We start from the raw sequence: 115,343 nt of genomic DNA, 5'->3' as shown, positions 1-115,343 counted from the left end.
TCGTTGGAGCGGGGAATGGGCGGTGGAGTGCTGGAACCAATGCTTTCAATGGCGGACAGAATGCTGTGGCCTTCCCGCAACTCGATCAGGTTAAAGTATTGAAACGCAACGCCAAGCGCAACAAGTGACGAAACCAGCACACTCCCCACCGTGCTCAGAATGCTGGTCAGGATACTGACAAAAACCGGCAGGTTCGGCATGAGTTTCATGGAGACTACCAGACTAACGACGGCTGCGGGAACGTTGAAAACAAAACTAAGGGCGTAGGCAATGAAACTGATGATGATAATCAGTCCGAACGTCGACCACCATTTATCCCCGATTAGTTCAAAGCAACGGCCTATGCAAGTGCCGGTGGAGGCTCCTTCAAAGACAAGAATGGCCGGAGCCAGCGAAAAAATAACGCCCAGGTAGATGCCCGGAACCAGAAAAAAGAACAGAGCAACCACCACTAGAAGGCCAATCACAAACCAGGTGACGGTGGCCCGCCCCAGAGCCTCCCGCACTTCTGCCCAAACCGCTTCAACCGTGATGGGTTCATTGAGGTGACGATTGTACACTTTCAGATGGCCATACACCGTCAGGTTAACCAGCAACGGGATGATCAGGGCCAAGACCAACGCAATCAGATAGGACGGATTCGTCAACTGCTGTCCCACCCAGTACCCCATGCTGTATCCCATGCTGTAGCTGCTGGATCGTACAGGAACCCGAACTTCCAGCATCGAAGCCGAGGTAATACCGGATGCGATGCCGGCAAGCAGGGCTGGCACCCCGGCAATATACAGCAAGGCCATTCCCAGGCTGCGAATCTGCTTAACGAAATATTGAATGGTGGCGTTGATCTTTTCGCCGAAATCACGCCGTTGATAAAGGTTCATGCTCTTTTAAGGGTTAATAGAGTGCGGTTTTGAGTACGGTTTTTTGTTTACTATAGTGCTGATCAGTGTTTGCTAAACGGATTGTGATGAGCGAGACCGCCAAAACCGTACCTTATTGTGGAAACTTCCGGCTCAGCTGAATCGGGTAAATGATAAAATACCAGATAAGGAACGCAGCAGAGGTCAGGATGATGGCCGAACTAGCCACCGGATGCAGCGGTAACCGCGTGACGAAGCTTTCCAGAAAACCCGCCGTAATGAAAATCGGCACCAGACCAATTACAATTTTCAGCCCTTGCCTGGCTCCGCGTTTGAAAGACTCCTGCCGCGACAGCGTACCCGGAAATAACAAACTGTTGCCGAGCGTCAGGCCCGCACAACCCGCAATGACAATTGCCGAGATTTCCAGCGTGCCGTGAATCCAGATCGTCAGCACCGATGGCAGCAGCAAGCCGCGTTCGTAGAAAAAATACTGAAAAGCACCCAGCATAACGCCGTTCTGAAACATGACGGCTACGGTTCCGAAAGAAGCAAAAAGCCCCAGAATGAACGCAATGAAGGAGACGCGGATGTTATTGACGGTAATGGACAGAAACATATCCGCCTGGCCGCTGCTTTTGTAAACCGCCAGCGGATCGCCCTTGCGGATGTTTTCGAGCGTCATGTTCACATAGTCGTCACCCAGAATCAGCCGGACAAACTGCTCGTCATGCGTGGCCGAAACCCAGCCAATAGCCGCTGCTACCAGAAATACCACGGATGACAGGAGCAATAATGGGTGCGATTTCCGGAAAAGCAACGGCAGCTCAAATCGCCAGAAGTGCACAAAACGACTGCGTTCTTCGCGTTTGTTGTGCATTAGCCGCCGGTGCATACTGGCCGCCAAACCGTTCAAATAACGGGTGACGGGCGAGGTTGGATAAAACGTTCGGGCGTACGACAGATCGTCGGTTAGCTCGATGAACTGATCGGTCAGTACATCGGGATTAGCACGGTCATTGCTGGTAACCGGTTCGCTCTCGATTTCCTTCCACTTATCGGTATTGCGTTTGATAAAAACAGCTTCGCGCATGAATAAACCGGATGACGGGCCGAAACCCATTAGGTCAGATAAATTGCAAATCAAATCCCATTTTTCAAAACAATCCACGGAAACGGGGCAATACCGTCGATTTCAAAAACAAATAGTCGTTGTCAAAGGGTTTCTCCGTAAGTTTGCAGCTTTCGTGCGCATTTGAATCGGATATGAAAATATTGTTTGACCATCAGGCTTTTACCGGAGTACGATACGGAGGTGTATCCCGGTATTTTTACGACCTGATGGTAACGCTTCGGCAGAAAGAGATCCAGACACAACTGTCTATTTTGTTTTCCAACAATGCCTATTTGCTGGAGAGCGATGCCTTTCGGGTGCAGTCATTTTCGTATTTTCTGGGTTTTATGCCCACCAATATGCTCTTTTCACAAGTCAACCGGTTGTGGAGTATTACTCAGTTGCAGCGAAACCAATACGACGTTTTTCACCCGACATTTTTCCACCCTTACTTTCTGAAGCACACGAAAAAACCGTTCGTGCTGACGTATCACGATGCAATCAAGGATAAATTCGGGGCGCAGTTTGGGCATATTGACAATGCATCGAAGGAACTGAAGCAGCAATTGCTCGATCGGTCGGCGCAGGTCATTGCGGTATCGGAAAATACCAAGAACGATCTGATGGAGCTCTTTCGGATCAAACCGGAAAAAATTAGTGTGGTGCATCATGCAACGGCTTTTCAGCAGTTGACCGTTCCCGAAACGTTTCAGATTCAGGTTCCGGGAGCGTATCTGCTGTACGTTGGGGCACGGAATGATTATAAAAATTTTATTCCTTTTCTGAAGGCGGTAGCGGCTGTGCTGAGAAAACACCCCGAGGTGCAGTTGATCTGCGCCGGGGGCGGACCGTTCAGTCCGGAAGAAAACCAGGCCATTCAAAGCCTCGGGCTGGCCAACCGGGTTAGCCAGCGCAGCATTGACGACCAGATCCTGTACCGGCTGTACCAGAACGCGCTGGCATTTGTGTATCCGTCGCTCTACGAAGGCTTCGGAATTCCGGTTCTGGAAGCGTTTGCGGCTGGTTGTCCGGTGGTTTTGAGTCGGGCTTCCTGCTTTCCGGAAGTGGCCCGGGAGGCTGCTTTGTATTTTGACCCACAATCGGAAGCGGATATGCAGCATCAACTGGAGAAAATCATTCTGGATGAGTCGCTACGCCGGTCGCTGATTCGGAAAGGCCAAGAGCGGAGCCGGGATTTTTCGCTGGAAAAAATGGCAAGTCAAACACTTCAGGTTTATCAACAGGTAGTATAAGTGAACAAAGCGAAAAAAATCCTGCTTTTTGATACGATCATCAACGGACATCACGCTGATTATCTGACGCATTTAATCAACTACTGGATACGCCATCAACTGACGGGCGAACTCATCGTGGTGACTCAACAATCCTTTCAGCCGTGCTTTGACGAACTGGTGGACCAGGAGGAAGGGGCCGACAATGTTCACTTTGTGCCCATTCCGTCCGCGGATATTCAGGCCGTTCACGGTGCCTCCATGTTATCGCGCTCGTTCAAGGAGTGGAATCTCCTGCTGCGTTACCTGGATGCGCACCGGCCTACGCACGCGCTGTTGATGTATTTTGATATTTTTCAGTTGGGGGCCTGGCTGGGGCGGTCGGCACCCTGCCGGGTTTCGGGCATTTATTTCCGTCCGGATTTTCATTACAAACGAAATCCCGGCTGGAAAGCTCAATTGAACGGTTTGCGAAAAAAGGTAACACTGAATGGGGTTTTGCGTCAGCGAAGTCTGGCTAATTTGTTTTGCCTGGATCATTCGGCGGTGGAAGGGCTACGGACCCTAAGCCCGCGCGTGAATGTTTGGCCGTTGGCCGACCCGGTTGAGTCGTATGCTATCAAACCCGACGAGATTGAACAGTTACGGAAACAATTGCGGATCGAAGCCGGGCGCCGGATTTTTCTGCTTTTCGGGTACCTGGATGATCGTAAAGGCATTGAACCGCTGCTGGAAGCGCTGAAAGAGTTGCCCGCCGAACAGCAAAAAAAGGTGTGCCTTATTCTGGCTGGCCCCGTTCAGGCTGATTTTCGGGCAAAGATTGAGCAAAAAATAGCCGAAATCGGCGAAGGAGTGCAGATTATACGGTTTTTTGAAGAGATAAAAGGGCGACAGATTCAGGTATTTTTTGAATTGTCGGACTACGTTCTGGCGTTGTACCAAAAACACGTTGGCATGGCGTCGATGGTGGTCCGGGCCGCTGTTTCGCGTAAACCGGTGTTAGCCTCCGATTACGGTTATCTAGGACATCTGGTGCAGACCGAGCAGTTGGGCGTTGTCGCCGATACGACCTCGCCCGCGGCCATTCGGACCTTGCTTCAACGCGTATTGACGGAAAAAATACCGTATTCAGCAACCAATTTGCAAAAGTTAGCCGAACGCAATTCGGACGTTTATTTTGCAGAGACTATCTTTAATCATCTGTAGTTTGTTGCTATGACGGTTTCTATTCAGACTTCCCAAAATGTTACGCTGGAATACGAGCCCGCTAGCCTGGGCGACCGGATTCTGGCGTTGTTGCTCGACTATTTGGTGTTTTTGGGTTGGCTGACGCTCTATTTCGTGCTATTTAGATTGTTTCCGGGCGTTTTTGCCGGTACTTTTTTTACCCTGTTTTTTTTAGCATTGCCGTTCATGCTCTATGACTTACTCTGTGAGTTGTTCCTGAACGGGCAAAGTCTGGGAAAAATAGCCTTAAAGATCCAAGTGGTCATGCTTGATGGCTCGCCACCCGGTCTGGGGGCATACCTGCTCCGTTGGTTGTTGCGACTGGTTGAGTCACCGGTATTTATGGGGGGCATTATTCCGTTGGTGGTGATTGCGGTGAACGGACGGGGGCAACGCATCGGGGACATTGCCGCCGGAACGACGGTGGTCAAATTGACGCGACCGATTACACTCGACCACGTTATGCACCGTACCTTACCTGTGGAGTACCAGGTTCGTTTTCCGGAAGTCATGCAGCTTTCTGACCGCGATCTGGGAATTATTCAGGAAGCCTTGCGGTTGAACAACCCTGAAATCAGCACGCTGGCGGCAAATAAAGTTAAACAAGTAATCGGGGTGCGCTCCGAATTGGATGATACCACGTTTTTGCGAACGCTGGTCAGTGACTATCAGTTCATGACGTCCTGAAATCGATTTCAAACTCAAACCTGGCAGGCCTGGGCGCTTCCGGCTGGAAGATCGGTCAGGTTTATGCATTCAAAAAATACGGACTAAAGTCCGTGGGTACAGCATATGAAAGATCAAATCAAAACCCTGGCCCGGCAGTATGCTGCTGACATCGTTGCCAACCGGCGGCATCTGCACGCCAACCCAGAATTGTCGTTTAACGAATACAATACGGCGAAATTTGTGGCCGAAAAGCTCAAAGCCATCGGACTGACTCCGCAGGAAGGTGTTGCCAACACCGGCTTGGTTGCGCTGATTGAAGGGCGGGCTGGGAATGGTGGTTCGTCGGCAAATCGGGTGGTTGGCTTGCGGGCGGATATGGATGCACTGCCGATCCACGAAGCCAACGATGTGCCGTATAAATCGACTGTGGAGGGCGTAATGCATGCCTGCGGGCACGATGTTCATACGTCGTCGCTGCTCGGAACCGCCCGGATTTTGCAGGAGCTCCGTGATCAGTTCGAAGGAACGGTCAAACTGGTTTTTCAGCCGGCGGAAGAAAAAGCGCCGGGTGGTGCTTCGCTGATGATCAAGGACGGTGTTCTGGAAAATCCGGCGCCGGCCAGCATGATCGGTCAGCACGTTGCTCCGAATGTTCCGGTCGGTAAAATTGGTTTTCGGGAAGGCATGTACATGGCCAGCACGGACGAACTGTACCTGACGGTGATCGGGAAAGGAGGGCACGGTGCGATGCCCGACCAACTGGTTGATCCCGTTCTGATTGCGTCACACATCATTGTGGCATTGCAGCAAATCATTAGCCGAAACCGTAAGCCCGCGAACCCTTCGGTCTTGTCGTTCGGACGGTTTATTGCCGACGGCGTGACGAACGTGATTCCTAACGAAGTAAGCATTGAAGGAACGTTCCGCTGCATGGACGAAGAATGGCGGGAAGATGGCTTGCGTCGGATGAAAAAAATGGCGGAGGGGATGGCCGAAGCGATGGGTGCCCGTTGCGAATTTACGGTGGTGCGCGGGTATCCATTCCTGAAAAATCACCCCGAATTAACCCGGCGCATGCGTTCGGCTGCTACGGAATATATGGGACCGGAAAACGTGGTGAATCTGGATTTGTGGATGGCGGGCGAAGATTTTGCCTTCTATTCGCAGGTGGTTGATTCGTGTTTTTACCGGCTTGGCACCCGCAACGAAGAACGCGGTATTGTTTCCGGGGTTCATACGCCCACGTTCGATATCGACGAATCGGCTCTGGAAATTGGCGCGGGCCTGATGAGCTGGCTGGCGATGGAGGAGTTAAGAGTGAAAAGTTAAGAGGGCACTGATCAGGATTTTAACGATACTAATGGATTCGATAAAAAGGACACAATGAACCAGAAACTGCTGACGGTTTTGCTGCTTTCTTTCGGTTTGACGGCCTGCTCGACCTCAAGGATTTATATCGTTCGCCATGCGGAAAAGGTAAGCGAGGCCGATACCAGCAGCCTGACCGCCGTTGGTTTTGAGCGGGCGCAGGACCTGGCCGAACGGCTGGACGATGAACGCATTAGTTTGATTCTGACCACGCCATACCGCCGAACGCAGCAAACTGCCCTGCCACTGGCGCATCAGCTCAACCTCCCGGTGGAGTCGTATCCGGCAAAGCCGATTTCGGCGGTGGTGGAACGGGTGATGTGGGCGAAAGGCAAAAATATACTGGTTGTGGGTCACAGCAACACCATTCTGGACATTGTCAAAGGCTTGGGAACGAAGCCAAGTAAGTCGCAAATAGAGGCAGACGACTTTGATAATTTATTCATTGTGACCCGGCAGAAAGGGTTGCTGGGAACGTCGGTTCGGTTGCGGGAAGAAACCTATGGGAAACCAACCGGCCCCGAGTAGGTTGATTCAGGAACGGAACGACGGAAGCGGACAATTTTTTTCTGTTTAGGCAGTTAAGAATAGTAGAGATGTTAACCCAAATTCAAATACGTTTAATGAGTTTTTCAATAGTACGCTTGTTCTTTCTTTCTTGCTTGGTTTGGATGGGTCTGGTTGGGGTATCGAACGCGCAGCAGCCAACACCAACGGGGTCTTTGTTTCCGAACCGGTATACGGGCCGGCAAATTGTGGTGGAGTTAGGAAGTGATACGAATCGCCCGGAATACCGTCTGTTAGACAACGGTTTGCTGTTTTACCGGGAGGGTAGCGAAGGCGCGTTTACGCAACTCGGTCAACAAAAGAAAGATACGACACAACGAACTTTCGCCCGGTTGGAGCAGGAATGCAAGATCAAAACAACCAAACTGGAGAAACCGGAAAATCCCGATGTAACGATTACCTGGAAGCGCGCTAAAACCGAGTTTCCCGTGGGATGGGAAAAAGGGAAGGCACCCGATGTGTACGAACAGTTTTACAAGCGGTTTATGCAATTGTTTCCCCGAAGCCGGCAACGCTAACAATCAAAAGCCCCGACCCTTAACGGTGTCGGGGCTTTTCGTTTACTCTTCATCTAACTCATCCAACGCAAATCGAATGGGTAGATTATATTTAACCCGCACCAGCTTTCCGTTCTGCGTAGCCGGTTTCCAGCGCGGCATGGATTTGACTACCCGAACCGCTTCTTCATCGGCGCCAAACCCAATTCCTTTTAGCACCTGCACATCCTGAAAACTGCCGTCGGTGTTGATTACAAAAGATAAGAAGACCTTTCCACTAACCTGCGCTCGTTTGGCGGCTTCCGGATATTGCATGTTGTCCTTAATAAACTTACCGAGTCCGGCCATTCCCCCCGGGAATTCGGGGTTTCTTTCCACCACGGTGAAAATTTCGCCTTTGCCGTCATCAACGGGTTTTCGTCTGAGTAAGTCATCGAAGTTGGCTTGTTTCGGAATTTTGGGCGTGCCGGTCCAGTAAGTGGATGGTCTACCGTCGGTGGGTTGGGCGAGCCGGACGTAAAGAGCCTCCCGGCCGTTGACCGGTATTTCGATGCTCTGGTGACCGACGAACGAAATGACCAGGGTGCCGTTGCCGGGCACGTTGAATTGGTATTCTCCATTGGCGTCGGTGCTGGTGCCCGTCTGCCCCCCTTTCAGAACAATATCGACACCCGGGATCGGTTTGTCGTTGGAACCAAAAATCTGCCCCGAAACCCTAATCCGTTCCTGACTCACTACATCTTTCTTCGATTGGTCTTCGCAGGCTGCGACGAAGACGAACAAACTGGCAATGAGTACAATTGAAAAACCGTATTTAGCCATTGCCCAGCGGCTGGTTTTCGACTTCTGGAGCATCAGAATACGCTGTTTTAAGGTTGAAGATTGAAAAAACGGGGTTACAAAAGCCGATGGTTTTGGTCCAAAGGTGTACGAAATGAGCCGATTGTCGAACCGCCGTTGGCAGAATCGGAAGCGGGTGGAGAGGGGTTTAGGCGATTTCATGAGCGCTTTATTTTTTTGTAGTGATCAGGATAACCCCGTTTTTGCCTTCCTGCCCATATTTGCTGATAGCCTTTTCCCCTTTCAGGACATCAATGGATTGAATGTCATTGGGATTCAAATCCGACAAGGGCTCCTTTTTGGCGGAAGAAACGTCCATTTTCTTGCCATTCAGAATATAAAGCGGTTGCGTGGTAGGTTCTGTTGTTCGGAGCGAAACAGTTCCGCTCGGTTGTTGAACGGTTTCTTTGCTGGCTGGTTCTTCACAGGCCGTTAAACTGGCCAATGAGGCAAAGAACAGGGCGATAAAACCATATAGTCTTATCGTTTGGCGATTGATTTCTGATATCTGTGTCATGATGATTCGTTTTTTACTTTGGGAAATAAAGCACCGGGGCTGGCATTCCCGGCCAAAACAGGTGGTAAGAATGTCCGGCTTTTAAGCTTATTTTTTGGTTGTTGCTTTTATTGTGAAGTTGGGCTTGGCGTGATCGACGGTTACATCCTGAATTGTATTGGGATCAAGTTTTTGAAATTGTTCCCGCGAGATAGGTTTATCATCCAGCATATAAGCTGATGGTTTTCCGTCATAATCCACGCGACCAGCCTGCCGGATTTTCTCGCCCAGGGCTTTCTGCCTAGTTGTTACCAACAGTACCCCGTTTTTGCCTTCCTCGCCGTATTCAGCCGTCGCTGAGGCATCTTTCAGGACATTGATCGATCCGATGTCTTGGGGTTTTATGGTTGAATTAAATTCCTCAGGCTCAACTTTTTTTCCATCCACAACGTACAGCGGCTGGGCTTTTGGATCAAGGCCGGATGGGGAGCTAACGATGACATTGACCGGATTTGGGGTGTCGTTCAGCCGAAGGCCGGTGCGCTTTTCCGGCTTGCCTTCTAGCATGAATTGAATAGGCAATACATACTGAACGGCCACCGGTTTACCATTTTGCGTCCCCGGTTTCCAGGCTGGCATTTTCCCGATAATCCGAACGGCTTCTTCATCGCAGCCATCGCCCACGCCTTTTTTTACCCGGATGCCGTAAATCGATCCGTTGGTTCCGATCGTAAACTGGACGAGAACCGTCCCGTCCGTATTATTGCGCTGGGCATCCGCCGGATACCGCACGTTTTTGCTCAGATATTGACCTAAAGCGGCTTTTCCACCCGGAAATTCCGGCATTTCTTCAACTACTGTAAAAGGCTGGCCATTCACCGGCTTTTGGGTAGGAGCAGGGGCCGTAGCTGGTTTTGCCGGAGCCGATTGATTGGGCAGCGTGGCATACCCAACAACGACCACGCGATCCAGCGAATCAACTTTTGCCCGTAAGGTAAAGTCCAACGTTTTCTTACCGTTCACCGCTTTTTGCAGTGTGGTATAGCCAACAAAACTGGCAACGACATTAGCGTTGGAAGGAACATTTTTTAGTTCATAACGTCCCTGCGCGTTGGTTTGTGCACCAGTGGTTGTGCCACGAACAACGAGGGTAGCGCCCGCAAGCGGTTTTCCGTCTGTATCGGTTACGTTGCCCGAAACCGTTATTTTTTCGTCTGAAACCGTTGAAACCAATTGCGTGATTTCGTCGCGGGCGGTTGTCATGGCCACCAGGCTGACCAGCAGCGGCAGCACCAGCACGTATTTTCCCAAAGCCCAGCGGCTGGTAGTCCGTCGTTGCAGCATCTTGATCCGTTCCTTGAGCAGCGATGGTTTGAAAAAACCGTTGGTTAAGGCCGCTGGCTGTACACCAAAGGCATAATTGACCAGAAACGTAGCGTACTGATGTTTGTCTTCGGCCTGAGCGTCGGCCAGGAATTCGTGTACCTGCTGAATCGACTGCTTGTATAAAATCAGGATTGGATTTATCCAGAAAGCCAGTTGCACAACTTCCAGCAGCAGGATGTCCAAACTGTGGCGTTGCCGGATGTGCACCAGTTCGTGGGCGATAATGGGTGTGTTGGCGGTTTGGGCGTCCCGGCGGCACATGACCAGATACCAGAAGAAGGAAAAGGTCGGTACGCGCTCATCGGCGGGCAGCACCAGGGTATAATCGTCCAGTTTGTGCTGTTCGGAGCGCCGGATCAGCCGCCCGATCCCCGTCATCTGCACCAGCAGCCGACCCAGCAAAACCGTGGCGATCAGTCCATAAGTCCAGTAGCCGATGGTTTCCCAAGCCGGCCCGGTTGGTTCGGTCGGAGCCGTTGCCACCACGGATAGGGTAAATGCGCCAACGGGTATCGGAATGGTTTCGACAGTTTCGGTGGGAAGCTCGATGAAGGGTAGCAGCAGTGAGAGAATAACCGAGGCCAGCAAGTAGGCCCGATTGAGCTGAAAAAAGGTATGTTTTCGGAGCCATAACCAGTAGCAGGCGTAAAACAATACCAGAAACAGGTTCGCTTTCAGGAAGTAATCAAGTACCGCGTTCATGAGTCTTTCTGACGGTTTAAGAGTTCGATAATTTCATCGGTTTCTTTCAGGCTCAGGTTGCGGTCTTTCACAAAAAATGAAACCAGTTTCTTGAGCGAATTGTCGAAATATCCCGACATAAGCTGCTCCATCTCGAAACGCTTGTATTCTTCCTCCGTAATCAGCGGATAATACTCGTGCGTCTTGCCATAGGCGCGATAGCCTACCAGCCCCTTTTTTTCGAGAATGCGGATGATGGTGGAAACGGTGTTGTAGGCGGGTTTGGGTTCGGATAGTTCGGCCAGCACATCTTTGACGAATCCTTTTTCCAGCTTCCACAATACTTTCATAATTTCTTCTTCGGCATTGGTCAATTCACGAACTTGCATATTAATTAGAATAAGTTGATCTTAATTGAGTGTAAGTCAAAAGTATGACTAATGATTTAGTTTTACAACTAATGTATTAGTTTTTTGTTTGAAATTTTTTGAAGCCGAGAAAACTTAAAAGGGCCGAATATTTTGACCTGTTTTAGGTCTATCGCAATTTTGTCTATAAAAAACGACCGAATGTCGCTGCAACCCCTTACTGATACGGAGCTACTGGATCTGCTTCGCGATGGCGACGAGCAGGCTTTTAGGGAATTATATGACCGGTACTGGTATAAAATGTACGTAACGGCCTACCGCAAACTTCGGCGGAAGGAAGTAGCCGAAGAGCTGGCTCAGGAGCTTTTTGTGATGCTCTGGCAGAAACGGGATTCGTTGCGAATTAGTAACGTACCGGCGTTTCTGGGTGTATCGCTCAAAAATCTGATGATCGATTACATTCGTCGGAATATTCGGGAAGAACATTACATGGAGCAACTCCGGCAGTTTTTCCCAGCCGAAACATTTTCGACCACCGAAACCCTACAATTAAACGAACTTTCTGACGCCGTGCAGCACGCCCTGGCTCAACTGCCCGAGAAAACCCGCGAAGTGTTTATTCTTAACCGGTTCGAACACCTGACCATCCGGGAAATTGCCCAACGGCTGAATCTCTCCGAGAAAACCATCGAATACCACCTCGCCCGATCCACTGCTTTTCTGCGTCAAAATCTGCGTGATTTCGTAGCGATTTGGGTATTGTTCTTTATCTCCTGACGGTCTCTTCTTACCGACCTGAAAAAAAATCTTAAAAAAAGCACAAAACGTCTTAGGGAATTTTCGGTCTTGTTCGTCTAGCCTTTTGAACGAACGACAAAAGCCGATGGATCGCGCATACTACCAGGAGTTGCTGGCCAAATACCGGAGAGGGGAATGTACCGACGAGGAACGGGCTTTGCTTGATCAGTGGTACGCTTCGCTGGATACGGACGTGGATTTGCCGACTACCGAAGCCGAAAAGCAACAGCTTCTGGACCGGAACTGGCAAGCGCTGGCTGACCGAACCGTTCGTGATTCACCGGAAATCCCGGTAACCCGGCGGTTGTGGTTTCGGCCCTATTGGGCAGCGGCTGCTGTCGTGCTGCTAACCATTGGTTTAGGCTGGTTTTTCGGGCGGCCATCCGACCAGAAACCGCTGGTGCAATCGGAAACGACGGTCCAAAATCAACCGGCTTTGCTGGAACGAACCAACACTTCAACGAAACCCGAACGGCTGGTGCTGAGCGATCAGAGTGTGGTAACCCTGCAACCGGGCAGTACACTCCGGTATCCGGCTGCGTTTGCCAGCGAAAAACGCGAGGTGACGCTGATCGGGGAGGCTTTCTTCGACGTGCAGAAAAATCCGCAGCAGCCGTTTCTGGTGTATTCACACGACCTGATTACCAAAGTACTTGGCACCAGTTTTCGCATCAAAGCCTACCCAAGTGACCGCAACGTGCAGGTGGCTGTCCGGACGGGGCGGGTATCGGTCTATTCGCCCAAGCTGGTTGGTGAAAACCGTACCAAATCCGATCCCGAAACCATTGGTGTCGTGCTGACTCCCAATCAACAGGTGACATACCTGGATCAGGAGCACCGGCTGGTGAAAACGCTGGTGGAGAAACCCGCCGTTCTGGTTCAGCCGAAGGACGTACCCACGTTTACGTTTCAGAACGCGCCGGTGTCGGCTCTGATGACGGCCATCGAAAAAACCTACGGGGTGGATGTGGTGTACGACGAGGAACTGATGGCAAACTGCCACATCACTACGTCGCTGGATCAGGAAAATCTATACGATAAACTAACCATCGTCTGTAAACTGCTGGGGGCGACGTACAAGATCATCGACGCTCAGATTGTCATCACCAGCCCCGGATGCTCGTAGGGTACGGTTTTCAGTTTATCGAACTCTGAATCTTGATTAATCGATACCCAAATTGAGCAGGAATTCACTAAAACATCCAATAAAGAGTATGAACCTAAAACCGTATACCGAAAACTAAAAAGAAAGGTCGGCGATGGGTCCAAGCATCGCCGACCGGCTAATACCCCAAATATCGACTGCTGAGTTCGACACATCTTTTCAGATGGGATGGGGCTGCTTTGTCTTTGCTTAAACCCTTAAACAAAAACGATCAAAGGTATGAAATTACCTCGACTCAATCACGCATTCGCCCTTACCCTTATGCGTATCACCTTTACCCAATTGCTCTGTGCCTGGCTGTTCGTGGGGATGACCTACGCCGAAACCGCCAAAGCGCAGGTTGTACTGGAGCAACCCGTTACCTTGTCGGTTGCCAATCAGGAGATTAGTACCGTATTGTCCCGCCTAGAAAGGGTTGCGAAAGTAACCTTCTCGTACATTCCGCAGCAAATCCAGGCCGACCGGCGCGTGTCGATCAACGTCGTGAACCAGCCCTTGTCGACAGTTTTGGACCAGTTGTTCAAAAACGCGGCTGTCAGCTATGAAGTGGTGGGCAAGAAGCAGATTTTACTCAGTAAACCATCGGCCTCATCGCCCCCGCTTCCCGGTATTTCGCCCCGCAGCAGCCAGCTCCAGACCGAGCAGCCACTGGACCGGGACATTGCCGGGAAAGTGACCGACGAGAAAGGCGAGGGCCTTCCGGGCGTCAGTGTGGTCGTTAAAGGCACCACGCGGGGCACCTCCACCGACGGGGATGGGCAATTTCGATTGAATGTTCCCGATGGAGCCGCAACGCTGGTTTTTTCGTTTGTCGGTTACCTGAATCAGGAAGTTGCCGTTGGTAACCGGACGAGCCTGGATGTGCGGTTGCAGGTAGATACCAAAAGCCTGGAAGAAGTGGTGGTGGTCGGTTACGGAACCGTCAAGAAATCCGATCTGACGGGTTCGCTGGCGCAGGTGAAATCAAAAGAACTGAACGCTTATCCGGCAACCAACGTGCTCCAGGCGCTGACGGGTCGGGCGGCTGGGGTGCAGGTGCTACAGAATACCGGAGCGCCGGGGGCGGCTGTGAGCGTCCGCATTCGCGGAACGAATTCCATTCAGGGAAGCAACGAGCCGTTGTATGTCGTTGATGGTTTTCCGATTTCAGGTACCAATCCGACCATTCTGAACAACGCGGATATCGAGAGCATGGAAATCCTGAAAGATGCGTCGGCAACAGCCATCTACGGCTCGCGGGGTGCCAACGGCGTCGTGATCATTACAACCAAGCAGGGAAGGGCTGGCAAAACCCGCGTCGATTTCGAGACGAGCTACAGCATACAAACGCTCCGAAAAAAGCTCGAACTGATGAACGCGCGGGAATACGCCACCTTTTACAACGAACAGGCCGCCAACGATAACCTGAAGCCGTATTTTACGCAGGACCAGATTAACAGTTTTGGCGAAGGATTTGACTGGCAGGATCTGGTTTTTCAAAGCGCGCCAATGAAAAATACCTCGCTGAACGTGAGCGGAGGAAACGACAAAACCCAGTTCTCGGTGTCGGGAAGTAGCTTCGATCAGGACGGCATCGTAAAGGGCAGTGACTACAAACGATATTCGCTGCGGACCAACATCAACCACACCATCAGCAGCAAGTTCAGCCTCAATTTTGCCGGAACCCTGTCGCGGCTGAACACTGGCCGGAAAGACAGCGGGGGGGGCAGCCGCGGCAACTCGATGATTGCGGGTGGTCTTTCGGCCCCGCCCACGCTGACGCCGTACAACGATGATGGCAGCTACCGTGTGCTAGCCACAGCTTATCCGTTTGTGGCCACGGACATGGTCAATCCGCTCAACTTCATCAACGAGCAGGATATTCGAACGAAGGCCAACGTCGCTCTGCTCAATGCCGCGTTGTTATTCAAACCCATCGAAGACGTTACGATCAAGATTTCGGGTGGGATCGAAAACCGCGACGATCGGGATGACCGGTATACGACGCGCAAATTTGTCAATTCACAGGGTAGCGCCAGCATTACCACCAATCAGGCGATAAGTCTGCTGAGTGAGAACACGATCAGCTATAACAAGACCTTTAACCAGAAGCACAGCGTGGCCGCCGTCGCGGGTTTTACGTATCAAGATTTTACCCGGACTTTTCTAACCGGAAGCGGGAACGGTTTTCTGAGCGATGCCTTTGAAACCAGTGATCTGTCGGCGGCCATAACGCCGGGTATTCCGGGTTCTGGCTATGCCAAATGGGCTCTGGTGTCGTACCTAGCTCGGGTCAATTATTCCTACGATAACAAGTATCTGGCAACGGTGAGTTTTCGTCGGGACGGTTCCTCGAAATACAGCGAAGGAAACAAGTGGGGCTCTTTTCCGTCGGCAGCACTTGCCTGGCGGGCTTCGAATGAAGAGTTCCTGAAAAACCATCCTTTCATTTCTGATTTGAAGGTCCGGGCCAGTTGGGGCTTGACGGGTAGCCAGGCCATTGCGCCCTACGCGACGCTGAACCAGTTGAGTTCGGGCAAAACGATCTTTGGCGAGACCTTTTACAATACGTTTACGCCGGGAACGGTTTTGCCGGGTAACCTAAAATGGGAAACCACCGAACAAAAAGATTTTGGGGTTGATCTGGGGCTTTTCCGGGATCGGCTGGTGCTAACGGCCGATTATTACGTCAAAAATACCCGCGACCTACTGAATACCGTAGCGTTGCCGTCGTCGCTGGGTTACAACAACACCATTCAGAATGTGGGCGAAGTGCAAAACCGGGGTCTGGAATTGGGCCTTGACGGTCGGATTCTGACGGGCGAATTCAAGTGGAACGCCAACGCCAATATCGCCTTCAACCGCAATAAAGTCGTGAAACTGTACGGTGGCCAGGATATTCTGGGCGGACAAATTGGGGTGGTGGTTATCAACGACGCAACCAGTATTCTGCGCGAAGGGCGGCCCATCGGTCAGTTTTGGGGCTATGCCGAGGACGGCTACGACGAGCGGGGAAAGATCAAATACAAAGATATAGACGGTGATGGTAGCATAACCGTAAGGGACAAAACATACATCGGCGACCCGAATCCGAAATTCATTTACGGTTTTAACTCGACGATGTCGTATAAAAACTTCGAGCTGAATCTGTTTGTGCAGGGTGTTCAGGGGAATGATATTTTCAACGCCAGCGCCATGGGCAGCACCATCGACTACGGTTTTGGGTTGAACATGCCCCGCGAAGTATTCCTGAACCACTGGTCGCCCACGAATCCGAACGCCAAATACCCCATTATTAGCAACAACGTCAACGCCCGGGCGTCGGATCGGTACGTGGAAGACGGCTCATTCCTGCGCCTGAAAAACGTGCTGTTGTCGTATACGCTGCCGTTGCAGGCCTGGAAGATAAGCTGGGTGCGTTCTGTTCAGCTGTACGCCAGCGGGCAGAACCTGCTGACATTCACCAACTATTCGTGGTGGGACCCGGAAGTTAACTCCCGCGGGGGAGAGAATTCCACGGCGCAAGGCCTCGATTTTTACAGCTATCCCGTTGCCAAATCCATCACCTTCGGCCTGCGGGTCGGCTTTTAACAATGAGCGAAAAAGTGGATGAGCGAAAGAGCGAGTCATTCCGCAGAACTTTCGTAAAAACTTTCACTCTTTCCTTCTTTCGCTCTCTCACTCTTCAAGAACGATGAAAAAACTCTTATTCCTTCTCCCGGCTCTGTTTCTGATGGCGTGCGAAGATGCCCTGAAAGAAGAGCCTAAATCCCTGGTGGTTGAAATGTTTTTCAACACCGCAGCCGAAGTTGAAACGGCGGTCAACGGTATTTATTCGCCGTTGCGTAACAATCAGATGAGCGTGTACGAAGCGACGCTCGAAGCGCAGACCGATTATGCCTTTGGACGCGGAAGCTGGGCGCAACTCAGCGATTTTCAGGGATTCAACGACGCTAATATCACGCGGGTAAGTGATTTATGGAGAGCGTTTTACCTGAGCATTCGCAATGCTAATCTGGTGATCCGTAATGCCCCAAAAGGAACGGCCATCAGCCCCACTGACGTAGCCAAGTATGTCGCCGAGGCCAAGTTCATGCGGGCATTCAACTACTTTCAACTGGTTCGCAACTGGGCCGGGGTTCCGATCCGCACCGAAGAAAACATGGACAACATTGACCTAAAGCGAAATACCGCTGAGGAAGTGTACGCCCTGATTCTGGCCGATTTGAAAGAAGCCGAAGCCAACCTACCCGAAAACCCTGCCGTTGCGGGCCGACCAACCAAATGGGCCGCCAAAACGCTGCTGGCCGACGTGTATCTGCAACTAGGCCATTTTGCCGAAGCGCGGGATAAGGCTGAGGAGGTAATGAAAGCCAACAAGTATTCGCTCGTGCCGGTGACGACCAAAGCGGATTTTCAAACAAAGGTCTGGGGGCCGGATCTGGTATCAACGTCCGAGGAGATTTTTTACTTGAAATACGCCCGGCAAGTCAGCCAGGGGAACTACATGCTCTGGATTTCAAATCACCCCAACACCAAACTGTTCAATTTCGGAGGGGCCTACGCGGTGTACGCCGACAACACCAATGCATTTTACAAAGCCTGGGACAACGGCGATCTGCGGAAAGGCCTGTGGGATGTAATCAACTTCGGTCTGGGAACTACTACGCTCGTTAGCTCCAAATTTGCGGATCAACAGGCGGTGGCGCAGAACGGCGCGGGAAACGATGATCCGGTGTACGGTTATTCCGACGTGTTGCTGATTTACGCCGAAGCCGCCAGCCGGGCTGCCAACGGCCCAACGGCTGCCGCCCTGGAAGCTTTGAATCAGGTGCATCGCCGGGCCTACGGAAAAACCGCCACGACACCGTCTACCATCGATTTCAAATTAACCGATTACAACGCTGTTACCTTTTGGGATTTGGTGTTGCGGGAGCGCGCGTACGAGTTTCAACTCGGCGGCAAACGCTGGCTTGACCTGAAACGGACCGGTAAAGCTAAAGAAGTGATTCAGGCGGCCAAAGGAAAAACGATTGTCGATAAGCATTACCTGTGGCCGATTCCGGTCTCCGAAATGAACTACAACAAAGGTCTTGATCCGGCCAAAGATCAGAATCCGGGGTATTAAAATAATGGATGGGTTTACGGTTTTTGGTGGGTACACATGCGTCAGCCCACCGAAAACCGTAAACCGAAAACGGGAAAATTATGGAAAAAGTAAAAAGAAGATCGGCGTTAACCGCCCTCGGCGCTTTGTCCTTTGGCATGGCGGCTCCGGCATTGGCAAAAGGCGAGGTGCTGGCCGAACCGTATAAATTGCAGAAACAAACCCTGAAAACCGACATTCTGGTAATTGGGGGCGGAACGGCGGGCGTGGTTGCGGCCATTCAGGCGGCCCGGGCCGGACGCAAAACCATTCTGGTGGAAAACGGCAGCCAGCTCGGCGGCACCACCACCACCGGCGGGGTGGCCTATCCGGGTATTTTCTTTGCCTGGGGCAAGCAGGTCATCGGCGGTATCGGCTGGGAGATGGTGCAGGAAGCCGTGGCGCTGAACGACGATACGCTGCCGGATTTTTCGATTCCGCACGGTCGGAACCACCCGCGCCATCAGGTGCGCCTGAACGGGCAGTTGTATGCCATGCTGATCGAAGAAAAAGCCATTGAAGCGGGCGTTCAACTCCGGTTTTACGAAACGCCTACCAGTGCGGTTTTCCAGAAGGGAAATTGGGTGGTGCAAACGGTTGGAAAAGGTGCCAGCACCCAAATCATTGCCAATCAGCTGATTGATTGCACGGGGAATGCCTACGCGGCTTCGCTAGCCGGTTATACGCTGCTGCGCGAGTCGGTGACGCAGCCGGGAACGCTGATGTTTCAGATTGGCGGCTACGATTTCAAGTCGCTGGATTTGAATCTGATTCGGGCGCGTTATCAGGAGGAAATCAAGAAAGGAACGCTGGTCAAAACCGATTTTAGGAACAACATTGTCGGGCTGTTGAAAAGCGCCGGAGACAACATTCAGCACGTGCTGGGTGCCGATTCCACGACTTCCGAAACCCATACGCTGGCAAATATCCAGGGCCGGTCGTCGCTGCTGAAGACCCTGCGGTTTTTGCGGACCCTGCCCGGATGTGAAAAAACGAAGATCATCGACGTGCAGAACGAAACCGGTGTGCGCGAAACCTACCGCATCGACGGTCACTACAAAATCACGCACGAGGATTACGTTACCGGCAAGGTCTTCGACGATTCGGTTTCGTATTCGTATTACCCGATTGACGTGCACGACGAAAACGGCGTGGTGCCCGATCATTTGAAAGAAGGGGTGGTGCCGACCGTTCCGCTCCGGGCGCTGGTCCCGAAAAACAGCCGGAATTTTCTGGTTGCAGGCCGCTCGGTGAGCAGCGATCGGCTGGCGAACTCGGCGTTGCGGGTGCAGGCATCCTGCATGGGCATGGGGCAGGCGGCTGGTGCGGCTGCAGCTCTGGCCAGTATGCAGAACAAAACCCCGCTGGAGGTGCCGTTCGGCGATCTCCGCAAACTGATTGAAGAACACGGCGGTATTGTGCCGGGTTCGGCTCAAAAAGGCTGATTTGGCGTATGAAGCGTATTCAGAGATTTGGGTTACTCGCCGTACTTTCCGCAGGAATGCTTTTGCTTCTGGCCCACCGAAGTCAAGATACGATACGCTATTTTCAGTCGCAAACAATTTCGTTGAAGCCGGATACCGTACAGGCTTATATCGTTGATTTTAAGGACGACATAGACAACGACACCTTGTTTCAGGCGCGGTTGAGGGAAGGGTATCCGGTTTGGTATTTCCGAAAAATTAAAACCAGTGTCTGCTTCGACAACAAGTGTCGGTTGCTCGACATTGTGGTGTATTGGAACGTGACGGGACGGTATTTAGGGTATGAACTGCCGAAAGGGGAGTTCCTGAGCAAAACCGAACACGAACCGTTCAAACCAGCCGAATACACGCGTCTGAACGAGTTGCTGGCTGATCCGTTTTCGCCACTGGCCAATTTTTCCTACGAAGAACTGGCTCCTAAACCGGCGACGGAAACCCCCGGCGTTGACGCGGTTTCGTCGGCGACGGCTAAAAACGTGCTGGATTACGTGGTCGAAGGGGCGGTGTACACGACGTATAAATTGTGGCATATCGTGTACGGTCCGGCGCAGCAGGAAGTGACAATGCTGACCGAGAAGCGGCTGTCGCCCGGTTTTTTGCTGAAAATTCTGGAAAGTCCGGATGCCAGCGATAAGCTCTGGGCGCTCAACCACATTCGCGGTCATGTTGAACTGACGCCGGACTTGCAGAAAACCGTCCTGAGTTTTATCGACAACAACCAGTTCAACCGGGCCGAGCGGGCCATCAATGCCTTGAGTCCAGAAGCACTTCAAAAAGATGCGTTGCAACTGGCGTTATTTGAAAAATACGAAAGCGTTAATTACAGCCTTAAGAACCTGATTGTTACAAAACTAAAAGAGGCCCCGCACCTGAACGATCAGATCAAAAACGCCTTGGTTCAAAACCTATCGGCAACGAATGGCGAACTGCTGACTAATGTGTTGGATCTCTTTAAAAAACAAAAAGTTGCCGATCTGGAAACCGTTCGCGCCATTGCCCGGTTACTGAAACATGAGAATAATTTCCTGGCGCAGAAGGCTTACAACTACCTGAAAAATGCGAATATTGCTGACCAAACTGTGGCTGAACAGGTCAATGCCTACAAGGCGCAACACAAGCTATAGCGGCAATGCCGATGGTAGCCTGGGGTGTGGACGGTGCTGCTGTAACTCGATTTTTGCAACTCCTATTCCGTGAAATCGTTCGCATTGCTGATACTGCTCTTGTCGTTGGGAATGACTTTTCCGGGCAAGAAAGACAACCCCCGACGTTCGGTGGATATTCCAATCGTGACGCTGACCGGCGAAGCGCAGGGCACTACGTACCAGATCAAATACCGCGACGCGCAGCAGAGAAATTTCAAGAAACAGGTTGATTCCATCCTCATTGCGTTCGATCAGTGTCTTTCAACTTACCGGAGCGACTCGGAAATTTCGCGCTTCAATCGGCAGGAATTTCACGTTTTTGAGCGGCCTTATTTTTACCCGGTTTTGCAGAAGTCGGCGGAGGTTCACCACATGACGAACGGCGCTTTTGACCCAACCGTCAAACCGTTGGTGGAAGCCTACGAACAGGGTAAGAGATCCCGCGAGCCCTGGTTACCCAATACCGATTCCTTGCTCCAATACGTGAATTTTTCGTACATCACGTTTGATTCGGTGGCGGTTAAAAAAAAGAAAAAGAACGTTCGGCTGGATTTTAACGCGCTGGCGCAGGGCTACACCGTGGATGTAATTGCGGCTTTTCTGGAATCCAACGGTATCGATCAGTATCTGGTAGAGGTCGGTGGAGAACTCCGCTGCCGGGGTGAGCGCAGCGCGGGGAAGTGGTGGAGCGTCGGTATCGAAAGCCCGGTGCGGCCCGGTGGTTTGCAGACCACCGTCCGGATGGCCAACCGGGCTATGGCGACGTCGGGAAACTACCGGAATTATTACCGGCAAAATGGCGAAACGTTCGGGCACATTATCAATCCCAAGACCGGTTTTTCCAGGCCGGACGTGTTGCTGAGCGCCACGGTTTTTGCACCGGATGCGATGACCGCCGATGCCTTTGCAACGGCTTTTCTGGTGATGGGTCTGGACGAAACCCAACGGTTTCTGGCCAAGCATCACGAACTGGATGCTTATTTAATTTACCGCGACCCAACGGGCCAACTGAAAACCGCAGTAACCGACGGCATCAGAAATTTTCTGAATTAACGCCTGTCACAACGTATCTAGGCCGCTTGCTTCTTAAGCTCAAGCTGCTAGATTTCACCCCTTTTTTCTTTGTGGAATTGAACAATTTTGTTGATCAGTACGCTTTTGTGGTGATAGTTCAAATTCTTCATCTTTCTTATTTGTAATGAAACTAAATAAGCTCTTCCTTTGCGGAAACCCTCACCCCGGGTTTTTATCCGCCAGAAAGGGCACATGAGCAACGGTCGGTCAGAAATATTCTTCATTACGGAAAAGTCTTTCAAAAGGCTGTATGACCTTTACGCGAAAAAACTATTTCAGCTCTGTCAGTATTACCTTAATGATCGGGAAGAGGCCCGGGAAATTGTTCACGACATTTTCCGTTCGCTCTGGGAGCGCCGGGAGGAGCTCGAAATCCGGCAGTCGCCCGAACATTACTTAACCCGATCGGCGAAGCTGAAAATCAACCGGTTTTTCCGGGACCGGGCTGTGCAGGCGAAACATTTGCAGCGGGTGGGCAGCGGCCTTGTCGTTTCGGATAATACGACGGAAAACATGGTACTGTTTGAACAATTATCCGAGCAAATCACCACCATACTGGCTACACTTCCATTTACAACGCAACGTATTTTTCGACTCAGCCGCGAAGAGGGCCTGGGCAACCGCGAAATAGCCAGCCTGCTCCAGCTTTCCGAAAAATCCGTTGAATACCACATCACCAAAAGCCTGGCACTTCTGCGCAGCGGCCTGGATCAGTAAAAAAATGATTTCTCGTTTAGGGTTGGCGGTTCGTTGCGGAACTCTGTTTATGAAATCAGAAACGATGCCATGCGGATTACGCCCGATCTATTGGAAAAATACCATCGCGGACTTTGCAATCACGACGAAGCAAAAGCCGTGGAAGACTGGTTAACGGCGGGCCAACTCGAAGAAAATTATCCCCAAAACGACGAGGATGATCAGGTCATAGCCGATCTGTGGCAGGATTTGAAAAGCGAAATTCGTCCGGAACATGCAGTGGCAAAGCAGCGGTATTGGTACGGTTATCTGACCGGCCTAGCGGCTTGCCTGGTGGTATTCCTGGGTATCCGTTACTTCTTTTTCAAGCCAGAACCGGACGTTCTTCCGGCGCAACAGCAGGTAACGAACGTGCGCTACCAGTACCTGCAGACGGCCGCTGGAGAACGCCGGAAGTTTGTGCTAAACGATGGTACTGTCGTTTATCTCAATTCAGAGAGCCAGCTCGCGTACCCGGAACGGTTTTCGGATACCGCTCGTACGGCCTGGTTGACGGGCGAAGCGTATTTTGAAGTGGCCAAGGATTCATCCCGCCCTTTTACAATTCGTACCCGCGACACCCAGACGCGGGTGTTGGGAACAGCCTTTAACCTCAACGCGTACCCAGCCGATCAAGCGGTCACATTAACCGTGAGCGAAGGGAAGGTACGGTTTTCGGGACGGGACGCGAAGGCCGGTTCCGTGCTGGTCATGGCCAATCAGCGGAGTATGTACAAACCGGGTCATCGCTTGGATCACGAGCAGGTATACGCCGGTGCTTATTCGGCCTGGAGACAGAATAAACTCGTTTTTGACAATCAGAAACTAGCAGAAATTGCGACGACACTGGAGCGCTGGTACGGTCGTAAAGTCACCATCAAGTCGCGGGAACTGGCCGACCGGCGGTGTACCGGAACGTTCGTCAATCCGTCGCTGGAAGAGCTTCTGGAAAGCCTGGCGTATTCCGCCAACTTTCGGTATCAACTGAATAACAAGCAAGTGATTATCCATTGATGAATACCCCCCAACGCAAACCTCCCTAAAGAAAATCCACGGCTACGGATATAGCCGTGGATCGACACTCCGGCAGATGTTTGGCGACAGGATGCCGGAGCCGAAACAGTCAATTGTTACCATTAACCGTTTATTCAAAAGTATGAATTCTTCGTTAGAATCCCGGAATTATCTGCATCCGGCAGATGAACGTATGGCCGTTTCTGTTCGAAAAAGCAGGCTTGCGCAATCCGTCAGTTATGTATTGATTGTGGTAGGGATGTTGCTCACGCAGACTGTGTTTGCGCAGGGCAATGTTCTGGATCGTAAAATAACCCTTCAGTTAAACCAGGTATCGGTGGCCGACGCCTTACGCGCCCTGGAAGAGCAGACTGGTAGCACGTTTGTGTACAGCAGCACGCTGTTGAACAGCGACCGAAAAGTAAATGCCAGTTTTCGGAATCAACCGTTGCGCGATGTGCTGAAAGAGTTACTGGGCGACGTGGCGCGGGGCATTCAGGTACAAGGAAACCGCATTCATATCAAGCCCACCAAAGGTGAACGGAAAGGGAATTTGAAAGGGGCCATCCAAACGTCGGATGGGCAACCCGCCAGCTACGTAACCGTATCGGTAAAAGGAACCGGCAAAGGAATGACTACGGACGAGCAGGGCCATTTCCTGCTTCGGAACGTGCCCGCGGGGCCGCAAACGGTGGTGGTGCAACTGATCGGCTACACTTCCGTCGAACAAACCGTGGAGGTACCGGAAGACGAAACCGTTACGTTGCCGGGCATTTCCATTCGGGAAGATTCCAAAACGTTGCAGGAGGTACTGGTTCGGGCCAGCACCAATAAGTTTGCCGACAAGGAAAGCGAGTCAGTGGCCCGGATGCCGCTGAAAAATCTGGAAAATCCGCAGGTATACAACGTCATCAGCAAGGAGCTGCTCAACCAGCAGATGGTAGTCGATTACCACGATGCCCTGAAAACCTCACCGGGGGTGGTGCCGTTCATCAGTGCTGCCGGAACCAATATTGCCTACATCCGTGGTTTTTCGGTGCAGGCCCGGGTCAGAAACGGCCTGGCCAGCCAGACCTGGACGCTGGTTGATCCCGTCAATCTGGAGCGCGTTGAGGTGATCAAAGGCCCTTCCGGAACCCTATTTGGGGCAAGTATGGTTTCCTACGGAGCCGTTACCAATCGGGTGACGAAAAAACCGTTTGAGACGTTCAAAGGAGAAGTGTCCTACTCGGTAGGCGGTTGGGATCTGAGCCGGTTGACGGTGGATGTCAATACCCCGTTGAATCCGGAAAAAACCGTTCTGTTGCGCGTCAATGCGGCTTCGCACAACGAAAAATCATTCCAGAATTTTGGGGCAAACAAAAGCTATGTCGTAGCGCCGAGTTTATCGTATAAAGTGAATGATCGGCTGACGTTCCTGTTTGATGTGGAACTGTATAAAGCCGCCGTGATTCAGCAGCCCTATAATTGGTTTACCGACGGCGTTTCGTTCCGCAACCTGAAAGCGTTGTCCGGGTATTATAAAAATTCTATTGCCGGGGCCGATGCCGAAGGAACCAAGATTTCCAACAATGCCTATGCCGTAGCTACTTATACCTTGTCCGACAAGTGGACCTCCTCGACCAGCGTTTCCTACAGTTTTAATCGGGAAGCGGACCAGTTTCAGCTGACCGCCCAGTGGGTAAACGACACCACCATCGACCGCACTTTCTGGAAAAATCTGCGTCGTGACTTCAGCACGATTAACATTCAGCAAAATTTCAACGGTGAATTTAACCTGGGCAGCATCCGCAACCGGGCGCTGATCGGTGCCGACCTTGCCTACAATACAGACAACCGGTTTGTGGTCGAGGATCCTACGTACGACATCATTAATCCCAGGAAACCGTTTGCGCCTTTTTACAAGGACAAAGCTGACGCCATTGTAGCCAATTCAACCATTCAGTATTCGAGCGGGAGCTGGGCTACGTACGGCGCTTACGTTTCCAACGTGTCGAACCTGACGGACCGGCTGCTTCTGATGCTGAGCCTACGCATGGATTATTTTGTCAGAAATAACAGCCGCTACAACGGTGCGAGTGAAAATAATCACTTCCAGCAAGTCGCTTTTTCGCCCAAACTCGGCGTGGTGTATCAGGTCGTAAAAGATCAGGTGTCGCTATTTGCGAATTACCTCAACGGTTTCAATAACCTGGGGCCGATTACCCAGCCCAACGGATCGGTTCTGAACCTGAGACCCCAGCAGGCGAATCAGTGGGAGGGCGGAATCAAAGCCGAAACGTTTTCTAAAAAGGTAAGCGCCACGCTGAGTTATTACGACATCACGGTCAGCAACTCCACGCGAACTGACGCAAACCTGTTCATCGTTCAGGATGCCACTCAGCACAGTCGGGGTCTGGACGGTGAGGTGATTGCCAACCCCGTTCGGGGCCTGAACATTACGGCGGGCTATGCCTACAACAGGAATACCTATACCAAAGCCAACGAGAGTGTTCAGGGGAAAACTGTTACGTCAGCCCCCCGAAATGTTTTCAATACCTGGGTAAGTTACAAGCACAACGGACGTATTTTTAACAATGTCGGTCTGGGAGCCGGGGCCAATTTCGTCGATGAGTCATTTTATGATTCGGCTAACCTGTTTATAATTCCGTCCTACACGGTTTACAACGCCACGGTTTTTTACGAAACATCCAAATGGCGGTTGGGCCTGAAGATTAATAACCTTACGGATCAGAAATCCTGGAACGCCTGGGGGTATCCGCAACCACTTCGCCAGTTTATCGGCAACATTACCTTTAAATTTTAAACAATCGGATGAGTGTTAAAAAACTCATCGGCTACCTGCACCGCTGGCTCGGATTTGCATCCGGGCTGGTGGTGTTTGTGGTCAGCCTGACGGGCTGCATTTTTGTCTTTGAGGAGGAACTGTACGCTATTTTCCACCGCGATCTGGTTTACGTAACCACGCCCGGAACCAAAACCGTATTGCCGGTTGCCGTTTTAAAAGCCAACGCTCAGAAAGCACTGGGACCGGAAGCTGAAATCAACTCCGTCAACATCTTTTCCGAACCGGACAAGGCTTATGCTTTCGAGGTTTTCCAGAACGACCCGAATCAAGCAGAAGACAGTTTCTGGGACAACACAGGGTTGTTCTGGAAACGGATTTACGTCGATCCGTACACCGGAAAGGTTAATGGGATCATTGACATGCAGTACGAGTTTTTCATCACCGTGCGGGCCATCCACCAGAATCTGTACATCAACCCCAAAATAGGGAGTCCGCTAGTGGGTTCGGCAACCCTTATTTTTATGGTTATGCTGCTTTCGGGACTGGTTTTGTGGTGGCCAAAAAACAAAGCTGCGGCCAAACAGCGGTTTTGGTTTCGCTGGAAAGACAACACGAAATTGAAACGAAAGAACTACGACCTGCACAACATTCTTGGCTTTTATGTACTGACTCTTGGGTTGTTCATCGGACTGACCGGTATTGTCTGGTCATTCAAATGGTGGGAAAATACCGTATTCAGGCTATTGGATGGCCGGGTTACTCAATTTGCGTACCCGCCCCCTCCGGTGGCTTCTTCGGTACAAAATCCGGGAACGTTTGATCGGATACTGGAAAAAATGATGGTTCAACATCCCCAATTTTTACGGATTTACCTGTCCGAAAACAAAGCAGAGAATTTCATGATTGCGGCCGTGAACAACCCCAGCGAAGACTTGTGGACGCATTATAGCTACTCTTATTACGACCTCTCGACCGGCCTGGAGTACGCCCGCTTACGGCATGAAGACAAAACCCGGGGCCAGAAATGGCGGAACAGCAATTACGATTTGCACACGGGTAAAACCTTGGGCTACCCCGGAATGATCCTGGCGTTTCTGGCCAGCCTGATCTCGGCCAGTTTACCCGTTACCGGTTTTTACATCTGGTGGGGTCGGCGTAAAATCACGAAAAAGAAAGGCAGAAGTCAGGCTTCCGTAAATCGGAAAATCGCCGGCTAAACGATCTTATTTCACTTCGCCCGCCGTCGGTCGCCGACCGGTTTTGGCCCATTGCCGCAGCTGATCAAATACCGTTCCGGTTTGCTCCGGCGTGAACTTGCAATGGCCCTGGCCGTCCGTAAATTTCATGACGAACAGTTGATCGTTGCCGGCCTGGCGAACAATGGCGTCGTAGGCGGTTCCGATTTCGGGCGGAATCAGTTCGTCGTAAGTCGTGTGAACCAGGAGCACCGGATCGGTGATTTGGCCACTAAACGCGGTATACGGGCCTAGAAACGACCGGGATTTGGGCTGAGCTGTAACCCGGATAACTTTCCGGTTGACCAGTGCATCATCCGGAAAACCACCGTACAGCCCATTGGTATTGTCGAACGGATTTCCACCCGCTTGCTGGCTGATGTCGCGGTAGATTTCCTGAAAAAACCAGAGTACGCTCGGTAAATCGGGATATTTAACGGCAAAGCGTCGGGCAAACTGCTGGCCGGTTAGCGAGTCGGTGTGCAGCGCCTTCCCGATCACATCCGGTGCCGTGGGTTTGCCGGTGCCGGTCGCCAGTTTCGGTAGGTCCAGCGTGTTGGGATAAAGGGCGTCGAAGGTGACCAGCATGGTAAAGAGGTGATTTTGCAGCGATGGGTACAAGTGCCCCGAAATTGGACAAAACGGCAGTGCGCCCTGGTAATGCTGCGGGTATTTTTCGATGGTTGCCAGCGTAATCATGCCGCCCATCGAATGGCCCGTGATGAAAGTACTGTCGGGCTGACGGTATTTTTTGACAAAATATTGTCGCAATGCTTCCGAATCGTCTACCCCTTCCGAAACCGCCCAGCCCTGCCGCCGGTAGGCCGACTGCGCTACGGCAAACCCTTTTTTCAGGAAAGGACTGAGCCAACTGCCGCTCAAATTGCCCCGTTTATTACCTATTGTTTCATAACCGTGGGCGTAGATGAGCAGGAGCCGGGGCTTGCCGGACGCGCCCCAGCCCGCCGGAAAGTCGATCCGGTAGCGTGCTCCGCCAATGGTGCCGGTATCGACCCGAGCCACGGAAGCCGGTTGGCCTAAGGCCGTCATTGTCAGGCAAAGAAGGAGAAATACAAGAGTCAATTTCATTTTCTTTCGAGGGTAGGAAATGTAATCGAGTTAGCAGAACGGTTTGAGAAAAGCAAGCCCTTTTCGGAAAAGAAATGTTTATAGCCTAACCGGCACCTTTTTTACTTGAATGATTGTTCTACAACAATAGAACTTTGATTGATAATTAAGACAGCGATGAATTTAAGTGTGTTAGATCAATCGCCCATCCGGAAAGGCAGCACCGCGCGCGAAGCCTTGCAGGAAACGGTGGCGTTGGCCAGGCTGGCGGAAGAGCTGGGTTATACCCGTTTTTGGGTTTCCGAACACCATAACGTAACTTCTTTGGCCGGTACAACGCCCGAAATTCTGATTGCCCACCTGGCCGGGCAGACTCAATCGATCCGCGTGGGGTCGGGCGGGGTAATGCTGCCGCATTATAGCGCGCTGAAAGTAGCCGAAAATTTCCGGATGCTGGAAACGCTGTTTCCCGGTCGCATCGACCTGGGGATGGGCCGCGCGCCCGGCGGTGATCGTGTGACGGCCAGTTTGCTGAATCCAACCAATACGTTCAATGAACAGGATTTGGTGCAACAACTGTTTGATTTACAGAATTATCTGAATGACCGGTACGCGCCCGGAAGCGCTCAGGCGAAAGTTCGGGCCATGCCGATACCGCCTTCGGTGCCGGAGCAATGGTTATTGAGCTCGTCGGGGCATAGCGGAGTGCTGGCGGCTCATTTCGGCATGGGTTTTTCGTTTGCTCATTTCATCAATCCGCACGGCGGACCGGAAGCGGTGCAGAACTACCGCACACGGTTTCAGCCGTCCGAGAACCTGGAACAACCGCAGGCCAACGTAGCCTTTTTTGTGTTTTGCTCCAATGATCCTGAAACCGTCCACCGGCAACAGGCCATGATCGACTACCGGTTTTTGCAGTACGAAACCCGTGGTCGGGTCGATCCGTTCGATTACAATGATATCAAAACCGTTGATTATTCGCTGGCCGAAGAAGCGCGGATTCAGCACAACCGGCAGCGCATGGTGATGGGCAATGCGGAAGAAGTGAAAAAACAACTGCTGACTTACGCTGATCGCTATGAAGTCGATGAGATTATGCTCGTCAATGTAGCCTCGGAACTGGAAGAACGGCTGGAATCGTACCGGTTGCTGGCTGAGGTGTTTGAACTGAAAAGCGTAGTGGTTTGACGTTTACGATTCACGGGTTATAGTTCACGGTGGCTGATGCATTAAATGGATGAGTGCATCAGCCACCGTGAACTATAACCCGTAAACTTATTTCTTTTTGTAAGCGATCCGGAAAATGGTTCCGCCCAGATCGTCAGATACATAGAGGGAACCGTCGGTGCCCTGTGCGAGTCCGCAGGGGCGGTGCTGAACCGGACCGGTTGGCTTGGCCAGATCCGTTCCGGCAAAATTGTCGGCAAAAATTTCCCAGGCGCCAGACGGTTTTCCGTTTTTGAACGGCACAAACGCAACCAGGTACCCTTTTTTCAACTCTGCCGATTGACTGTGAAACGCAATGAAGGCGCCGTTCCGGTATTTCTCGGGAAACATCGTTCCGGTATAAAATAACAACCCGTTTGGACCCAAATGCGCGGGGAAAGCCGCCACCGGATTCATGGTTTTTTCACCACCGGTTTTCTTGCCATCGCCCCCGTATTCCGGGGCCAGCATTTTCTTTTTCTGGATGTGGTCGTAGTAGATGTAGGGCCAGCCAGCATCTCCGCCTTTTTTGAGTTCGTACATTGTTTCGGCGGGGAGCTCGTTGCTGTGCTGAGCGGTATAGTACTGCGGGTAAAAGTCGTGGAACTTGCCCCGACCGTGCTGCATCACAAACAACGAGTTTGTTTTCGTATTCCAATCCAGGCCCACCACGTTCTTTAAACCGGTAGCAAACCGGACGCCATCGGTATACGACTGGTTCAGCCGGTTGGTGTGAAACTGCCAGATTCCGGCCGCCGAATCCAGCAGCGGACATGGCATTAGACCTTTGCCGGTGCCGGCTTCGCGGCAGGCATCGTTATCGGAAGCAATGTTTACGTAAATCATCGACTGGTTATCCACTGCAATCGATTTGGATTGATCACGCTCTTTGACGCGCAGTCCGGAAATGATTTTTTCCGGCTGTTCCGGCTGGACTACTTCTCCCTTGTCGTTCAACTCATACCGATACACGTCACTGTTGGAAGACGCGTACAGGTAATTATCCTTGATAAAAATGCCCGTTCCGGGATAATCGCCAAAACCGGTTATTTCATCAATTTTACCGTCTTTGTTCGTGTCGCGAAGCCGGTAAATACCCTTGCCATCTTTCAGTTTTGCCAGTTTGACGTATAGATCGCCGTTTTTGCCAACTGCCATATGCCGGGCTGCGCCTATTTCATCGGCCAGAACGGTGGCCGAAAAGCCGGCCGGAAGCTTGATGATTGCCGGATCAACGGTTTTTGGTTTTTTCTCGGAAATGGGTGTATTGTCGTTTGCCTGGACCGCTGTAAGGCCGCCCAACGTACCAATCAGGCAGATAGCCCGAAGAAAGTATCTTTTCATCGAAAGGTTTAGTGAGTAAAAAGGGAACCGGAACCTAAAGATTGCTAATTTCTCCGTATTTTGGCAAAATCTCCCGGTAAAATCATACTTTTCCTAAAAACATGCGCTTAAATCGCCGAAATTTTCTTCACCAACTGGGGCTCGGTGTAGCCGGGGTCGGTTTGCTCAGTGGGCTACCCGGTATCGTTCCGGCAGCTCCGTTTCGCTCGTTTCAACTGCCAAGAAGTTTGCCCGAAGCCCAGGGCGTGTCGTCGGCAGGACTCTTGAACTTTGTGAATGCGGTTGAAACGGGCAAGCTCAATCTGCACAGCCTGATGGTCGTACGGCACGGCAAGGTGGTGGCCGAGGGCTGGTGGGCACCGTATGCACCCGCGCTGAAACATACGCTCTATTCGCTCAGTAAAAGTTTTACGTCGTCGGCCATCGGCATGGCAGTTGCCGAGAAGAAACTGACGGTGGAAGACAAGGTAGTTTCTTTCTTTCCGAACGAGGTTCCGGCCACCGTTAGTCCCAATCTGGCGGCCATGCGTGTGAAAGATTTGCTGATGATGGCGACCGGCCACGACAAGGATTCAACCGGTTCGCTCCGGTCTGATCCGGACAACAACTGGGTGAAAGCCTTTCTGGCGCAACCGGTGGAACACGAGCCGGGAACGTTTTTCGTTTACAACAGCGGAGCCACCTACATGCTGTCGGCAATCATCCAGAAAGTAACCGGCCAGAAGCTGGTTGATTACCTGAAACCCCGGCTGTTCGATCCATTGGGCATTGAGGGGGCCGACTGGGAAACCGATCCGAAAGGTATTGATACCGGTGGCTGGGGGCTGCGCGTGCGAACGGAAGACATTGCCAAATTCGGCCAGTTATACCTGCAAAAAGGCCTGTGGAACGGCAAACAATTGCTGCCCGCAGCCTGGGTTGAGGAGGCTACGAAATTCCAGATTCAGTCGAAAGGCGGTTCGCGGCCCAAGGAGGAAAACGACTGGCTGCAAGGCTACGGTTATCAGTTCTGGCGCTGCCGCAACGGCGCGTATCGGGGCGATGGAGCTTTCGGGCAGTATTGCATCGTTCTGCCCAGGCAGGACACCGTGATTGCCATCACCAGCGAAACCGGCAACATGCAGGGCATCCTGGATGAGGTCTGGAAGCATATTTTACCCGCCGTTCAGTCGGAAGGCGCTACGGCTCAGGCAACGGGCCCGTTGAAGCAGAAACTGGCGTCGCTGGTGTTGCCGATGCCCACCGGACAAATCATGTCGCCAACCAGCACCCGGGTGTCGGGAAAATCGTACCAGATTGCGGAGAATACGTTGGCGATCAAAAAAGTATCCCTGGTATTTCAGAAAGATGCCTGTGTTTGCACCTTGCAAGACGACAAGGGCGAGCACCGGGTAACGTGCGGTTTGGGCAGCTGGAAAACAGGCGATACCGATTTATCGACCGTACCACTGAAACTGGTTGCCACGTCGGGACCAAAAGAAGCCCGAACAAAAATTGCCGGGAGCGGGGCCTGGACCAACGAAAATACGTTTACGATGACCTGGCGGTTTATCGAAACTGCGCATTATGAAAACGTAATCTGCCGATTTTCGGGTGATGATCTTCAGGTAGAATTCCAGCGGAGTCTGGCGGTTATAGCCAATGCCAAAGACGATCGCCCGGTTCTGGAGGGGAAACTACTGACTACCGTTTCGCAGGGAAAATAAAGAAACAATGTCAAAAGAATCCGCTGAATAACAGTTGGTTATAGGCGGATTCTTTTGGTGGCAGATTGATAAAGCGGAGGGGGACTTGATTCGCCGGAGCTAGATTTCCGTGAAGTAAAAGCCCCAGGCTCGTTTTGACTGATCCACTTTTACCAGAATAGTGTGTTCTCCTTTCTCCATCGGTAAGGTGATCAGGTCCTGATTAGGCTCGGCTTTGCGGGCAACCGGGCGGTCGAGCACCAGCCTGCCGTCAATCCAGACCCGGACACCGTCATTGCTGCCAACGCCGAACTTCATGGTTTTCGCTTCCGGGAGGATTAGGTTGCGTTGGGCGTAGGCCACCACCTCTTCGGTGGGCTTGAAAAGTTTGGTGAAATCCATATAGCCGGACGTTTTATCTTCGTGCTGCTGCCACTTTACCGGGGTGCCGCCCCGGCCTTTGTACACCTGTTTCCGATCCAGCGACTTCTCCGGCGAAAACGGTGTAACCAGCCCTTTGCCGTCCGAATTGTCAAAAGGGCCAATGACCCACCAGTCGGAATAGTAGGTCGACGCATTTTCGACCCTGGCAATAAAGTTGTTCAGATTGCCGTACGTTTGCGGCATGTCGCCAATGGCCTTGATCTGGTGCCGGTTGATGAGCGCCTTGAAATGCGCCATTGTTTTCGGCATGTCGGTCTTGCTCAGATAAGCCGTTCCACCAATGGAATAGAAATACAGTTTGGTGTACAGAATGGGAAGATAAGCCAGCTCCACCCGCTTGGTCAGGCTGGTATCGCCAGTTGTGGCTTTGAAGGCCTGCTGAAACAGGCTGTCGGCTCTCTGGATGGTTGGCAGCCCCAAATAGTTAACCTCCAATGGTTGCGACCAGATGCTGAAATGGACGCTGTCGGTTTTTACCTGATCGTGCATCAGCCTGATATAACGGCTCATAAAAGGGGCTGCTTTACCGTATACATTCTCCACAAATTCATCAATCAGTGCCTGGGAGTCACGGTCTGGGTTCCACAACAGCTGGGCGATGACCCAGGCCCGGAGTTCAGAGAATTCTCCTCCGCCGTTGTCCGGAACGTTGTTGCCCTGGGCAAACATGCCTTCTACTCCGCGGTCGGCGTACCATTTGATGTCGTTTTTAAAGCTTTCAAAGTTGGGGAAGGGCATCAGGTACTGCGAAAAGTCGGTGTAATAATCCCAAATCGAAATTCGTCGCGCAATTTTTTTCCATTCATTGAAACGGTCCCGAAACGGTTTGTGGTTATCGCATCCTTCCATGGAATGCGCCGAGCAATAATTGTAGTGGCACAAACGGATGGTGACATTGTCGGCGGGCCGAATCGTTTTGGGAGGAACTTCAGTGTAGGCGTAGGCAAACGTCTGGATTTTGACATTTGGATGGATCTTTCCGACAGTATCTGCAATCTGGTTAACAAAAGTCAGCAAAGACCCCGCCGGGCTACCTTCCCGGTCGTCGATGGCCTTGCAGGATCGACACGTGCAGTAGCCTTCTCCATCGCTCTGATCAACTGAAAAAACGTTTACCTCGGGGTGCTCCTCAATCCATTTGAATACCTGCGCGGTTGCAATCCGGCGCACGTCGGGGTTGGTCAAACAAAGCTGAATGTGTTTGCCGGGGAGCCGCTTTCCATTCACTTCCGCAAAATACTCGGGGTGGCTCGCAAAGTACTTCTCCGACGGGACCAAATTCATCGCCGTATGGGCAAACGGGTACGTGATGTAGCTTCCGCCCAATGAATCCGGAATGGGCGTAAGGCTGGGGTTAAGGCGGTTGTGCATCGCCCATTCCGGATTATATGCTTCTCGGTACCAGGCTTCGCGGTACACAAAAGCGGGTTTCTGGCGATCGTCTATTTTGGGTAGCAACACGGTTTGCTGTTGGGGCGTTTTAACCACTTCGCGCGTATACCAGCGGCAGTGCAGGTGATCTGACAAATACCCGATGACGCCGTACAACGTACCTCTTGTGCCACCACCGGCAATGAGGAGCCGGTCTCCATCGGAGCGGATCAGGTACTCTTCGCTGGCAAAATCGGTAGGCTGAAGTCCCCGGAGCAATTGTTCAGGTGCACCCGCGAAACCCACATAGATCAATTTGGCTTCCGGCTTGGTTTCGTGCGTGATTTCAAGCGTACAATTACTGACTTTTTGCAGGTATTTCTGTAGTTCCGAAGCCGCCAGTTGCTCCGGTTTCGACGCCCGGTCGGATACAAAAATTTTATACTCACTTTTGCCGTCAGAAATCAATTTGCTGCCGGAGGAACAGCCCAGCGTTAGCAGCGCCAGAAGAAGAGCTAGATACTTCATCAAGAAAGGAGGTTAGGGAATTTTGAAGCAATACGGTTTTGCACCGAATGCCGTACGGTATTGGGCCGGTTTAATTATAAGGAATACGGTTTTCGTTCTACTTTGGGCTATGCTGCCAATGGCAAAATTTCAACGAAAGAGCCGCGTACGCCAGCGCAATGGCGTCGGAATGAAGCCAGGAGAAGGAATATGAGAGCGGTTTTCTCAGCAATAACCGCCGATTGTTGCTGAGAAAACCGTATGCGTTCAGTTAAAAATAAGCCTTAATGGCTTTGGGGTAGTCGGCGAAGGCCAGCTCGGGTTCGGCAATTTCGGGGTGCCACATTTTTTCCCATTCCAGGCTGTAATACCCGGTGTAACCACCTTTTCGTAAAGCACCAATGGCTTCCTGAAGGGGCGCTTCCCCCTTGCCGAGGAAGGTGTATTGCGGTTTTCCGTCGACCCGGCGGCCATCTTTCAGGTGTACGTGCCGGATGTACTTCCGTAAGGTTGAATAAACCTCAGCGGGTGGTTCTTTGGTTACCGACCACATGTTGTAAATATCCCAAATGAGGCCCACATTAGGGTTTTCTGCCTGTTTCATGATGCGCAACAGCACATCCTTCCAGATCACTTCACCGTGCGATTCGAGCAAAACCGTCACGTTACTGCCTTTGGCGTGCCGCGCCAGTTCCAGCAATCCATCGCTGATAAGATTAATCGTTTGCTCACGGTCCTGATCCTTCGGCAAATCGTTGGGAAAAACCCGCACGTAGGGGCACGATAACGCGTGGGCCAGGTCGATGAATTGCCGGGCTTCATCCAGGTTTTTCTGCCGTTTGGTCGTGTCGGCGTGGTGCAGGGCTGTCGAAGCACCCAGGTTACAGATTTTGAGTTTGCTATTGGCAAACTTGGCGCGGGTTTCGGCAATACGGGCCGGGCTGCCAAACTCCGGGCATTTCGGCAGGAACAGTTCGCCCTGAATACCCCGGATTTCGATGGCTTCGTACCCCTCGGTAACGGCGGTTTTGATGATCTGCTCCAACGGCCATTTGGGGCAACCCAGCGTTGAAAAAGCCAGGCGCGGTTTGGCTTCCCGGGCGGAGAATCCCAGCATCGTAGCGCCAGCCAGACCCAGCGTAGTTTGGAGAAAAGTTCTGCGGGTAGTCATAAATGAATTGTTTATCACGTTGGGAGTCGAAGACACGAAGTGTGCAAACCGTTACCTTTTGGTGTAAAAGCAGTAATTTCGCCAAATTACTGCTTTCCTGCTGCGAAAGAATTCGCGATTGAGATCATCACCGGAAAAGCGTCAGTTTTCCACCAGCAATTTGACAGTCTGACTTTGTTCGGTCGTGGAAAACCGTAGTAAATACAAGCCCGGAGCGGTTTTCAGGCTCACGGGTGTGAGAGCCAACGGCGGACCGGAATACGACCGGCTGAATACCGCTCTTCCCAGATTATCCAGAATTTCCAGCCGTCCGGATCGGAAACCCGTGGGCCACTCGATCCAGAAGGTGCCTTTTCCGGGATTGGGATACACCTTAATCGAGCCAATAGCCGGTTCTATTGCCGTAATCAGCATAGGGTCTGAGTCGCTGGAACAGCCCTGTTGCGTAACGCGGACGTAGTAGGTTCCGGCCCCCGGGCTGCGCAGAACCTGACGGGTCGAATCCGGCAGTGGCTGACCGTTTCGGTACCATTGATTTCCGGTCAGGCTGCTCGACCGGAAACCCTCACTGTCGAGCGTAACCGTCGGTTTGGGTGGCTTGGCCCTGAACGTCAGCGTAACGTAGGCCGAAGCTGGTCCTGCCAGATTACCCCGTTTGGGAATCACCGCAACCGAGGCATTTTGTCTGTAAACCCGCGTGTTGCCGGTGGTGGTGACCGATGAACCGTTGGGGGTTAACCAGGTGTAGGAACTGAAATTTTCGGGCGCCTTAACCACCAGGCTATCGCCCTCGCAGGCCGGGTTGGTTCCCGTAACGATCAGCACCGGCTGCTCAATCCGGACCGAAGCCGGGTTCGATACCGCCGAACAGCCGTCCTGGGACACCCGAACGGTGTAATCCCCCAGCAGGAAGGCCGTCACCGTATCCTGGGTTGTTTCCCGCCAGCGTTCGTTGTTGATAAACCAGCTAAAATCGGAGAACTTTCCCGTTGGCGTGACCCGCAGCCGAAACCGGTCGGGCAGGAGGTCCACCGTTAAAACCGGCTTCTCGGGACCCGGTTTTGCCGTAACCGTAACACCCTGACTGGTGCTGGCTTCCTGACCGCATTGTTTGGCTTTGGCCGTGTAAAAACCGCTCTGGGTTATGGCCAGGCTGCTGCCGGTCGCGCCGTTGATTTCCTGCTCGTTACGAAACCAGCGGTAATCGGTTAAATTGGTCGGTAAAGTCAGTGTTGTGGTATCACCGGGACACAACGAGAACGAACCGGTTGTTGAGATTGCCAGCGGTTCGGTATTGGAGCATTGAGGTGGATCGAGCAGCAGGAGCGGGTCGCCCAGCAGGTATTGGGAGCTGTTGCAATCAAAACTGTACCGATAGGCATCACTGACATAGGCTCCTTTGGCCAGCTCATTGAAGGTTTGCTTTTCTTTAAAGGCATCCAGCAAGGGCGAGTCGGTTTCGTACGAAGTAATCCCGATTGGTACTGAATAGGCTTTTACAAACAGTGTATTGCCTTTGTTCAGGTAGGTACCGGCCAGATAATCCTGGGTATCAGCCGCACCGACCGAACAGGAGTTGAAATCGAAGAGTAACGTATTAAGCTTCTCCAGGTCATTGATTTGCGCGGTTCCGATGCCAAAATAATGCTGGTGAGGAGTGCCGTGTCCCATGTAATAGACAATTTCGTAGGAGTTGCTGCTCAACTTTTTCAGGTAATCTGTTCGCCAGGCTTCGTCATCAGCGTGGTATTCGGAGCCGTATTTTTGGGCAACATGAATCGTATCGTTGTTTTTCCAGCGTCCGGTGAGTTCTTCCACTTTTTGCGGGAAACTGCCGTCGTACCGGAACGTATCGGCGAAGAGGACTTTGCGGTCAAATTTGAGTTGCCCCGTTTTATACCGGTGCAGTTTATCGAAATACCGCAAAATGTATTCTTTCGCTTCTTCATCCCGGGTCGGGATCACGGCCCCGTAGGAAACATCGAAGGCCGAGGACTGAGAGTACGTTGAAGCCATGTTGTCGAGTATGGGATCCGTGCCGATCTCCAGGTACTGGCAGCCATAACGCCGGTTCAGGAAGACATTTTCCTGCTTGTCAAACGGGTAATCCTGCGTCAGAATTTTAGCGTAAACACCAAGGCTGGAAAGGTGGGAAACGCCATTCGGAACTTCCTGATTGGTTATTGGATCAAGGAGGTAAGACCGTAGGTAGGTAGGGGCATTACGGCCAATAAAAAATAAATAATGCAACGGTGCTGCTGAATCGAAATACAGCTTTTTGATGTGCTCGTAAAGTTTGCCTTTATCAGCCGGATCAATAGAAAGGTCATAGCGTTCAAAGACGAGGCTCTGATCGGCCCGGATTGCGTCGGCCTGATAAACTGCAAGGGCCTGATTGACCTTCGAATCTGTTGCATACTGTTTATCCACCACCAGTAGTACTTTTTTAGGAGTGATAGCAGCAGGTCCGGTTTTGTACTGCCCAGTTGCCAAAGGATCACCCGTGCAGCCGCTCCAGTGAGTCAGTTGAAAATAAAAATCGGTATTTTCTTTTAACCCGCCGACGGGGATCTGCATGGTTCGGGAGGCTTTATCGACGGCGGTACTGGAAATGAAGATGACTTCGGCAGGCGCTCTGAAAGCATCTGACATTCTGATGTGCAAGGTAAACCAGCTGCGGCTATTCAGCACGATGTCATCGCCAAAAGTAATCAGAACGGTAGCCGTGTTGGAGGGTCGTCTTGGGTCAGCCGAAACGGAAATGACGGTTGTCGATGCTTGCCGGATCGTGGAAAAACGAGATTCTTTATTGCTGTGAATCTGGTAAAAACCGTTCGAATCCAGGCGAGCAGAATATGATTGGCCAAAAACCAATGAGGTGGCGAAGAGCAGTACAAAGCAACAACACAAGCTACGTCGAAAACCGCGGCTTTGTTGGAGAAAGATGGATTGGGGTAAGGATAGCGGTATCATGACGATAAGACGCCGATCGGGTGTAAAGGGTTGGATAACAAGGGTATAAAAGGTTGAGTTTGCCCGTGTCTACCCAACGCCCCGGTGTTATATCCGAAAAGGCACCCTGCGCTCCTTACTGCTGGCTATTTTGGATCAGCGTGACATAGAACCGGATCATGGTTTTGTAATCATTGAGGCTAATGCGTTCGTTGGTGCCGTGGATGCGCTTCGTATCTTCGTCGTTCATGGGGGTGGGCGAAAATCGGAAAATCTGCGGACACACGCGGGCGTAAAACCGGGAGTCGGTGCCGCCCAGTGTCAGATACGGCGTGACAATCGTCTCCGGAAAAACACCTTTGATGGTTCGGTGAATGCGCTCAAACCCAAACGCCGTGGGGTCGGAAATGGGAGAGGGCTGGCTGATGAATTTCCGCAGCACCTTCACCTGAATCCGGTCATCGTCGATCACTTCTTTCACCCGTTGTTCCACGGATTCTACGGTTTCGCCGGGCAAAATCCGGAAGTTGATGGTGGCCGTGGCATCGATGGGTAACACATTGTCTTTAATGCCCGCCTGAAAAATTGTGGGTGCCGTTGTGGTCCGCAGTGCTGCATTGCCGGAATTCGACTGCGCCATAATCCGGCTGATCAACGGCGCGAACAGCCACTGGTTCGCAAAAACGATTCGCTGGCCCAACGGCATTTCAGGACCGATGTACGTAAACATGCGATCCAGGCCGGCATCCAGTCGGGCCGGAAAAGGATTTTCCTCCAGTTTACTCACCGCGGCAGCTACCAGCCCAATGCTGGTTTGTGGGGGTGGCATTGAGGAATGTCCCCCTTTGCTCACGTTAGTCAATTCAATGCTGGCGTACCCTTTTTCGCCAATGCCGATCAGCGCGACGGGTTTGCTGAGGCCGGGAATACCGTCGGTTTTCAGCACACCGCCTTCATCCAACACGTATTCCAGCGTAATTTTGCGCCGTTCGAGTTCGGCCGCAATGGTCTGTGCCCCCCGAAAACCAGTTACTTCTTCGTCCTGCCCATACGCCAGCAGCATGGTTCGTTCGGGCTGAAAACCAGTTCCGAGGAGCCATTCAACGGCTTCGAGCTGAGCCAGTACGCTGCTTTTGTCGTCGAGTGTTCCGCGACCATATAGAAAACCGTTTTCAATCAGGCCCGCAAACGGCGGTTTTTTCCAGAGCTGCTGGGTGCCCTGAATAACCGGAACCACGTCGTAATGGCCCATGAGCAAAACCGGTTTCAGCGCCGGATTGCGCCCTTTCCATTCGTACAGCAAACCGTAGCGGTTGAACGTTTCGCGTTGGAGCTGGCGATGAATGCGGGGAAAAGATTGTTGCAGCAGCGTCAGAAATTTTTCAAACTGCGTGGTATCCGTCAGCGTATAATCGGAATAGGAAACCGTGCGCAGTTGGAGGGTTTTCACTAAGCGCCCAATGGCTGAATCGCCCACCAAAACGGTGGGAGCAGGTGGTACGTCGGTTAGCTGCTTCGACGAAAACCGAAGCATGTTGATCAACAGAATACCGAGCAGGACCAGAAGCCCCAAAGCGAACCAGCGGAGTCTTTTCATAAAGCTAGATCATACCCCGCGCTTTTAATTCGAGGTATTTATTAACGGTGTCGGCAGTCAGGTTCTGCGGAGCGGTTAGAATGGCCTGAATACCGTATTGTTGTAATTCTTTGACAATCTGTCTTTTCTCGTAATAAAATTTCTCGGCAATGGTTTTCTGGTACACTTCCTCCGTGGTGCTGGCCGGCGTGTCCAGCAGTTTTTTTAACTCGGTATTTTCAAAGAAGACCACAATCAGCAAATGTTCTTTGGCCAGCCGACGCAGGTAAGGCAATTGCCGGTGGAGGGCGTTAACGGTCTCAAAATTAGTAAAAAGCAGCAGCAGGCTCCGCTGGCGAATGTGATGACGGATGTTGGCGTAAAGGGCTTCATAATCGGACTCCAGAAAGCGGGTTTTCTGCCGGTATAAGGCCTCCTGAATTTTTTGCATGTGGCCCGGACGGCGTTCGGCAACGACCAGTTGGCCAATCCGGTCAGAAAACGTCAGCAGCCCGGCGCGATCCTGTTTAAGCAGGGCGATGTTGCTCAACACCAGCGACGCATTGATGGCGTAATCCAGCAAACTCAGACCCGCAAACGGCGATTTCATCACGCGGCCCTTGTCGATGAGGCAGTAAATAGCCTGCGATTTTTCGTCCCGGAACGAGTTCACCATCAGGTCGCTGTGCCGGGCAGTGGCTTTCCAGTTGATGGTCCGGACGTCGTCGCCCCGGTTATAAACCCGGACCTGCTCAAATTCCATGCTGTGCCCCAGCCGCCGAACTTTTTTGATGCCCACTTCGGATAAGCGGTTTGAAATGGCCAGTAATTCATACTGCCGCATTTGCAGGAACGACGGAAAAACCGCAACGGTTTTATCCTGCGAAAACCGGTAGCGCCGTTTCAGCAACCCCAGGGTGGTGAGGGCGTACACGTTCACGGCCCCGAAGCTGTATTCTCCCCGCTTGGTCGGCCGAAGTTCGTAGCGTAAGGTCTGGGTTTCATGCGGTTGCAGCGTTGTGGTGAACAACACATCCCGTTTTTGAAACTGAAACGGTATTTCGTCAATGACCTCTACCTGCACCCGAAACGGATAACGATTTTCCAGGTAAATAGCCACGGGGTTCTCGTCGCCATTCGAGAGTCGGTCGGGCAGTTCACGCCGGGCAAAAAAAGCCGGTTGTGCGTTCGATTTTCGGAATAACATTATTCCATCGAACAGGCACAGAACGACAAAAACCGCCAGGGCCAGTTTTGCGAACGGAAAAAGCACTGGAAAAACGTATGCCGTGATGAAGAGCAACACAAAACCGATCAGTACCAGCCAGACCCGAACCGAGACGTAAAGGGCGCGGAAGACACTCATCGGGGCACCTCGATCTTCTGAACCACCTGCGCAATAATCTCATCCGCCGTGCCGCCTTCCATTTCGCGTTCGGGCGTCAGCAGAACCCGGTGGCGCAGGATCGGTACGGCCAGCTCCTGGATGTCTTCCGGCGTTACAAAATCGCGGCCCCGGAGAGTCGCCAGTGCCTTGGAGCTGTTCAGCAGCGCCACCGAAGCCCGGGGTGATGCGCCCAGGTACAGCGATTTGCTGGAGCGGGTGTTCTGCACAATCTGGGCGATGTATTCGAGCAGGTTGTCTTCGATGTGCACCCGGTGAACCTGCGTACGCAATGCCTGCAGTTGGTTGGCCGTCAGCGTCGGTTGAACGGCCTCGACGGCATCGGCCAGGCTGCGCCGTTCGTGGTGGCCTTTCAGAATATTGATTTCTTCCAGAATGGTCGGATAGCCGACTACCACTTTGAACAGAAACCGGTCGAGCTGGGCTTCGGGCAGCCGGTAGGTTCCTTCCTGCTCGACGGGGTTCTGCGTGGCCAGGACCAGAAACGGATCGGACAAAGGGTACGTGACGCCGTCGTTGGTGGCCTGCCGTTCTTCCATCACCTCGAACAACGCTGCCTGAGTTTTGGCCGGGGCACGGTTGATTTCGTCGATTAATACGATGTTGGCAAAAATTGGTCCCTGGCGGTATTCGAACTCGGTGGTTTTCGGGTTGAAAATCGATGTTCCCAGCACGTCGGACGGCATCAGATCGGGCGTAAACTGAATCCGACTAAAATCCACCGAAATGGTTTTGGCCAGCAGTTTGGCCATCAGCGTTTTGGCCACGCCGGGAACGCCCTCGATCAATACGTGACCGTCGGCCAGCAGCGCCGTCAACAGTAAATCAATGGTCTGGTGTTGGCCGACAATGACTTTGCCGATCTCGGTGCGGATGGCTTCGACCGCGTTGTTCAGTTCGGTTAAATCCAGACGGTTTTCGTAGGGAGACATGGTGGGAAATCGGAGTTACGCTTTCGCAGTGGTGTAAAAATTTTCAATTAATTCGTTCAGGCGGAGCAGGTCGTATTCGCTCATAACCTGCTGCTGGGAAAAGGCGATCTGGCGAAACAGCGCCTGAACATCTGACTCCGGAACGCCACTTTTTCGGGCCAGCAGTTGCTTGAATTCCTCGTCCGGATGGGCCGTATTGAGTCCAAATTGTTCTCGAACATACGCCAGAAAATACTGAATCTTTTTCTGGGCGAGGTTGCTGTGGTCGGCCCGCTGGAAATACAGGCGACCGACGGTTTGAACAAATTCCAGCGAGGTATTTTTCAACGGTTCAATCACTGGAATGATGCGTTGGGTTCGCTTGCCCGCAAAAATAAGGTACAGCAGCAGACCCACAACCGTTAGGTAGTACGCCCAGATCAGGGGCGGCTGGGTCAGAATGTACCGCAGGAGCGACTGTTCGTTTTCGTTGAAACGTCCTTGTTTCTGGTACTCGTCCCAGTAGGTTGGCTGGGCGGGCAGGTACGACAGGGCTTTGTACGCATAATCGGCCGTTGCCGAATCCAGAACGTAAAAGTTGGTAAAGGCAATGGGCAGGTTGTGAATGTAAAAATGGCCTTTGCCGTACCGGATTTTCAGGAAAATAGGTTCGTTCCGGGCGTTTCGGCCCAAAACCGTTATGTCGTTGGCTTGAGTTGGGGTGAGGAAATTGCGCCCATCGTCGTGCCGGAACCGGTAGTCCGTACGGTTTTTCAGAGCCGGGTTTGTAAAGTTCATGCCCAGGGTGGTATCACTCAGCGAAGGCGCTTTTAGCTCGGCCCGAAAACCCAGCTGCTTTGTCAGCGAATCCGGAAATTCGTAGGCCGACAGAAAAACCGTATTGCCTCGCTGGACGTATGTTAGAAGCTTTTCCCGGTCAAACCGGGAGAGTTTCAGCGACTGGCAAACGAAGATGTAATTGCTTTGGGCAGGTAGCGTGCTGTCTGAAAGGTGGTTGTAAACGGGTAGGCGCAAGGTCGTTACCGATTGCTGATTCATCAGATCCGGCAGCAGTTCGAATAGCACTTGGGTACCGAACGGAATCTTGTCCTGGTTGATGTAGGTTGGGTTCCAGTCGATGCGTTTTGGGCGGTAATACTCGAACAACCCGTAGGCAACGAGGGTAATGAGCAGAAAAAAGAAGTATTTATTCGGTTTCAAACGGTATCGGTTTATCACCGGCAGGAAATCAGGACGGTATGCCCGTGTTCCGGCGGCTTCTGATGGCTTACGAATAGCGGTTCACCTGCAAGTTATAACAAGTTAGAAACCTGCAACCAAGCATTTTTTTATAACTTTCCCACTTTCTATATAAATGCACTGATTTATGAAAAAAATCTTATGGATCATCGGTCTTCTTGCGGTATTGGTTTTGGTGGGTTACTGGGGCCTTCGTTCGTACACCAAATCAGCGAGCCCGGAGGCTACTGCCGAAATTAACCAGAATGGCGTTCAGGTGAAAGTAGAATATTGTCAGCCGTACAAAAAAGGACGTAAAATTTTTGGCGACCTGGTACCGTACGGTGAGGTCTGGCGGACGGGTGCCAATGAAGCAACGGTTATTACGCTGGATCAAAATGTGACCGTGGCCGGGCAGCCATTGGAGGAAGGGAAATATTCGCTTTGGACCATCCCGTCGGAAGGCAACTGGATGGTTATTTTTAACCGCGAAACGGGTCAGTGGGGTACAGATTATGACCAGACGAAAGACGCGCTGCGGGTGCCGGTTCTCACCCGGAAACGCAATGCTGCCGCCGAACAGTTTTACATCAGTTTTGCCCCGCAACCGGGGGGATCTGATATGCTCCTGGCTTGGGATGAGACCGAAGCCGTAGTGCCGATTCGAGCGCGGAAGAATGAATAGAGTACCAAAGAAAGGGCGTAGAAAGCCCAAGGCAGCGGGATTCGCGGTATGGAATCGTTCCCCGCTGCCTCTGGTTGTTTTGTTCGGTTTGCTGGGGTTCGTCCGGATTGGCTATGCCCAGTCACTGCCGCTTAGCCCGCGGATTGCCAATTATCAAATTGAAGTTCAGCTTGATATCCACGCCAAGCAACTGACGGGGAAAGAGACGCTGGTTTGGAAAAACCCGTCCAATGAAGTGCTATACGAATTGCAGTTTCACCTGTACCTGAACGCGTTCAGGAATGCAGAATCGACCTTCATGCGCGAGTCTGGGGGGCAGTTGCGCGGTGAAGCCATTGACCCGGGGGACCAGGAAGCATATGGTTGGATCGATATCCTGTCGATGAAGGCCCGCGCCCGGGAAGCGGCTCCGGCCGAGAATCTGACAAATCAGTATCAATTCATTCAGCCCGATGATGGTAACCGGGCCGATCAGACGGTTATTCGGGTACCGCTGAACCAGCCGCTTCGGCCAGGGCAAAGCATTACGCTGGATATAAACTTTCGGGCCAAATTGCCCAAACTATTCGCCCGGACGGGGTATAGCCGCGATTTCTTTCTGGTGGCGCAGTGGTTTCCCAAAATCGGGGTTTATGAACCCGCCGGAACCCGCTACCAGGCTCCGGGTACCAAAGGCCGCTGGAATTGCCACCAATTTCACGCACACTCCGAATTTTACGCAGATTACGGTGTTTACGACGTAACCATTACAGCCCCCCAAAACTTGGTAATTGGAGCAACGGGTTCGTTGAAAAGTGAACGAAAACGGACCAACGGAACCAAAACCCTCCGCTGGCGCGCCGAAGATGTCGTCGATTTTGCGTGGACAGCTTCGCCGGATTTTTTGGTTTTCGATGATCGCTGGCAACATGTTGCCATTCGAGCCCTGATGCATCCGGAACACGCCAGCCAGACCCGGCGTCATATCGACGCGGCCAAACTAGCACTCGCTTATTTTGATAAACACCTGGGTCGGTATCCTTTTGCGACCTTGACCATCGTGGACCCGCCCGTCTGGGGCTTGGGGGCCGCGGGGATGGAATATCCTACGTTCATTACCGCCGGAACCAGCTGGGGGATGCCCACGGGGGTACGCCTTCCGGAGCAGGTCGTTATTCATGAGTTTGGACACCAGTATTTTATGCAATTACTGGCCACCAACGAATTTGAAGAAGCCTGGATGGATGAAGGCTTTAATCAGTATTACGAAGGCCGGATCATGGACGAAACCTACGGGGCAAACTCATCGCTGATCGACCTGTTTGGGTATCGGATGGGCAATCTGGAAGCATCGCGGGATTATTACGTTCATCTCGACCATCCGGCGGTAGCACCTTCTTTTGGCAATGTATGGCAACTGCCCGAAGCCTACGTGGGAGAACTGACGTACTTTAAGCCGGCCACCTGGATGCGGACGCTTGACGGGCTGGTGGGGCGGCCCGTGATGGATGAGATTATGCGGACGTATTTTGAACGCTGGAAATTCAAACACCCGAATGCCCGGAATTTTATTGCGATTGTCAATGAAGTTGTGGGCAAACGGCTTGGAAACCGGTACGGAGCCAACATGAACTGGTTTTTTGATCAGGTCCTCTACGGCGATCAGGTTTGCGATTATGCGCTGCATTCGGTGCAAAACCATCCACAGATTGGCGCGTACCGTTCGACCATTACGGTTTACCGGCACGGAGATGCGCAGCTTCCGGTTGAGGTTCAGGTGCATTTTGAAGATGGCCGTGAACAAGTCCTGCGCTGGGATGGAAGGGCCCGGATGCATACGTTCGCCGTTACAAAATCCAGTCCGGTCGAGTGGGCACAGGTCGATCCCCAGCAAAAGATTTATATTGACACCAATCTGAACAACAACAGCTTCACGGTTCAACCATCCACGAGTCCGGCGGCAAAATACGCAACTAAACTGATGTTCTGGGTACAGAACTGGATGCAGTGGCTGGCCTGGCTGGTGTAGCTATCTCCATTAAAATACTAGACGGTTTTTGGTAATATGGTATTGGTCAAGGCGTTTAAGCTGGCGCTGCGGTCCTGGCGCATGGTATTCTGGCTGTATGGCGTTAATTTTTTAATCGGATTACTAATGCTGATACCCGCTTACACCACCTTCCGCCGGGAGGCCGGTTCGTCGCGGGCGTTTCTGAAACTGCTGGAAGGATTCGATTACACGGTTTATGCGGATTTCATGCACAACAGCAAATCGGCTATGATGCCTTTCCTGACCATTGGTTTCTGGTTTGGCGTGCTGTATTTGTTTCTCAGCTTGTTTTTTTCGGGCGGTATTCTTCTGAATCTATTGCCCAATCGTCAACAGCCGTTTCGGGTGAGCTGGTTTCTGGCGGCCAGTGTTCAAAATTTCGGACGGTTTTTTCGCCTGTTGCTGTGCGTGGGCGGTTTTATTTTTTTGGTGGCTTTGGGCGGGCTTTGTATTGGCGGACTGGGCGCCATCATCCTGAGCGAAATGGTCAACGAAGAAACCATGATCTATTTTCTGTTGGCTTGTTTCTCGCTGGTTGCCATGCTGTTTTTGCTCGCGGTTTGCGTGGGCGATTACGCCAAGATACTGCTGTTTCGTCAAGACCGAAAGCGGGCTTTGGCGGCTTTTAGGCAGGCCATACGCTTCGTTTTGAGCAATTTTTGCCAAACAATTGGATTTTATTTGCTTCTGGTGAGTATGGCAGGGGGATGTTTTGCTATCTACTTCCTGGTAGCGTCCTGGCTCGTTACGCACGGCTGGACGGAAATTGTTCTGCTGTTCCTGATTCAACAGGTCTTTATTTTTTTGCGTGTTTTTCTAAAAGTCTGGACGCTGTCAGTAGCCATGACGGTTTTCTCGCACCAGGAGCCGCAACAATTTATCGGGACTAGTAACCAGTAAGTGGCAATAGACACTACCTTTGTAAAATAAGCTGATCTAATTTGGTTAAATCAATACCGAACTATTTATTGTTTTTCCTAAATCCCTTTTTACCAAACGAATGCAATCGACAGTTCCTCCTCCGTCAAAAGTTTCTTATAAATCGTTATTTGGGCTTCCGGTTATTGTGGCCGCGTTAGGCTATTTCGTTGACATTTACGATTTGTTGTTGTTTGGCATCGTGCGCGTCCCGAGCCTGAAAGACCTCGGGTTGAACGACGCCCAGATTTCCAGTGTTGGTGCCAACATTATCAACTGGCAAATGGGTGGCCTGCTCATTGGCGGGATTCTCTGGGGCGTTCTGGGCGACAAACGAGGGCGGCTTTCGGTATTGTTTGGTTCTATTCTGACTTATTCGATTGCCAATATTGCCTGCGGTTTTATTGATCGGGTCACGTTCATGGACCCCACCGACTACTACGCCCTGATGCGGTTCGTTGCGGGCGTTGGTCTGGCCGGTGAGCTAGGGGCCGGAATCACGCTTGTGTCGGAAGTATTGCCCAAACAGCTGCGGGCAATCGGTACCTCGTTGGTAGCTGGTGTTGGGCTGTTTGGAGCTGTATTCGCTTATTTTACCGTTGAGTTATTCAACTGGCAGAATGCCTTCTTCGTCGGTGGAGCGATGGGCATCGGCTTGCTGCTGTTGCGGGTTGGCGTGATTGAATCCGGTATGTTTACCGAAGTGGCGGAGCAGAAAGGGGTCGAGAAAGGAAACTTCTTCGCTTTTTTTACAAATCGGAGCCGTTTTTCCCGCTACATGAAATGCATTGGTATCGGCCTGCCAACCTGGTTTGTGATCGGTATTCTGGCTACGTTCAGCAATGAATTTGGAACCGCATTCGGCATTACCGAGCCCGTTAAACCGGGACTGACCATTATGTGGTGCTACGTTGGCCTGGCCTTTGGTGACCTGGCCAGTGGAGTCATCAGCCAGGGGCTGCGATCACGCAAGCAGGCGGTGGCGCTATTGATGGCCTTTACGCTAGTGGTGAGTCTGGTTTATATTTTCATCATGCCAAAAACCGTCACTGGTTTGTACATGTACTTCCTGGCAATGGGCTTTGGAATCGGTTACTGGGCGATGTTTGTAACCATTGGCGCCGAGCAATTTGGCACCAATCTGCGGGCAACGGCGGCTACAACCGTGCCGAACATGGTTCGGGGTATGGTGATCCTGATGACTAGCCTGTACACGTACCTCAAACCGTCGATCGATGTCATCAATGCCGGCGTTATCGTTGGGATTTTGAGCTTTGCCATCGGTTTTTATTCCATTCTGACCATTCCCGAAACGCACGGTAAGGATTTGAATTATTTAGAAGAATAAAGAGCAGGGCAGGAGAGGAATGCCGCTTCTGCCCTGTTTTTTCGCTTCCTCTTTTCTTCCTCTGACCATGACTGCTTCTTCCGGGTCTTTCCGACTGCTGTTTTCGCTACCGGTTATTGTAGCTGCGTTGGGTTATTTCGTCGATGTGTACGATTTGCTGCTGTTTAATATTGTTCGGGTCCCGAGTCTGAAAGATTTGGGACTGGATGACAAACAGGTGTCTGTCATTGGAGGAACGGTGCTGAACTGGCAACAGGCCGGATTACTGCTGGGGGGAGTTTTGTGGGGCATCCTGGGAGATAAGCGGGGGCGGCTTTCGGTATTGTTTGGCTCCATCATTACGTATTCAGTGGCCAACATTGCCTGCGGTTTTGTGCAGGATGCAGACACGTACGCGCTGCTGCGGTTTGTGGCGGGGCTGGGGCTGGCGGGCGAACTGGGCGCAGGCATTACGCTCGTTTCCGAAATCCTGCCGAAAGAACTCCGGGGTTACGGCACCTCGCTGATTGCCGGTGTTGGCCTGTTTGGGGCCGTCGTTGCGTATTTTACCGTAGTGCTGTTCGACTGGCGGACCACTTATTTTATTGGGGGTGGTTTGGGATTGCTGCTACTTTTGCTGCGGGTTTCGGTTTTTGAGTCGGGTATGTTTTTAAAAATAAAAGATCAAACCGTTCAGCGGGGTAACTTCTGGTCGCTGTTTTCCAACTCAACACGGCTGATCAACTATTTGCGATGCATGGGCCTGGCGGTGCCTACGTATTTTGTGATCGGTATTCTGGCTACGTTCAGCAACGAGTTTGGCAAAGCGCTCGGATTGGCCGATCCAATTGCGCCGGGCCGGGCGGTGATGTTTACGTATATTGGCATGGCGGTCGGTGATTTGGTGAGCGGTCCGTTGAGTCAATGGTTTCGGTCGCGTCGGCGGGCGATCGGAGCGCTGATGAGCATGAACCTGCTTTTTGTCGGTATTTATCTCTTCGGCGGTATTTCATCGGTTCCCGTATTTTATGCCGTTTGCGTTGGGCTGGGTTTTTCAATTGGCTACATTGCCCTTTTCCTAACGGTATCGGCCGAGCATTTTGGCACCAACCTGCGGGCCACGGCCACAACTTCCATCGCTAACAACGTTCGGGCGACTACCCTGCTGACCATTCCGCTTTTTCAATCGCTCAAGCCTTCCGTTGGTGTTGTTTATTCGGCTGCTTTCGTAGCACTGCTTTGCTTTCTTATCAGCTTCTGGTCGCTGGCAACCCTGGAAGAAACGTATGGGAAGGATCTGAATTACGTGGAAAATTAGGTGTCGGTTGACGCGCAATAAAGAAGTCGCTGGCTATAAAAAATAAAGCTGATGGCGGGGTCTTCCGTTAATTTTTTGTAGCCTGTATTTTCAGTTCAGATGCTTCAGAAGCCGTTTATCCTTTTTTTCGGCCACTGCTCCTAACCCTCCGCTCCGGAGGGTGCCGCTTTACATCTTTTTGGTGAATTAGAACAGTGAACAACAAATCTAACGAACACCATGAAAACGATTGTCCGCGCGGCCAATGCTCTTTTGCTGGGCGCCCTTCTATTGGTAGGCACTACTTCTTTTGCACAAACGGTTTCTGAAGTTAAGCCGTTTCAGGTCGCTACGTATCCGTCGGCCAACCCGCTGAAATTATGGATGAATATTCAGAAGAACGACCCCAAAAGCAAAATTACCGTTCGGCTGTTTGATCAGAAAAACCGGGTGGTTTTTGCCGAAACCATGCCTCGGCATCTGGACAAATACCGCCAGCGATTTGATATGAGCCAGATGAGCGACGGCGCTTATACTTTGGAGATCAGCGATGGTACAGAAACCGTTGAGAAGTCATTTCAGGTAAAGACGTCCGGTATTCAGGAGCGTTCTACGCAACGCGTGCTGACCGTTATTCCGGTCAACGAGCGGCTGACGGGCATGTGATCCGTCTTGGTATAGCATATAAATAATCAGCGCAGCGCACTGGGTAATTGGTCGTGAGAAGCAATCCGGCGGGATCAATTATTCATTGCGTGCCCAGTTGGTATACATCGAGGGAGCTACGTGCCGCCGGATCAATTGCGTAGACTCTTCGTCGTATTCGGCCATTCCACCCTGCTGCAAAGCGTATTTTTTCATCTCACCGAGCAGGCCCGAATAATGAACAATGAAATTGGCCAGCCCTTGCTCAACCACCACCCGGACCCGGCTGTTGTTTCGTTTTACGTAAACTTTGGCTTTTTGTGCCTCGGTAACTACGTGGTCGGCGGTATGCACCAACAAGCGAAAACCGATGGGTTGTTGAGCCACATTCACGACAGCTTCGCCTTCCAGCCAGATGTTGCGGTTAGGGCCCGACCAGTCCGAAGAAACCCGAACGCTGGAGTTTTTATTGAGAATGATAAACGAACGGTCGGGTAAGTCTACCCGCATGTGTTGGTCATTGCCAGACTGGTAAATGACGTCGGCGGGTAATTGAGTCTGTCGCAGCAGGCGTATGCTCAATCCCAAAACGATGATACAGCTGACCCAGATAGCGATCCGGATGACCTGATGCCATATCGTACGGTAAAGCGGTATTTCGGGGTCGTTTGGTAAATCTTTGGTTTGCCGGGTAATTCCGGTCCACATGCGCTGCCAGTCTGGTGGTTCGGTACCGACTACCGATGGATTGTGCCATTGTTTCCGCATCAACCCGCGCAGGTGGGATTCATTGTTCGGATTTTGCAGCCAGCCAATCACCCATTGTTCTTCTTCTGGGCTGCATTCATTCCGGACGTATTTATCCAACAGGTCCTCCATCGGTGTTAGGCTGAAATTTAGTAGGTATGTTGCTGGAAATAAGTGCCTAATGTTTCGTAGGCGTGGGCCAGATGATCTTCGATGGTCTGGACTGACAGATTCATGCGATCGGCAATTTGCTGGGACGTGTAGCCCTCGTGCCGACTGAGCAGGTAGACTTCACGACGGCGCGGAGGAAGTTGGGCAACAGCTTGCTGGTAAAGCAGTTCCAGCTCTTGATAGAGTACTTCTTCTTCGGTATCGGTGCCTGATTGGGTGGTCAGTCGTTGCAGAATTTCCTGCGGCTGGCAGTGGCTATGCTGTTCGCGAAAGGAAGCTAGCAGCAGCCCGTAGGTCATCGTGAACAGATAACCATTGAGGGGGGTGTTTTCGTCAAGAGTACTCCGGCGTTCCCAAAGCGACGTAAACACGTCGTGCACAATTTGCTGGGCCGCTGCCGGCGACTTGAGAAAACTTACCGTAAAATAATAAATCCGTTGAACATACCGGTCGTAAACCCGCCGAAAAGCTGTTGGATCAGCGTTCCGTAGTTGTCGAAGGAGAGTCTTTTCAGCTTGCATCCTACATACACGTTTGAATGGTGTCTGAGCAATTTAGTTATCAGACGTGAGGCTTAACTGATTGGTTGACAACCTTGGACCTTTCGTTCCCGGGCTTCTTCACTATGGTTATAGAAAACTCCTGACATACTGAACAAAAAAACATGGAGCGTACTAACTAATGGGCCTGTATAGAGTGCTGGGGTAAATATACGCAGAATTGTCAGAAATGCAGGGGAAGCGGTCGCCGTACAGGCAGACAATCAGGGTGGATGGCCGTTCCATCAGTATAAAAAGGTCAGATTCGTTCAGGAGATAATTAACGGGTTTGAACTTACTAAAAATTTCGGTATTCTGCATACTTTTACCAAAAAACCGGATAGTTTTATCGGTTATTATCCAATTCTGAGCATAAACTGGCCACCCATGAATTTACAAGATTTTACCGACGAGATTCGCCGTCGGGTTGGTACCGAAAGAGACTTAAATGCAACCGTTAAACTGGCTACTGATCAGGGTGTTATCTACATCGACGGGCGGCAAAATCCACCCATTGTGTCCAATGAGGATGCCGAAGCTGATAGTACCATCAAGGTGTCGCTGAGTGATCTGCAAAAACTGGGTTCTGGCGAACTGAACCCCATGACGGCTTTTATGTTTGGAAAGCTCAAGGTACAGGGAGATATGGGGCTGGCGATGAAAATCGGGCAGAAGCTGAGTTAAGCGGCCAGTTGCATAAGTTGTATTCCTAAACCTCTGACTATGAAATCTTCGCTCTTTTCCCGCCGGAAATTCCTGCAAGGAAGTGCAGTGGCGGCCGCTGGATTTACGATTGTGCCGCGGCACGTGTTGGGCGGCCCCGGTTTTGTAGCTCCCAGTGACAAACTGAACATCGCGGCTGTGGGGTGTGGTGGCAAAGCGGATGTGAACATTCGGTTGGCATACAACAACGGTTCGGATCATATGGTAGCGCTTTGCGATGTTGATAATCGCCAGGCGAAGAAGTTTCGCGCACAGTTTCCTAAAGCGCCTTATTTCAAGGATTACCGCCAAATGTTTGACAAAGAATCGAAGAACTTTGATGCGGTCATCATCTCTACGCCCGACCACATGCACGCGCCCATTGCGATGGCGGCCATGCAGTTGGGAAAGCACATCTATTGCGAAAAACCGTTAACGCACGATATTTACGAAGCCCGAATGCTGACCGAAGCGGCCCGGAAATACAAGGTCGTAACGCAAATGGGCAATCAGGGCAGCAGCGGGGACGATACCCGCAAAATTGAAACCTGGGTTCAAAAGGGCGTAATCGGGCACGTTCATACCGTCCATTGCTGGACAAATCGCCCGGTATGGCCGCAGGGGGTTCGTTCTCCGAAAGACAAAGGCGAGTCGCAGCCGGTACCGTCGGAGGTTGACTGGGAATTGTGGCTGGGAACGGCTCCGTTTCGGGATTACCACGAAGCCTACATGCCGACCCGCTGGCGCGGTTACTGGGACTTTGGAACCGGTGCGCTGGGTGATATGGGGTGCCATTTCATGGATGTACCGTTTCGGGCACTGAAACTGAAATACCCGACTTCGGTGGAATGCAGTGTTGGATCGGTCTACTCCGATTTCTTTAAAGAAGCCTTTTATGACGACGTTTGCCCGCCCTCTTCCGTCATTCATCTGACGTTTCCGTCGGACGATCGGAAGGTGAAAGAAATCAAATTTTCGTGGTACGACGGCGGCATTCGTCCGCAGGTACCGGAAGGCATTCCGTACGAAAAAGTATTCACGAACATCGACGGCGGGATTATGTTTATCGGCAGCAAAGGCATTCTGGTGGCGGAACTGTTTGGGAACAATCCGCGGCTGTTTCCGGAAGAAAAGTTTGAGGGTAAGAAACTGCCCGATCCCGAGAAGCCATTGGTCGAAGGAAAAACCGAAGGACACCAGCAGCAGTGGGTGAAAGCCTGCAAGCAAGGCTATGGTGCGTATACTAGCTCGTCGTTTGAGGAGGCTGGCCCCCTGACCGAAACCGTACTGATGGGCAATCTGGCTACGCGTAGCTACATGCACCGGGAGGCTAAAACGGGCGGAGGGTACGTTTTTCCCGGGCGCAAAAAACTGTTCTGGGATGGCGTCAATATGAAAATCACCAACTTCGATTATGCCAACCAGTTTGTGAAACGGCAATACCGCGGTAGTTATTCACTTTGATGGTGCCGGCCTGGAGACCTGCCAGGTTTTGATAAACCTGGCAGGTTGGGGACTATTGGGCTTTACGGACTGCTATCGCTTCGATTTCAATCAAAAAACCGTAGTGCAGTTTGTTGGTTGGTACGACGGCGCGGGCCGGTTTGTGATCACCGAAGAAGTCTGCATAGATCGCGTTGACCTGATCCCAGAGTGTAATGTCGGCGATGTAAACTGTGGTTTTTAGCACGTGGGATAAATCGCTCCCGGCAGCTTTCAGAATGGCTTCGAGATTTTCCAGAACCTGATGGGTTTGGTCTTCGATGGAACCCGTCTTCTTTTCTTTCGTGATGGGATGAATCGGCAACTGGCCGGATACAAAAATCAGATCGCTCCAGACCGTAGCCTGCACGTAGTGCCCGGCGGGAAGCGGGGCGTTTGGCGTTTCAACGGATTGAATCATAGTTTAAACAAGAGAAGTGAGGTATGCGGCTCCCGTTCTTTTCTATTCCAATTGCTTCAAATACAACTGAATGGTATTCTCCAGTCCAAAATACAGCGCATCGCTGATGAGGGCGTGACCAATCGACACTTCCAGCAAACCAGGAACGGTTTGGTTAAAATACCGCAGGTTTTCCAGACTCAGGTCATGGCCGGCGTTGATTCCTAGTCCTAATTCGTTGGCCAACTGGGCCGCCCGAACAAAGGGCGCAACGGCCGTTTCGCGGTTTTCGGCGTAGTGCGCAGCGTACGGTTCGGTGTAGAGTTCAATCCGGTCGGTGCCCACTTCCTTAGCACCCTGAACCATTTTTTCGTCGGCATCGACAAAGATCGAAACCCGGGTGCCGAGCTCTTTGAACCGGCTCACCAGCTCCCTCAGGTAATCGCGGTGGGTAATCGTATCCCAACCCGCGTTGGACGTAATCGCGTCGACAGCATCGGGCACCAGCGTAACTTGCTCGGGCCGGACGTGGGAGACGAGCTCGATAAACCGTTCGTCGGGATTTCCTTCAATGTTGAATTCGGTGGTCACTACCGCTTTCAGATCCAGCACATCCTGGTACCGGATATGCCGTTCGTCGGGGCGGGGATGAACCGTGATTCCTTGGGCACCAAATCGCTCGCAGTCGAGGGCCACGCTGACCACATTCGGATTATTGCCACCGCGTGAATTCCGTAAAGTGGCTATTTTATTGATGTTAACGCTCAGACGAGTCATTTTCTAGTGAAGAGTGAAGAGTTATGAGTTAAGAATTATGAACAAGCCCATCCTGTTTTCGTAACTTTGCCAACCATTCATTGGTTCCGGAGTAGAAATACTCTTAACTCATCACTTTTTATTCTCAATTAAAATAATGGCGCTGAAACAACAAATTGATACCGACATTAAAGAAGCAATGAAAGCGAAGGAGCAGGATCGGCTGCGGGCGTTACGGGCCATCAAATCGCTGATTTTGCTGGAGGAAACCAAAGACGGATCGGCCGGGGGCGATCTGAAACCCGAAGACGAACTAAAGTTGCTGACCAAAGCCGTCAAGCAGCGGAAAGATTCGGCTGACATTTACCGCACCCAGGGGCGTGAAGACCTGTTGCAGGCCGAGCTGGCGGAAATTGCCGTGATCGAAAAATATTTGCCGCAGCAGTTATCAGAAGACGAGCTGAAAAGCCGTTTACAAGACATTATTGCCCGTGTGGGCGCTACCGGACCAGCAGACCTTGGCAAGGTGATGGGCGTCGCAACCAAAGAGCTGGCCGGACAGGCCGAAGGCAAAGCCATTTCAGCAATGGTAAAGAATTTGCTGAGCTAAAGGAAACGGAAAGAGGAAGGAGGAAGAAACCAGCTCCTTGTTCCTTCCTCCTTTCTGATCCTTTTCTCGTTACTATAAATGAAAATCCTCGACATCGTTATTCTCATTACGCTGCTGTATGGCGCTTACAACGGTTACCGCAAAGGGTTGCTGGTGGAAGTGGTCGCCATTGTGGCATTTATCGTTGCGATGATCGTGGGCTTTAAGTTTCTGGGTTTTGGCATTGACTTGCTGGCCCCCTACATCAGCATGGAGCTGGCCCGGCGGCTGTTGCCCTGGATGGGCTTTTCCGTTATCTTTTTCCCAACGGTTTTTCTGATTAATCGGATGGGGTTTTCCCTGCGAAACTCCCTGCGATATACGCTGCTGGGAACATTCGATAGCATGGCAGGAGCCGCTGTTGGAATTTTTACCTGGGTTTTCGGAATTAGTGTAATGCTCTGGTTGTTAACGTGGATGGGAATACGTATGCCCGTTAAACACACGCAGGAAACGTACCTCTATCCGGTTGTAAAACCCATCGCGCCCAAAGTCATGGATGTGACGTCCGGCTGGATTCCGGTGGGGACAAACTGGATTCGTAAACAAAAAGAAGAGTTCTCGCGAAGCTGGTCCGATGACGAAACGGACGGCCTTAAGGCGGAACGTGCAGATAAAGAAGGATGATAACCACGAAGCAGGACATACGAAAACTCAATGAAGAACAACTGAAAACCTGGTTGACCGGTCACGGGGAACAGGGTTTTCGCTCCAAACAGATCCAGGAATGGCTCTGGAAACGATCGGTTCGGACGTTCGACGAGATGACCAACCTTTCGCTCAAGACGCGGCAATTGCTGGCGGAGCATTTTGAAGTTCGGACACTGACCGTTGCCCGGCAGCAACAAAGCGCCGATGGCACCATTAAATCGTCGTTCCGGCTGTTTGACGGAAACCTGGTGGAGGGGGTCTTGATTCCGGCCCTGCGGAAAGACGACCGTAGCGACGGACCGGACAACCGAATGACGGCCTGTATTTCGTCGCAGGTGGGTTGTTCGCTGACCTGTAAATTCTGCGCTACGGGCTACATGGACCGCAAACGGAATCTGGAAGCGAGTGAAATGGTGGATCAAGTGGTGGCCATCGACCAGCAGGCTAAAGAGGCTTACGCAACTGGCCTGACTAATATTGTTTACATGGGCATGGGCGAACCGTTACTGAATTACACCAATATGCTGGAGTCGGTTGAGCGGATTACCTCGCCGAACGGATTGGGCATGTCGGCCCGGCGTATTACGGTTTCGACGGCGGGCATTGCCAAGATGATCAAAAAGCTGGGCGATGATCAGGTGAAGTTCAACCTGGCGCTTTCGCTCCACGCGGCCAACGACGACAAGCGGAACCAGATCATGCCGATCAACGAAAGTAATTCGCTGCCCGCGCTGGCCGAAGCCCTGAATTATTTCTACAAAAAAACCGGTACGCGCGTTACCTTCGAATACATCGTCTTCAACAACTTCAATGATACCCTGCAGGACGCCAAGGAGTTGTGGCAGTTTACGAAGAAGGTTCCGGCCAAGGTCAATATTATCGAGTACAATCCGATTGCCGAAGCGGATTTCCGCAATACCGAAGCCGACAAGCTGGATCAGTTCGCCGGTTTTCTGGAAGAGCGCGGGGTGGTGGTTAACATCCGGCGAAGTCGTGGAAAAGACATTGATGCAGCTTGCGGGCAATTAGCTGGAAAGCAATAAATTGTCTGATCAGCACTGTGGCCTTACCAAGTTGCAAAGACATCTATGTATAGTACCAATTAATACAATTTTGCAAACCTTGACGGTTATTGCTTAACATTTAGTTAACATTGCGCTCGAAAGTTTACCGTACTTTTGAGTCATAATTGCGTGAGTTTTTACCAAAACTCATTACCACAGACTTGTATCTGCATGTTCGGATTAGAAACGGATATTTTCATCCTCCTCGCTCTTTGTCTATTTGCTGCCTGCGCGTTTGAATTTGTCAATGGATTCCACGATACGGCCAATGCCGTTGCTACCGTTATTTATACCAACTCCCTGAAACCCAATGTAGCCGTTGTCTGGTCAGGTATCTGCAATTTTGTAGGGGTATTGCTCGGGGGGATTGGCGTTGCGATGGGTATTGTTAATTTACTGCCCGTCGAATTACTGGTCGATCAGAACGTCTACCACAGTATTGCGATGGTACTGGCGTTGCTGTTTAGTGCCATCATCTGGAATTTAGGGACCTGGTATTTTGGGTTGCCCAGCTCCAGTTCACACACCCTCATTGGGTCGATTCTGGGCGTTGGTCTGGCTTTCTCCACCATGGGCACAACCGGTGAGCGCGGTGGCGTCAACTGGGAAGAAGCCGAAAAAATCGGGAAAGCCTTGCTGCTGTCTCCGCTCATCGGTTTTAGCCTGGCCATTATTTTAATGTTCCTGCTGCGCCGATTGGTGGGTAACAAAGACCTCTTTAAAGAGCCTAAGAAAAATGCGCCACCGCCTACCTGGATTCGCTCCATTCTGATTCTGACCTGTACCGGGGTTAGTTTTTTCCACGGATCCAATGACGGGCAAAAAGGAGTCGGGCTGGTTATGTTGATTCTGATCGGGATTACGCCCGCTTATTTTTCGCTCAATAACAACATTGACCCCACTACAATGCGCGGCAATCTGGTGCAGATTTCTCAGATTGTGAATAAAATCGACAGCGTCGGTTTGTCGGATGCGGATCGCAGACGGTTGTCAGGCACAAAAACCGAGCTTGCAGAGTTGCAGCAGATTACCAGCCAGCCCCTGGAAAACGGCAAGTTCAAGGCGGAAGAACGGTTACAGATTCGCCGGGATTTGCTGCTGATCAACAACAACGTGAAGAAGTTGATCGAAAGCGAGGATGTAGAACTGAGTTCGGCCGATATCAGCACCTTGACCGCCAATTTGAACGAGAAAGGCGGTTTACGACGCTTTACAGATTATGCACCTCTTTGGGTGATCCTGATGATTGCCCTTTCGCTCGGTCTGGGAACGATGGTCGGCTGGAAGCGCATCGTGGTTACCATTGGCGAAAAGATCGGAAAACAGCACCTGACGTACGCGCAAGGCGCTTCGGCGGAGCTGGTTGCGGCTACTACCATTGCCCTGGCCACTTTGTATAAAGCCCCGGTCAGTACCACACATATGCTGTCGTCGGGTATTGCCGGTAGTATGGTCGCCAGCAAAGGGATTAAAAACCTGCAGGGCGGAACGGTTCGGAATATTGCCCTGGCCTGGGTGATGACGCTGCCCGTTTCGGTCACACTCTCTTTTACATTATACCTGCTTTTTCGCTGGATTTTGGACTAAGATAAGCAAGTGGCCTAAAGGCGTTCCCCGCTTTTAGAGCCACGTCAGCTTTTCTTTCGGAAGCTCCTGCTCGATGGCTTCCCGCACTTTGTCGATCAACGATTCGACCGGTTCCTCTACATCATACGCCAGCGGTGGTTTAAACCGTACACTGAGCTTCGTATGCTGCTTTTTCAGCCGCAAACCCTTTTTATCGAATGCGCGCCGAAAACCGTTGATGACCACCGGAATAACAATCGGATTGGTACTCTTCAGAATATGAGCCGTGCCCTTGCGAATAGGGGCATACGGGCTGGTGGTTCCCTGCGGAAAGCTGACCACCCAGCCGTGTTCCAGACCCAGCGCAATGCGCTCGTTGGCGGTATGGTCTACTTCTCGTTTAATATCTTCACCTTTGGCCCGCCAGGACCGTTCAACCTGGATGGCTCCGCCCAGTGCAAAGGCCCGTGGCACCACCCCCCCTTTCATGGTTTCGCTGGCGGCTACGTAATAACTACGGGCGCGGGGTGAGAGCAGGTAAACGGGCGGGATGATTGAATTTCGAAAACCCCATTTAACGCTGCAAAAAATGTGGTAGAAGGCAATAACATCGGCGAAATACGTCTGATGATTGGAGAGGAAAAGCACGTTGTTGACGGGCAATTTTGCCAGGTGCTCAGTTCCTTCGATGTGCAATTTATTGTAAAGCGTGTACCGGAAATACGTGGCTCCACCCACCGCGGCCATCAGCATACGCTTAATCAGCAACGAGTTACCAAACGGGTCTTTCTCAAAAATTCCCAAAAAATCCAGTTGGTCGAGGGGGCGGGGCAGAAAGCTATAACGGGTTGGACGTAAAAAAGTCATGGTTTGTGGGTTGACGGATCAGTTAGTAAAGCCAAAAAGGCAATACAATGTTTTCTAATCCAAGAACGCCTTGATAATCATTGTGCTGTAAATAAATTGCCATAAAAAAACAAGGTGCATTAATCCTTTGTGATCGAGGTGTGTCCAAGGTACAAATTGCTAAACCAGGCAGTAGGGCCTTGCTGGCTGGGTTTGGCGGGACAAACCAACTTATCTTTTTGATCATGAAACGATTGACGCTGGCAGGAATAGTGACGCTGAGCTTTTTATTCATTCAAACCGTATCCGCTCAGGTTCAGGTGGGTTTTCGGGCAGGCGCTAACTGGGGAGCCGTTTCCAAACCCGAATTTTTAGACAACTTTTCGCCCACGTTTCGTTTATCTCCTGGCCCAGCCGGGGCGCTATTCCTCGAAGTGCCGGTTAGTGAGCGCGTAAGCATCCGCCCCGAGATCTCGTATATACAGAAGGGTTTTGTAATTAACGAAGGGTTTAACCTACCCATTGGAAACGTTAATCTTCCTTTTGGAGCGCGTGTGTCGTATCAAACCCGTTACATTGAATTGCCGGTTTTGGCCAAAATCAACCTGAATGAAGGGCCGGTACAAGTGTATTTATTGGCGGGGGGAGCGGCTGGTTACGCAGTGGACGGGCGTATCCGGACCCGGACGAGCGGTATTTTCCGGAGCAAACCGATGGATGTTAGCATGAATATGAATACAATCAGCTACAACCGCTGGGATTTCAGTGCCATTGGGGGCCTGGGTTTAAGCGCCGACGCAGGACCGGGCAAGATTTTTTTCGAAGCGCGGTATGAACACGGTTTTTCCCGCCAGTACGATTTACCGATTATTCAGCTTCCCATCCGCAACCGGGGTCTTAGCGCATCCATCGGCTACTCCTTTGCGATTGGGCAATAACATAGATGAAATAGCTATGGACTGGCAAACTGAGCGGTCTTGTGAATCATCAACACTATTGTTTGTGTGTGTTTAAGGGTTAGAGTTGAACTGGAAAAGCCCGGGGCGTCTGCACCGGGCTTTTTTGTGCCATTTTCTTACAATACTCCTTTTACAAACGACAGGACGCCGTCCAGTTGTCCTTTCACGGCAGGTTCGGCGGCCTTGGCGGCTACCCCTCCTTTGCTGAGTTTCGACAGACCGCCCAGCGCGGAAGTAATGAGCGAATTACCACTGCTGGCACTGCTTCCGCCCAGTGCGGAAAGGCCTGTTTTGACCAGGTTCAGGTTCTGGGTCAAACCGCTCACTTTCGAGATCAGGTTGCTGCCCCCCATGAGCTTGTCAATCTGATTGGCACCGAGGGCCATCTTGGCTAAACTCACGGCTTTTTGCAACACATTGCCTTTGAGCAACCCACTCTGCGCCAGTGGGAGAAGTTTTTTCAGGTTGCCTACCTGGCCCAACAATTTGTCTTTCAAACTGCCGGTGCTGCTTTTTGCTTCCGTTTCGAGGGCCGCGGTTCCGGCTTCCAGGGCCTTTACGGTTCCGGCTTTGTCACCTTTGGCATTGGCGGCAACTGCTTTATCAAGCAGCGCTACAGTGGAATCGGTTTTGGCCTGGAACAACGGGCTGATTGTCGGAAAAGCAGGTAAAGCTGCTGATGCTAACGATGAATAACCAACGGTTGCAAGCGAAACTGCCAGGCTCAGAATGATTTTTTTCATACTCTGTAATGATGTTTTCGGAGCGATTAAGATAGAATTGTCGAAAGTTAATGCTTTTACAAGCAATAAAATGAGGGGCTGTTTAAAAACCGTACACTTTTGTCCGCAATTGAACAGAAAGTGTCCGGCTTCGTACACCGGCAAAAAGTGTAAAAGATTTTAGTGTGCTGATTAGTAATGACTTATAGATTTTGGTGTGCGCTGGCACGGCGTTGGTATATAGATAGACGAATACGTAAACAACGATACTACTCTTAAACAACATACCGCAACAGCGGACATACTAAACAACAAATACGATGATGAATCTTCTGAGTAACCTGATCTGCACTGCTATCCTGAGCACAACATCCGTTGATCCTGCTGTAACGCCCAAGAACCTTTCGTTCGACGCCAGTGCTTATGTAACTGTTAAAAACGAAATCCGGGTGGCCGTTGCCAAAACGTCGGCGGAGCCAGTGACAATACTGCTGCGCGATAAAAAGAACCGGGTCCTTTTCCGGCAAATGGTGGGTAAAAAAGATGAGAAGTACGCCGTCAAACTGAACGTTGCGGACCTTGCCGACGGAACCTACGAGCTGGAAGTGAAATCCAAAGAAGGCAGCATTCGCAAAGAAGTAAATCTGGGACCGGAAGCCGTCGAAGTACCTACACGGTTGGTTGTTATGAATTAAGCAAAGAACAAACTGCTACGTTATAAAAAAGGCCGGAAACTCCGGCCTTTTTTATTGATTATCCGATGTATTTTTTCCGATCCCCAGCCTGTCGTTCAACCATCCAGCCGGGGTATTCCGGAGCCAGTTTGCTGACTTCGTCCAGCTTTTTCAGGTCGTCGCTACTCAAAACAACATCAACGGCTTTCAGGTTGTCGTCCAGCTGATCCGGGTTTTTGGCTCCGATGATAACCGTGGTAACGGCGGGTTGGTGCAACAGCCAGGCCAGGGCAACCTGAGCCACCGAAATGCCTTTTTCGGTGGCAATCGGTTCCATGACGTCAATGATGTCGAAGGCTTTTTCCTTGTTGACGGGTGGAAAGTCAAAATTCAGCCGCCGGGCTTCCTCCGGATTTTTGTTACGCCCGTATTTGCCACTCAGAAAACCGCCCGCCAACGGACTCCAGACCATCAAACCGACCTTCTGATCGAGTAACAACGGAACAATTTCGCGTTCCAGATCACGGCCTGCAATTGTGTAATACGCCTGGAGTGAAACGAAGCGCGCCAAATCTTTGTGCTCGGAATAGGCCAGGGCTTTCATCAGATGCCAGGCCGCGAGATTACTGCAACCAATGTAACGGACTTTCCCGCTACGCACCAGATCGTCGAGCGCACGAAGGGTTTCTTCCAAGGGCGTCAGAAAATCAAAACCGTGGATCTGGTACAGATCGATGTAGTCGGTTTTCAACCGGCGCAGGCTTTCGTCGGCTTGTTGTACAATGTGTTTACGACTCAGACCGATCTGATTCGGCCCTTCGCCCATCTTGCCCCGAACCTTGGTCGCAATCACCAGATCATCCCGGTTAAGGCCGAGGTTATGAATGGCCTGTCCGGTCAACTCTTCCGATACGCCTTCGGAATAAACATTGGCGGTATCAATGAAATTAATACCGGCATCGATGGAGCGTTTCACCAACTCATCGACCGGTTTCTGATCGAGCTGGCCAATGTTTTTCCACATGGCACCTTGCCCGCCAAACGTCATCGTTCCCAGGCAGAGTTCAGAAACCAGCAAACCTGTGTTTCCTAGTAGGTTGTATTTCATAGATTAAACGGTTTTTAGATGGAGCGATTATTCCTCTGAACCTATTGGCTGACGCATTGCGCCGTTGCTTTTAACAAATGCCTGTGTAATTCGTTTCAGTAAATAAATGATCTTTATTATGCGCCCGGTTTTGTGTCTCCTTGCATTTAGTTTTTCCGCCGTCTGGTGTTTTGGCCAGAGCGATACGGCCCGTCAAATAAATCAGCAGAAACCCACCACGATTGCCCCGATTGTAACACCTTCAAACAGTGTTCCGATGACCGCCCCCGCTGCGGAGCCCCTGTCAACGCCGGGTACGGTTATCAGTCCGCGCGAAGGGCGCGGAAAGCGCAAAATCCGCGTGGTTCCGCCGAGCGATCCGAATGCCTTTGGCGTGGGTGCTACACTGGAAAAAAGGGATTCGACCCGCCGAAAAGACAACTAAGGTTTAGGGGGCAACCAAAACAATGGAGCCGCCCGGTTGCATCGTTACGACCACAAAACCGTCTGCTGCGGGAGTAAGGGTTGCCCGTTCCGATGATTTAACAGCGTAAGTTGGAAAGGGCAATTTCAACGATGTTGTTCCTCCTTTTTCCGCCGTAAGCATCACTTCTTTCACCAGACCATTGTTTTTGGTTGCGCTGACCAGAAAAGCACCTTCGGTTCGTAAATTGGTGAAACGGGCATCGCGCCAATCGTCGGGAATGGCGGGAAAAACCTCGATAAAACCGGCGTAGCTCTGAATCAGCATCTCCTGTAAGCCGGAGGCAAAGGCAAAATTGCCTTCCAGCGTAAAGGGTCGGTACGTAAATTTTGATTTGCCGGATTTAGTCTGATCGCCGTTCAAATGAAAAGAATTTACGGAACAGAAGGCGGAGGCAAAGGTGCGTAACGCACTGCTGGCACCCGCGCCGTCTTTGGCCCGGGCTTTGAGGCTGCCCAGCCAGGCGTAGGAATACCCGCACCACCAATCCGGCCCGACGCGATCAAGTAATGCCAGCGAATTGCGGATAATCTGCTGCGACGCTGGCCCATCTTCCCACCGAATCAGGCCCAGTGGATGAATGGCCATGAGGTGCGAAAAATGGCGGTGCGACTCGTTATACGGCAAACTAGCCGCAAACATGAGTTCGTTCTGATCGCTGAGCGCAAAATCACTCCATTGTTGCTGAATTTCCTGCCAGTGCCGGGCGTCAGTGTTGTTACCCAACACCGTGGCCATCTCCGCAGCGGCTTTAAACACAAACTTCATCAGCGCAAGATCGTAATTGGTATTGGTCAGAAACCAGGCTTCGAGTTTGTTGTTGTTTATTTCGGGGCTGGAGCTGATCGGGAGCTTCCGTTTGCCTGTTGCATCCAAAACCGTTAGCTGTTCCAGGTGCTGGGCCACGCCTTTGAGCCAGGGATAGGCTCTCTGCCGCAGAAAAATTTCGTCCTCGCTGTAGCGCCAGTGCCAATAGTAATGATGGGCCAGCCAGGCCGAAACCGTGGGTGAGAGCGAATACTGAATCCACCCGCCCATCTCCTTGCCCGTCAGTGTGGTAACACCGGGGACAGCAATGCCGTCGGTGTTGAAATACCGTTTAGTGTAGGCGCGGTAAACGGGCAAATTCTCGTCCAGGTGATTGAGATAGCCGATGCTTTCTTCCAGGTGGTTTCCACTGTAGCTGGGCCAGTAACTTAGTTGCGTGTTCAGGTCGTGGTGGTAGTCACCTTTCCAGGGCGGAATTCGACCGTTGTCGGCAGTCCAGACGGCTTGCAGCGAAATGGGGGGCGCATCGGCCCGGGCGGTAGCGCCAAACTTGTACGTTTCCAGATGCCACTGTTTTTGAAGTAACGAATCCGGCACCTGGATCGACGCTTTCGACCAAAACCGTTGCCACCAGCTTCGGTGCGACGCCAGGTCTGCGGCATACGTTCGGCTGACGGGGCTGACCGGCACAAGTCTTTTCTTTTTCTCGGGATAATCGGAGGTGATGGTCCAGGTGCCTTCCAGCGTATTGCCCTGCTGGCTCCATTGCACCGTTACGTCGTACGAAAAACCGCCCCAGCCTTCCTGATGGTATGTAATTCGGTTCTTTTGCCGTACCACTTTTCCCTGCGTGTATCCCAACCGTACCAGGTCATCGCCATCGACCACGGCGTTCTCGGCCTTTTTCTGAACGGATTTGCCGTAAGAAGGGGGAAGCAATTCAAGAGATGCTTTTCGGGGAAGCTGCTCAAACCGAAACCAGCCGACCGGTTCGGTTGCATGAACGAAGGTGCGTAAAACCGTTCCATTTTGCCATTTCACTTCCGCAATGGCGTCTTCAATGAGCAAACGGGCCGACTGGACCGCCCCCCACGATTGGGTGTTAAATTCCAGTGCCGCCCCCGGAATCTTGGTCGGGCCCGGTTCCTGATCGTACGGTTTATCGAAATAGTCCTGAACAATTTTGTATTCCTTTTTCAGGACCTGCTCCTGTACCCAGCGGTAACTGAACTCGGGCCGGTCGAGCCCCTTCATGGGCCGTAAATCCCACAAGTCTACCCGATCAAGCGAAAACCGTAACCGGTTCTCTTTCTGCCAGATCAGGCTTCCCAGTACGCCGTTGCCGAGCGGCAGTGCTTCGTCCCAGCGCGTGGGTAATTGGGAAAACTGCAAGTCATAGGGACTGGTCCGGAGAGGCTGGGCAATTGCGGGCCAAAGGCCAATCCATAAACCGCAAACGACGGCGGTAATAAACCGCTGGCATCGCTTTGCGCTGATTTTGTGCATGATCATACGGGTGAGGGTCGGAATGGGTAATAGCCAGCAATTTTTTAGTAGCACTCAAAAAAGCAAATCGTAAGGAAAGAAGAAAGAAGGTGGGCGTCCGGATGCTTCTTTTTTCAAGATTCTTACCCTTTTTTCACCAAATCCGGTATCTTGCTACCCTTTAAAACTATTCCCATGCACCTGTTTACAAACTTCCGCCTTGGCAAACCGCACGGTTTTGCGTTATTTTTCATCGTTTTTAGTTTAGTAATCAATTTGGCGGCACAGGCCCAGAAAGGATCACTGGCCGATGTCAGTTTCATGGAAGGGCGCTGGCGAGGAACGTTCAATGGCGGGCCGATCGATGCTGCCTGGGCTGCCCCCGAAGGTGATAACCTGCCCGGATTCATGCGCATGATGAAGGATAATAAAGTGACGATGTACGAGATGCTGATCTTCGAACAGACGGAAAAAGGTCCGATTGTTCTGGTGAAGCATTTCAAACCAGGGCTGATTGGGTCAGAAGAAAAAGACCAGTCGGATCGGTATTCGTTCATCGAAGCCAAGAAAAACCAGGTGTTGTTTGAAAAGTCGGACGGCCAGGTTCGGATTATCTACGAAAAACGGTCGGACAATCAGCTGGTTATCCAGCGCGGCAAGCAGGAGGGGGGCAAATGGGTGTTTGCCGATCTGTTCGTATTTAACCGCGTTCGGTAATCATTTAGCAGAAATCATACTCGAGCCATCACGAATCCGCCTACTCCAGAGTGGGCGGATTCGTTTTTATAAAGGAGGCCAGGAAGTTTTGTGTCTCGGAACTCCCTGATCAATACCGTTGTTCTCCGCTCCGAAAGAGGTACTGCACCCTCCACCGTATGAAAAAAATCTTCAAAAAAATGGCCCTCGTTATCGTTTCACTTTTGGTCCTGCTGATTCTTGGCGTTGTTGCCTTTGTTAACCTTTCCCCCCAATTTGGGGCCAACGCGACCGGCGAGCGGCTGAAACGGATCCAGGCGTCGCCCAATTACAAGGACGGTACGTTCCAGAATCTGGTGCCAACCACGCTTGATCTATCCTTGAGCAAAATGGTGCCGGCTACTTGGAAGATGCTGACGGGTGTGCCGGGCGCCGAGCCAACCGATACCATTCAAACCGTACCGTTTGATGCTGCAGTTTTTGAGGGGAATGGTGACTCTAATCAGGTTGCCATCAGCTGGTTTGGGCATTCGTCGCTGCTTATTCGTATTCAGGGAAAAACCTTGCTAACCGATCCGGTATTTGGCGAACGAGCATCTTTTGCGTCTTTCAGTGGCCCGAAGCGGTTTTTGTATAACCATTATATGGACGTGAATGAGTTGCCGCACGTAGACGCCGTCCTGCTTTCGCACGATCATTACGATCATCTGGATTACGGCACCTTCACGCGGTTAAAAGGCAAAGTCAAGCAGTTTTTTGTTCCACTAGGCGTCGGGGCACACCTGGAAAAATGGGGCATTGCTCCGGAGCAGATTACCGAACTGGACTGGCACGAATCGGCCAAAATGGGCGACCTGACGCTGGTTTGCGCACCGGCCCGGCATTTCTCCGGTCGTGGTCTTACAAACCGCAACGGCACACTCTGGTGTTCGTGGGCGTTGCTGGGTACGAAAAAACGGGTGTATTACGGCGGAGATACCGGTTATTATCCCGGACTGAAAACCGTGGGCGAAAAGTACGGCCCGTTCGATGTTGCATTGCTGGAATGCGGGGCTTATAACGAAGACTGGATCGATATTCACATGATGCCGGAACAAACGGCGCAGGCGCAGCTGGACGTTCGGGCCGATCTGCTCATTCCGATCCACTGGGCCAAATTTAACTTGGCTTTGCACACCTGGCGGGACCCCATTCAGCGGCTCCTGAAAAAATCGGCAGAGCTGGGTACGCAGGTTGCCACACCCCGGATTGGTGAAGTCGTTGTGCTGGACTCACCGTTGCCGACCGGGCATTGGTGGGAAGCTCTGCCGTAAACCGTCCGCGCTACAAACGGGCCAGCAACCCTTTCATCATTTCCACAAAATAGGCTCCATTCTGCGGGCCGAACCAGTTCATCGTCTGTGTTTCGTAGGCCTGTCGATGGTAGTACTTATCCGGGGTTATGTAGCCAACATACCCGCCGTTGAAGCTCGTTACCATCAGATTCAGCCCTTTCTGGTTTGCCTGGCGGGTCAGGTCGGCTACCAGTTCGCCCGAAAAATCGCAGGGTGTACCGAGCAAAACCGTCTGCCCAATCCGCAGGGCTTTCAGGTCGGACGGGTAATCGCCGTAGACGGAATGAAATAACCATCCTCTGACGCGCCAGTCGTCGGCAACGCGGGCGTGGGGTTCACGTAATTCCAGCGGTAGTGTCAGCATTTCCAGTGTGCTGTCTGGCTTTGTCCGCAGCTGGGGCAACGTGGGCACAATCCGGTTGGTCAGGCTATCGGCGTAGGTTCGAATGGTGGCAAAAACCGTCTTTTGTTCTTTTGCTTTTGAGCCGGTGCTGCCCACGGATCCGGCCATAAAAGCGACAAAATTTCCCGATTGTTTTTCGAGCTGATCGACCAGCACGCCCGGATAATCACGACTGAGGTACTGGGCGTCGTGCGCACGGAAAATTGTGGCGTGGCCGCCATAAGTGCACAGCAGGGCCGATTCGCCGGTTTTCTTTCGAAGTTTTAGTAGCCGGATGGTGCCGTCAACTTTGCCTTCGTCGTTCATGCGGTTGTAAACCAAGTCGTTGGCGGCAATCTGCGAAAAGCCAACTTCTGCCGGAGCCAGTTGCTGCTGTGCCCGTGTAATTGATGTCAGGATGGCGTTCGTAATGTGATCGACAACCCGCTGATCGAACTCCCCCGCAAACAAGCCGCCGACCAATCCGGGAGCCCAACCCCCGAGGCTGTTGTGGCTGTGGATGGCACCCGTGAACAAATTCTCCCACCGGAAACCGATTTCGGGCAATCTTTTTTTGAGTTGTTCTGTTACGGTGGGTGGAGTGATGAGCAAATCCAGTGCAACAACGGCCACTTTGGTACTCCCGTTGGTGAGCACGATGGTACGGACGTAGATGGAATCACTGACGGTTTTCCAATGTTCTCCTCTTCGAACACCGTAGCCGCCCGTTGGAGTTGTGAACGACGGTGTTAAGTTGACTTTAGCCCAGCCAGCCAGCAAACCGGTTTGGGGCGCTGGCGGAGTTGGTAGCTGTGAAAGCCGTTGGCGGGTGTGAGCGTAGTAGTCGGTTTGTTGGTATGGGGTGTTGCTGACTGGCGCGATGCTAACAGCCAGAAACAAAAGGATGAACACGAACAGGCCCAGCAGGACCCGAAGGAAGATACGCAGGTATTTCATGATTTTCGAATCCCAAATCTAATAAAATCTAACCTTGTATTGGCAAAACCAGTTATTAAGGAGTGCAAAAAAAAGTTTATCGTTTATGGCTCATCGTTTTTGAGTAATCATTTGAAAAACAGATGCCTATAAATTGTAAACGTGGAGATCGACCAATGATACATTAAATACCGTAAGTACATTAATGCAAGCCAGCACCTCCTCAAAAAATGATTCGACCGCCAAACCGGTCGTTTCCCGGCGGCTCGACCGCATGTTTCTGGCCTTAAGCGATGTAGCGTCGTTTATCATCCAGTTTTTCAAAGAAGTATTTGTTCCTCCCTACGAGGGCAAAGAAATTGTCCGGCAGTGTTATGAAGTGGGCGTTCGATCGTTGCCGCTGATTTCGCTAACCGGTTTTATCACCGGTATTGTATTTACCAACCAGTCTCGTCCGTCACTGGCTACGTTTGGTGCAACATCCTGGTTGCCTTCACTGATTTCCATTGCCTTGGTTCGGGCGCTGGCTCCGCTGGTAACAGCCTTGATCGCATCCGGGCGGGTGGGGTCCAATATTGGCGCCGAACTGGGATCGATGCGGGTCACGGAGCAAATCGAAGCCATGGAAGTGTCGGGAACCAACCCGTTTAAATTCCTGGTCGTGACGCGCGTCATTGCTACCACTTTCATGATTCCGACGCTGGCCATGTTTTTTGTTTTTCTCGGTGTTTTAGGCTCTTACGTCAACGTGGCTCAGAACGAGAAAACCAGTTTTATGTCCTTTATCGAGACGTTTTTCAGCTCGATCAGCTTCCTGGACATTAACTCAACCGTCATTAAAGCCATCATTTTCGGATTTACGATTGGCATTGTAGGGTGTTACAAAGGCTATAACTCGTCGAAAGGAACGGAAGGCGTTGGCAAAGCCGCCAACTCGTCTGTGGTAACTTCCATGTTTCTGGTTTTTATCGAAGAGCTGTTGTTTCTCCAAATCATAAACGCCATCCGCGCTGCGTAACGCATGAATACGAAAAAAACGGTCAATCAGCCGAAAGAATCCGTTATCGTTCTCCGCGATCTGAAAATTTCGTTTGGCGATTTGCATGTGCTTAAGGGGGTTGATCTAGACCTGTACCAGGGCGAAAACCTGGTAGTACTGGGGCGTTCGGGTACGGGGAAGTCGGTATTGATTAAAATTATTGCCGGGTTGCTGGAACCGGATCAGGGAACGGTCAATGTGTTGGGCGAAAACGTTCGTCAGTTGAACAAACGCGAATTGGACGCGCTGCGGCTGAAATTAGGATTTTCATTCCAGAGCAGTGCGTTGTATGATAGTATGACGGTGCGCGAAAACCTGGAGTTTCCGCTTATCCGGAACGTCCGGAACCTGAGCCGCGCCGATATCAATCAGGCGGTTGAAGAAGCCCTGGAAGATGTTGGGCTGAGCCAGACCATCAATCAGATGCCCTCAGAGCTGTCGGGTGGACAGCGGAAACGGATCGGGATTGCCCGGACATTGATTCTGAAACCCGAAATCATGCTCTACGATGAGCCAACGGCGGGACTTGATCCGATTACGTCCAATGAGATCAATAATCTCATCAATGAAGTCCAGGAACGCCACAACACGTCTTCCATCATTATTACGCACGATTTAACCTGCGCCAAAACCGTTGGCGACCGGATTGCGATGCTGCTGGACGGGCGGTTTGAAAAACAGGGAACATTCGAGGAAGTTTTCAGTGATTCAAACGATGAGCGTGTAAAACAGTTTTATGAATACAACTTTGTTGATTAATAAGTTATAAGATCAAAGGTCTATGTTTTTAAGTTTATAACCAGCGAGTTATCGGGTCAGGAAAATCCGTAAGCCGCCAACTGTAAACCGTAAAAATCCCTTCCATACCTAACAAGAAACACAATGAAAGCAGCAGAAAATAAACGGGCGGTATACGTCGGTATTTTTGTTTTTATCGGAATCGTGATTCTGGTGACCGGAATCATGGTACTCGGTGGGCAGCAGAAACGCTTTGTTAAAAGCATTCGGGTAAATGCTATTTTCAACAACGTCGGGGGCTTACAGTCCGGGGCCAATGTCTGGTTTTCCGGGGTCAAGATCGGCACCGTTCGCCGGATTCAGTTTTACGGCAACTCCCAGGTCGAAGTGACCATGAACATTGAAGAATCCGTTCAGCAATACATCCGCAAAGATGCGCTGGCGGCCCTGAGTACCGACGGGTTGATCGGGAATAAAATTGTTGAAATTGTGGGCGGAAGCACCAACGCCGAAACCGTGGAGGACGGCGATATTCTGCACTCCAAAGCCGCGTTGAATACCGAAGAAATCATGACGACCCTTCAGGCCAACAACAACAACCTGCTCCGGGTAACAAGTGATGCCAAAAAGATTCTGGACGAAGTGCTGAAAGGCAAAGGCGTTGCCGGAGCGGTATTGCGGGATTCGACCGTGGCTACCCGTTTCAAAAACACAATGGCTAACCTGCAGCAGGCTTCGAGCAGTGCGGCCCAGGTAACTAAATCGCTGACGGCGGCATCGGGATCGTTAAACCAGTTTGCGGCTAAGCTCAATGCCAAAGGCACGCTGGCGAATGATCTGGTGTCCGACACGATCATTGTCCGGGATTTGCGGGCATCGTCGGCGCGGCTGCGGTCGGTATCAAACACGGCGGTTGAAGCCACAGATAACGTCAAACGGGCGACGGAAAAGCTCAACAGCAACAACAATGCGCTTGGTTCGTTGCTCAACGACGAAGTGGTCAACCGCGATCTGAAAAGCACGATTCATAACCTGGAAACGAGCAGCCAGAAACTGGACGAAAACATGGAGGCCCTGCAACACAACTTTCTGTTTCGCGGTTTCTTCCGGCGTCGGGCCAAAGAGGAAGCCAAGCAGAAAGCTGCTACGGCCGCTTCCAGCCCAGATACGAATATGAAGAAGTGACAGAAACCGTATCTTTGCGGCATGTCATCAACCCAACCCATTGGCGTATTCGATTCCGGCTACGGCGGCCTAACGGTCCTGAAATCCATTGTTCGGCAATTGCCGCAGTATGATTATGCGTACCTGGGCGACAACGCCCGGACTCCCTACGGAACGCGTTCCTTCGAAACCGTCTACCATTACACACTTGAGTGTGTCCAGCACTTGTTTGCAATGGGATGCCGGCTGGTTATTCTGGCCTGTAACACGGCTTCGGCGAAGGCGTTGCGAAATATTCAGCAACTTGACTTGCCCACCATTGCCCCCGACCGGCGCGTCTTGGGCGTTATCCGACCTACAACGGAAGTAATTGGCAAGTATTCGCAAACGGGCCATATTGGTATTCTGGCGACGCGGGGTACGGTTACGTCCGAATCCTATACGGTCGAAATTGATAAGTTTTTTCCGGATTTGAAAGTCTATCAGGAAGCTTGTCCGATGTGGGTGCCACTCGTTGAAAATGGTGAACACAACGGCCCTGGAGCAGACTATTTTGTGCAAAAGCACCTTGCTCACCTGCTGGATCAATCGCCGGAAATCGATGCGGTTTTGCTGGCGTGTACCCATTATCCGCTTTTGCTCCCCAAAATCCGGCAATTTGTGCCTGAAGATCTAACCATTCTGAGTCAGGGAGAGATTGTAGCCGACAGCTTGCAGGACTACCTACGGCGTCATCCAGAAATCGACGCCCAATGCAGCAAAGGAGGAAGTCTGAACTTTTACACGACCGATTCGGCGGAAGAGTTTGAACAGAAAGCGGGTTTGTTCTGGGGCGAACCCATCCGGGCGGAGCGCCTGAAATTGTAAGAATGACTCTTATACCGTAGATCCATTCAATAACCTAACGCCCATGAACCTCAAGGCCATTTGTCTGCTTGCGGCTGTGGTCGGTGTTGCAGGGCTGGTGTGGTTGGGCGACCCATTGAATAAGCCCGGAGCCAGCCCAAAACGGGATGAATGGAGTACGGTTTTGAAAGGGCTGGGAACGCTTTCATCGCCCCGGATGGCCGATCTGAACAACGACGGCATTCTGGATCTTGTTATGGGGGCGGGCAGCGTCGAATTCCGGACGAGCGATTCGGCCATTATTGCCGTTGACGGTGCAAACGGTCAACTGCTTTGGAGCGTTCGGGCGCGGGACCAAATTTTTGGTTCTCCGTTGTTTCACGACATTACCCGCGATGGTATTCCCGATGTCTTCATTGGTGGGCGGGCCGCCGAACTGAAGGCCATTGATGGCGAAGACGGCGATATCATCTGGGATTATTTTACCAACTCCGATAACCGAACGCCGAGCGACTCCGGTACCTACAACTTCTTCAACCCTCAATTTATTCCCGATCAGGATAACGATGGGCTTGACGACCTGCTCGTTGCCGCCGGTGGATACGTTAAAGCACTGCCCTACGATCCAAAGCGGCCTCCGGGGCGGCTACTGGTGGTGAGCAGCGCCACCGGGAAACGGCTGGCCGCAGCTACCATGCCCGACGGTTTCGAGATTTACATGTCGGTGGTGGTTGCGGACTTTAAGCAGGACGGCAAGCTGTCGGTTATTTTCGGAACGGGTGGAGAGACCCTCAAAGGTAGTCTCTACAAAGCTCTGCTGAGTGATGTGTTGAAAAATGATCTGTCGCGGGCGAAACAGCTGGAGCCGGGGTATGAGAAAGGGTTCGTAGCCCCGCCGGTTTTGGCCGATATTACGCAAGATGGCATCCTGGATATTGTGGCTAATTCTGTCAACGGGCGAATGATTGCCATTGATGGCGAAACGCAGCAGGTGCTCTGGCGGGTGAGTGTGCCTCAAACCGAAGCGTATGGTTCGCCGGCAGTCGGTTTTTTTACGGATGATGAGGTGCCGGATTTCTTTACAAATTACGGGATTGGTGCCTGGCCCAAACTGAATCAGTCCGTACAGCTGATGGTTGACGGAAAAACCGGTCAGGTGGTATTTCGGGATTCACTGGGCAGTTTTCAGGAAAGCAGCCCGCTCGCGTTTGACTACAACCAGGACGGTTTTGATGATGCTCTGATCAGTCTGAATGCTAACCAACCTGCCAAGATCAGCAACGAACTGAGGGTAGTCGATTTTCGGAATGATACCACGTACCGGATAGGAGAGCGGCAAGTTGGCGCAAATGTCGCCAGCACACCCTGGCTCGGCGATCTGGACAATGATGGTTGGCTGGATTTGCTCTATTGCCACGAAATCAATCCCGCCGATCTACTATCGATCCGGCAGAAAAAAGGGTTGAAAATTCATAAAATGAAGCTGAACGTGCCGCTTCGGGAAAACCGTATCTGGGGCGCCTATCTGGGCAGCGACTATACGGGCATTTTTCGGAAAAAGCGAAAGCCATCCGGCTGAATTTGCTAAGGACTCAGGTCGCCCTAATGCATAGTGTTTTGTGAACGGTTCGTTTCTTTACCAGTTCATACTCATGGAGATGCATGGTTTTTCGGGGAATTAATGATAGCTTGTTGCTGGAATAGTTATCTACCCCCAATCATGCTAAACACGTTGCCGGGAATACGGCCCCAACAGCCTGTTAACCCCTTAGCCCGCTTCAGTAAAAAAGCCCTGCAAGGCACCAGCATTGCCCTGGTGACAACGGTCTGGGTGAGTGCAGCCCTGTTTGGGCTGTACATCCTGGCTTTCTATGCAGCGGCCCTTTACAAAGGCAATATGGAACGATGGAATGACGTGTTGCCCGGTTTGTACGAGCGTGGAACAACGGCAGCTACATCGGGCATTGGCCTTCATTTTGCAATGGGGGGCATTATTCTGGTGCTGGGTAGTGTGCAGTTATTGGATGGTGTTCGGACGCGTTTCCCGGCCTTACACCGCTGGATTGGGCGTGTCTATGTGGTGGCATCGCTGCTGGCGGCTGTCGGGGGCTTGGTATTCATTGCCATCAAAGGCACCGTTGGCGGCCTGGTAATGAATGTGGGCTTTTCTCTGTACGGAATCCTCATGTTTGTTGCGGCTATTCAAACGTACCGCCATGCGGTAGCCGGGCGGTTGGAAAAGCACCGCGCCTGGGCGCTGCGGCTGTACGCGCTGGCAATCGGGTCGTGGTTGTTCCGGATGGATTACGGTTTCTGGATTATGCTAACGGACGGTCTGGGGCATACCCGATCGTTTCGTGGCCCGTTTGATCAGGTGATGGCTTTTTTCTTCTACATTCCCAATCTGGTGGTCGTCGAAGCGTATATCCGCGCCCGTGCGTACCGGGCTTCTCCCTGGCTGCGATTGGTGGCCGCCAGTATGCTGCTGGGTGCCACCGGTTTTCTCGTAATCGGCACGTATTATTTTACCTTGTACTATTGGGGACCAGCGATTATGGGTTGGATAACGGGCTAACGTAGTTGGTGCGCCCGGTTTTCGGGTTTTAGCGCAAAGCATGATGAGGCTTGTTACGATTTGCTCGAAACGAAAAGCAACGCTATTTTGCCGGAATGAAACGTTCCGTTCTTTTTCTGGGCGCAGCGCTGTGCTGTGCTCAATGGGGTCAGGCCCAGACCGGTAGTCCGCAGGAACCCGTGCGGTATATCGGTGGAGAAACCATTGATCCTACTTTACATGAAGGCCGACTTCGCTACGCTATCGGTGTCGAAAACCGTCAGACCATGCGAGCCAACCGCACGCATCCCGACGAAGCGGATGGCCACGGGTGGACGTACAACCATGCCTCTAACCTATGCTATTGGAATGGTACGTTCTATCAACAGTACCTGAGCAATCCCGTTGACGAACACGTGGCGCCGGGGCAAACCCTGCTAATCACGTCCAGAGACGGTCGGCACTGGAACAAACCGAAGGTCATATTTCCTCCGTATCAGGCTCCGGAAGGCGTTAAAATTCCGGATGGGTATAAGGGGTATATGATGCACCAGCGAATGGGCTTTTATGTAGCACCCGACGGGCGTTTGCTGACGCTGGCTTTTTACGGACATACCGAAAATCCTTTTGACAAAGGGGGGATTGGCCGGGTGGTTCGGGAGGTTTACAAAGACGGTACCTTCGGCCCCATCTATTTTATTCGGTATACGACCCACGTTGATTGGAACGAATCGAATACAAGTTACCCCTTCTTCAAAAAATCAACCGATGCGGGGTTTGTAAAGGCTTGTGAGGCCTTGTTGAACAATCCGCTGATGACTTTTCAGTGGTACGATGAGGAAAAAGGACTGGACGGTTTTTACGGCGGGAAGGAAGGCGGGCGAGCGCTGTCTTATTTCCACCGCAAAGACGGAAAAGTGGTTGCTCTCTGGAAAAAATCGATGGCGGCTCTGTCGTCCGACGAGGGGAAAACGTTCTCAAAACCCGTGCAGGTGCCTACGCTGGTTATGTCTGGCGGAAAGCAATGGGGGCAGCGAACGGAAGACGGGCGGTATGCGCTGAGTTACAATCCGATTGATCAGACCAAATACCGGTTTCCGCTGGTGGTGGTAACGGGTGAGGATGGCATTATTTTCGATAACATGTTGCTGGTTCAGGGCGAGTTACCCGTTCGTCGGTTTTCGGGGCGCTGGAAAGACTTTGGTCCGTGTTACATGCGGGGCATTCTGGAAGGCAACGGTAATCCACCGGGTAACGATATGTGGCTGAGTTACAGCATGAACAAGGAAGATATCTGGATCAGCCGGATTCCGACACCCATTACCTACAGCGTGAAAGGTGCCGTAAAAGACAATTTTGATTCGATGGCACTGGACGGAGACATTCCCAATTGGAACATCTATGCTCCGAAGTGGGCTCCCGTATCGGTCGTCAATACGCCCGGAAAATCGGGTAAAAGCCTGCTGCTGGCGGACCAGGATTTGTACGACTATGCCCGGGCCATTCGGGTATTTGAAGAAGGTACAAATGTAACGGCCAAGATGAAGATTTACGCCGATCCCAGCAATACGGGCCAGTTGGAAATTGACCTGACCGACCAGTACGGTAACCGCCCTGTACGACTGCGGTTCAATGCAGAAAATCAGATTGTTGCCACCGATGGCGGCACTGAAAGAACGGTGCAGGAATACCGGAAAGGGCAATGGTACGAATTGGAGTTGCAAACGCTGGCGGCTCTCAACGGTCATTATTCCTTAAAAATCAACGGGAAAAACGTTTTAGATAAAGCCCAACTGGCCGAAGCTGTCAAGTCCATTGAACGCTTATCGTTACGCACCGGGCCGTATCGGAATTTACCCAATCGGCAAACCCCCAACGAAACCACTGAGCCGCCCTTACCGGGTGCGGATATTCCGACGACGCCTACCCGGTTTTACGTCGATGAGGTGGAGATTCGGAAGTAGTATCTTGATCAGAGCTATTACCTTTGTGGGGAACTTCTCGCTAGACAATGTTACGTACTATCCATACTATCATTCAACCGCAGGCCCAGAAAATGGGACCGCTAACGATGCACCAGCCGCTTCCGGCCAGTGGCATTGAACAACTCGACCCGTTTCTGTTGCTGCATCATCACGGCCCTACGGTTTTTCCTCCGCAGAACAGCGGTTTACCGTTTGGACCACACCCGCACCGGGGTTTCGAAACGGTCACCTTCATCTATGAGGGTGATGTACAGCACCGCGACAGCAGCGGTTTTACCAGCACCATCCAGACCGGCGGAGTGCAATGGATGACAGCGGGGAGCGGCCTGGTTCATTCCGAAAGCTCATCGGAAACGTTCAAACAAAACGGTGGCCCGGTGGAACTCATCCAGCTCTGGACAAATTTACCGGCCCGGTTCAAAATGGTGGACCCGCATTATGTGGGCTTGCAAAAAAACGAAATTCCGGACGTAGTGCTGGATGAGGGCCGGGTAACCGTGGCCGTTACATCCGGCGTCTGGAACGAAGTGAGCGGCCTCATCCGGCCTGTTTACAACGTAGAGCTGGCCAATATCACACTGGCTTCCGGCGGTTCGTTTACGCGACAGATTGAACCCTACCGTACGGTTTTATTTTATGTTCTGAATGGCTCGCTGGTGGTAAACGGGCAGGATGTGCGCGGTCGGGCTCTCGTGGTTTTCGGAGCAGGGGGCAACGAACTGGTGGTGCAGGCCACCGAGAATTCCCGGATATTGCTCGGATCCGCCGAACCTATTGACGAACCGGTGGTTTCGTACGGCCCGTTTGTGATGAACACCGAACAGGAAATCCGTCAAGCGATTATGGACTACCAGAGTGGGCGGATGGGAATGCTTACCGATTGATTTTGAGGATGGTATAAGCAGCCTGGTGCGGCTGGCGGGTTTGTGTTCCTACCTTCGTAGCCGCGCGGTCGTCGTCGTGAATGACCAGCAGGTGATTGGCGTCCGGGAACGTCAGGTCTTCGGCTTTGTGGTTGAAATGAATCGGCTGGCCATTCTCATCCCGAATCAACGTCAACGGTTTGTTGGTCAGCAGCGCATCGGGTGTAGCGGTCCACAGGTAGGCATCCAACTGGCCATTGCTTTCAAGGGACGTTAACAGCCAGAACAAATTACGGGTGCGGTCGTACTCAATACTCGACAAGGCCAGCGGCTGCGGTAGGCCGGAAACCGTGGCGGGGTTAAAGTCGGTTACAATGCGCCAGTCATTTTTCAGGAATAACCGTTCGCTGCCGTTCTTCCGTTCAACCGCAAACGACACCGCCACCACCCGGACCCGGTAGTCGAACTTGTCGTATTTTTCCCCTTCTTCCCGAATGCCAAACAGCAGCAGGGAATCCATGACGGCTAAGCCCTCCACTTTGAAGTACGGCAGGCCGTTTGGAAAATCCGGACGGTTTTGCGCCAGGACCTTGCTGAGTGGTTCGCGATACGCCATCGAGTTACTGGCATCCGGCATCGGGGCCAGCACCTGCGGATTAGCTTCCTGGCCTTTTTTCCAGTACAAAATGGTATTGTACCCATCCCAGTCGGTCGAACCCGGCTTAACCCGATCGAAGGCGGTGGTCAGAAAAATGTAGTCGCCATTACTGGCAAAATCTTCGTACTTCTTAGCGGTCCGGAACGCAGCGGCCTGGAGCGGGGCTGGGCGAACGCTGGTGTCGGACAGGCTTTGCCAGGCTTTGGTAAAAACCGGGCTCAGGCCGGCGGGCATGTCTTTATCATTGGCAATAAAAACTGTGCCATCACTATACAAAATGGCCGATGTTTCGCACGATACCGGGCTGCCATCGGGCATCTTAGTGCCGAAATCGCAGCAGGAAAGCAGGCCCTCTTGCTGGATTGAAACACTCCGGACGGAAGCGGTTGAACGGGTGGTTGTCCGGCTGGTTTTACACCCAATCCATAAAAATGTAGTAAGGATCAGACCCAGTGATACGGCGTATTTTTTCATGAATAATTGAACGCAAGGAATCGATTCGTCGCAAAATTAGCTCCAAACACCGCAATGTGCTTTTCTTTTGCAACAGTTTTTGGGCATCTTGCGTATATTAAATATATAGATAAAAAGGTTAGAATTACATGCCCCGGTGTTTACCGGGGTTTTGTTTTGGGCCGTGCTTACCGTTTGCGAAAAAGTTTGCCCGCAAACCCGTGCGGTTAAGTATATTTATGTGGGTCCTACTGTGAGTAATTTCCTGCATGAAGCACTTCTCTTCGCTGGCTCTGGCTAGCGTTCTTTTCTCTTCTACTGTTTTTTCGCAGTCACCAGCCCGGCATCAACGTCAACTATACGCCGAAGTCAGCACGCTGGTTTCGTCCGCTGATCGAACCCCGTTCTGGTTGCGGGCCAATCAATTTGGTACGGTGCCGCTAACAGCACCAGTGGGCACGTTGCGGATTGGATTGTCCGGTACGGTTTTGCTGAATGATACAACAAAGAACCGTTTAAACCGTGCCTGGACGCTGGTCTACGGTGCCGAAGCGGTCGGGAATGCAGGCAAGTCGAGCCAGTTTTTGGTCCCGGAAGCTTATATGGCAGTTGCACACCGAGGAATCGCTTTGGTAGCTGGACGTCGGCGTGAGGTGATTGGTTTAGTGGATTCAACGTTGTCGTCGGGTTCATACGCCTGGTCGGGTAATGCGCTGCCCATTCCGAAAGTACAGTTTGGCACGCGCGGGTTTGTGCCCCTGGGTCGCCGGGGCTGGCTGGCTCTTAACGGTTTTATCGCGCATGGTTGGTACGCCGATACCTGGTATATGCAACATTCGTTTTTACACCAGAAATCGTTGTTCGTTCGGGTTGGAAAACCGTCTTCCACGGTGCGGCTTTATGCGGGCATCAACCACCATGTTCAATGGGGTGGACGTTCGGCTTACATCGATCCCAAATTAGCGGTCAACGGGCAATTGCCCGGGCGTCTGTCCGACTTTCCCAATGTGCTGTTTGCCATTCGGACCAATGGATTGAACAACGACCGAATCTCTTCGTTTGATTATGTCAATCTATACGGCAATCATTTGGGAAGCATCGATTTTGGGGGCGAATTGCGGTTTGCGTCCGTGAGCGTCTTTGGCTACCATCAACACGCATTCGACGATGTGACCGGTATGTTTTTTAAGAATTTGCCCGACGGGTTGAGCGGTATTCGGTTGCGCACCAATCGACCCGGGAAAGCGAAGTTTCAGCTTAACGAAGTGCTGCTGGAATTTCTGACGACGCTGAACCAAAGCGGACCAACCTTGTATCAGGCGGACAAAAACTGGAAAGGAGCGGACAATTACTTCAACAATTCGCAGTACCTCGAAGGATGGACGTACCGGGACCGGGTCATTGGGACACCCTTTCTGACGCGTCGGGATGACATTCGGGCTCAGTACCGCAATGCGAGTGGATGGGCTATTGCCAACAACCGGGTCGAAGTGTGGCATGCGGCCTTGCGGGCTACGGTGGCGGGGCGAATCGATCTTCGGGTCAAGGCTTCGTACAGCCGCAATCACGGGATTCCTGAAGTATTTCTGGGACCTCCGAAGCAGCTATCAGCGCTGGTGCAGGCTGGTTTTCCGGTCCGTTGGCTCGGTGGCTCGTATCTAATGGTAGCATTGTCGGCCGACAAGGGACAGCTGTACGACAATGCAATAGGTGGTTTTGTCGGGTTTCGCAAAACCTTTCAACACCGTGCTGAAAACTAAGAAAATCCTAGTTTTCGTGGATTGCTCGCTATTACTCAGCGGCCTACTTTTGCTTTTGTAAATCCTTCGCGAAACAAGCGATGTAGAGAATAAAGAACCATTCCGGTAGGAGTACCCGGAAAGCTGCTCCAAACCGTTTGCGAAAAAGCTATACTTTTATTTCGAATTTACCGTTGTAGGGTAACCAAAAGCTGAACCGGGTATTCCCGCTTAATCAGCGTTTTATACGTTTCAGTGGCCGGTTTCCCCAGTTAATTCTGTTCCTGATTGGGGAGATTTAATTTAGTTACCACCTTTGTGCCGTCAAGTTGGATGGCTAGGCCTCTTTCCTGAACAGTAAACAACAACGAAGGACGTAACGATTCATTTCTCTGGTGAAGAAAACAGTCTTATATTTTACGCTGTTCGGCATACTATGTGCAAGGCCTGGTTACGCGCAGACGGCCCGAAAGATTGACAAAATGCTCAATTTGGGGCTGGGTTTGCAAACCTATGATCTGGGTGGTTTGCGCAATGGAGCTTCTTTTGAGCTGGGTTTGACGGATCAAATCAGCGCGGGCTGTTTTTTTGATTACGTCATATCCGGTACCAAGGTTGGTAATCGCCAGTGGAAATCACAATTTGTGAATCTGGGCATTCGCGGATCCTACCATCTAGCCCGTTTGCTGGCTATCGATAACCCCAAATTTGACCCCTATGCGGGCGTTTCCGTAGGTACCCGCAGCGCACTTCACCGTCATCAGGTCGAGCAGCGCGGTTATTTTATCCCTAGTCCGCGGGGCATACAGCCGGGTGTGCATTTGGGCGGTTTCTACCATTTTAGCAATAGGATTGGCGGTTTTGCCGAAATGGGCTGGGGTTTTGCTGCACTGCGGCTGGGCATTACCGGAAAGTTCTGAAACAAAAGAAGGCGACCAAAGCCGCCTTTCTCAATTAATCTTCAAAACCGTCGCTTTTCATCAAGGCCTGTTCATCCTTAATTCGCAACCGCTGAACGTAGCCCGACACCCAAATACTGACTTCATATAGTAGAGCCAGCGGGATCGCTACCAGAATTTGGCTATAAATATCCGGTGATGGTGTAATGACAGCTGCCACGATCAGGATAACAACCAGGGCGTGCCGGCGGTAAGCCCGCATAAACTGGGGAGTCAATATCCCGATTTTCGATAACACAAAAGCTGCAATTGGCATCTGAAACGTCAGACCGCAACCTAGCGTTAGGGTAGCCAGGGTAGAGATATAGGACGTAATGTCGAACTCATTGACAATGCGGGGGTCCAGCTGAAAATTAGCCAGAAAGTTAAGCGCCAGTGGGGCTACGATGTAGTAGCCAAAAAGGACCCCCGAAAAGAAAAGGGTGGTTACAAAAAAGACGGCACCCCGGGCAGCCCGTCGCTCCGAAGGGCGCAAACCCGGCATGATAAAGCGCCAAAGCTCCCAAAAAGCGTAGGGAAAGGCGAATAACAGACCAATCATCAACGAGGCCGTTAGCCCCATTGTAAATTGACCGCCTACTTCACGGCTTTGGAGCGTAAAGTTTATTTTATCAACGCATAAATCAGCAAATCCCGTCTTTTCAGACAGCTTACACATCATTCGGTACGTCCAGAAACTGGGACTGGAAGGCCCCAGAATTACCAAATCGTAAATTTCACGAATGTAAATGAACGCCAGAATCGAAAAGACGGCAATAGATGCAATGGCCCGGACAAGGTGCCACCGAAGTTCTTCCAAATGTTCGAGAAAGGTCATTTCCCCTTCTTCCACCTCGCTCTCGCTATCAAATTCCTGATCTATGGGCTTCATTTAAATTTTGAATGAGTGAATGAGCGATTGAGTGAATTATTGAGAGGGCTGAAAATTGGCCGCACAATTCACTCGATCGCTCATTCGCAATTAATTAACTATACAAAGGAAATGCTTTCATCCAGGAGTTGATCTCATCTTTCACGATCTGGATTTTAGCGTCGTTGTCGTGGTTCATCAAGACTTCGTCGATATATACGACAATTTGCTCCATATCGGATTCTTTCATGCCGCGCGTTGTAACGGCGGCCGTGCCCACCCGCATACCGGAAGTTACCATCGGCGACTTATCGTCGAACGGAACCATGTTTTTATTGATGGTGATGTCGGCTTTGATGAGCGTGTTTTCCGCCAGCTTGCCCGACAGGCCTTTTGAGCGCAGGTCGATCAGCATCAGGTGGTTATCTGTGCCGCCGGAGATGATCTGGTACCCTTTTGCCAGGAACGCTGCGGCCATCGCCTGGGCGTTTTTCTGGATCTGATCGGCATAATCCGCAAAATCATCGGACAAGGCTTCACCGAATGCTACGGCTTTGGCCGCAATAATGTGCTCCAGCGGCCCACCCTGCGTACCCGGGAACACGCCCGAATCCAGCAGGGACGACATCAGCCGAAGGTCGCCTTTAGGAGTTTTGATACCGAACGGATTTTCGAAGTCGTTGCGCAGCATAATCATACCGCCCCGGGGTCCCCGCAGGGTCTTGTGGGTTGTGGTGGTTACGATATGGCAATGCTCCATCGGATCATTCAGCTTTCCTTTGGCAATCAGGCCCGCCGGGTGTGAAATATCCGCCAGCAACAGCGCACCTACCGAGTCGGCGATGGCCCGCAAACGGACGTAATCCCAATCGCGGCTGTAGGCCGAAGCCCCGCAGATCAGCAGTTTCGGACGCTCGCGTTGAGCGGTTTCTTCCACTCTATCGTAGTTGATTACGCCAGTTTCTTTTTCTACGCCGTAGAACGTAGGGCGGAAATATTTACCGGAAATGTTTACCGCCGAACCGTGCGTCAGGTGGCCACCGTGCGACAGGTCAAAGCCAAGAATGGTGTCGCCGGGTTTTAGGCAGGCCACAAAAACCGCCGTGTTGGCCTGGGCACCCGAGTGGGGTTGTACGTTGGCCCAGGAGGCTCCAAACAATTCCTTGACGCGGTCGATGGCTATTTGTTCAATTTCGTCAACAATCTCACATCCTCCGTAATACCGTTTTCCGGGCAGACCTTCGGCGTACTTATTCGTTAAGACGGTTCCTGCGGCCTCCATCACCTGTTTGGAGACAAAGTTTTCGGAAGCAATTAGTTCAATACCGGACTCCTGACGGTGTTGCTCTTTGGCGATGAGCTCAAAAATCTGCGTGTCGCGGGCAACGGAGGTGGCTGTAGTCGACATAATTAGCGATTTGCTATCAATGATTGGATAACGATTTAACAAACAGATACAAAAATACAGAGAAAAACAGCAATCTCGCTGTCTTCTACTTATTATGTTGCAGGGATTGGTATTTCAGGGGCGTTGTGCCGTTGTGAAGCTTAAATTGACGGTGAAAATGCGATATATTATTGAATCCACATTCCAGACCAACCTGACTGATGCTCAGGTCTGACTCCATCAGTAACTTGCGGGCGTGACTGATGCGCAGTTCGTTCAGGTATTCGATGAACGATTTGCGGGTTCGCTTGCGAAAATACCGGCAAAAAGCCGCCGGAGCCATTCCTGCCACGGAAGCCATGTGATCAACCCGGATTTCTTCCCGAAAATGCGCCAGCATGTAATCCAGTACACGTTTCATCCGCTCGGTTTCGGCCTCGCTGGCTTTCAGTTCGTAATTATTGCTGGCCAACATGGTGGCCGCCGGGTCGCTGGCCAGTTGCTCGAGCAGATAAAGCAACCGCAGCAGGCGTTCCAGACCCTCGCAATGCAGCAGACTTTCCAGCGAGCTTCTGACGGTTTCCGCTTTCTGGCGGCTGAAGCGTAAACCGTACCGGGCGCGGTTAAGAAGGGCCGAAAGGGGTTGCGTTTCGGGCAGTTGCGGTAATAAGGTGTCGCCCAGCTTTTGGGCAAACTGAACCACGATGGCTTCGGCAGTTGCGTTGGATTGCGGTTGATAGTAATCGTCGTCGCTGCGCCAAAAATGGGGCAGGTCTGGGCCGAGCAGCACCAGATCGCCGGAGTCGTAGGGTTCAACATGATCGCCGACAAACCGTTTGCCGTGACTGCGGACGATGTAAGTCAGCTCATATTCGGGGTGAAAATGCCAGTGGGCATCAAAATACGGGAGTTCCAGATGGATAACCCGCAGGGAATTATAATCTCCCAACTCAATTTTTTCAAACAACGCTTTCACATCGTGCATTATTTTTACTCTTGACGAGTAATCCGGGGAACAAAAAGTCAAAATTATACAGGAATTGGAATGATAATTAAATTTTTACAAGAAAGAATTGAATCAATTTTGTAACACTGATTTTTCCTAAATCCTTTATGAATATGCATGTAACCGTTGACAACACTTCTCTGTTGCAACAACTGGATGAAGAATATGCCGTCAGCCCGGAGGCCATTGCCTTTTATCGTAAAAACGGTTATGTGAAGCTAAAAAATGTGCTCAGCGCGGAAGTGCTCCAGTATTACGGTAATGTGATTACCGAACTGGTCATCAGGCTCAACACCCTGACGAAAGCCATGGAAGAGCGCACGACGTACGAGCGGGCTTTTCTTCAGATCATGAATCTCTGGCGAGAAGACGAAACCGCCCGGGAATTTGTCTTTTCTCGTCGGCTCGCCAAAATCGCTGCCGATCTGATGGGGGTCGACGGCGTTCGGCTTTACCACGATCAGGCGTTGTACAAGGAACCGTCGGGCGGCTTTACACCCTGGCACGCCGACCAGTTTTACTGGCCTTTGTCGTCTCCCAAAACCGCTACTGTCTGGATTCCGTTGCAACCCACGCCGATGGAGATGGGGCCGCTGGCGTTTGCCGAACAGAGTCAGAATGTCGAAATTGGTCGCAACATGGAGATCAGTGACGAAAGTGAGCGTGTGCTGGAAGAAGAATTAACCCGCCAGGACTTTCACGTCAACGACAGTCCGTTTGACCTGGGGGAAGTGAGTTACCATGCCGGGTGGACGTTTCACCGCGCGGGACCGAACACTTCCGACGCCCCCCGGAAGGTGATGACAATCATTTATATGGATCGGGAGCAGACGATTACCAAACCGCAAAATACGTATCAGGAAGCCGACTGGACAACGTGGCTGGCCAGTTACCCCGTTGGTGGCAAGCCGGAAAGCGCTTTGAACCCGTTATTATATGAAAGAACATAGAGAGCAGGGGCAAGAGCGTAAAGAAAGTCCTTATGCTCCTGTCTCTGTTCTTTTTCATTTCTCTTTCAATAAAGTAAATATAGGTTGGTTGTGCAGAACACCCCGTTGGAACTCCGGCGGGGTGTTTTTTTGGGAGTGACGATGATTTATGCCCGGTTTGGAGATATTTTTGCGGAATTGGTGTTGTTAGGTTGGGCATTATTTAGGAAGCCATTTTATGAAACGAATTGGTGTATTTTTCTCTTTTTTAACCGCTTTGCTGGTCACACTGGCGGCTTCGGCACAAATTCAGCCGGACCCCACCCACTGGACCATCAGCGCATCGAAATCAGAAGCAAAAGTTGGGGATGTCATCGAAATCCGGATGAATGCCACCATCGATAAAAGCTGGCACATGTACGCGTCAGACCTGAATCCGGATATTGGGCCGATTCCAACGACGCTCAAACTAAAGGAAACCGGGAGTTTTGAAAAAGTAGGAGCCTTTGCTTCGATTGCCCCGAAAGAAGAGTTTGAGGAAGTATGGGGAAGTAAAGTACGGTTTTTCGAGAACAAGGCTTCCCTAGTTCAGAAAATCAAGATCCTGAAGCCCAATCCGGTGGTTGAAGGAACGCTGGAATACCAGACTTGCTCGGGAACTACCTGCCTGCCTCCCGCCGAACACGAATTTACCGTAAACATCAAAACGGCCGCGGTGGCAGCTGCGCCCGCTTCAACGTCGCCGGCTGTGGCAACCACGGCTCCGGCCACCACCTCAGTGACCGCGAGCGCGGATACGGTTTCGGACGTCGCCGTTGCACCCGCTCCTGCCAACACCGCTGCTGATACCCAAGCCGTCAAACCGTCGGCTGCCCCCGAAACGGCTTCAGAAATAATCAGGCAGCCGGAAAATGCAGACGAGTCACTGGTCGGGTTTATGGCTGCGGCTTTTCTGGCGGGCCTGCTGGCTTTGCTGACACCCTGCGTTTTTCCGATCATTCCGATGACCGTCAGCTACTTCACCAAGCAGGATCACGGTTTGTGGAAGGCAATTCTGTACGGGTTATCAATTATTGGAATCTACGTGCTGATTGGCACGGTGGTATCGCGGATCAACGGCCCGGCTTTTGCCAACTTTGTCAGTACTCACTGGCTTCCCAACGTGCTATTTTTTGCTATCTTCTTCATTTTCGGGTTGTCATTTTTGGGGTTATTCGAAATCGTTCTGCCAAACTCGCTGGTCAATTCGATGGACGCGAAAGCTGAAAAGGGCGGTACGCTGGGCATTCTGTTCATGGCTTTTACGCTGGTGCTGGTGTCGTTTTCGTGTACGGGTCCGATTGTGGGTAGTTTGCTGGTGGCTTCAGCGGGTGGAGAAGTCTTGAAGCCGATCGTAGGCATGGTGGCGTTCTCATCGGCCTTTGCGATTCCGTTTACCTTATTTGCCGCTTTTCCGCAATGGCTCAAAAGCCTGCCAAAATCGGGCGGCTGGCTGAACTCGGTGAAGGTCGTGCTGGGTTTTCTGGAACTGGCGCTGGCCCTGAAATTTCTGAGCATTGCCGACCAGGTCTACCACTGGAACCTGCTCGACCGGGAGGTGTACCTGGCTTTCTGGATCGTTATTTTCGCCCTGATCGGTTTTTATTTACTCGGGAAAGTTCGGCTGCCGCACGACAGCGAAACCAAAACCGTTAGCATTCCGCGCCTGTTGCTGGCTATCGTCACGTTCGCGTTTGTGGTTTATATGATTCCTGGTTTGTGGGGTGCGCCCCTAAAAGCGTTGGCGGGTTATCTGCCGCCCGAAACCACGCAGGACTTTGGATTTACTGCCAACCGCCGTTCGGTTGCCGAACCCGGTTCATTAACCGAAAAACCGAAATACAGCGAGCTTTTTCGGCTGCCGCACGGTCTTCAGGGCTTCTTTGATTATAAGCAGGCACTGGAATACGCCCGGAAAGTGAACAAGCCGGTTTTTATCGATTTCACGGGACACGGCTGCGTAAATTGCCGGGAGATGGAAGCCCGGGTGTGGAGGGAAGAACCGGTATTGCGTCGGTTGCAGGACGATTATGTTTTGCTGGCGCTTTACGTCGATGATAAAACCGAACTGCCGGAGTCGGACTGGTATGAATCAACATACGACAAAAAACAAAAGAAAACCATCGGAGCCCAAAATGCGGATTTGCAGATTGTTCGCTACAACAACAACGCCCAGCCGCATTATTGCCTCGTTGACCATACCGGAAAATTACTGGTGCAGCCCAAAAACTATGACTTGAATGTGAGCAATTTCACGGATTTTCTCGACGGGGGGAAACGAGTGTTCAAATCTTTAACGACCCGCCAGGCCGGAACATCAGCCGAAACTCAAACAACCTTGTCGGCCTCGCGGTAGCAGCAGCCGTGCAACATTTTTGTGCTACTGCTGGTTAAAACAGGACTATCCCATCCGTCATGGCAACTACTGTTTTAATCACTGGTGGCACCGGCGTTATCGGTCGCCGACTTACCCAACTCCTTCTTCAGCAGGGCTTTCATGTTTCACTTCTCAGCCGTTCGGCGGCCAAAAAAAACGATCCGAACGTAACGGTTTATCAGTGGGACATTGAGAAAGGGCATATCGATCCGCAAGCTATTCTGACCGCAGATTACATCATTCATCTGGCGGGGGCCGCTATTGCCGACGAACGCTGGACCGACGAGCGGAAACAGCAGATTATGGAAAGCCGCACCCAGTCGACGAACCTTCTGGCCGGCGCTTTGCGCTCGGGCAAACATCACGTTCAGTCTTTTGTATCGTCTTCAGCTATTGGGTATTACGGAGGTGATACCGGTGATCGACCGTTGACCGAATCCAGTGAAGGAGGCAGCGATTTTATTGCTCAGGTGGTGCGCGCTTGGGAGCGCTCCATCGATGAAGTGGCGGCTTTGGGCATCCGAACCGTCAAACTGCGCACAGGGATCGTTCTGACGATGGAGGGCGGAGCGTTGCCCAAACTCGTACAGCCCATTCGTCTGGGTTTAGGGGCTCCACTCGGATCAGGGCAGCAGTATCTATCGTGGATTCACATTGATGATTTGTGCCGTATGTACATTCAGGCCATTACCGACGAGCGTTGGCAAGGTATTTATAATGCCGTGGCCGACAGGCCTGTGACCAATGCTGCATTTACACGTCAAATAGTGCAAATACTCAACAAACCCTTTTTTCTGCCCAATGTGCCGTCATTCGCATTGCGGCTTTTATTTGGCGAGATGGCAACCGTAGTGTTAGGAGGCAATTATGTGTTAAATAAAAGAGTACGAGAAGAGACCAGCTTTCGGTATTCATTTAATGATTTGGCGCTAGCCTTAAAGGATTTGTTGCGTAAATAAACAGCAAACAGGAACCTTGTATAAAAATATGCATGCCTAATGTTGTTTTTGCAAGCAATAATAGATGGGCAATTTTTCCGATTTAAACTGTACCCACCGGACCATAGCAATGATGAAACGACTTCTAAAAACGAGCGCAACGCGCTTTTTGTCCAGCTATTTTGTGTTGAGCATTGATGTGATCCTGTCTGTTGTTTCGTTTAGCATCGCTTATCTGCTGCGGTTTAACTTTGAAATGAATGGCTTGGAACCGGCAGCTTTTTTATACTATTTAAGCATTTTGATCAGTATTCGTGTGGTGTTCTTTCGGCTGTTTCGTTCTTACCAGGGCATCATTCGGCACACCAGCGTGGAAGACGTTACATTGTTATTTTATGCCATTTTTTTGAGCGGAGCTGTAACCACCTTGATTTCTTTTTTGCTTTGGCAAGGGTTCGGGCAGCAACATCTGTACATCCCGGTTTCCATCCTTCTGATCGACTTTTTCTGCTGCTTGGTGATTATGTCGGTTAGCCGGTTTATGGCCAAAGCTCTTTATTGGACATGGGTAGCTGGAAATGGCCGCATGCGGCAACCCGTCCTGATTTACGGAGCTGGTGAAACGGGTTTATTAACCCGAAAAGCATTGACTCAGGATTCAGACCAGCGGTATAGTATTCTGGCGTTCATTGATGATAATCCGTACAAAATTCACAAAGTCATTCAGGGGCTACCCGTTGTGTCGCGGCAGGAAGCCTACGAACGGTATGTGCGGAACCGGGCCGTGGTTCCACAGGTCATTTTAGCGATGGGAGCGGTGACAATACCGCAAAAAAACGAGATAACCGAGTTTTTTCTGAATCACCAGGTTGGCGTCAAAACCATTCCAACCGTTGGGCAATGGATTGATGGGGAGTTAAAACTATCGCAAATCCGCGACGTACGGATCGAAGACTTACTGGAGCGCGAGCCGATTGAGGTGGTTAATCCGGCAACGGCCCAGCAGTTACACAATCAGGTCGTGCTCGTCACGGGGGCGGCCGGGTCAATTGGTAGTGAATTGGTTCGGCAAGTATTGCAGCATAAACCCCGCACGGTTGTTTTGCTGGATCAGGCCGAGTCGGCATTATTTGATCTGGAATTGAAACTGCGACGGGATTGTAAAGCCGTGCCGGAGTCTACGGAACTGGTACTAAAAATTGGCGATGTGGCTGATGAAATCCGGATGGGGCATATTTTCCGGGATGTAAAGCCGAATTTCGTTTTTCATGCTGCGGCTTACAAACACGTTCCATTGATGGAAGAGCATCCGTACGAGGCTGTCCGGGTCAACGTGCTGGGAACCAAAGTTCTGGCTGACTTATCCGTCCGGTTTGGCGTTCAGCGGTTTGTGATGATTTCGACCGACAAAGCGGTGAATCCGACTAATGTCATGGGTGCAACAAAACGGTTGGCCGAGATGTACGTACAGAGCTTGAACCATCCGGACGAAAACCGTCGGCAAACCCGGTTTATCGTTACCCGTTTCGGAAACGTGCTGGGGTCAAACGGATCGGTTTTGACGGTTTTTCGGCATCAGATTCAAACGGGAGGCCCGGTAACGGTCACAGATCCGAATATCATTCGTTACTTTATGACGATTCCGGAGGCTTGCCAGCTCGTGCTGGAAGCCGGAACGATGGGGAAAGGGGGTGAGGTGTTTGTTTTCGATATGGGCCAACCCGTCAAAATTGCGGAACTCGCCCGGAAGATGATTCACCTTTCAGGGTATACGGTTGATAAAGAAATTCAGTTGACTTATATCGGTTTGCGTTCGGGTGAAAAACTATTTGAAGAACTTCTGAATCACAATGAGCAGACGATACCGACGCATCATCCCAAAATTATGATTGCCCGGGTGAACGCACCGGAAGCCAATGAGATTAATGCGATTGTGGAAGAACTCCGTTACCGGCTGGCGGAAGGAAATGCCCATACGTTGGTGCGCATGATTAAACACGTGATACCTGAATATATCAGCAATAATTCTGTTTTTACATCCCTGGATGAGCAAAAAATGGAAACGATTGAGTTGTCCCCAAAAATCTCCCGTTTAGCAAGCTAATTTTGAGTCAATTGCTTGCGGTCTATCGCCCATACCGGTAAGTTTGTTTTCCGCCCATTGTATGTTCGCATACGGTTTCGGATAAACAACGTACTCGCATGGCTCAGGCTTTCATTTACGATGCCGTCCGAACGCCCCGTGGCCGGGGTAAGAGCGACGGTTCACTGCACGACGTGCAGCCGATTCAATTGCTGACTTCGGTACTGCGCGAACTCAAAAATCGGAATCAGTTTGATACCTCCCTTCTTGACGATGTTATCATGGGCTGCGTTTCGCCCATTGGGGAACAGGGGGCTGATATCGCCCGGACAGCGGTGCTGGAAGCCGGATATGCCGAAACCGTCGCTGGGGTGCAACTAAACCGCTTTTGTTCATCCGGACTCGAAGCCATCAACATGGCGGCTGCCTACATCATGTCTGGTCAGTTTGATGCGGTCGTCGCTGGTGGGGTTGAGTCAATGTCGCGTGTGCCCATCGGTTCCGATGGTGGAGCGCTCTTCATGAATCCACAGGTGGTAGCCCGGCATAACATCGTTCCTCAGGGTATTTCCGCCGATCTGATTGCCACAAAATACGGTTTTAGCCGAACGGATGCCGACGCCTTTGCCGCCGAATCGTACCGGCGGGCCGTCGTTGCCCAGCAGGAAAATCGGTTCAACCGAACACTTGTCGCCATCAAAGATAACTTGGGGGCTATTCTGCTCGACCGTGACGAAGGCGTTCGGGCCGACACAACGACCGAGAGCCTGTCGAAATTAAAACCGGCGTTTGAAACGGTAGGAAAGCTTGGTTTTGATACACTGGCATTATTGAAATACGCCGAACTAGCCCGCATCAACCACATTCACCACGCCGGAAATTCTTCCCAAATTGTGGACGGTGCCGCCGGATTGCTGATTGGATCCAAAGCGTTTGGGGATAAAGCCGGTCTGAAACCCCGCGCCGTTATCAAGGCCTTTGCCGTAATAGGTACCGAGCCAACAATCATGCTCACCGGCGTTGTCCCGGCCACGCAGAAAGTGCTGAAAAAAGCGGGCATGCAGCTGAATGATATCGACCTGTTTGAAGTTAATGAGGCCTTTGCGGCTGTGCCACTGCTGTACATGAACCAACTCGGAGTTGATCATCAGCGGCTTAATACAAACGGCGGAGCCATTGCAATGGGCCACCCACTAGGAGCCACCGGAGCCATGATTTCGGCTACCTTACTGGATGAACTCGAACGAACTGGCAAGCAAACGGGATTGGCGACGCTTTGCGTGGGGGGCGGAATGGGCGTTGCAACGGTTTTTGAACGGGTAAACTAAGCCTTCAACATGATTAACTACACCATTGACCGCAACGTAGCTATCCTGAGCTGGAACATGACCAGCGCGCCGATGAATGTTCTGAACGACAATTCCATTCCGGCTTTTGAGGCTGCCTTACAACAAGCTTATACCGACCCGGACGTAAAAGGAATCGTTATTACTTCGGAGAAAAATGAGTTCATTGCCGGAGCGGATTTAAAAATGATTCTCCGAAATAATGAAAAACCAACCGAGATTTTAAAGATTTCGGCGGAGCTAAACCGTATTTTCCGGTCGATCGAAACCTCAGGAAAACCAACCGTGGCCGCCATCAACGGAACGGCGTTGGGGGGGGGCTATGAAGCCTGTCTGGGCTGCCATCACCGTATTGCCCTCGACCACCCCAAAGCATTGATTGGTTTGCCGGAAGTGACACTGGGCTTGCTGCCCGGCGGGGGCGGAACGCAGCGGTTGCCCCGGATGCTGGGCCTGGAAGCTGCGCTGCCCTTGCTGCTGGAAGGAAAACGGGTGAGTCCGCGGGAAGCGCTGGCACTGGGAATGATCGACGAACTGGTTGTTTCGCGGCAGGAGTTATTGGAAAAAGCCTTTGCCTGGATCGATGCCAATCCGAATCCGCTGCAACCCTGGGATGAGATTGATAAGAAAACCCGGAAAATCATCGCGAAAGACCATTTCAAGGTGCCGGGTGGAGCGGTGCAAAGCCCAGTCGGAGCGCGGACATTTGGGGGGGGAACGGCGATGGTCATGGAAAAAACGCGCGGTAATTACCCCGCTCCGCTAGCGATTTTATCCTGTGTTTACGAAGGATTACAGGTTAACATTGACCGGGGGCTGGTGATTGAGGGGCGGTATTTTGTGCAGGTCGCTACCTCAAAAGTTGCAAAAGGACTGATTCAGACCCTATTTATTGGATTGAACGAAGTAAATAAAGGGGTTAGCCGACCGAAAACCGTTCCGCCAACGGAGGTGAAAAAAGTCGGTATTCTGGGAGCCGGAATGATGGGGGCCGGAATCGCCCATGTGGCCGCAGGCGCTGGCATGGAGGTCGTGCTGAAGGATGTATCGTCCGAAGTGGCCGAAAAAGGCAAAGCTTATTCCACTACGGTTTTCCAAAAGGCCATTGAGCGGCAGAAAACAACGCCGGCTCAGGCAGAAGCTGCGTTGAATCTGATCAGAACAACGACCGATGTAGCCGATTTGCACGGCTGTGATCTGATCATCGAAGCGGTTTTTGAAGACCGGACGTTGAAGGCACAGGTAACCCGGGAAGCTGAACCGATGCTGGCCAGGAACGGTATTTTTGCTTCGAATACGTCAACGTTGCCCATCAGCGGATTGGCCACGGCTGCGGTTCGGCCCGAAAATTTCATCGGACTGCATTTCTTTTCGCCGGTCAACAAAATGACCTTGGTTGAAGTGATTCGCGGGCAAAAAACATCGGATGAAACGCTGGCCAAGGCGCTGGATTTTGTCAAAAAGATTCGAAAAACGCCAATTGTAGTCAATGATTCGCACGGCTTTTTCACCTCTCGGGTGTTTACAACCTATACGGCCGAAAGTATGGAGTTACTGAAAGAGGGGGTAAGTCCGGTTTTGATTGAAAACGCGGGCAAAAATGCTGGTATGCCGGTGGGGCCGCTGGCGGTTTCGGATGAGGTATCGCTGGAACTGATCTACAAAATTTCGGAGCAAAGTATTCGGGATGGCGTGTTGAAAGAGGACGATACAGCCTATCAGGCATCCCGGCAACTGGTTGCGTTAGGTCGCCTGGGCAAGAAAGCCAAAGCCGGGTTTTATGATTATCCGGCAAACGAACCGAAGCAGCTCTGGGCGGGATTGGCAGAACTCTTTCCGGTGGCCCAACAGCAGCCCACTACCAAAGAAGTTCAGAAACGGCTCCTCTACCGACAAGTGATGGAAGCCGTCCGGTGTTTTGAGGAAGGAGTGATTCGGACTCAGCTTGATGCTGACATTGGCTCCATTCTGGGCTGGGGTTTTCCGACGTACACGGGCGGGGTATTATCCTTTGTTGATTACGTCGGAATCACGAACTTCGTGCAGGAATCCGACCGGCTGGCCGATACCTACGGGGAGCGTTTTCGCCCTACGCAACACCTGCGCGCGATGGCCGAACGTGGAGAAAACCGTTTTGAATAAAACCGTAAAACCGATCATCAACTCTAGTATGCTAAAACCGTTTCTTTTGCTATCGAGTGTTTTCCTGTCTGCGTTTGCCGTGGCGCAGCCGGTTTCCAAATTACCTGAATCGAAAATAACCCGCACGGAGGTTGAAGCGCAGATGCGTTTTCTGGCGTCCGACGAGCTTCAGGGGCGTCGAACGGGTGAGCCGGGGAATTGGGTCGCGGCCCGTTATATTGCCGAGCAGTTTCGGGCGCTGGGGCTGAAACCGGTGGCCGGGCAGACGGATTATTACCAGAAAATCCCCTTTCTGCAAACCAAACCCGTGGCCTATGCCCGCGTTCAGATCGGAGCTGATTCGCTGAAACTGGGCAATCAATTCGTCGTGATTAACGGGAAAGAAACCAATCTGAAAGCCGAAACTGTTTACATTGGCTACGGTTTAACCGACGGAGCGGATGGCTACAATGGACGCGATGTACGGGGAAAAATCGTAGTGGCCCAGGTTGGTTCGCCGGAGGCTACCACCAACCGGGGCTTGCTGGCGGCTTCGGAACAAAAACGGAAGCTGGCCGCTGAGAAGGGAGCTGTTGGATTGGTAGAATTGTACACGAGCGGAACGTATCCGTGGCCGATCGTTACCCGGTCGTTCCAGAGCGAGCAACTAACGCTTGCCAGCTCAACCGAATTGCCCACATTGTTGCATCTTTGGGTCGATAACGGAAAAAATCAGCTGGCCAGTTTGAAGGAGGGCAGCAAAACCGTTGGTGTTCAGACCTCGGGCCGGGTTCAGCGCATTATTGAATCCGTTAACGTGGCTGGTGTGGTGGAAGGGTCCGACCCAAAACTGAAAAACGAATACGTTTTATTGTCGGCGCACTTCGACCACGTGGGCGTTGGTAAGCAGGGTGGACAGCCGTATACGGCAGAAGACAGCATTTTCAACGGTGCCCGGGACAACGCGTTCGGCACGGTTTCGCTGCTGACATCGGCAAAGGCGTTGCAGGCACAACGGCCCAAACGTTCGGTGTTGATTCTAGCGCTGACGGGCGAAGAAATCGGTTTATTAGGTAGCCGTTATTACGCCGAGCATCCGTTGGTACCGCTGAAGCAAACGGTTTTTAACCTGAACAGCGATGGCGCCGGGTATAACGACACGAGCATCGTTGCCGTTATAGGGCTGGATCGGACGGGTGCCAAAACCGAAATTGAAGCGGCCAGCAAAGCATTTGGCCTGGGTGTGTTTGCCGACCCGGCCCCCGAACAGAACTTGTTTGACCGTTCGGATAACGTCAATTTTGCTGTAAAAGGCATTCCTGCCCCGACCTTCTCGGCGGGTTTCAGAAAGTTTGACGAGAGCCTTTTTAAGTATTATCACCAGGCTGCCGACAATCCGGATACGATTGATTACGGCTATTTGCTGAAGTTTTGCCAGGCCTTTACGTACGCAGCCCGGCTGATTGCCGACAAACCGGCGCGGCCACAGTGGGTGGCTGGCGATAAATACGAAGCGGCTTCGAAAGCGCTGTACGGAAAGTAAACTTAGCCCTAATCAACAAAAAGGCCCTACGAACTGTTGTCCGCAGGGCCTTTTTGTTGAAAGATTCAATTAGTAATTTCGGCCGACGCCAAAGCTGTAACCAACTGTGAAGGAGAAGGTTGAGTTGCCCAGCCAGGGGTAGGCATTGGTTCGTACGTTTGTTGCGCCCAGGGTGTAACGGGCGTCGATCAGGAAGCGTTGACGCTCTTTAACTTTAAAATTAGCCTGAAAACCGCCCGTCGCACCCAAGTCCAGGGGTTCGAACTCGTCCGTGTTTTTGGCGTCCGGGAAGCTCTGACCGCGGCTGATGGTCTTGGTGCGCTTGGCATTTAACAGAACACCCAACGATGGCCCAATGAAAAGATTCGGGCGGAAATTTCCACTTAAGTTCAGGTAATAACGAGCCACCACCGGAATTTCCAGGTAGTTCAGGTGCTGAACATGGCTACTACGGTCGTCGATGTTCTCGTAGTTGCCGCCCCGCTGTGAGTACAATACATCGGCTGAAATACCGAAATGGTTGATGGAACTGTAGCTGACAAAAGCCCCCGCTACCAAACCGGCCTTGGCATCAAAAAAACTATTCTTACCGTATAAGTTAGAAACGTTGACCCCAACGCGTGGCCCGGCGCTCCAGCGCTGCTGCTGCCGTCTTTGAGCTAGTAAAGTCGATGTACTAGCAAGCAGAAAAATCATTCCAAAGACTATTCCTCTTTTCATTGTGCAATTTAGTTGAGACATACTCGTGATGTGGGTTTGATTCGCATTCATTACAACTATTACGGCTGTTAAATGTTTGAAAGTACGCTAAAGGGCGCAAAGATAACGGTTTCGGTAAAATTGCGAAGTTTTTTAAAAACCGTTTGATCGAAAATAGATTCGCCCTTTTTTTTAAATCACAGCCCATGCTAAATTTTCAAAATACAATTTCCTGTTCGATAAATTGGGCGTACGGTTTTCCGTTTCGGATGGCGGGCTGCCAGCGCGGGCCTTTCTGAATCAGCCGAATCGCTTCTTCATCACACCCAAAACCCAGCGACTTAACAATCGAAAACTGACTGGCCGAACCGTCGCTATCAACCCGAAACCGGACGCGTACCGTTCCGGTAATTCCTTTCTCTTTGGCTTCGGCGGGTATTCGGCGGTTTTGATCCAGATAGGTTTTGAAGTTGGCAGGCGGCTTCACAACGGAGAGTGGTAAAAACCTGGCTTTGGCCCCGAAGGCGGGGGCGGTTCTTCGGGGGCGTTTTCCGTATTCCACAGCAACGACCTCTGATAATGTTGTTGAGTCGGATTTTAAATGGATCACCTCCGTACGATAAACTTCCTCCAGATGCACTGACGCGGTTCGGTGGCCAACAGAAAAGAGTTGTAATGAGTCGTTGGGTGACAACCGGGCCAGGTGAAAGCGCCCGGCAGTATCCGTCGTGGTTTGTTGGCGGGATTGGCTAGCAATTACCGACACCCCGGGTAACGGTTGATTGTTTTCATCAACGATTTGGCCATCAACAGCCCGAGAGGGAGCAGCCTCTATGGCGGTCAGAACCTGTTTTTGGTTTGATTCGGGTGCAAGGGTTATAGGGAGCGAAGGCTCCAACGGATTGAGTGTACTGGGCTCGGGAGCATTAGCCAGCCAATCCTTTTCCGGAAGTGACAGGCTATCCCGGGCCTCGACGGTTTTTTGGGTGGTCGGTGACGGTTTCCGGGTGGTAATTTGGGGAGAGCGTGGTACAGGCTGTTGCATCGGAGACGACTCGACGGCTGGAGCCGTTTCGTTCAAGGCAACATTCGGGGCAAGGGGTGGCTGTACGGGTTGCCGGGGAGTAGTCTGTTGCAACCGCAGGTACAAACCGATGCTGAGCGCCAACACCACAGAAGCGGCAAGTGCTGGTAGCCAGATCGGTAACCGACGGCTTTTTTTATTCTGGACTCGGGCTTGGAATCGGGTACGCAGCTCGCCCTGAATACGGTTTAATTCAATGTTCTGTTGGTCGCCCATTTCCAACCCGTCCAGTGCATCGGCATAGAGCGGATTTTCGAGCAAAAGCCGTTCCACCCGGTGCCGTTCGGCCACCGATAGCGCCCCGGTCCGGTACTTTTGTAAGTCGTCGGCGGTCAGGTGATCGTTATGTGGGTTCAGCTCATTCATGGTGTTTGTCCAGGCAGATTTTTAGGTTGCGTCGGCCATTTTGGAGGTAACTCTTCACATTTTTGAGGTCGTAACCCGTCAATTCAACAATATCGGCGTAGGTTTTCTGATTGAGGTAAAAAAGTGAAAGGCTGGTACGCTGTTCTTCGGAGAGCGTTTTCAGGCAATGGTCCATCTGGCTTAGTTTCGATTCCAGATCCAACTCGTCGTTTTCCGGCCAGACGGTCATCGGCATCGCGATGCTTTCGGTGTCGTCGTCGCGTTCACCCGCCATGCTTTTCCGTTTTCGCAGCTGCATCAGGCAGTAATTCCGGGCGGTAGAATGCAACCAGCTTTTAAAGTTCTGAATGTCGTATTTCCGCAAATCCGTGATTAATTGCTCGAACAACTGCATCACCGCATCCTTGCTTTCGTCTTCATCGCGCAGGTATTTAAAACAAACCGCAAACACCAGATCCATATACCGCTCGTACAGCGCACCGAGTACTTCCAGGTCGCCCGTGGTTTTATAGGCCGAGACGTATTCGGCATCAGTAACGGGTTTGGATTTACGGAACTGCTTAAAAAACATGTCGTTACGCGTCTTCTTTGCGAACTTACGAAAAAATAGTCCGGTGCTGTATGGAATTTAAACCGGGCTTTCATCCATAGGAGAAAAAAGCCACGCTAATTCCATACAACTATGCGCACTATTTTTTTGATTTTGATGACCGGCCTCCTGTTCGTCTCGACGGTTCGGACCGATCGGGTAATTACGGGCCGGGTAACCGATCTTCTTACCAGCCGGCCGTTACCGGGTGTTCATGTTTCGTTGAAAGGAATTTCGGTAACAACGACAACCGATGCCGATGGGCGTTATAAATTGGTTAGTCCGGACGGACCCCAACAGTTGGTGTTTTTGTACATCGGTTTTCAAAAAGCAGAAGTCAGCGTGACAACGCAAACGGTTGTCGATGTGCAATTAAAAACGGATATACGGGCTTTGGAAGAAATCGTGGAGGTTGGGTATGGTACCCAGCCAAAGCCGATGAAAACGATGAACCGCATGGTGCCGGGTCTGCGAAGAACGGCTTCGTATGAAATTTATATCGTTCCGCGTCTTAACACCGAAGATTACAAGGCTATCGAAGAGGTCGGGTTTCGCACTACGCAGCAACAGCCCGTTACTACTTTTTCGGTTGATGTGGATCGCGCATCTTACAGCAATATTCGACGGTTTTTGAATGGAGGAAATTTGCCGCCAAAAGATGCCGTACGTATTGAGGAGATGATCAATTACTTCGCCTACGACGATCCGCAACCCACTGGGAATGATCCTGTAGCGGTCAGGACGGAATTGTCGGACTCACCCTGGAATCCTGATTTGCACTTGCTTCGGATTGGTTTACAGGCCAAAACCGTGCCGACGAATCACTTGCCAGCCTCCAATCTGGTGTTTCTGATTGACGTGTCGGGCTCAATGGGAGCGGAGAATAAACTGCCGCTGGTTAAGTCCGCGCTGAATTTGCTGGTCGATCAGCTGCGTCCGCAGGATCGGGTAGCTATTGTGACGTATGCCGGGGCGGCAGGTTTGGCTTTGCCTTCAACGCCGGGCAGCGAACCGCAGAAAATCAAAGAGGCAATCAGCCAGTTAACGTCTGGTGGCTATACGGCGGGTGGGGAAGGCATTCGGCTGGCGTACCGGATCGCGCAGGAAAACTTCCGAAAGGGGGGCAATAACCGGGTTATTCTGGCTACCGACGGCGATTTCAACGTGGGGGCTTCGAGCGATGCCGAGATGCAGCGGTTGATTGAGGACAAACGGAAATCCGGGGTTTTTCTGAGCGTGCTGGGCTTTGGAATGGGCAATTACAAGGATAATAAACTGGAAACATTGTCGGACAAAGGCAACGGTAATTACGCGTACATCGATACGTTTCAGGAAGCGCAGAAGGTATTCGGGAAAGAGTTTGGCGGCACCTTGTTTACGGTGGCGAAGGACGTCAAGCTACAATTGGAGTTCAACCCGGCGCGGGTGCGGGGCTACCGGCTGATTGGCTACGAAAACCGGATGCTGAACAACGAGGATTTTCACGATGACCGCAAAGACGCGGGCGAAATGGGCTCGGGTCATGCCGTTACGGCGTTGTACGAACTCATTCCGGTCGGTGTCGAAAGCTCGTATTTGAAAAAAGTCGACGCGCTCAAATACCAGAAGAAGTCGGCATCCTCGGGAAGTTCGAAAGAATTACTAACGCTGAAAATTCGGTACAAGAAACCGGACAGCGAAACGAGTCAGTTGCTGAACCATGTCGTGAATGACCAGCCGCAAAAGTTCGCCAGTACGTCTGCCGATTTTCGGTTTGCGGCTTCCGTAGCTGGGTTCGGTCTCCTGCTCCGCGACTCCGAATTCAAAGGCAACATCCACTATGAACAGATCGAAACGTTGGCGCGGCAGGCATTGGGCCGTGATCCGGAAGGGTACCGGAGCGAATTTATTCGATTGGTTAAACTCGCTCATTCTCTGTCGGATGGCGCGACGGTGGCCACACGAACGGATGAAAAATAAACGGTGATTCCAACGGTATTTTACGGAGTGGGGTCTTTGAATCGGTAGCTACCACACCATTTCATTTTCAACAACAGGAACAGTCCTGAGTTTTCGAGGGGTTTCAACGGCTTACGGCCCGGTCTTTCGGATGGTTAGGATTGTCGTAAAACCACATTTATGAAACTAGTAAGATGGACGGTTGCCGCTCTTTGGTTATTCGTAGGGGCATCTTGTCAGGATAGTGCAGTTGGACCGGATGGACCAGTGACCATCGTTAATTCTGATTTTCAGGCCGGTGCCGATGGTTGGGTTGCCGAAATTACGGATTACTCGCCCGACCAGCAGGACATCATTGAATTTCAATCGGGCATAAAAGGATTACCGGCGCCCCTGGATTCGAGCCAAAAGTCCTTTATGATTTCGAGTCATAACCGCAGTGATGATCTGTTCATGTTTCTGAAAAAGAAAGTGACCGGTTTACGGCCGAATCAGTCGTATAAGATTGTATTTGACATCGAGCTGGCTTCGCAATACGCAACGAACAGTGTTGGTATTGGTGGCTCACCGGGGAGCAGTGTGTACCTGAAAGCGGGGGCTTCGGCCGTTGAGCCGAAAAAGGTAAAGGAAGGTGATGATTACCGGTTAAACATCGACAAAGGAAATCAGGCAGAGGGGAGTGCGGCTGTACCGGTGCTGGGCAATATTGGGGTGGGCGATGATGCGACGCAGTACAAGCTCATTCAGCGCACCAACCAACAACCGATCACGATGAAAACCAACGATGCCGGTGAATTGTGGTTGCTGGTAGGCACCGACTCCGGTTTCGAAGGCCTGACAACCTTGTATTACAACAAAATCAAGGTTTCTGCGGAATTGTAACAATTGAGTATACGAAAAGTTAAAGCCGTCTGGTCGTTTACCGGGCGGCTTTTTTAGTTAAATACCGTTCCATTTCTTCCGGAATTGCGGACTGTTCATTGCTTTCTCGGTTAGATCCGCATTCGTTTGGGCCAGAAAATCTCCCTGGGTTATACCCTATACGTTCACTAGCTTCTTCATTGTTTTAAGAGAGTCCGATCTTCCCATTTTCCAATTGGGAATAAGCCGATTGTGAAATTTCCAGTTGGACGGCCACGTAATCTTACGAATATCCAAACAGATGACGCAGGCGGAGTATTTTGTCGGTTAAATCAGTCGTCATAGCGTGAAAAGTTGATTGATAGGCTCTGCGTTACTTACCGTTATAAGACGCGTCTAAGTTAAAAAAAGACACACCCGGCATCTGTTTTTTGCATAAAACGCCGAGCTTATTTGTTTCAAATAGGTGACTGATAGTTTGATAAGTTTAATTTATTGTTTTATAAGTTCTACTAATGGTTGTGTATTTCAGTTTATGTCATTTTTGTTGTAACCAATCACCGCGCTGCTTACCGGCCCGGAAGGTGAAAATCGCGGGAAGGTTGGGAGACTTAACTATTTTCTCAAATGAACAAGGAACTAAACTTAAATTTTGAATTGCAGGAAATATCGGAAAACGATCTGCAGGAAATAAATGGTGGATATGGGCATTGGGAGGGACATAATGTAGGGTCAGCAGCTTTTTCAGCAATAATGTCAGATGCTTGGAGTGAATTCTGTACAGAATTTAGCAAAGCTTACTCACAAGCGAGACATGGTAGATAAAGCTTTTTTACCTTTAATTATTTAGTAAATAATCCTTATTAAACAATGAAAAATCAAAATTTAGCTCAATGGGGTGTGATTGAAATAAATTCGTCATCAACCTCTGAAATGAATGGTGGCAGTTTAGCTGGTGATTTTGGATATGTATGTGGAACTCTCGTTGGACATGCCACAAATGCGGCTGAAATGTTAGGTAATATTGCTTATGATGCTGTTAAATCTTTATCTCTCCAGAAAGGGATAAGACGTTAGTATAATAGAAGGCACTATTAATTAATAGTGCCTTCTATTATTATGTATAAAATGAATATTTATAAAGATATGATCAAATGTAATAATGAAAAAACAATCTTGTTATCAAAGAAAATTAAGTATATAGTAGTTTTACTAATTTCTCATTATGTTATAACGCTAATAAGTGTAGTATTTATGGTTTTTATTGATTTAATATTAGTTAAATTTTTTGGATTTAGCTCCATATTAAAATCGCGTATAAAAAGTAATTATACTATAGAGTATTACGGAATCTATTATGGGGTTTTCATAATGTGTATCGGTGGGCCCTTTATTGAAGAAGTATGTTTTAGATTATTACTTTCATTATCAAAGATACATGTTGGAACTTCGTTAGCTGTTTTATTTTATTACTTTAGTGGACCAACTTGGACTTTAGATTCTTATAGCTATCTTATCATACGTTTGTTTATTTATATAGTTATTTTTTCTATTTGTTATAATTTTTGGAATATATATTGGGTGAGTAAATTGTTTAAGTATAAATTGTTGATAATCAGTGCTATTTTGTTTGGTTTGATTCATGTAATGAATTTTTATCCCCTTCAATATTCTGTATTATATTTATATCCTTTTTATGTAATTCCCCAAATGAGTGTAGGCGTAATGCTTGGGGTGTTACGTGTGAAATTTGGTTTTATTTGGGGTGTTATATTTCACATTATTGTAAATGTTAGTTCGAGTTTAGAATATGTATATATGTTTTTCTGACTTGTGGTTTTTTATATTGATAAAGTATATGTCAAAGCTTTTATTTAATAATTTGATTTCCAATCATGACATATTAGTTTACATCCCCCGCATTACAGTCCGTAGTCAACTTATATATACTACGGTTCTACTAGCCATCACAGCAATAGTTGTAGCTCTGCCGTTCATTTACGTTGATGTGTCGGTGCAGGCATCTGGTTTAATTCGCCCTGTAGCGGAAAGGAGTGACGTCAAGACGACAACTAGTGGGCCGGTGGCGGTTTTATGGGTTCGTGAAAATCAGGCTGTTCGGGCGGGGCAACCGTTGCTGCGGCTGCAAACGGAGATTCTGGATACGAAACTCCGGCTGCAAACGGCTCAGCAAAACGAAAAACGGACTTATATCCGTGATCTGGAGCGATTGACCAAACTAACTGACCGTGATTTGCTTTCGATTAGCGGGCTGGCTTCTCCGCTTTATCGGCAGCAATACGAACAGTTTCGGTACCTGGTGCACGAAAACCGGCAAACGCAGCAGAAACGAAAACGGGAGCTGGAGGTAAGCCAGCAACTTTATACCGATAAAGTGATTCCCCGGCTAGAATTTGAGGATAAAGAATTTGCTTACAATACCGTTGCGGCCCAATACCAGACGCTGGTCGAACGGCAGCGTAGCGATTGGCAAACCGCCCTGACCGAACATCGTCTAACTTTAACGGAATTGCTGGCGCAGAAACGCCAGTTACAGCAGGAACGGGAATTATCGACAGTTAAAGCACCCGTTGGTGGAACAATCAGCCAGCTTTCGGGCCGGTACGCGGGTAGTTTTGTGCAGTCTGGGGAGGTGATCGGTGTGATTTCGCCCGACTCTACCTTGATCGTTGAGTGCTATGTACGACCGAAGGACATCGGTTTGTTGCAAACCGGGCAAAAGGCTCGTTTTCAGATCGATGCGTTTGACTACAATCAGTGGGGACTTTTGGAAGGACAGGTCCTGGATGTGGCCAACGACTTTGTACTGATCGACAACCAACCCGTCTTCAACGTTCGCTGCCGACTCGATCAATCCTATCTTACATTGAAAAACGGTTATCGGGGGCACTTAAAAAAAGGAATGACGGTTCGTGCCCGGTTTATCGTCACGCGCCGGTCGTTATACGAACTCCTCTACGACAAAGCCGACGATTGGCTGAATCCGGTGAATAAGTCCTGATTGTTCCGGAACCGTCGTCTACGCTGCCTGAATTTCACACCATGAACGCCCGAGTCAAAGTTAAACAACGCGATATCACCGATTGCGGAGCAGCCTGTCTGGCTTCTGTGGCCGCGCATTACCGTTTGCTGATGCCCGTAGCCCGCATTCGGCAGTTGGCTTCTACCGATCAGAAAGGAACGAATGTGCTGGGATTGATCGAGGCAGCTAAAAAACTCGGTTTTCAGGCAAAAGGTGTAAAAGGGTCTTTTGAAAGTCTCTCAAAAATACCCAAACCGGCCATTGCGCATGTGGTGTTGAAAGGCGTTTTGCAGCATTATGTTGTGATCTATGACATGACGCCAAAGCATGTTATTATTATGGACCCCGGCGATGGGTTGATTCACAAAAGAACGCACGACGAATTTGAACAGGAATGGACGGGTGTGCTGGTGTTGCTGCTGCCGGACGAAACGTTTGAAACCGGGAACGCGAAAGCTTCGGTTTTGCGACGATTCGGACAATTGCTCTGGCCTCATCGGACAGTTTTGGCGCAGGCATTGTTTGGGGCAGTCGTCTATACGCTTTTGGGTTTAACAACTTCCATATATGTACAGAAAATTGTTGACAATGTTTTGCCGGAAGCCAATCAGAATCTGCTGAATTTGCTCAGTGTGGTGATGGTTGTATTGTTGTTGTTGCAGCTTTTCATTGGTATGGTCAAAAGCCTCTTCAATTTCAAAACCGGTCAGCGTATGGATGCGGCTCTGATTCTGGGCTATTACAAACACCTGCTCAAACTGCCCCAAACCTTCTTTGATACCATGCGCGTTGGCGAAATTGTCTCACGAATCAACGACGCCGTCAAAATCCGGACATTCATCAATGATACGGCGCTCAACCTGATCGTCAATGTGTTAATTGTCGCATTCTCGTTTGGGTTGATGTTTACTTACTACTGGAAGCTGGCGCTGGTGTTGTTGCTGGTTATTCCGATGTATGCCGTACTGTACTGGGTTACGAACCGGATCAACCGGAAAAATCAGCGTCGCTTGATGGAAGATTCTGCGGAGCTGGAATCGCAGCTTGTCGAATCGCTCAATGCGATGTCGACCATCAAGCGATTTGGATTGGAAGAATATGCGGGCTATAAAACCGAGACCCGGTTTGTGAGATTGCTGCAAACCATTTTTCAGTCGGGTAGCACTGCTATCTATGTCGGCAGTGTTTCCGAATTGATTTCCCGGGTGTTTACCATCATTTTGTTATGGGTTGGCAGTTGGTTTGTGCTGCGCAATGAAATTACACCTGGCGAATTATTATCGTTTTATGCGTTGATCGGGTATTTTACAAGTCCGGCTGCGAGTTTGGTAGGAGCAAACCGTATGATCCAGGATGCCTTGATCGCGGCAGATCGGCTGTTCGAAATTATGGATCTCGAACGCGAAACATCCGGGCATACCATTCAATTAAAACCGGACATGATAGGTGATATTTCCTTTCGGAATGTGTCCTTCCGATATGGCTCCCGCGTTACGGTTTTTGATGATGTAACATTGACCATTTCAGTCGGTACCATAACGGCAATTGTGGGAGAAAGTGGTTCCGGAAAGTCAACTTTATTATCACTATTGCAAGGACTTTACCCCTTACAGAATGGAAGTATTCATATTGGCAGCTATGACATCAAACACATTCACCTGGGGAGCTTGCGGCAGGTGGTTAGCGTTGTGCCGCAAAAGATTGATCTATTTGCGGGAAATGTAATTGATAACATTGCGTTGGGAGAGGCCGAACCCAATATGCAGCAAGTCATTGACATTTGTCAGCAATTGGGTATTGCTGATTTCATTGAAAAGCTTCCCAACGGTTTCCATACGTATTTAGGAGAGAACGGGGCACTCTTGTCGGGTGGCCAGAAACAGCGTATTGCGATTGCCCGGGCGTTGTATCGAAAACCGGAAATCCTGATTTTTGACGAGGCCACTTCGGCTCTTGATTCGGTCTCGGAACATTACGTTCAGGAAACCGTTCAACAACTTCGTAACAATGGTAAAACAATAATCATTATTGCGCACCGATTAAGCACCGTTCGCCAGGCTGATAAAATCCTGGTGCTGGATAAGGGAAAATTGCTCGAGGAAGGAACACATCACGAACTGCTGAACGAAGGGAAAATGTACCGGCACTTCTGGCAACAACAAACAGAATACAACTAGCTAATGATATCCATTGAAGTTCAACCGTGGATCGATCAACCCACGGTTGAACTTTTTGCGTTTTACGGAGTCCCGCCGGTGTTTTATCTTCTATTCTGAGCTGGCATGATTTATGCACCGTTAGCTTTGTTACCAAATCAGGGTTTGTTATTAGCATTGAAAATTTATAACTACCATTCATGTATATTTGCTTGGTAAAGCAATTGTTACAGTGTGTAACGGGGTAATCTTGACCTGGTTGATACGCTGTTTTTATCGAATTAACGACTGAACCCGGTCTTGTGGGGCTTCTAGTCCCCAAAACCCTATTCATATGGGCACTTATCATTTGAAACGTTGGCGGAAACGATTGCTTTCCGGGGCATTCGTTTTGTGGTTCGCGGGATTCGGTTTCGCGCAATCCGATACCCTCTTGCAACAGGCAAACCGTCAATATACTCTAAAAGCCTACGCCCGTGCCATCGAAATTTATACCCAGCTTCTGACCGAAGCGCCAACAAAGCTAACTGTAGAACAGCAGGTTACGGCAAAGGTTAATCTGGCACATTCCTACCAACTGGTTGGCGACCTGAAAAAAGCCGAGCAGACTTACCAGGAGCTAACCTCGGCTACGGAGTTGACCGGAACGCATGTCGACACGTATCGACACTACGCCCAGGTTTTAGCCAGCAATGGAAAATACAATGAGTCGCAGTTGATGTACGAAAAGTATAATCAGTTGAAAGAGAAGGCCACCGAATCTGAACGGCTCTCCTTTACGGATCCCAGTACGGGCGTGATTGGCAAGAAGGAACCTACCCGCTACCGCCTGGAAGTACTGGCGCTCAATACCTCAAATGCCGAATTTAGTCCGATGTATTATCGGGATGGGTTGGTGTTTGTATCGGGCAAGAAAGCGAGTGCGGCCATTGAGACGGCGGGTAAGGGAGGGGGAGGTAGCTACCTTGATTTGTTTTACATACAGGATCGGCAGCAACTTCGAATCAATCAAATTATCAAAGCCGACGGAAGCGTGGCAAAACCTGTGCAGCCGAAAACGTCAAAAAACCGTCAGCCGGCTTCACCAAACCGCGCTTCTGCCAACGACTCCCGTACCCTTGGTGGCTATCAGAGTGGGGTTAGTATTTCGGACGGGCTGCGGTATTCAAAAGGAATTCAGTCGTTTAGCCGATCCATCAACAGCCGTTACCACGAAGGCCCCGTCACATTTTTTAACGACGGTTACCAGATGGTTTTTACCCGGAATAACTACGATGGCCGGCGGGTTCGTCAAAGTTCTGAAGGAGTTACAAACCTGAAACTTTATACCGCATCGCAGCAAAACGGCACCTGGGTCAATATTGAAGAAATGCCGTTTAACAGCAATGACTATTCGGTTGGTCACCCCGCCCTGAGTAAAGACAATCGACTTTTGATTTTTGCTTCGGATATGCCAGGAGGTTCGGGGGGCACAGATTTATACGTGTCCCGAAACGAAAACGGTCAATGGACCAAGCCGGTCAATTTGGGTAAGGAAGTCAATACAAAAGGCAATGATTTATTTCCCTTTATCGATGAACGCGGAAACCTTTATTTTGCGTCCGATGGCCGGAAGGGGCTGGGAGGTTTAGACATCTATTATGTACCCCTTGTCAACGCGGCCATAGCCGGACCAATTGAACACCTCGAGGCTCCAATCAATTCGGATATGGATGACTTTGGGCTCATTACCGATGGCAATCGTAAAAGCGGTTATTTCAGTACAAACCGTCAGAAAGGAAATGATGATATCTTTCGTTTCGTTCGGGAAAGCTCGCTTTACGGTTGCCGGAATCTGACCTTACGGTTTTACGATGAGGAGACCAAGCAACCCATCGACAGCGTCATGGTTGATATAAAAGCGCGCGGAGAAGATCGCAAAAACCGTACGGTTGCGACAAAAAAAGACGGGATTGTGCAACTATGTCTGGAGTCGAACAACGATTTTGTATTTCGCGCCATGAAAGATAGTTACGTTTCAAGTACCGTCGGTTTTTCGACCCATTCGTTAACGGATGATTCACCATCCCGCTTGGAAATTGCCCTCAACCAACCTCGTAAAGTTATCGACACCGTTCAATACGTTGCTGATCCGGCGGGTGATGGCTGGGATGTTGTCGATACGCAAAAAGCCCGGATTCGTGGAACTGTTCTGAGCGAGGGAGATCGAAAACCCATTGAAGGCGTTAAGGTTACGCTGAAAAATGATTGCGATGGCAGCGTTCGTCAGCTAACTACCGGAACCGACGGGCGGTATGAATTTGAACTAATGGAAGGATGTGACTATACCCTCAGTGCGTTGAAAGAACGGTATGGGACTAATACCAATCGCATCAAAAAGATTACGAGCCAGGCCAGTACTAAAAGCCTTTCGGCTGATCTGAATATGCTCCGGGTGGGTGATATCGTTCAGCTGGATAATATTTATTACGACCTTGATAAATGGACGATTCGGTCGGATGCTTCCCGTGAACTGGATAAACTGGTAGCTACCATGCAGAAATATCCATCGTTAACCGTCGAAATCCGCTCGCATACCGACAGTCGTGGTGATGCCGTCTATAACCGATATCTATCTGCCCAGCGGGCGGCTTCGGTAGTCAATTATATGGCTTCCAAGGGCGTTAGTCGAAAACGGATGATTGCTGCCGGATACGGTGAATCGCTTTTGCTGAATAACTGTACCAACGACGTTGATTGTACCGAAGCCGAGCACCAGCGTAATCGTCGAACGGAATTCAAAGTATTGTCAATTCGGTAAAGAAGAAAGAATAACAATCAAAAAGCCGCAGAAACCTGCGGCTTTTTGATTGTATAGAAGATTGTAGTGGTGGTGCCAGCTTTGTACGGAAAGCAACTTCGTCCAAAAATCAGGACGGAGAAATGCGAGCGAGCCTATGTCTTCATAAGACTGCCAAGCAGGATTTTACGGCTCTAACAGACCGAAATCATCATAGCGTCCTACCTCACCCGAAATATCCAGCAGTTGTGACCGTTGTTTGGTTTGGGGATCGACGTGAAAAAAAGAATTCAGATAAGGAAACCAAGACTGATCGGCCCAAGAAGTGTATATTCATCCCCTCAAACCTTGTTTTACTACAAAAATCACTTAAAATGTAGAAAAGTACAGCCGCTTTCGATTTTATATAACCGTTTTGTACAAACGGTTATATATGGTGAATGGCCTCGTATTTGTTTTGCTGATCTCTGTCTGACACGCAGTTCTAAAAAAATAGCAACCGTTTATTTCCCTCGCTTAATGCTGGTATTTCCTAATGCTAAAATCAACATCGGTTTACGGATCACTGAAAAGCGTCCCGATGGATTTCACAATCTGGAATCGTGCTTTTACCCCATTCCTTTGAATGATCTGCTCGAAATCATTCCCGCAGACCAGACTTCTTTTGAAATTGGAGGGATAACTATTCCGGGCGATCCGGGTCAGAATCTTTGTATACAGGCTTATGAGCTTCTGAAACAGGACTTTTCCTTGCCGCCTGTTCGTCTTTATCTTCACAAAATGGTTCCCATTGGGGCGGGGTTGGGTGGAGGGTCCGCAGATGCTGCTTTTACACTTCGTCTGCTGGATGAACAGTTTAGTCTAAATTTATCCGCCGATCAATTGGAACAATACGCCCGCCGTTTAGGAAGCGATTGTGCTTTTTTTATTCAGAACCGTCCCCGGTACTGTACCGAAAAAGGAGATCGTTTTGACGATATCGACCTGTCATTGAATGGATACATCTTGGTGTTAGTATACCCTAATATGGCCATTTCAACGGCGGAAGCATACGCGAATGTTCGGCCACGAAAACCGTCTGTGCCACTGCGAACGTTGCTGGCGGCTCCGATTAACGCCTGGCGGGAAACCGTCTGGAATGACTTTGAAGATAGTCTGTTCCCCAGGTATCCTATTCTAAATACCGTTAAACAGGAGCTGTATCAAGCTGGCGCTATTTATGCCAGTATGAGTGGTTCGGGCTCAACGCTGTACGGTATTTTTGATAAACCCCTAGAGCTACCGGCTTTTTTTGAGCCTTATCAAACCTGGCAAATGGTTTTATAAATTCGAAGTTGCTTCTCGATCTAATAAAAAAACCGCTACCAATGGTAGCGGTTTTTTCGTGAATCAGGGGAAAGATTTATGGCTTAATCAAAAGACGCTTGGTAAGCATTCCTTGCTGTGTCTTTAATTGAACCAGGTACATATTCGAACCTAATGTGCTTAAATCAACGGTTTCGCGCTCCAATTGGCCCGTACCAATTTTGGATTGATGCCAGACCGATCGGCCCAACATATCCACAATCTGCAAATCGGCCCGTTGACCTGCAATTATCCGGTAACTGATTTCAACCGGTCCGGAGCTGGGGTTCGGGTTCACAGTAAGCTCCAAACTGGCTTCGGCACTTTCGAATCCTTGCCGGCCTCCGTTTGGACAGGTGAGGGTTTTGGGCGACCACATCAGTACGTACGAGCTGTTAGGAACCCGCCCGCTGATGGTGTGAGGACGACCATCCTTGAGAGAAGCCGGCACCGTAAAGGCATAACCATGAACTCCATTGCCTTTCCCGGCACTCTGCAAATCGGGTCGGAACAAGTTGGCATCGGTTGATCCAATAACCGTTGAACCATCCAGAAACTCTACCGCAATAACAGTATTGGGTTTGTTCTGATCCCAAATCCAGCCCTGGATGCTGTTACAATCGACTACATCCAGATAGCCTTCATAGTTGCCTGGTCCGGTCACGCCCCCGGTCGGCGGGTTGCCTGTACCGCCACTGGTACCGACCGTCAACAGGACGGTGGTGGACACGGGGGCACTCTTGCCATCGGTGGCTGCATAGCTCAGGTTGAAGCTGCCCGATTGGGTGGGCGAACCTGAGATACTGCGGTTACCCGCATCGAAGCTCAGTCCACTGGGCAGCCCCGTCAGCGAGTAGGTCAGCGGATCGTTGTTGGCATCAGTGAACACGGGCAGTGTTTGGCTGAAGGCCGAGTTGACCGTGGCCGTCAGTGCCGACACCGTGGGAGCCACCGGGGGCTGATTGCCCGGTGTGGGGCTCCCCACCGTCAGCAGGATGGGGACCGACACGGGGGCACTCTTGCCATCGGTGGCTGCGTAGCTCAGGTTGAAGCTGCCCGTCTGAGTAGGTGTGCCCGCGATGGTGCGGTTACCCGCATCGAAGCTCAGTCCACTGGGTAAGCCCGTCAGCGAGTAAGTCAGCGGATCGTTGTTGGCATCGTTGAACACGGGCAGTGTTTGGCTGAAGGCGGTGTTCACCGTGGCCGACAGTGCCGACACCGTGGGAGCCACCGGAGGCTGGTTGGTGGGGGGCACTCCACTACCGGCACAGCGGATGGTTTTGGGCGCCCAGATCAGCACGTAGGTGGAGCCCTGCACCCGGGCCCAGATGGTGTGGGGCTGGTTGTCCTTGAGGCTCTCAGGGATGGGGAATTCATACCAGTGTTCGCCGTTGCCCTTACCGGCATCCTTCAGGTGCTGGCGGTAGTCCTTGGCCAGGATGGAGCCCACCAGCGTACCACTGGCAATGGAGGCTCCCTCGAAGAACTCGACGGAGAAGGTCATGTTGGGGCGGTTTCGGTCGTAGACCCAGCCCGAGAAGGTGTTGCAGTTGGCCTCCTGGGTGAGATAGCCTTCGAAGTCACCCGTCACCACAGGGCCACCACTGGTACCCACCGTCAGCAGGATGGGGACCGACACGGGGGCACTCTTGCCATCGGTGGCCGCGTAGCTCAGGTTGAAGCTGCCCGATTGGGTGGGCGAACCTGAGATAGTGCGGTTACCCGCATCGAAGCTCAGCCCACTGGGCAGTCCCGTCAGCGAGTAAGTCAGCGGATCGTTGTTGGCATCAGTGAACACGGGCAGTGTTTGGCTGAAGGCCGAGTTGACCGTGGCCGACAGGTTAGAAACCGTGGGAGCCACCGGAGACTGATTGCCCGGTGTGGGGCTACCCACCGTCAGCAGGATGGGGACCGACACGGGGGCACTCTTGCCATCGGTAGCTGCGTAGCTCAGGTTGAAGCTGCCCGTCTGAGTGGGCGTACCTGAGATAGTGCGGTTACCCGCATCGAAGCTCAGTCCACTGGGCAGTCCCGTCAGCGAGTAGGTCAGCGGATCGTTGTTGGCATCGGTAAACACGGGCAGTGTTTGGCTGAAGGCCGAGTTGACCGTGGCCGTCAG

At 51.1% G+C, this 115,343-nt stretch carries 95 protein-coding genes (2 of these 95 cut by a window edge); 62 read left to right on the top strand and 33 right to left on the bottom strand.

Features of this window, described 5'->3' with window-relative positions; genetic code table 11:
- Position 1, bottom strand: a 1-nt sliver of a protein-coding gene (locus tag ACYVH9_RS18065; protein ID WP_460637794.1) for a DUF4129 domain-containing protein. The gene continues 752 nt to the left of window position 1, outside the view; just 1 of its 753 coding nucleotides falls inside the window; the start codon is cut by the window's left edge — 1 of its three bases falls inside, at position 1; its stop codon lies off the left edge, out of view.
- Positions 1-881, bottom strand: the 5' portion of a protein-coding gene (locus tag ACYVH9_RS18060) for a hypothetical protein (RefSeq protein ID WP_460637793.1). The gene continues 16 nt to the left of window position 1, outside the view; 881 of the gene's 897 nt are visible here — the first part of the coding sequence; it begins with the start codon at positions 879-881; its stop codon lies off the left edge, out of view. The genes ACYVH9_RS18065 and ACYVH9_RS18060 overlap by 17 nt, the downstream gene beginning before the upstream one ends.
- A 112-nt stretch (positions 882-993) precedes the next feature.
- Positions 994-1,953 carry a stage II sporulation protein M gene (locus ACYVH9_RS18055; protein ID WP_460637792.1) on the bottom strand — a complete coding sequence of 320 codons (960 nt, stop codon included), beginning with the start codon at positions 1,951-1,953 and terminating at the stop codon, positions 994-996.
- Positions 1,954-2,126: 173 nt separating this feature from the next.
- Between ACYVH9_RS18055 and ACYVH9_RS18050 the strand changes: the two genes are divergently transcribed.
- The 6 genes from ACYVH9_RS18050 (at position 2,127) to ACYVH9_RS18025 (ending at position 7,555) form a co-directional block, all read left to right on the top strand.
- Complete coding sequence (locus ACYVH9_RS18050; protein ID WP_460637791.1) at positions 2,127-3,227, top strand: glycosyltransferase family 4 protein; 1,101 nt, start codon at positions 2,127-2,129, stop codon at positions 3,225-3,227.
- Positions 3,228-4,412: a glycosyltransferase gene (locus ACYVH9_RS18045; protein WP_460637790.1), complete on the top strand. Its 1,185-nt coding sequence runs from the start codon at positions 3,228-3,230 to the stop codon at positions 4,410-4,412.
- Positions 4,413-4,421: 9 nt separating this feature from the next.
- Positions 4,422-5,120 (top strand): RDD family protein, encoded by a 699-nt coding sequence (locus ACYVH9_RS18040; RefSeq protein WP_460637789.1) that lies wholly within the window; start codon positions 4,422-4,424, stop codon positions 5,118-5,120.
- Between the two features lie 105 nt (positions 5,121-5,225).
- Complete coding sequence (locus ACYVH9_RS18035; RefSeq protein ID WP_460637788.1) at positions 5,226-6,431, top strand: M20 metallopeptidase family protein; 1,206 nt, start codon at positions 5,226-5,228, stop codon at positions 6,429-6,431.
- Between the two features lie 54 nt (positions 6,432-6,485).
- Complete coding sequence (locus ACYVH9_RS18030) at positions 6,486-6,998, top strand: SixA phosphatase family protein (RefSeq protein WP_460637787.1); 513 nt, start codon at positions 6,486-6,488, stop codon at positions 6,996-6,998.
- A gap of 134 nt (positions 6,999-7,132) precedes the next feature.
- Complete coding sequence (locus tag ACYVH9_RS18025) at positions 7,133-7,555, top strand: hypothetical protein (RefSeq protein WP_460637786.1); 423 nt, start codon at positions 7,133-7,135, stop codon at positions 7,553-7,555.
- A 42-nt stretch (positions 7,556-7,597) separates the two neighbouring features.
- Here ACYVH9_RS18025 and ACYVH9_RS18020 read toward each other — a convergent pair whose 3' ends face one another.
- The 4 genes from ACYVH9_RS18020 to ACYVH9_RS18005 all read right to left on the bottom strand — a co-directional run bounded on the left by ACYVH9_RS18020 (position 7,598) and on the right by ACYVH9_RS18005 (position 11,326).
- Complete coding sequence (locus ACYVH9_RS18020) at positions 7,598-8,536, bottom strand: TonB family protein (RefSeq protein WP_460637785.1); 939 nt, start codon at positions 8,534-8,536, stop codon at positions 7,598-7,600.
- Positions 8,537-8,543: 7 nt separating this feature from the next.
- Positions 8,544-8,891 (bottom strand): TonB-dependent receptor plug domain-containing protein, encoded by a 348-nt coding sequence (locus tag ACYVH9_RS18015; RefSeq protein WP_460637784.1) that lies wholly within the window; start codon positions 8,889-8,891, stop codon positions 8,544-8,546.
- Between the two features lie 87 nt (positions 8,892-8,978).
- Positions 8,979-10,958 (bottom strand): M56 family metallopeptidase, encoded by a 1,980-nt coding sequence (locus ACYVH9_RS18010; RefSeq protein ID WP_460637783.1) that lies wholly within the window; start codon positions 10,956-10,958, stop codon positions 8,979-8,981.
- Complete coding sequence (locus ACYVH9_RS18005; protein WP_460637782.1) at positions 10,955-11,326, bottom strand: BlaI/MecI/CopY family transcriptional regulator; 372 nt, start codon at positions 11,324-11,326, stop codon at positions 10,955-10,957. The genes ACYVH9_RS18010 and ACYVH9_RS18005 overlap by 4 nt, the downstream gene beginning before the upstream one ends.
- 180 nt (positions 11,327-11,506) lie before the next feature.
- Between ACYVH9_RS18005 and ACYVH9_RS18000 the strand changes: the two genes are divergently transcribed.
- The 11 genes from ACYVH9_RS18000 (at position 11,507) to ACYVH9_RS17950 (ending at position 27,850) form a co-directional block, all read left to right on the top strand.
- Positions 11,507-12,082 (top strand): RNA polymerase sigma factor, encoded by a 576-nt coding sequence (locus ACYVH9_RS18000; RefSeq protein ID WP_460637781.1) that lies wholly within the window; start codon positions 11,507-11,509, stop codon positions 12,080-12,082.
- A 106-nt stretch (positions 12,083-12,188) separates the two neighbouring features.
- A complete protein-coding gene (locus ACYVH9_RS17995; protein WP_460637780.1) occupies positions 12,189-13,229 on the top strand; it encodes a FecR family protein in 1,041 nt (346 codons plus the stop codon).
- Positions 13,230-13,487: 258 nt separating this feature from the next.
- Complete coding sequence (locus tag ACYVH9_RS17990) at positions 13,488-16,838, top strand: TonB-dependent receptor (RefSeq protein ID WP_460637779.1); 3,351 nt, start codon at positions 13,488-13,490, stop codon at positions 16,836-16,838.
- Between the two features lie 103 nt (positions 16,839-16,941).
- Positions 16,942-18,375, top strand: coding sequence for a RagB/SusD family nutrient uptake outer membrane protein (locus ACYVH9_RS17985; protein ID WP_460637778.1), 1,434 nt, complete (start codon positions 16,942-16,944; stop codon positions 18,373-18,375).
- Between the two features lie 80 nt (positions 18,376-18,455).
- Positions 18,456-19,838 carry an FAD-dependent oxidoreductase gene (locus tag ACYVH9_RS17980; RefSeq protein WP_460637777.1) on the top strand — a complete coding sequence of 461 codons (1,383 nt, stop codon included), beginning with the start codon at positions 18,456-18,458 and terminating at the stop codon, positions 19,836-19,838.
- A 56-nt stretch (positions 19,839-19,894) separates the two neighbouring features.
- Entirely contained in the window at positions 19,895-21,001 is a 1,107-nt protein-coding gene (locus ACYVH9_RS17975; RefSeq protein ID WP_460637776.1) for a hypothetical protein, read from the top strand.
- A gap of 69 nt (positions 21,002-21,070) precedes the next feature.
- Positions 21,071-22,075, top strand: coding sequence for an FAD:protein FMN transferase (locus ACYVH9_RS17970; RefSeq protein ID WP_460637775.1), 1,005 nt, complete (start codon positions 21,071-21,073; stop codon positions 22,073-22,075).
- Between the two features lie 168 nt (positions 22,076-22,243).
- Positions 22,244-22,813, top strand: a complete 570-nt coding sequence (locus tag ACYVH9_RS17965; RefSeq protein ID WP_460637774.1) for an RNA polymerase sigma-70 factor — start codon at positions 22,244-22,246, stop codon at positions 22,811-22,813.
- A gap of 69 nt (positions 22,814-22,882) precedes the next feature.
- On the top strand, positions 22,883-23,845 hold the full coding sequence (locus tag ACYVH9_RS17960) for a FecR family protein (protein ID WP_460637773.1): 963 nt from the start codon (positions 22,883-22,885) through the stop codon (positions 23,843-23,845).
- A 142-nt stretch (positions 23,846-23,987) separates the two neighbouring features.
- Positions 23,988-26,651: a TonB-dependent siderophore receptor gene (locus ACYVH9_RS17955; RefSeq protein WP_460637772.1), complete on the top strand. Its 2,664-nt coding sequence runs from the start codon at positions 23,988-23,990 to the stop codon at positions 26,649-26,651.
- Positions 26,652-26,659: 8 nt separating this feature from the next.
- Positions 26,660-27,850 (top strand): PepSY-associated TM helix domain-containing protein, encoded by a 1,191-nt coding sequence (locus tag ACYVH9_RS17950; RefSeq protein ID WP_460637771.1) that lies wholly within the window; start codon positions 26,660-26,662, stop codon positions 27,848-27,850.
- Positions 27,851-27,856: 6 nt separating this feature from the next.
- Here the strand turns inward: ACYVH9_RS17950 and ACYVH9_RS17945 are convergent, their stop codons facing one another.
- Positions 27,857-28,918, bottom strand: coding sequence for an alpha/beta hydrolase family protein (locus ACYVH9_RS17945; protein WP_460637770.1), 1,062 nt, complete (start codon positions 28,916-28,918; stop codon positions 27,857-27,859).
- A gap of 195 nt (positions 28,919-29,113) precedes the next feature.
- Between ACYVH9_RS17945 and ACYVH9_RS17940 the strand changes: the two genes are divergently transcribed.
- Complete coding sequence (locus tag ACYVH9_RS17940) at positions 29,114-30,124, top strand: LLM class flavin-dependent oxidoreductase (protein ID WP_460637769.1); 1,011 nt, start codon at positions 29,114-29,116, stop codon at positions 30,122-30,124.
- Between the two features lie 87 nt (positions 30,125-30,211).
- On the opposite strand, the gene ACYVH9_RS17935 is transcribed toward ACYVH9_RS17940, so the two are convergent.
- On the bottom strand, positions 30,212-31,486 hold the full coding sequence (locus tag ACYVH9_RS17935; protein WP_460637768.1) for a PQQ-dependent sugar dehydrogenase: 1,275 nt from the start codon (positions 31,484-31,486) through the stop codon (positions 30,212-30,214).
- Between the two features lie 101 nt (positions 31,487-31,587).
- Here ACYVH9_RS17935 and ACYVH9_RS17930 point away from each other — a divergent pair, with 101 nt between their 5' ends.
- Entirely contained in the window at positions 31,588-33,192 is a 1,605-nt protein-coding gene (locus ACYVH9_RS17930) for a serine hydrolase domain-containing protein (protein ID WP_460637767.1), read from the top strand.
- 99 nt (positions 33,193-33,291) lie between these two features.
- Here the strand turns inward: ACYVH9_RS17930 and ACYVH9_RS17925 are convergent, their stop codons facing one another.
- From ACYVH9_RS17925 to ACYVH9_RS17895, 7 genes are all read right to left on the bottom strand, one after another.
- Positions 33,292-35,514: a DUF4838 domain-containing protein gene (locus ACYVH9_RS17925; RefSeq protein WP_460637766.1), complete on the bottom strand. Its 2,223-nt coding sequence runs from the start codon at positions 35,512-35,514 to the stop codon at positions 33,292-33,294.
- A gap of 250 nt (positions 35,515-35,764) precedes the next feature.
- Positions 35,765-36,664 carry a sugar phosphate isomerase/epimerase family protein gene (locus ACYVH9_RS17920; RefSeq protein ID WP_460637765.1) on the bottom strand — a complete coding sequence of 300 codons (900 nt, stop codon included), beginning with the start codon at positions 36,662-36,664 and terminating at the stop codon, positions 35,765-35,767.
- A gap of 141 nt (positions 36,665-36,805) precedes the next feature.
- On the bottom strand, positions 36,806-39,637 hold the full coding sequence (locus tag ACYVH9_RS17915; protein WP_460637764.1) for a T9SS type A sorting domain-containing protein: 2,832 nt from the start codon (positions 39,635-39,637) through the stop codon (positions 36,806-36,808).
- Positions 39,638-39,752: 115 nt separating this feature from the next.
- Positions 39,753-41,213, bottom strand: coding sequence for a M20 family peptidase (locus ACYVH9_RS17910; protein WP_460637763.1), 1,461 nt, complete (start codon positions 41,211-41,213; stop codon positions 39,753-39,755).
- Between the two features lie 4 nt (positions 41,214-41,217).
- The gene (locus ACYVH9_RS17905; RefSeq protein WP_460637762.1) at positions 41,218-42,558 is read right to left on the bottom strand and encodes a DUF58 domain-containing protein; all 1,341 of its coding nucleotides are present in this window, start codon (positions 42,556-42,558) and stop codon (positions 41,218-41,220) included.
- Positions 42,555-43,529, bottom strand: coding sequence for an AAA family ATPase (locus ACYVH9_RS17900; RefSeq protein ID WP_460637761.1), 975 nt, complete (start codon positions 43,527-43,529; stop codon positions 42,555-42,557). The genes ACYVH9_RS17905 and ACYVH9_RS17900 overlap by 4 nt, the downstream gene beginning before the upstream one ends.
- A gap of 15 nt (positions 43,530-43,544) precedes the next feature.
- Positions 43,545-44,729, bottom strand: coding sequence for a DUF4350 domain-containing protein (locus ACYVH9_RS17895; protein WP_460637760.1), 1,185 nt, complete (start codon positions 44,727-44,729; stop codon positions 43,545-43,547).
- Positions 44,730-44,895: 166 nt separating this feature from the next.
- Here ACYVH9_RS17895 and ACYVH9_RS17890 point away from each other — a divergent pair, with 166 nt between their 5' ends.
- The 6 genes from ACYVH9_RS17890 to ACYVH9_RS17865 all read left to right on the top strand — a co-directional run bounded on the left by ACYVH9_RS17890 (position 44,896) and on the right by ACYVH9_RS17865 (position 51,669).
- Entirely contained in the window at positions 44,896-45,432 is a 537-nt protein-coding gene (locus ACYVH9_RS17890) for a DUF2911 domain-containing protein (RefSeq protein ID WP_460637759.1), read from the top strand.
- A complete protein-coding gene (locus ACYVH9_RS17885; protein WP_460637758.1) occupies positions 45,425-47,440 on the top strand; it encodes a M1 family metallopeptidase in 2,016 nt (671 codons plus the stop codon). Before ACYVH9_RS17890 ends, ACYVH9_RS17885 begins: the two co-directional genes overlap by 8 nt.
- 36 nt (positions 47,441-47,476) lie before the next feature.
- Positions 47,477-48,361, top strand: coding sequence for a hypothetical protein (locus ACYVH9_RS17880; protein WP_460637757.1), 885 nt, complete (start codon positions 47,477-47,479; stop codon positions 48,359-48,361).
- 100 nt (positions 48,362-48,461) lie between these two features.
- Positions 48,462-49,727, top strand: a complete 1,266-nt coding sequence (locus ACYVH9_RS17875; protein WP_460637756.1) for an MFS transporter — start codon at positions 48,462-48,464, stop codon at positions 49,725-49,727.
- Positions 49,728-49,794: 67 nt separating this feature from the next.
- Positions 49,795-51,024: an MFS transporter gene (locus tag ACYVH9_RS17870; RefSeq protein WP_460637755.1), complete on the top strand. Its 1,230-nt coding sequence runs from the start codon at positions 49,795-49,797 to the stop codon at positions 51,022-51,024.
- Positions 51,025-51,243: 219 nt separating this feature from the next.
- Entirely contained in the window at positions 51,244-51,669 is a 426-nt protein-coding gene (locus ACYVH9_RS17865; protein WP_460637754.1) for a DUF3244 domain-containing protein, read from the top strand.
- Positions 51,670-51,747: 78 nt separating this feature from the next.
- Here ACYVH9_RS17865 and ACYVH9_RS17860 read toward each other — a convergent pair whose 3' ends face one another.
- Complete coding sequence (locus tag ACYVH9_RS17860; protein WP_460637753.1) at positions 51,748-52,527, bottom strand: FecR family protein; 780 nt, start codon at positions 52,525-52,527, stop codon at positions 51,748-51,750.
- A gap of 17 nt (positions 52,528-52,544) precedes the next feature.
- Positions 52,545-53,087, bottom strand: a complete 543-nt coding sequence (locus ACYVH9_RS17855; RefSeq protein ID WP_460637752.1) for an RNA polymerase sigma-70 factor — start codon at positions 53,085-53,087, stop codon at positions 52,545-52,547.
- 405 nt (positions 53,088-53,492) lie between these two features.
- Between ACYVH9_RS17855 and ACYVH9_RS17850 the strand changes: the two genes are divergently transcribed.
- Positions 53,493-53,789: an SCP2 sterol-binding domain-containing protein gene (locus ACYVH9_RS17850; RefSeq protein ID WP_460637751.1), complete on the top strand. Its 297-nt coding sequence runs from the start codon at positions 53,493-53,495 to the stop codon at positions 53,787-53,789.
- Between the two features lie 39 nt (positions 53,790-53,828).
- Positions 53,829-55,271, top strand: a complete 1,443-nt coding sequence (locus tag ACYVH9_RS17845) for a Gfo/Idh/MocA family protein (protein ID WP_460637750.1) — start codon at positions 53,829-53,831, stop codon at positions 55,269-55,271.
- A gap of 52 nt (positions 55,272-55,323) precedes the next feature.
- On the opposite strand, the gene ACYVH9_RS17840 is transcribed toward ACYVH9_RS17845, so the two are convergent.
- Positions 55,324-55,710 (bottom strand): RidA family protein, encoded by a 387-nt coding sequence (locus tag ACYVH9_RS17840; RefSeq protein WP_460637749.1) that lies wholly within the window; start codon positions 55,708-55,710, stop codon positions 55,324-55,326.
- 42 nt (positions 55,711-55,752) lie between these two features.
- On the bottom strand, positions 55,753-56,466 hold the full coding sequence (locus tag ACYVH9_RS17835) for a pyridoxine 5'-phosphate synthase (protein WP_460637748.1): 714 nt from the start codon (positions 56,464-56,466) through the stop codon (positions 55,753-55,755).
- Positions 56,467-56,602: 136 nt separating this feature from the next.
- Here ACYVH9_RS17835 and ACYVH9_RS17830 point away from each other — a divergent pair, with 136 nt between their 5' ends.
- From ACYVH9_RS17830 to ACYVH9_RS17815, 4 genes are all read left to right on the top strand, one after another.
- On the top strand, positions 56,603-57,055 hold the full coding sequence (locus ACYVH9_RS17830) for a GatB/YqeY domain-containing protein (protein ID WP_460637747.1): 453 nt from the start codon (positions 56,603-56,605) through the stop codon (positions 57,053-57,055).
- Between the two features lie 78 nt (positions 57,056-57,133).
- Positions 57,134-57,721, top strand: a complete 588-nt coding sequence (locus ACYVH9_RS17825; protein WP_460637746.1) for a CvpA family protein — start codon at positions 57,134-57,136, stop codon at positions 57,719-57,721.
- The gene (rlmN, locus tag ACYVH9_RS17820) at positions 57,718-58,788 is read left to right on the top strand and encodes a dual-specificity RNA methyltransferase RlmN (protein WP_460637745.1); all 1,071 of its coding nucleotides are present in this window, start codon (positions 57,718-57,720) and stop codon (positions 58,786-58,788) included. The genes ACYVH9_RS17825 and rlmN overlap by 4 nt, the downstream gene beginning before the upstream one ends.
- A gap of 192 nt (positions 58,789-58,980) precedes the next feature.
- Positions 58,981-60,396 carry an inorganic phosphate transporter gene (locus ACYVH9_RS17815; RefSeq protein ID WP_460637744.1) on the top strand — a complete coding sequence of 472 codons (1,416 nt, stop codon included), beginning with the start codon at positions 58,981-58,983 and terminating at the stop codon, positions 60,394-60,396.
- Between the two features lie 33 nt (positions 60,397-60,429).
- Here the strand turns inward: ACYVH9_RS17815 and ACYVH9_RS17810 are convergent, their stop codons facing one another.
- Positions 60,430-61,242: a lysophospholipid acyltransferase family protein gene (locus ACYVH9_RS17810; protein WP_460637743.1), complete on the bottom strand. Its 813-nt coding sequence runs from the start codon at positions 61,240-61,242 to the stop codon at positions 60,430-60,432.
- A gap of 224 nt (positions 61,243-61,466) precedes the next feature.
- Here ACYVH9_RS17810 and ACYVH9_RS17805 point away from each other — a divergent pair, with 224 nt between their 5' ends.
- Positions 61,467-62,159 carry a porin family protein gene (locus ACYVH9_RS17805; RefSeq protein WP_460637742.1) on the top strand — a complete coding sequence of 231 codons (693 nt, stop codon included), beginning with the start codon at positions 61,467-61,469 and terminating at the stop codon, positions 62,157-62,159.
- 137 nt (positions 62,160-62,296) lie between these two features.
- Here the strand turns inward: ACYVH9_RS17805 and ACYVH9_RS17800 are convergent, their stop codons facing one another.
- Positions 62,297-62,923, bottom strand: coding sequence for a hypothetical protein (locus ACYVH9_RS17800; RefSeq protein WP_460637741.1), 627 nt, complete (start codon positions 62,921-62,923; stop codon positions 62,297-62,299).
- 302 nt (positions 62,924-63,225) lie between these two features.
- Between ACYVH9_RS17800 and ACYVH9_RS17795 the strand changes: the two genes are divergently transcribed.
- The gene (locus ACYVH9_RS17795; protein WP_460637740.1) at positions 63,226-63,597 is read left to right on the top strand and encodes a hypothetical protein; all 372 of its coding nucleotides are present in this window, start codon (positions 63,226-63,228) and stop codon (positions 63,595-63,597) included.
- 58 nt (positions 63,598-63,655) lie between these two features.
- Here ACYVH9_RS17795 and ACYVH9_RS17790 read toward each other — a convergent pair whose 3' ends face one another.
- Positions 63,656-64,684 carry an aldo/keto reductase gene (locus ACYVH9_RS17790; RefSeq protein WP_460637739.1) on the bottom strand — a complete coding sequence of 343 codons (1,029 nt, stop codon included), beginning with the start codon at positions 64,682-64,684 and terminating at the stop codon, positions 63,656-63,658.
- A gap of 106 nt (positions 64,685-64,790) precedes the next feature.
- Here ACYVH9_RS17790 and ACYVH9_RS17785 point away from each other — a divergent pair, with 106 nt between their 5' ends.
- The gene (locus tag ACYVH9_RS17785) at positions 64,791-65,108 is read left to right on the top strand and encodes a hypothetical protein (RefSeq protein WP_460637738.1); all 318 of its coding nucleotides are present in this window, start codon (positions 64,791-64,793) and stop codon (positions 65,106-65,108) included.
- A gap of 3 nt (positions 65,109-65,111) precedes the next feature.
- Here ACYVH9_RS17785 and ACYVH9_RS17780 read toward each other — a convergent pair whose 3' ends face one another.
- Positions 65,112-67,421 (bottom strand): glycosyl hydrolase family 95 catalytic domain-containing protein, encoded by a 2,310-nt coding sequence (locus ACYVH9_RS17780; protein ID WP_460637737.1) that lies wholly within the window; start codon positions 67,419-67,421, stop codon positions 65,112-65,114.
- Between the two features lie 174 nt (positions 67,422-67,595).
- On the opposite strand from ACYVH9_RS17780, the gene ACYVH9_RS17775 reads away from it, so the two are divergent.
- Together ACYVH9_RS17775 and ACYVH9_RS17770 are read left to right on the top strand one after the other, a co-directional pair.
- Entirely contained in the window at positions 67,596-68,117 is a 522-nt protein-coding gene (locus ACYVH9_RS17775; protein ID WP_460637736.1) for a DUF6265 family protein, read from the top strand.
- A 158-nt stretch (positions 68,118-68,275) separates the two neighbouring features.
- On the top strand, positions 68,276-69,409 hold the full coding sequence (locus ACYVH9_RS17770; RefSeq protein WP_460637735.1) for an MBL fold metallo-hydrolase: 1,134 nt from the start codon (positions 68,276-68,278) through the stop codon (positions 69,407-69,409).
- 10 nt (positions 69,410-69,419) lie between these two features.
- Here the strand turns inward: ACYVH9_RS17770 and ACYVH9_RS17765 are convergent, their stop codons facing one another.
- Positions 69,420-70,769, bottom strand: a complete 1,350-nt coding sequence (locus tag ACYVH9_RS17765) for a neutral/alkaline non-lysosomal ceramidase N-terminal domain-containing protein (protein WP_460637734.1) — start codon at positions 70,767-70,769, stop codon at positions 69,420-69,422.
- Positions 70,770-70,953: 184 nt separating this feature from the next.
- Between ACYVH9_RS17765 and ACYVH9_RS17760 the strand changes: the two genes are divergently transcribed.
- The 8 genes from ACYVH9_RS17760 to ACYVH9_RS17725 all read left to right on the top strand — a co-directional run bounded on the left by ACYVH9_RS17760 (position 70,954) and on the right by ACYVH9_RS17725 (position 79,958).
- Complete coding sequence (locus ACYVH9_RS17760; RefSeq protein ID WP_460637733.1) at positions 70,954-71,766, top strand: MlaE family ABC transporter permease; 813 nt, start codon at positions 70,954-70,956, stop codon at positions 71,764-71,766.
- Positions 71,767-71,769: 3 nt separating this feature from the next.
- Positions 71,770-72,546: an ABC transporter ATP-binding protein gene (locus ACYVH9_RS17755; RefSeq protein ID WP_460637732.1), complete on the top strand. Its 777-nt coding sequence runs from the start codon at positions 71,770-71,772 to the stop codon at positions 72,544-72,546.
- Between the two features lie 123 nt (positions 72,547-72,669).
- On the top strand, positions 72,670-73,710 hold the full coding sequence (locus tag ACYVH9_RS17750; RefSeq protein ID WP_460637731.1) for an MlaD family protein: 1,041 nt from the start codon (positions 72,670-72,672) through the stop codon (positions 73,708-73,710).
- 21 nt (positions 73,711-73,731) lie between these two features.
- Positions 73,732-74,556 (top strand): glutamate racemase, encoded by an 825-nt coding sequence (murI, locus tag ACYVH9_RS17745; RefSeq protein WP_460637730.1) that lies wholly within the window; start codon positions 73,732-73,734, stop codon positions 74,554-74,556.
- Between the two features lie 43 nt (positions 74,557-74,599).
- Positions 74,600-76,114 carry an outer membrane protein assembly factor BamB family protein gene (locus ACYVH9_RS17740; RefSeq protein WP_460637729.1) on the top strand — a complete coding sequence of 505 codons (1,515 nt, stop codon included), beginning with the start codon at positions 74,600-74,602 and terminating at the stop codon, positions 76,112-76,114.
- 141 nt (positions 76,115-76,255) lie between these two features.
- On the top strand, positions 76,256-77,110 hold the full coding sequence (locus ACYVH9_RS17735) for a DUF2306 domain-containing protein (RefSeq protein WP_460637728.1): 855 nt from the start codon (positions 76,256-76,258) through the stop codon (positions 77,108-77,110).
- A 95-nt stretch (positions 77,111-77,205) separates the two neighbouring features.
- Positions 77,206-79,053, top strand: coding sequence for a hypothetical protein (locus tag ACYVH9_RS17730; protein WP_460637727.1), 1,848 nt, complete (start codon positions 77,206-77,208; stop codon positions 79,051-79,053).
- Between the two features lie 47 nt (positions 79,054-79,100).
- Positions 79,101-79,958, top strand: coding sequence for a pirin family protein (locus ACYVH9_RS17725; RefSeq protein ID WP_460637726.1), 858 nt, complete (start codon positions 79,101-79,103; stop codon positions 79,956-79,958).
- Here ACYVH9_RS17725 and ACYVH9_RS17720 read toward each other — a convergent pair.
- A complete protein-coding gene (locus ACYVH9_RS17720) occupies positions 79,948-81,069 on the bottom strand; it encodes a hypothetical protein (RefSeq protein WP_460637725.1) in 1,122 nt (373 codons plus the stop codon). The two genes, ACYVH9_RS17725 and ACYVH9_RS17720, sit on opposite strands and share 11 nt — an antisense overlap.
- Positions 81,070-81,317: 248 nt before the next feature.
- Between ACYVH9_RS17720 and ACYVH9_RS17715 the strand changes: the two genes are divergently transcribed.
- A complete protein-coding gene (locus ACYVH9_RS17715; protein ID WP_460637724.1) occupies positions 81,318-82,808 on the top strand; it encodes a capsule assembly Wzi family protein in 1,491 nt (496 codons plus the stop codon).
- A gap of 374 nt (positions 82,809-83,182) precedes the next feature.
- Entirely contained in the window at positions 83,183-83,707 is a 525-nt protein-coding gene (locus ACYVH9_RS17710; protein WP_460637723.1) for a hypothetical protein, read from the top strand.
- 34 nt (positions 83,708-83,741) lie between these two features.
- On the opposite strand, the gene tatC is transcribed toward ACYVH9_RS17710, so the two are convergent.
- The 3 genes from tatC to ACYVH9_RS17695 form a co-directional block, all read right to left on the bottom strand.
- Positions 83,742-84,617 carry a twin-arginine translocase subunit TatC gene (tatC, locus tag ACYVH9_RS17705; protein ID WP_460637722.1) on the bottom strand — a complete coding sequence of 292 codons (876 nt, stop codon included), beginning with the start codon at positions 84,615-84,617 and terminating at the stop codon, positions 83,742-83,744.
- 94 nt (positions 84,618-84,711) lie between these two features.
- Positions 84,712-86,004 (bottom strand): serine hydroxymethyltransferase, encoded by a 1,293-nt coding sequence (locus tag ACYVH9_RS17700; RefSeq protein ID WP_460637721.1) that lies wholly within the window; start codon positions 86,002-86,004, stop codon positions 84,712-84,714.
- 85 nt (positions 86,005-86,089) lie between these two features.
- Positions 86,090-86,968, bottom strand: a complete 879-nt coding sequence (locus ACYVH9_RS17695) for a cupin domain-containing protein (RefSeq protein ID WP_460637720.1) — start codon at positions 86,966-86,968, stop codon at positions 86,090-86,092.
- 134 nt (positions 86,969-87,102) lie between these two features.
- On the opposite strand from ACYVH9_RS17695, the gene ACYVH9_RS17690 reads away from it, so the two are divergent.
- From ACYVH9_RS17690 to ACYVH9_RS17660, 7 genes are all read left to right on the top strand, one after another.
- Entirely contained in the window at positions 87,103-87,939 is an 837-nt protein-coding gene (locus ACYVH9_RS17690) for a phytanoyl-CoA dioxygenase family protein (RefSeq protein WP_460637719.1), read from the top strand.
- A 217-nt stretch (positions 87,940-88,156) separates the two neighbouring features.
- Positions 88,157-90,313, top strand: coding sequence for a protein-disulfide reductase DsbD family protein (locus ACYVH9_RS17685; RefSeq protein ID WP_460637718.1), 2,157 nt, complete (start codon positions 88,157-88,159; stop codon positions 90,311-90,313).
- Between the two features lie 59 nt (positions 90,314-90,372).
- Complete coding sequence (locus ACYVH9_RS17680; RefSeq protein ID WP_460637717.1) at positions 90,373-91,293, top strand: TIGR01777 family oxidoreductase; 921 nt, start codon at positions 90,373-90,375, stop codon at positions 91,291-91,293.
- A gap of 112 nt (positions 91,294-91,405) precedes the next feature.
- On the top strand, positions 91,406-93,376 hold the full coding sequence (locus ACYVH9_RS17675) for a polysaccharide biosynthesis protein (protein WP_460637716.1): 1,971 nt from the start codon (positions 91,406-91,408) through the stop codon (positions 93,374-93,376).
- Between the two features lie 98 nt (positions 93,377-93,474).
- Entirely contained in the window at positions 93,475-94,683 is a 1,209-nt protein-coding gene (locus ACYVH9_RS17670) for an acetyl-CoA C-acetyltransferase (RefSeq protein ID WP_460637715.1), read from the top strand.
- 9 nt (positions 94,684-94,692) lie between these two features.
- Positions 94,693-96,843 (top strand): 3-hydroxyacyl-CoA dehydrogenase NAD-binding domain-containing protein, encoded by a 2,151-nt coding sequence (locus ACYVH9_RS17665; RefSeq protein WP_460637714.1) that lies wholly within the window; start codon positions 94,693-94,695, stop codon positions 96,841-96,843.
- A 28-nt stretch (positions 96,844-96,871) separates the two neighbouring features.
- Positions 96,872-98,365 (top strand): M28 family peptidase, encoded by a 1,494-nt coding sequence (locus ACYVH9_RS17660; protein ID WP_460637713.1) that lies wholly within the window; start codon positions 96,872-96,874, stop codon positions 98,363-98,365.
- A gap of 69 nt (positions 98,366-98,434) precedes the next feature.
- Here the strand turns inward: ACYVH9_RS17660 and ACYVH9_RS17655 are convergent, their stop codons facing one another.
- The 3 genes from ACYVH9_RS17655 to ACYVH9_RS17645 all read right to left on the bottom strand — a co-directional run bounded on the left by ACYVH9_RS17655 (position 98,435) and on the right by ACYVH9_RS17645 (position 101,085).
- Positions 98,435-99,085, bottom strand: coding sequence for a porin family protein (locus tag ACYVH9_RS17655; RefSeq protein WP_460637712.1), 651 nt, complete (start codon positions 99,083-99,085; stop codon positions 98,435-98,437).
- Positions 99,086-99,281: 196 nt separating this feature from the next.
- Entirely contained in the window at positions 99,282-100,514 is a 1,233-nt protein-coding gene (locus tag ACYVH9_RS17650; RefSeq protein ID WP_460637711.1) for a TonB family protein, read from the bottom strand.
- Positions 100,507-101,085 carry an RNA polymerase sigma factor gene (locus ACYVH9_RS17645; protein ID WP_460637710.1) on the bottom strand — a complete coding sequence of 193 codons (579 nt, stop codon included), beginning with the start codon at positions 101,083-101,085 and terminating at the stop codon, positions 100,507-100,509. Before ACYVH9_RS17645 ends, ACYVH9_RS17650 begins: the two co-directional genes overlap by 8 nt.
- 111 nt (positions 101,086-101,196) lie before the next feature.
- On the opposite strand from ACYVH9_RS17645, the gene ACYVH9_RS17640 reads away from it, so the two are divergent.
- The 9 genes from ACYVH9_RS17640 (at position 101,197) to ispE (ending at position 113,206) form a co-directional block, all read left to right on the top strand.
- A complete protein-coding gene (locus ACYVH9_RS17640) occupies positions 101,197-103,062 on the top strand; it encodes a vWA domain-containing protein (protein WP_460637709.1) in 1,866 nt (621 codons plus the stop codon).
- Positions 103,063-103,221: 159 nt separating this feature from the next.
- On the top strand, positions 103,222-103,923 hold the full coding sequence (locus tag ACYVH9_RS17635) for a hypothetical protein (protein WP_460637708.1): 702 nt from the start codon (positions 103,222-103,224) through the stop codon (positions 103,921-103,923).
- Between the two features lie 606 nt (positions 103,924-104,529).
- Complete coding sequence (locus ACYVH9_RS17630) at positions 104,530-104,727, top strand: bacteriocin (protein ID WP_460637707.1); 198 nt, start codon at positions 104,530-104,532, stop codon at positions 104,725-104,727.
- 45 nt (positions 104,728-104,772) lie between these two features.
- The gene (locus ACYVH9_RS17625; protein ID WP_460637706.1) at positions 104,773-104,979 is read left to right on the top strand and encodes a hypothetical protein; all 207 of its coding nucleotides are present in this window, start codon (positions 104,773-104,775) and stop codon (positions 104,977-104,979) included.
- Positions 104,980-105,021: 42 nt separating this feature from the next.
- The gene (locus ACYVH9_RS17620; RefSeq protein WP_460637705.1) at positions 105,022-105,732 is read left to right on the top strand and encodes a CPBP family glutamic-type intramembrane protease; all 711 of its coding nucleotides are present in this window, start codon (positions 105,022-105,024) and stop codon (positions 105,730-105,732) included.
- A gap of 28 nt (positions 105,733-105,760) precedes the next feature.
- Positions 105,761-106,924 (top strand): HlyD family efflux transporter periplasmic adaptor subunit, encoded by a 1,164-nt coding sequence (locus ACYVH9_RS17615; protein WP_460637704.1) that lies wholly within the window; start codon positions 105,761-105,763, stop codon positions 106,922-106,924.
- Positions 106,925-106,965: 41 nt separating this feature from the next.
- Positions 106,966-109,122 (top strand): peptidase domain-containing ABC transporter, encoded by a 2,157-nt coding sequence (locus ACYVH9_RS17610; RefSeq protein WP_460637703.1) that lies wholly within the window; start codon positions 106,966-106,968, stop codon positions 109,120-109,122.
- A gap of 313 nt (positions 109,123-109,435) precedes the next feature.
- Positions 109,436-111,901 (top strand): OmpA family protein, encoded by a 2,466-nt coding sequence (locus tag ACYVH9_RS17605; RefSeq protein ID WP_460637702.1) that lies wholly within the window; start codon positions 109,436-109,438, stop codon positions 111,899-111,901.
- 498 nt (positions 111,902-112,399) lie between these two features.
- Positions 112,400-113,206, top strand: a complete 807-nt coding sequence (gene ispE, locus ACYVH9_RS17600) for a 4-(cytidine 5'-diphospho)-2-C-methyl-D-erythritol kinase (protein WP_460638161.1) — start codon at positions 112,400-112,402, stop codon at positions 113,204-113,206.
- 76 nt (positions 113,207-113,282) lie between these two features.
- On the opposite strand, the gene ACYVH9_RS17595 is transcribed toward ispE, so the two are convergent.
- Positions 113,283-115,343 (bottom strand): putative Ig domain-containing protein (locus ACYVH9_RS17595; RefSeq protein ID WP_460637701.1); only part of this gene is annotated, 2,061 nt, incomplete at its 5' end.

It is taken from the genome of Larkinella harenae (genome assembly GCF_054780515.1).
Note: the sequence above shows the minus strand (reverse complement) of the source record. Positions and strands in the feature narration are given on the sequence as shown.

Coding starts and splice junctions, on each gene's coding strand:
- ACYVH9_RS18055 (WP_460637792.1), bottom strand. CDS start 1,953: ATGCGCGAAGCTGTTTTTATCAAACGCAATACCGATAAGTGGAAGGAA.
- ACYVH9_RS18050 (WP_460637791.1), top strand. CDS start 2,127: ATGAAAATATTGTTTGACCATCAGGCTTTTACCGGAGTACGATACGGA.
- ACYVH9_RS18040 (WP_460637789.1), top strand. CDS start 4,422: ATGACGGTTTCTATTCAGACTTCCCAAAATGTTACGCTGGAATACGAG.
- ACYVH9_RS18035 (WP_460637788.1), top strand. CDS start 5,226: ATGAAAGATCAAATCAAAACCCTGGCCCGGCAGTATGCTGCTGACATC.
- ACYVH9_RS18030 (WP_460637787.1), top strand. CDS start 6,486: ATGAACCAGAAACTGCTGACGGTTTTGCTGCTTTCTTTCGGTTTGACG.
- ACYVH9_RS18020 (WP_460637785.1), bottom strand. CDS start 8,536: ATGAAATCGCCTAAACCCCTCTCCACCCGCTTCCGATTCTGCCAACGG.
- ACYVH9_RS18015 (WP_460637784.1), bottom strand. CDS start 8,891: ATGACACAGATATCAGAAATCAATCGCCAAACGATAAGACTATATGGT.
- ACYVH9_RS18010 (WP_460637783.1), bottom strand. CDS start 10,958: ATGAACGCGGTACTTGATTACTTCCTGAAAGCGAACCTGTTTCTGGTA.
- ACYVH9_RS18005 (WP_460637782.1), bottom strand. CDS start 11,326: ATGCAAGTTCGTGAATTGACCAATGCCGAAGAAGAAATTATGAAAGTA.
- ACYVH9_RS18000 (WP_460637781.1), top strand. CDS start 11,507: ATGTCGCTGCAACCCCTTACTGATACGGAGCTACTGGATCTGCTTCGC.
- ACYVH9_RS17995 (WP_460637780.1), top strand. CDS start 12,189: ATGGATCGCGCATACTACCAGGAGTTGCTGGCCAAATACCGGAGAGGG.
- ACYVH9_RS17990 (WP_460637779.1), top strand. CDS start 13,488: ATGAAATTACCTCGACTCAATCACGCATTCGCCCTTACCCTTATGCGT.
- ACYVH9_RS17985 (WP_460637778.1), top strand. CDS start 16,942: ATGAAAAAACTCTTATTCCTTCTCCCGGCTCTGTTTCTGATGGCGTGC.
- ACYVH9_RS17980 (WP_460637777.1), top strand. CDS start 18,456: ATGGAAAAAGTAAAAAGAAGATCGGCGTTAACCGCCCTCGGCGCTTTG.
- ACYVH9_RS17975 (WP_460637776.1), top strand. CDS start 19,895: ATGCTTTTGCTTCTGGCCCACCGAAGTCAAGATACGATACGCTATTTT.
- ACYVH9_RS17960 (WP_460637773.1), top strand. CDS start 22,883: ATGCGGATTACGCCCGATCTATTGGAAAAATACCATCGCGGACTTTGC.
- ACYVH9_RS17955 (WP_460637772.1), top strand. CDS start 23,988: ATGAATTCTTCGTTAGAATCCCGGAATTATCTGCATCCGGCAGATGAA.
- ACYVH9_RS17950 (WP_460637771.1), top strand. CDS start 26,660: ATGAGTGTTAAAAAACTCATCGGCTACCTGCACCGCTGGCTCGGATTT.
- ACYVH9_RS17945 (WP_460637770.1), bottom strand. CDS start 28,918: ATGACGGCCTTAGGCCAACCGGCTTCCGTGGCTCGGGTCGATACCGGC.
- ACYVH9_RS17940 (WP_460637769.1), top strand. CDS start 29,114: ATGAATTTAAGTGTGTTAGATCAATCGCCCATCCGGAAAGGCAGCACC.
- ACYVH9_RS17935 (WP_460637768.1), bottom strand. CDS start 31,486: ATGAAAAGATACTTTCTTCGGGCTATCTGCCTGATTGGTACGTTGGGC.
- ACYVH9_RS17930 (WP_460637767.1), top strand. CDS start 31,588: ATGCGCTTAAATCGCCGAAATTTTCTTCACCAACTGGGGCTCGGTGTA.
- ACYVH9_RS17925 (WP_460637766.1), bottom strand. CDS start 35,514: ATGAAGTATCTAGCTCTTCTTCTGGCGCTGCTAACGCTGGGCTGTTCC.
- ACYVH9_RS17920 (WP_460637765.1), bottom strand. CDS start 36,664: ATGACTACCCGCAGAACTTTTCTCCAAACTACGCTGGGTCTGGCTGGC.
- ACYVH9_RS17915 (WP_460637764.1), bottom strand. CDS start 39,637: ATGATACCGCTATCCTTACCCCAATCCATCTTTCTCCAACAAAGCCGC.
- ACYVH9_RS17910 (WP_460637763.1), bottom strand. CDS start 41,213: ATGAAAAGACTCCGCTGGTTCGCTTTGGGGCTTCTGGTCCTGCTCGGT.
- ACYVH9_RS17905 (WP_460637762.1), bottom strand. CDS start 42,558: ATGAGTGTCTTCCGCGCCCTTTACGTCTCGGTTCGGGTCTGGCTGGTA.
- ACYVH9_RS17900 (WP_460637761.1), bottom strand. CDS start 43,529: ATGTCTCCCTACGAAAACCGTCTGGATTTAACCGAACTGAACAACGCG.
- ACYVH9_RS17890 (WP_460637759.1), top strand. CDS start 44,896: ATGAAAAAAATCTTATGGATCATCGGTCTTCTTGCGGTATTGGTTTTG.
- ACYVH9_RS17885 (WP_460637758.1), top strand. CDS start 45,425: ATGAATAGAGTACCAAAGAAAGGGCGTAGAAAGCCCAAGGCAGCGGGA.
- ACYVH9_RS17880 (WP_460637757.1), top strand. CDS start 47,477: ATGGTATTGGTCAAGGCGTTTAAGCTGGCGCTGCGGTCCTGGCGCATG.
- ACYVH9_RS17875 (WP_460637756.1), top strand. CDS start 48,462: ATGCAATCGACAGTTCCTCCTCCGTCAAAAGTTTCTTATAAATCGTTA.
- ACYVH9_RS17870 (WP_460637755.1), top strand. CDS start 49,795: ATGACTGCTTCTTCCGGGTCTTTCCGACTGCTGTTTTCGCTACCGGTT.
- ACYVH9_RS17865 (WP_460637754.1), top strand. CDS start 51,244: ATGAAAACGATTGTCCGCGCGGCCAATGCTCTTTTGCTGGGCGCCCTT.
- ACYVH9_RS17860 (WP_460637753.1), bottom strand. CDS start 52,527: ATGGAGGACCTGTTGGATAAATACGTCCGGAATGAATGCAGCCCAGAA.
- ACYVH9_RS17855 (WP_460637752.1), bottom strand. CDS start 53,087: ATGCAAGCTGAAAAGACTCTCCTTCGACAACTACGGAACGCTGATCCA.
- ACYVH9_RS17850 (WP_460637751.1), top strand. CDS start 53,493: ATGAATTTACAAGATTTTACCGACGAGATTCGCCGTCGGGTTGGTACC.
- ACYVH9_RS17845 (WP_460637750.1), top strand. CDS start 53,829: ATGAAATCTTCGCTCTTTTCCCGCCGGAAATTCCTGCAAGGAAGTGCA.
- ACYVH9_RS17840 (WP_460637749.1), bottom strand. CDS start 55,710: ATGATTCAATCCGTTGAAACGCCAAACGCCCCGCTTCCCGCCGGGCAC.
- ACYVH9_RS17835 (WP_460637748.1), bottom strand. CDS start 56,466: ATGACTCGTCTGAGCGTTAACATCAATAAAATAGCCACTTTACGGAAT.
- ACYVH9_RS17830 (WP_460637747.1), top strand. CDS start 56,603: ATGGCGCTGAAACAACAAATTGATACCGACATTAAAGAAGCAATGAAA.
- ACYVH9_RS17825 (WP_460637746.1), top strand. CDS start 57,134: ATGAAAATCCTCGACATCGTTATTCTCATTACGCTGCTGTATGGCGCT.
- rlmN (WP_460637745.1), top strand. CDS start 57,718: ATGATAACCACGAAGCAGGACATACGAAAACTCAATGAAGAACAACTG.
- ACYVH9_RS17815 (WP_460637744.1), top strand. CDS start 58,981: ATGTTCGGATTAGAAACGGATATTTTCATCCTCCTCGCTCTTTGTCTA.
- ACYVH9_RS17810 (WP_460637743.1), bottom strand. CDS start 61,242: ATGACTTTTTTACGTCCAACCCGTTATAGCTTTCTGCCCCGCCCCCTC.
- ACYVH9_RS17805 (WP_460637742.1), top strand. CDS start 61,467: ATGAAACGATTGACGCTGGCAGGAATAGTGACGCTGAGCTTTTTATTC.
- ACYVH9_RS17800 (WP_460637741.1), bottom strand. CDS start 62,923: ATGAAAAAAATCATTCTGAGCCTGGCAGTTTCGCTTGCAACCGTTGGT.
- ACYVH9_RS17795 (WP_460637740.1), top strand. CDS start 63,226: ATGAATCTTCTGAGTAACCTGATCTGCACTGCTATCCTGAGCACAACA.
- ACYVH9_RS17790 (WP_460637739.1), bottom strand. CDS start 64,684: ATGAAATACAACCTACTAGGAAACACAGGTTTGCTGGTTTCTGAACTC.
- ACYVH9_RS17785 (WP_460637738.1), top strand. CDS start 64,791: ATGATCTTTATTATGCGCCCGGTTTTGTGTCTCCTTGCATTTAGTTTT.
- ACYVH9_RS17780 (WP_460637737.1), bottom strand. CDS start 67,421: ATGCACAAAATCAGCGCAAAGCGATGCCAGCGGTTTATTACCGCCGTC.
- ACYVH9_RS17775 (WP_460637736.1), top strand. CDS start 67,596: ATGCACCTGTTTACAAACTTCCGCCTTGGCAAACCGCACGGTTTTGCG.
- ACYVH9_RS17770 (WP_460637735.1), top strand. CDS start 68,276: ATGAAAAAAATCTTCAAAAAAATGGCCCTCGTTATCGTTTCACTTTTG.
- ACYVH9_RS17765 (WP_460637734.1), bottom strand. CDS start 70,769: ATGAAATACCTGCGTATCTTCCTTCGGGTCCTGCTGGGCCTGTTCGTG.
- ACYVH9_RS17760 (WP_460637733.1), top strand. CDS start 70,954: ATGCAAGCCAGCACCTCCTCAAAAAATGATTCGACCGCCAAACCGGTC.
- ACYVH9_RS17755 (WP_460637732.1), top strand. CDS start 71,770: ATGAATACGAAAAAAACGGTCAATCAGCCGAAAGAATCCGTTATCGTT.
- ACYVH9_RS17750 (WP_460637731.1), top strand. CDS start 72,670: ATGAAAGCAGCAGAAAATAAACGGGCGGTATACGTCGGTATTTTTGTT.
- murI (WP_460637730.1), top strand. CDS start 73,732: ATGTCATCAACCCAACCCATTGGCGTATTCGATTCCGGCTACGGCGGC.
- ACYVH9_RS17740 (WP_460637729.1), top strand. CDS start 74,600: ATGAACCTCAAGGCCATTTGTCTGCTTGCGGCTGTGGTCGGTGTTGCA.
- ACYVH9_RS17735 (WP_460637728.1), top strand. CDS start 76,256: ATGCTAAACACGTTGCCGGGAATACGGCCCCAACAGCCTGTTAACCCC.
- ACYVH9_RS17730 (WP_460637727.1), top strand. CDS start 77,206: ATGAAACGTTCCGTTCTTTTTCTGGGCGCAGCGCTGTGCTGTGCTCAA.
- ACYVH9_RS17725 (WP_460637726.1), top strand. CDS start 79,101: ATGTTACGTACTATCCATACTATCATTCAACCGCAGGCCCAGAAAATG.
- ACYVH9_RS17720 (WP_460637725.1), bottom strand. CDS start 81,069: ATGAAAAAATACGCCGTATCACTGGGTCTGATCCTTACTACATTTTTA.
- ACYVH9_RS17715 (WP_460637724.1), top strand. CDS start 81,318: ATGAAGCACTTCTCTTCGCTGGCTCTGGCTAGCGTTCTTTTCTCTTCT.
- tatC (WP_460637722.1), bottom strand. CDS start 84,617: ATGAAGCCCATAGATCAGGAATTTGATAGCGAGAGCGAGGTGGAAGAA.
- ACYVH9_RS17700 (WP_460637721.1), bottom strand. CDS start 86,004: ATGTCGACTACAGCCACCTCCGTTGCCCGCGACACGCAGATTTTTGAG.
- ACYVH9_RS17695 (WP_460637720.1), bottom strand. CDS start 86,968: ATGCACGATGTGAAAGCGTTGTTTGAAAAAATTGAGTTGGGAGATTAT.
- ACYVH9_RS17690 (WP_460637719.1), top strand. CDS start 87,103: ATGCATGTAACCGTTGACAACACTTCTCTGTTGCAACAACTGGATGAA.
- ACYVH9_RS17685 (WP_460637718.1), top strand. CDS start 88,157: ATGAAACGAATTGGTGTATTTTTCTCTTTTTTAACCGCTTTGCTGGTC.
- ACYVH9_RS17680 (WP_460637717.1), top strand. CDS start 90,373: ATGGCAACTACTGTTTTAATCACTGGTGGCACCGGCGTTATCGGTCGC.
- ACYVH9_RS17675 (WP_460637716.1), top strand. CDS start 91,406: ATGAAACGACTTCTAAAAACGAGCGCAACGCGCTTTTTGTCCAGCTAT.
- ACYVH9_RS17670 (WP_460637715.1), top strand. CDS start 93,475: ATGGCTCAGGCTTTCATTTACGATGCCGTCCGAACGCCCCGTGGCCGG.
- ACYVH9_RS17665 (WP_460637714.1), top strand. CDS start 94,693: ATGATTAACTACACCATTGACCGCAACGTAGCTATCCTGAGCTGGAAC.
- ACYVH9_RS17660 (WP_460637713.1), top strand. CDS start 96,872: ATGCTAAAACCGTTTCTTTTGCTATCGAGTGTTTTCCTGTCTGCGTTT.
- ACYVH9_RS17655 (WP_460637712.1), bottom strand. CDS start 99,085: ATGAAAAGAGGAATAGTCTTTGGAATGATTTTTCTGCTTGCTAGTACA.
- ACYVH9_RS17650 (WP_460637711.1), bottom strand. CDS start 100,514: ATGAATGAGCTGAACCCACATAACGATCACCTGACCGCCGACGACTTA.
- ACYVH9_RS17645 (WP_460637710.1), bottom strand. CDS start 101,085: ATGTTTTTTAAGCAGTTCCGTAAATCCAAACCCGTTACTGATGCCGAA.
- ACYVH9_RS17640 (WP_460637709.1), top strand. CDS start 101,197: ATGCGCACTATTTTTTTGATTTTGATGACCGGCCTCCTGTTCGTCTCG.
- ACYVH9_RS17635 (WP_460637708.1), top strand. CDS start 103,222: ATGAAACTAGTAAGATGGACGGTTGCCGCTCTTTGGTTATTCGTAGGG.
- ACYVH9_RS17630 (WP_460637707.1), top strand. CDS start 104,530: ATGAACAAGGAACTAAACTTAAATTTTGAATTGCAGGAAATATCGGAA.
- ACYVH9_RS17625 (WP_460637706.1), top strand. CDS start 104,773: ATGAAAAATCAAAATTTAGCTCAATGGGGTGTGATTGAAATAAATTCG.
- ACYVH9_RS17620 (WP_460637705.1), top strand. CDS start 105,022: ATGTATAAAATGAATATTTATAAAGATATGATCAAATGTAATAATGAA.
- ACYVH9_RS17615 (WP_460637704.1), top strand. CDS start 105,761: ATGTCAAAGCTTTTATTTAATAATTTGATTTCCAATCATGACATATTA.
- ACYVH9_RS17610 (WP_460637703.1), top strand. CDS start 106,966: ATGAACGCCCGAGTCAAAGTTAAACAACGCGATATCACCGATTGCGGA.
- ACYVH9_RS17605 (WP_460637702.1), top strand. CDS start 109,436: ATGGGCACTTATCATTTGAAACGTTGGCGGAAACGATTGCTTTCCGGG.
- ispE (WP_460638161.1), top strand. CDS start 112,400: ATGCTGGTATTTCCTAATGCTAAAATCAACATCGGTTTACGGATCACT.